Raw genomic sequence first — 85,266 nt, 5'->3', positions numbered from 1 at the left:
ACTTATAATATAGACTTTTATTTTTTAAGCTGTGCTCTTTTATTAATTAAATACACAAAAAGTAACCATACAGCAAAAGTGAACAAGACCCATCCGATTTACCCGGTAGGTAGTGTCATTTTGATAATTGTCCAAAACGCACTTTCGTATGGTTCGGGCACAAATCAAAAAGGCGGTCTCCTCACGAGGCCGCCTTTTCCAAACGCAACGAATAAATTATTAATTACTTACACACTTATTATTTCTTACAGTCGCAAGAAGAGTAAGCCACTAACATCCAAACCAATTTTTCCTGTTCCTTCAGGTAATCGCTCATCAATGCTACTGTTGCCTCGTCTCCGGATTCGGAAGCCATAGAGAGCAACTTACGTTCTTCGGCAATAAACTGGCCGTAAGTGTTCAGAATGTTTTCCAACGCTTCGTCTGCACAAGATACGCCCGATACTTCCTTAACTTTGGCAACTTTCAGATATTCACTGAACTTGTTTACCGGAACACCACCCAACATCAGGATACGCTCAGCCAGTTCGTCCACCTTTTCGGCGGCATCATTATACATATCTTCGAATTTGCTGTGAAGAACAAAGAAACCGTGTCCCTTGATGTTCCAGTGAAAACCACGAAGGTTTGTATAGAATACCTGATAATCGGCCAATAACTGTTGTAATGCTTCAACTACTTTACCTGCTGCAACTGCATCCAAATGGATATAATCTAATGTCTTCATAATACTTTACTTTTTAATTGTTATACTTTTTGTTTTTCTTGTACTGCAAAGATACATCAGATATAAGTGCCTGTCAAACAGATAATTTTTATATGCAAATAGACCTATTCTATCACGCTTCCGACAGAACGGATTACCGGTCCGATACCGGAGATACGGCATTCACTTCCTGGGGCAACCAAACGGTCATCTCCCCTTTCCCACGGTGTGCCCAAGCATAGTAAGGGATCAAAGTCAACGTCACATCTTGGACAGACAGGCGCCCGTCCCGGCCATAGTTCAAAGCCTGAGCCGCCACTTTGATCTCATCGATGCCGTACAACAAGTCCGATTTGCGTTCGACTGTAAATTCAGGTTTCCGGTTCATTAATACGTTCATGACACCAAAGCTATTATCGGGCCATTCGGCACAGTAAACGACAGGACCACGCTCTACGGCTACACGTCCGCGATCGGCTTCCACCTTCACGTTGGCTTTGACCGTCCGCGGCTCCATATCGAAATGGACCTCTACCACATCCCCTTTCTTCCATTGGCGGGTGACAGAGAAATAGCCTTTGTCCAGATTGCTTTCTACCGGTTCGCCGTTTACTTTGACAGAATAGCCCAACTGTTTACTGTCGGAAAATGTATATAGGTCACTCGGAACCACTTCGCCTCTTACCCAACCCGGGACACGGATTTTCAACGTAAAGTCTTGCTTGCCTTTAGGAGCCACATCCAGACGGATATCACCGTCCCAAGGATATCCGGTACTTTGAGTCAGTTTCAAACTCTTGCCGCCAACTTTCAAATCGGAAGAATTACTCATAAAGAGATTGACATATACATCTTTGTCATGAACTGCATATATATACCCCGGTAACGAAGGAATAAATCGGCAAATATTAGACGGACAGCAGGCACAACCGAACCAGGGTTTACGCTGATGCTGACCGGTCGATGCCAACGGGTTCGGATAAAAGAATCCGTTGCCTTCAAGGGAAACACCCGAAATCAGTCCGTTATATAAGGTACGCTCCAGCACATCATAATATTTGGATTCGCCATGAAGCAGGAACAGGCGATAGTTCCAATACACATTCCCTATTGCGGCACAAGTTTCGCAATAGGCCGACAGATTCGGCAGCTCGTAATTCTCGCCAAAGGCTTCCCCATTGTTAGTGGCGCCTATACCGCCCGTAATATATAATTTCTTCGTCACCACATTCTCCCATATACGGTCGATCGCATGGACATATCCCGTATCGCCTGTCAAAGCGGCCACATCCGCCATACCGGAATACATATAAGCGGCCCGGACGGCATGCCCGACTGCCTCGTCCTGCTCCAGCACTGGTTTATGCGCCTGGCTGTAGGCATCCTTACGCTGCGTATATCCCCGCTTGTCAAGAAAGAATTTGGCAAGGTCGAGATATTTCTTTTGTCCCGTCACCAAATAAAGTTTACAGAGCGCCATCTCGGCAATCTGGTGGCCCGGTACACGGACGAGTTGCCCAGGCTTGTCGCCTATCGCTTTCTCGACACAATCGGCATATTTGATCGCCACATCCAGAAATGTCCTTTTACCGGTTGCCTGATAGTGTGCGACAGCTCCTTCGACCATATGTCCCAGATTATAAAACTCATGGCTCAGGTCTTCCACTTTTTCCCATCGTTCGCTTCCCGCCCATTCATGCGGATGCTGCGGGTTCATGGTACGGGCGGTATACAGATAACCGTCCGGTTCCTGTGCAGCCGCTACTACCGTCAATACGCTATCGATATACTTGTCCAGCTTCTTGTCGGGATAAGTCTGCATCGAATAGCTTGCCCCCTCGATTGTTTTATACACATCCGTGTCATCGAACGAGAAGCCTTCCACCTTATAGTCGCTATTAGGATGAGCCGCCTTTGTAAAGTTTTCATATCGCCCGGTCTCCTCGCATTTGCTGAACGCAAGCGGTATCGTCACCTCACGGCTGGCCTTCAGCCTTTGTCCCCAAAAGCTATCGGTCACTTTTACAGAAGTGAAAGGTACAGGCGTAATCGGATATCCGCCATCATGTGTCTGCGCACCGCCGGCCAAACTGATTCCGGCAAGTGCAAATAATAAGATTCGTTTCATATTCAGTATCAATTTACTTTCCATTCGATCACACCGCCCGACTCACCTTCCTGCAACTGGATAACCAGCTTCAATCCGGTAGTTTTCACAGGAGTAAAGTCGACAGAGTTATAACAATCCTTCCGGCAACCGTACTCACCTTTAGCCTCGACATCCTTCCAGTTGTCTCCAGCCTTATACTGTACTTTCCAGCTTGCCGGAACACGGTAATTTCCATCGTAATGATCGAAATCAAGCCAGTACACCCCGACATTCCGGACCGTCTCCGGCCGGTCGAACACATACTCGATCGATTCCTGCGTCCCTTCTTTCAACCAAAAGTACCAGTAAGGTTTCGACATGTCATCCGAACTTTTCGGGTCCCACTGATCATTCACTCCATAACACCACTCACGGCGTTCACGGGCAATGCCGTCTTTCTGGATCGGCGCACTGACAATCGTGTAAGACTTCGCACGGGAAGCGATGTCAGGCTCCGGTGTCGGTTTCGCATAATCGGCTGAAGCCGGAATCCAGACAGCCATCTCGGCATTACCACGATTATTCCAAGTTGAATAAGGAATCAGTTTCACCGGAACTTCCGTTTCCGAGACAACGCCGTTTTCTTTATTACGGTCCAATTCCTTCACCGTAGTGCTTAGCTCCACAATACCATTCAACTTATCTTTCTCATATTGGCAGGTGAAATCGGCATCCTCCGGAAGATATTTGTTGAACACATGACGATCAGGCATATCCACCCCTTCCAGGCAATACATGACCGGACCGCGTTCAACAGCCAGCAAACCTTCGTCCGCCCGTACCTTCTCATGCGCTTTTACCCGCCGGACTTCCATCGGCATACGAAGTTCGACGACATCGCCCGGTTGCCACTTCCGTTCGATCACGACATATCCATGATGCGCTTTCTCTTTCAAAGGCGTTCCATTTACAAAAACGGCACAAGGTTCCCTGTCTTTCTTTACGTATGTATATAAATCACTTCCGGGAACCGGCTCGTTACCTGTCCAAGAAGGAATACGGAGTTTCAAGCCGAAAGAAGAGGCCTTTTGCGGTGAAACAGTCAATTTGACCAGTCCATCCCAAGGATATTCCGTATCCTGAACCAATGTGATCGTATCGTTCGCCAAAGCAACCCGGCTTTCGCTACCCACATATAAATTCACATAGAGGTTGTTTCCCTGTGTCGCATACATATACTTGGGAATAGAGGCCATAAACCGGGTGACATTACCCGGACAGCAGGCACAGCCGAACCAGGGAGCCCTTTCGTGCTGCCCCATCGATTCAAGAGGGTTGTCATAGAAAAACTTGTCTCCGCTTAATGATACACCTGAAATTACACCATTATATAAAGCCCGTTCCAGTACATCTATATATTTGGCATCTCCCGTAGCCAGGAACATGCGCTGGTTCCAATATACATTGGCAATGGAGGCACAAGTCTCGCAGTAGGCACTATGGTTGTGCAATTCATATTCCGGTCCGAAACCTTCTCCCTGCGCACGCGATCCGATCCCTCCCGTGATGTATAGTTTTTTAGTCGCCATATTATCCCATATCCGGCAGATCGCATGGAAATAGGCCGTATCTTTCGTCAATGCAGCGACATCGGCCACACCGGAATACAGGTAACCGGCACGGACAGCATGGCCCACGATCTCATCCTGTTGCAAAATCGGCTTATGATCCTGACTGTAGGCATTCAAGCGATGTCCATCCGTACCCCTCCCGGTTTCTTCGACGAAATATTTCGCCATATCCAGATACTTCCGTTCCCCGGTCACTTTATACAGTTTGGCAAGTCCCATCTCGATAATCGGATGTCCGGAAGGTACATGTTTCTGCCCTTCGTCCGGCCCGAAATCCTTACAGACCAAATCAGCGTTTTTTATGGCAACATCGAGCAGATTGCGTTTGCCTGTCGCCTGGTAATGGGCCACAGCCGCTTCATAAAGATGGCCGCTGTTATATAGTTCATGACTGTTCAGCTTTTCCCAACGGTGCGTCCCCCACCAGCGATTCAGCCGTTCGCACTTGTTCGTCACACAGGTAGTCAGGTAGCCGTCCGGTTCTTGTGCCGCTCCGATCAACGTAATGACACTGTCTAAGTAAGCATCCAACTTCGGATCGTATTTAACGGCAAGTGAATAAGACGCTCCTTCGATGATTTTATAAGGATCGGTATCGTCGAAGGGAAAATCCCCCTTATGTTCTCCTTTGATCAAACCGCCGGCCAAAGCAAAGTTATCGAAACGTCCGTTTACTTCACATTGCCTGAAAGCGGAAGGGATAGAAACAGTCCGGTTCACCTCGATACGGGGTGCCCAGAAATGATCCGTCACATGCACCTCTGTAAAAGGTACCTCGACTATAGGTTCGTCGGAATGATACGAAGTGGAATGGCAGGCGCCAAAGGCAACCGTGACTCCAATGGCTAACACTAATTTTTGCAGCATAGACTTTATTTGTTGTAGGTTATATATCTCAGTTAACAAGCACAAAGAAAATCTATTTCTCAGACTTATAAAAGTATTTCGGCAATAAAATGTCTTTTTTACACAAATATTTCATCCGGCCTGCATTTGTTTTCGTCGCATACCTACACACAGCCGTTACTTCACCACTATGACACCTCGGCCAATTCCGATCTTCCCTCCGGAACGGCCTTCACAAATCACCTCATATTCGCCTTTCATATCCGATGTGTAAAAAGAAAGTTCCGCCTTCCCCTCTTCATTCAGCGTCACCGAAGGATTCCAATACAACGTGTTCCGCTCATCCACCCAGCCGGAACGATCTTTCTCCCACGAATAATCCGGAGAGTAGAACTCTTTCACCTGGTCATAGCCTACAAACCGGTAGTTTTTCGACTTTACGGGCGTCGAGTCAATCCGGTCTTTCCACGACTTCGTATGGATCACCACCACTCCGGCAAAAGAGTTCCGAGTATAAACCATTGCCGCGGCACCGACTAGGACTTCCACTTTTTTAACCCGGTTCGGATCCATCTGCAATGCATAGCCGATATAGTCGATCACTCCATCCAATACGATTACCGGATCCAATGCATCCGCAGAAGCTCCCTTGAATACCGGGATCGGGGCTTTATTCTCGTTAGAGTTGTTAGAACTACTGCCTCCTCCCCTACTAAAACCGCCAGTCGTTACAGCACCGTTTACCCGTATTCTCGTACCCAAACCATCCGGCGAAGGATAGACCTTCAGTCCCGGAACCCGAGACAGCAAAGAAGCCATGCTATTCGGGGAAAAATGTTCATTCTCGCGCACCACATACGAATGACTGGCAAAGTCCTCATTGTGCAGACTAAAACTTTGTGTGTGTTTCTTGCGCTTCATGATCGTCACTTCCGGCAATTCATGGACAACCTTATCAATATCTTTCACCTTCCCGACATTCCCATACCGGGACATCCGAACAGACAGTTGGGCTAACGAATCCTGCAAGGTCAGCAGAGGACTGTAATAGGCAGACCGGGGAGATTTCGACTCCATCAATGTAAAATCCAGCGCATTCTTCTGCTTGTCAGTGACAGACAGCAACATCTCGCTCGTCCCTGTAAAATCGAATCCGGAAAAACGGAACACACCACCCCGTGCCGGATGGAATGTAAAAGTCTGGGCAATCGTATCTTGTTTAAACAAAGCGTTGATCTCCATTTCTTCCGGCTTTAAACGCATACCATCCAGAATACAACCCGAAAATCCTAAACTCCGTTCGACCGGATAAGGCATCTCAAGCAAACCGCCCTGCAATATATTTTTTAATGAATAACGCCTCCAGCCATGCGTCAACAACAGCAAGTCTAAACGGGATAACGACAAGGAATCCCGTTCTTCAAAATAGGAATTCGGGTTTTCTATATACCCCTTCAACTCGCTTCCCAAATAATAATCCACGTAGTAGTTGCTCCGCTCTGAAATCGGATCCAACTCTTTTCGTACAACCGATAACGAGAAATCACCATCTATCGCCCTATGCAAAAGACTATCAACCCTGACTTCAAGTGTCACCTTTTCACGATGTCCATAGCAGGCCTTATCGCCAGACAAGGCAACCGGCATACATTCCGGATATTTGACAAAAGCCAGACGTTCGCTACAAACCCGGTCCTGCCCATCATAGAGCGTGACTGTAAAAGGTCCTGCCGGAAGTAGGTCGTAGGCGATATCCATCACGGTCTTTTCCTCTGTTAAATGCAGTTTGGCATGATAATAAATCATTCCCTGGTGATGGATCAGAAGAAAGACCGGAACATCCGCACCCAAATTTTGAGACAGCATGATGCGCATACGCCCATTCCAATATCTGATTTGTTGGACGATTCCCTGCTTCAAAGGTTCGAGCATAGGAACTCGCAACTGCAAACTATCCACCACCGCAACATATTCGTGCCCCGGTTCCGGCTGGAAATAAACCGATCCGAACCCCAAATCGGAAGTATGGAAAGGACGTTCCTCGCCATCAGTCAAATCCAATATACACCCCTTTGCCGCCAAGCCTTTCCCGTTCGAACCGGTCAGCTTGACCGCAACCTTCGAAACCAACCCCTCCACGCAATAGCCGCCTTCCGGCAGCAAGGCCAGCTCCGTCGTCTGTTTGAATGGGACCGGATAGGAATGTTTCTGCTCACCCACAAACAGCACAAACTCAATCTCGTCCTCCCTCTTCACCTCATCCGGCAACAAAATATCAAATCGGGCATCCCCTGCTTCATCTGCTGCAAATGAAAAACTTCGGGATTCGTTGCCATTAACCCTCACACAGTAACGTAATTTCTTCTCTTGCCTCAATTTCAAAGGTACGTTCAGTTGGACAGACACGTTATTCTGTCTGACCGAAAAGTCTATTTTAATCTGAGACAAAGCACCAAGCCCCTCAATCTTCAACTCACGCGTAAAGAAGTGCTCCTCGCCGAAATTCCGCATATAATTCGTATAACCGCGCAACTGATAGTTTCCTGTAGGCAGTGTATCCGGAAGCAGCACATCACCTACCGCCTTCCCATCCCTCAACGGCCATTGCTTTTCAAGCACCAACCGGTTATATCCATCGATCAGTTGAAGATGAACAACTTGACTTTTGCCTTCACTTTCGGAAAGAAAATCCTGATATACTTTCAACCACATCGTTTCTCCAGCCCGATAGATCGTCCGGTCCTGATGTATATAGATTTTCTCAATGGGATATAAGTTGTATAAACGCTTCAAATTACCGGCCACGACCTGCAAGGTCGTATCGGAAGCATAACAACTCGCCGACAAAAGGACAAACATCCAAAAAAATAACAACTGCTTCATAAGAGGTTCGTTTCATTTAAAATGCATTGCACTCATTACTAAGCACAATGCATTAGATGATTAAAGATAAACACATTTACAAACAGGAGAGCCGTTCGTATCCACAAATTGAGTACAATTTCCTTTTACAGAACCTGTCATATCCGAATAACAAACACCACCGCAACGTGTCATCGAACAGCCATCTACACCATATCCATAAGAACTTCCTCCTTGGATATTTTTCATTTCCTTTTTCGTCAAAATTCTCTCATCCATTGATAAGGAATCTTTCATGTTACTTAAAAAACTCATACGCTTTAAAATTTAAATTAAACATTATATTTAAACAAGATTTAAAGATATTGACAAAACAATACATTTATCCTTCATTTTTAAAAAAATCTAAACATCTATCTCCAAAAAATACTTCAAATCTTCAATTGAATAATACTCTGGAAGCTTAAATCCATTAACTATAAGCAATGGAGAAACAGATACCGCATTATCAGACAACCACTTCTTTTGCCGAAAAGCCTCTTCCAGAACGACATTATCTATCTTATTTTCAAATTCTTTCAAAAAATCAATATCTCGCCTATGCAAATCATCATACCAATTACAGAACAAATCAAATGATCTGTTGGAATCTGTATGCATATACATCGATATAAGTAATTTATTCGTTTCTTCTAAATCGTCACTAAAAGAAGATAAAACATATCTAATACAAATCTTATCGCTAACTAATTTAAAAATATTTTCCATTCTTTTGTGCATTCGAGCACACGGAGAACAATACGGGTTAGTAACCAATAATATTTGAATATTGGCTGATATATTCCCCCACACTAATGAAGATGAATTATCTACATCATACCTCTTTTCATCATTCAGTAAAGTAAAAAAGACTTCTTCCTTCAACCTTATACTATTAACTTTCCTCTCCTTATATTCTAAGCTTTCAATTTTTTCATAAGTTTGTACAATTTTCTTCACACAAAACAACACTAACAAATAAAGGAAACACAAAGAAGTTATATCTAATATAGAAACTCGCTCTAAAGAAAAAAGGTCAAACTGATAATGACAAATTGATGTCAACCAAAACACAGATTGAGAAAGAATACACAATATACACCATTGACCTACTTTGTATCTTTGGTACCATATACTCCAAAATGAATATGGTAGTATTATTACATTTATAATCACAACACTCAAATACAAATATGGGAATAGCAACAAAACTACCACATTTGAAATGTAAAAACTAATACCAACTTCACTCCAGGTCAATGATGTATTAAATACTTTAGAAGCAGGAGAATCTAATACAGAGTTACAATCAGCTCTCTTAAACAAGGAACAAACTCTGTCAACCCATTTTCCATTCCTATTTAATTGTTTAGATACGAGGATGTAAGTAAATACAATTCCTAATGCATTAAAAAACAACAACATATTCATTTTCAAATCAAAGAATGATTGTTGCTTTGAATAAATAATCAAAGAAAAAGCAATAACACAAAAACATAACAATAGATTAGCAACAATTGAAAAAAGATTCTCTTTTTGATGCTTCTTATAATCCGGTTCACCACTTTTTTCTAAATCAGGCTCTAATAAGAGTACTATTCCCGACCAAATTTTTAAAAATTGTTCTTTTTCAATCGTTATATTTTTTCCTTTCCAATAGAAACTAACCATTTTATCAGTTTTACTGAAAACAACTACAAAGTCATTATCAACAAAAGCTATAAAAGGTTTTTCTATTTCTAAAAGACGCTGAGGTTCCAATCGTAACGCAACATTATCTATCCCATAATGGTTAAACATCATAGACAGACCATACAAATTATATTTATACGGATGATTTTCATAATAATTACGAGAATAATGCTCCGTATGTTTTACATTCAATAACTGAAGAGTAGCTATTAATATATTATCACTAACTTTTTTCATAAATTCATATATACATTTTTCATATTTAATATCATCTTATCAAGTGTATACATTTTCAAATACTTATCCCTACATTTTCGTTTATCACAATCATATCCATTCAATGTATTTCTTATTTTTTCAGCCAACTCTGAAGAAGAAATTACCATCGAATTATCTTTACTATATACACTTATATTACATTCTTTTTCCATCATCTCATTTAGACCTGTCGTAGTTGATATAATTAAAGGAATATCAAACATCATCATCTCAATTGCAACAAAGCTACATTGTTCGTGCATTGAAGGCATAATACCAACATCTGCGATACGGTAAAAATCATATAAATCACTTTTCTTCAAACGTCCAGTATAAAAAATTTCACCTAAACAAGAACGACTCAAATTCAAATATTTAGGATAATTACCATCCCCTATAATCACTAATACTGAATCATCAATATCTTCCTGCAATTTTAGGAATGCAGAAATCAAAAATTCCACACCTTTTATTTCATCCAACCGCCCAACAAACAATATTACTTTTTTATTCATCGGTAAACAATACTTCTTTTTCACTGCATACCTATACTCATTTGTAGTAAATTGATATTCATCAAAAAGTCCATTATACACAAGTGATATTTTATCTTCATTGACAGGATATTCTTCTATTAACATCCTTTTTGTATAATCTGATAAACATATAATTTGATCGACCTTTTTAAACAGATCACACTCTCCTAAGTACCAATTCCATACCTGATCATATCCAAATATTTCTTTATGTAGAATCTTTTTGTACAAATCAGTATTTCCATTCAATAAAAAACACCATTCTTGATAATGAATAGTAAAAACTATTTTACATCCAACAAACCACTTTTTCAAATAATCTATCAAATAATACTGCTGATAATAGTTCAAATGAAAAATCACATCCACACCTTCACCTCTATGTATATATCTTTGCAAGACAAAACATATATTCCTATAATAGATAGAATCATTCTTAACACCATAGACATTACTATCTGGTATTGAATATTCCATATATGAATCATGTTTTTTCACAATTGGAAAATTTACATTTGCATGTAGTCGGACTATACTGAATGAAATACTGTTACAATATTCTACCAATCGAGAAATTTGAGTAGCATAAGTGCCAATGCCATATAAAGATGACCTATTATTTTCCAAAAGCAAATAAACCTTTTTCATAACATAATCAAATTAAGCCCATAACCAGCACAGCCATCTTGCAAACCAAGTTTCCAGACCCGACTGGTTAATAAATCATATTTAAATTGATTCATTGAAACAATACTTGCAAGCGACATATCATCCAACTCCGTTAATTTCTTTCTCATCTCTATCCATTCCGATATATATAGTTTGTCGAACGAAGTCTTTTCAATATCATCACCAACTAATCTTAAACGATATTTTATGTAACAAGAAATGCCTTTACCAACCTTCTGCAAAGAATAGTTTGATAGTCTTAACAAATCAATTTCCATCATTCTACAATCTATATCTTTCAATAAATCATTCAAATTCCCAGATATAAGGCCTTTTTCCCATAGACAGAGTATTCCCCATGCTATTCCTGAAATCCCATTTTCAAAACTCATATTCATGTCTTCAGATATTTCATCACTGACCTCCATTAATAAGACCTTTGCGAAGTCATTATATATATCATTCTGAAAATAGGATGCACAATACGCAAAAAACAAGCTAATCCCCATTTTTCCATGATACAATCCTATATCATTCAAGAAACTGGCATTAACAATCAGATAATCTGCAATATTTGTCAATCTTGTATTTCGTTCCGCTTCACTCATAAATATTAGATAAAAGCCAACCAATTATTACATATTGCAATAATACAAAAAAACAGAATAACCACACCAATTTTCCACAAAAAATCAAGAATGAATAAATTTGATAATTTGAACATAAGATAAGTATGGTGAGTTTGAAGGACATACCTAATATTTACAGACACGGTTAAACATGTTATATGATCATGCACAAATAGAAAAGTCACCAGCAACGCGAACACGGAATTAGCAAAACTAATTGATAAATAGACATTACAAGTTGATAATGGATATATGATATTCGACCGATTTATGTCTATACGGCTAAGTAGACAACCTCGACAAAATAATCGAAATAAATGTGTATTTCACGATTTTTTTCCTACCTTCGTGACTATTAAAGCAAAGAATATGAATATACAACAACTAGAATACATCCTGGCTGTAGACACCTACCGCCATTTTGCCAAAGCTGCAGAACATTGCCGCGTAACTCAACCGACATTAAGCATGATGATCCAGAAACTGGAAGATGAACTGGGCGTGAAGCTTTTCGATCGAAATATCCAGCCGGTCTGCCCTACCCCTGCCGGCCGTAAGGTGATCGACCAAGCACGCGTCGTCCTCTACCAGACTTCTCTGATTAAAGATATCGTAAACGAAGAAGAGCAATCTTTGAAAGGCACGTTCCGCCTCGCCGTATTACCGACGATCGCTCCTTATCTGCTTCCCCGCTTTTTCCAGCAAGTATCGGAGAAGCACCCCGATCTGGACATCCGCATCCTGGAAATGCAAACGGCCCCTACGATGAAAGCCCTCCTCAACGGCGAGATAGACGCCGCCATCATCGCAAACCAACCGACGGAGATGCAGCTACAGGGAGACCTCCTATACTACGAACAGTTTTATGCTTATGTAGCCCGCAACGAAAACGTGTTCAAGAAAGAGATGGTCCGTTCCGCAGACATCAGCGACGAACGTCTTTGGCTGTTGGATGAAGGGCATTGTTTCCGTGACCAGCTGATGCGTTTCTGCCAAATGGAAAAAGTCAAACTCCGTCAGGCAGCTTACCGCCTGGGAAGCCTGGAAACTTTTATGCGTATGGTAGAAAGCGGCAATGGCGTCACTTTCATTCCGGAGTTGGCTACCTATCAGTTAAGCGAACAGCAAAAAGAACTGGTACGCCCGTTCGCCATCCCCAAACCGGCACGCGAAATCGTCTGGGTAACCCGCAAGGATTTTATCCGGCATTCGGTTTCAAGTATTCTGATCGAAAGTATCAGGAAATCCGTTCCAAAAGAAATGCGTACGCTGCAAGCGGGATTGAAAGTGGTCTGAAAAAGACCACCTTGTTTATCATCGGATTTTCTAATAGACTATAATAAAAATTTACACTATGGATGTTTTTGATTTATTATTCGGTTTGGGAGGGCAAGCACTCCAGTCTATATTCCAATTGGGATTTATTCCTCAGGAAAAAGATTTCCTTGAACTTACAGATGAACAGTACCGGCTATTCCGGTTGAAAGAAGGAGAATGTAACGAAAAAATCTTTATAATTGCGCCTGTAAATCCCCAAAACGTGATTGAGACGGACTTCGCCGAACTGCCGATCGTGACAGAATCTCAAAAGAACGCTCTTATTGGGGCAGCCGCGACCATAGAAAGATATTGCGAAGGGGAAGACTTCCATACAGATGAAGAAAAATTACGGTTCGCCGCCAAACATTTGCCGGATGTCTTCAGCCGAGGAAGCCAATATGAAAAGTATTCCAAATTCACAGTCACCAAACCGCAAAAGGAGAAGTAATTTACAAAATGATAAAACAACTGCCTTTTCTTTGTCGTGCAAGTGTAGAAGGCAAGGAAAGAAGCTATAGAAACGATTCTCCGGGAGTTAAGGTCCGGCAATAAGTTATTCTTTTGCCAATTTATGTGACACAACGTTGATCGATTTGACTTTTATGCAGGTCATCCCCGGAAGATCGTCAGCAAAGAGGTTCTTTTTTCATCAGGAAGACAATTGGGATTCATTCCTTTTTATAGCTCTTTCAACCTTAAAAAACTGCTTGAAAACATATTATCCAAGAAAGACAGGACAACTTTTTCGTTTTCTCGAATCACTTTCCTCCAATGATCTAAATCATTTTCAGCAATCATCAGTATAACTGCCCGAAATCATCCCAATAGTTTCAAGAAAACATTCAGATGATTTGAAAAATGATTTAGACCATTTCCAAAACCTCGCCTAATCTCACTCGCTTTTCACTCCAGAAGCTTGAATTAGGGAAAAGTGAAGATTGCAAAATATAAAAATAGCACGCATAAAGATATCAAGTACTCGTTTTTCATAGCACATTTCTTTTTACCTTCGCTTTATTAACTTTCACAATTGACGAATTTCAGCAGATTGACGAATATCCGGAAAAAGGGGTCGAAGCCCTGCTACGTTCTTATATCCAATTTGTTCCCAATGCCCGCTTTATCTTTGCCGGAAGGAAGAGTACTACGACTTTACCTGTCATTTCTTCCAAGAGGTAAACCGGAAATTCGACAGTGGCACGTTCTATATATGTATGACGAGTTTGAAGGACATACCAGGTATATGCAGGCACTGATAAACAGATTATACGGTTATGACACAGATATAACAGACAAAACATTCACCAATCGCGCCATACAGGAACTGACGGACGAAGGTGTCTATGGATACCAAAATCTGATAGCAGCCTATTTCGGAGTGGCGGCCAAATTAATGAAAGCGATAGCGAAAGAGGGAACCGTAGCCGAAATAAACTCCGGAAAATTCATCTCGAAATACAAGCTGAAAGCCGCCAGCAGCGTGAACACGGCATTAGGAAAACTGATTGATAGAGAGATTGCCTACAAGTCGGCAAAAGGATACATGATATACGACCGATTCATGTCTATCTGGCTAAGAAGACAACCCTGACGGAATAAATATTTCGGATGTAATGAAAAAAATTATCACTTTATGCTTGTAGTTTCCAAAAAAGCGTTACTTTTGCTGCGTATTTAAAAACAAAGAGACAAAATGAATCGATTTAGCTTTACATATTACTTTTATTACTTTTACTTTAGCAGAGTGAAGGCAGGAGTTTGTATGTGAAGCGTTGATGAATGAATGTATATATCAATAACAAAATATGAAGTCCTGCCGGTTTCGGTGGGACTTTTTTTGTGATTGAAAATTGAGAATTGAAAATTAATAGATAAAGAGAAGATGAAAAAGAAAGTAGCAATCCAGGGAATAGCCGGTTCGTATCACGACATAGCCGCCCGTAATTATTTCGAAGGTGAAGAGATTGAAATTATCGGTTGCAATACATTCAGAGATGTTATTTCGACCATCAAGAAAGATCCTTCCATTTTAGGAATGATGGCGATCGAAAATACAATCGCAGGCAGCTTGTTGCAAAACCACGAGTTGATCCGCGAAAGCGGTTTACAAATTATCGGTGAATACAAACTGCGTATCTCCCACTCGCTGGTTGCACTTCCGGGGACCAATATCCACGATGTCAAAGAGGTCAACTCCCATCCGATCGCCTTGATGCAATGTACCGATTTCCTCGATACGCTGCCCAACGCAAAAGTGGTCGAAAAGGAAGACACCGCCATGAGCGCCCGGTGGATTTCGGAAAACCAGCTGAAAGGACACGCCGCCATCTGCGGGAAACTGGCCGCCCAGATCTACAACATGGAAGTCTTGGCCGAAGGGATCGAAACCAACAAACGCAACTTCACCCGCTTCCTGGCAATCGCCGACCGATGGACGGCAGACGAGATGCTCAAAGGTGAAGACAAAAACAAAGCATCCGTCGTTTTCGCCCTCCCCCACACAGCCGGCAGCCTCTCCAAAGTTCTCTCCGTCCTCTCTTTCTACGACATGAATCTTTCCAAAATACAATCCTTGCCGATCATCGGACGCGAATGGGAATATCTGTTCTATATCAATCTGACATTTACAGATTATCTGCGCTACAAACAGGCATTGGATGCTATTAGACCGTTGACAAAAGACTTAAAAATATTAGGCGAATATGCAGAAGGAAAACAAAGTGTGTAAAACAATTGCACCCGCTAACCGTGTAGGTAGCGTACAGGAATACTACTTTTCCAGGAAACTGAAAGAAGTAGCCGAAATGAATGCCACAGGCAAAAACGTGATCAACCTCGGCGTAGGCAGTCCCGACCTTCCTCCTTCGGAACGGACCATCGAGACTTTGTGTGAACATGCTCGTCAGCCGAACGAACACGGCTATCAGCCGTATGTAGGCATTCCCGAACTGCGTAAAGGTTTCGCCGACTGGTATAAGAAATGGTATGACGTCGATCTCGATCCGAAAACGGAAATCCAGCCGTTAATCGGTTCCAAAGAGGGAATCCTGCATATCTCGCTGGCATTCCTGAATCCGGGCGACGGCGTGTTGGTTCCCAATCCAGGTTATCCGACCTACAGTTCGGTAAGCAAACTGGTTGAAGCCAACCTGATCCCTTACGAACTGAAAGAAGAACTGGGCTGGCAACCGGATTTCGAAGAGCTGGAAAAAATGGACCTCTCGAACGTCAAGCTGATGTGGACCAACTACCCGAATATGCCGACAGGGGCAAATGCCAGCATGGAACTGTACGAGAAGCTGGTCGCTTTCGGAAAAAAGCACGGGATTATCATCTGCAACGACAATCCATACAGCTTCATCCTGAACGAGCATCCGTTGAGCATCCTGTCCGTACCGGGAGCCAAAGACATCTGTATCGAAATGAACTCCATGAGCAAGGCGCACAACATGCCGGGCTGGCGTATGGCGATGCTCGCCTCCAACGCCCAGTTCGTACAGTGGATCCTTAAAGTGAAAAGCAATATCGACTCCGGACAGTTCAAGCCGATGCAACACGCAGCCGTCGAAGCGTTGAGCGCCCCGAAAGAATGGTACGACAATATGAACCGCGTCTACCGCAGCCGGCGCGACCTCGCCGGACAGATCATGCATACGTTGGGATGCGAATATGACGAAAAGCAGGTGGGCATGTTCCTCTGGGGAAAAATCCCCGCCGAGGCAAAAGGCAGCGAAGTGATAGCCGACCGGGTCCTGTACGAAGCCAATGTATTCCTGACACCGGGATTCATCTTCGGCAGCCAGGGCGAACGTTACATCCGCATCTCGCTCTGTTGCAAAAACGAGACTTTGGAAGAAGCCCTGAAGAGAGTGAAAAAGATTTATGATTTATGATTTATGCGTCGCCATCAAATCATAATCCCATAAATCATAAATCATTAATTATAAATCATAAATCATCATACAGTCATGGAAATGGAATTAGAATCAATCATGTTACCCGGTGTAGACCCGCAACGCCCTGTCGTAATCGCCGGTCCGTGTAGCGCAGAGACAGAAGAGCAGGTAATGGAAACAGCAAAAGGAATCGCCGACAAAGGCATCAAGCTGTTCCGAGCAGGAATCTGGAAACCTCGTACCAAACCGGGTGGATTCGAAGGAATCGGTGCAGAAGGCCTACAATGGTTGAAACGGGTAAAAAAGGAAACAGGTATGTACGTGGCTACCGAAGTGGCAACGAAAGACCATGTGTTCGAAGCATTGAAAGCAGGGATCGACGTGTTGTGGATCGGCGCCCGTACAACGGTTAACCCGTTCGCCGTACAAGAAATCGCCGATGCTCTGAAAGGCGTGGACGTTCCTGTTTTGATCAAGAACCCGGTCAATCCGGACTTGGAGTTGTGGATCGGTGCTTTCCAGCGTCTCTACGGTGCCGGTATCCGTCGCCTGGGTGCCATCCACCGCGGTTTCAGCTCGTACGATAAAAAGATGTACCGTAACCTCCCGCTCTGGCATATTCCTATCGAGCTTCGCCGCCGCATGCCGAACCTGCCGATCTTCTGCGATCCGAGCCATATCGGAGGCAAACGCGAACTGGTCGCACCTCTTTGCCAGCAGGCTATGGACTTGAGTTTCGACGGTTTGATCATCGAATCGCATTGTAACCCGGATTGCGCCTGGAGCGACGCTTCACAGCAGATCACGCCGGATGTATTGGATTACGTTCTGAATTTACTGGTTATCCGCGACTCCAACCAGACAACGGAAAACCTGGCCGAACTCCGTCGCCAGATAGACGGTATCGACGAACAATTATTGGAGTTGCTGGCTAAACGTATGCGTATCTCCCGCGAGATCGGCGTGTATAAAAAAGAACACAATATGCCGATCCTGCAATCACCGCGATACAGCGAGATTCTGGAAAAGCGTTCCAATATGGGTGAACAGATGGAACTGAACACGGACTTTGTAAAAGAAATCCTGAAAGAAATCCATGAAGAATCCGTACGCCAACAGATGATCATCATGAATGAATAATAATAATTTGCCAATGTGTCAATCAGAAGGCATGTTTCATTGGCACATTGGTACGTTATTATTGACACATTATCACATTGAAAAATTATTAATAATGAAAATACTGATATTAGGTGCAGGGAAGATGGGATCTTTCTTCACCGATTTGCTTAGTTTTGAACATGAAGTAGCCGTGCTTGAAAACGATCCGAAGCGGATGCGTTTCATTTATAACGCCCTTCGCCTGCAGAAGCCGGAAGAAGTAGCCGAGTTCAAACCTGAATTAGTCATCAACTGCGTGACATTAAGCTATACGATCGAAGCGTTCAAGAATGTCATGCCTTACCTGCAACCCTACTGCATCATCTCGGATATCGCATCGGTCAAGACGCATCTGAAGGAATTTTACGAGACATGCGGCTTCCCGTATGTTTCCACCCACCCGATGTTTGGCCCGACATTCGCAAACCTGGGACAACTGGAAAAAGAGAATACGATCATTATCTCCGAAGGGGATCATCTGGGGAAAATATTCTTCAAAGATATCTACTCCAGCCTGCGCCTGCATATCTGCGAATATACTTTCGAGGAACATGACAAAGTCGTGGCCTACTCGCTCGGTATTCCGTTTGCATCTACAATGGTATTCGCTGCCACGATGAAGCACCAGGATGCTCCGGGTACAACCTTCAAACGTCATATGAAGATCGCCAGAGGTCTTCTTTCAGAAGATGATTATCTCTTGACGGAAATCCTTTTCAACCCGCGCACGCCTCATCAGATCGCACGCATCCAAGAAGAACTGGACATCTTGCAGGGCATCATCAAAGACAAGGATTCGGAAGGGATGAAGGAATACCTGACAAAAATCAGGAAGAATATCGAATAAACACCTGCCTCCTGATCGGGGGTCAGATTATCAGTTTTTCACGCATCCGGTCAGCAGGCCGGATACGAGACCAAAGATAACGAAGACAAGGTAAAATCATACAGATGATTTCGGAAAGTCACCGGGAAAACGTACTTTTGTATGCTTATTTCAAAAAAGAGTGTTTTACGGATGAAGGTATGTATAGCTGAAAAGCCCAGTGTAGCACGCGAAATTGCAGAAGTTCTCGGGGCAACAAAAAAGATGAACGGGTATATTGAAGGGAACGGGTATCAGGTAACCTGGACTTTCGGTCATCTGTGCACTCTTAAGGAACCCAACGATTATTCGGACAACTGGAAACGATGGAGCCTGGCTTCCCTCCCGATGATCCCGCCCCGGTTCGGGATCAAGCTGATCAGCAACCCCACATACGAACAGCAATTCAAAACGATCGAAGAGCTGATGCAGAACGCCGAAATGGTCATCAACTGCGGGGATGCCGGCCAGGAAGGAGAACTGATCCAGCGTTGGGTCATGCAAAAGGCCGGTTGCAAATGCCCGGTCTACCGCCTGTGGATATCTTCGTTGACCGAAGAAGCGATCCGCGAAGGTTTCCAACACTTGAAAGAACAGTCCGATTTCACCAAGTTGTATGAGGCCGGTCTTTCCCGTGCCATCGGTGACTGGCTGTTAGGGATGAACGCGACACGCCTTTACACGCTCCGCTACGGACAAAACCGGCAAGTGCTCTCCATCGGACGGGTGCAGACGCCTACCCTTGCACTTATCGTAAACCGGCAAGCTGAAATAGACAACTTCAAGCCGGAACCCTATTGGGAACTGAAGACAGTTTACCGAAATACGACCTTCTCGGCCACCAAAGGCAAATTCACGAAGAAAGAAGAAGGGGAAGCCTTCCTGGAAATAGTCCGGCAAGAGGATTTCACCGTCACCGACATATCTGAAAAGAAGGGTAAGGAATATGCTCCCCGCCTTTTCGACCTGACTTCGTTGCAGGTGGAATGCAATAAGAAATTTGCTTTCACGGCAGACGAAACGTTGAAGTTGATCCAGTCGCTATACGAAAAGAAGGTGACGACCTACCCGCGTGTCGATACCACTTTCCTGAGTGACGACATTTATCCGAAAGTTCCCAACACGCTTAGCGGCTTGGTCGACTATGCCGATCTGACAGCTCCATTGCTGAAGGCAAAGATCCGGAAAGACAAACGTGTATTCGACAACTCGAAGGTGACGGACCACCATGCCATCATCCCGACCGGCGTACCGGCACGTAACCTGACAGACAACGAACGGAAAGTGTACGACCTGGTGGCCCGCCGTTTCATCGCGGCTTTCTATCCGGATTGCGAAATCTCGACAACTACGGTACTGGGTAAAGTCAGCAAAGTCGATTTCAAAGTAACAGGCAAACAGATTCTGAAACCGGGATGGCGCGTCGTGTTCGGTGCCGAACAAAAGGATCCGGATGCCGAATCTTCAGACGAAGAAGGCGTACTGCCGGATTTCGTGAAAGGAGAAAGCGGCCCCCACAAACCGACATTAGGCGAAAAATGGACACAGCCGCCCAAACCTTACACCGAAGCGACATTGCTCCGCGCCATGGAAACCGCGGGTAAACTCGTGGACAATGACGAATTGCGAGACGCATTGAAGGAAAACGGCATAGGCCGTCCTTCCACCCGTGCCGCCATCATCGAGACGTTGTTCAAACGTAATTATATCCGCAAGGAACGTAAGAATCTCTTCCCTACGGCTACCGGTGTGGAACTCATCGGCACGATACAGGAAGAGCTGTTGAAAAGCGCTGAACTGACCGGTCTCTGGGAAAAGAAACTCCGGCAGATCGAACGGGGCACTTATGAAGCCCGTACTTTTTTGGAAGAACTCAAGCAGATGGTCCATCAGGTAGTGATCAACGTCCTCTCCGACCAGACCGGACGCACCATCACGATCGAGCAGGCTGCTCCGGAAAAGCCCCAAGCCGAAAAAGAACCGAAAGAAAAGAAACCGCGCAAGCCGCGTGCCAAAAAAGAAAAGACTGCCGGTCAGCCGGAAGAAACAACCGCTCCCGCAAAGCCGGTATGCCCTATCTGCAAAAAAGGCGGCATCCTGCGTGGTAAAACCGCTTACGGCTGTTCCGAATATAAGAATGGTTGCACCTTCCGCATGGACTACGCCACTTATGGCGACGGACTATCGGATGAGGAATTGATAAAGGTAATTAGCGGGATTGGGAAATAATACGATTTAATGTGTCCGGATTCATTCAATTATCCCAGACAGTCAATATTTGTATTTGATTGTCTCGCATGATACTCTCAACCATTGGTTCCTACAAACGATTAGGCTCCTTATTTAAATCTTCCTGCTCCATATATCATATATTTGTTGGCAATGATAACCTTATTTCTCTATCTTTGTTCTCAAAATCAAAAATCAATGAAAGAAGAATGGTTTCCTTTGGTGAATGAGGAGGGAGAGACGATAGGGAAGGCGACGCGCAAAGAGTGCCATAGCGGATCGAAGATGTTACATCCAGTAGTGCACCTGCATATTTTCAATGAAGCGGGCGATCTCTACCTGCAAAAGCGTTCGATGAACAAAGATATCCAACCCGGTAAATGGGATACGGCCGTGGGAGGCCATATCGACTACGGAGAGACGGTCGAAGAAGCCCTTCGCCGGGAAGTACGGGAAGAATTAGGGATAACAGATTTCGTCCCGCGATTCATCACCCGTTATGTATTCGAATCGGCCATAGAAAAAGAGTTGGTCAATACCTACCGCACCACTTACGAGGGTCCGGTCACCCCCGACCCTTCCGAACTGGACGGCGGACGTTTCTGGTCCTCTGCCGAAATCCTCGAAAATATAGGAAAAGGAGTTTTCACGCCCAACTTCGAAGGGGAATACAAACGGTTATTCATGTAAACTGCAAAACACTAAAGCATAAAACAATGGCAAAAGAATTAGAACTCAAGTACGGCTGCAACCCCAACCAGAAGCCGTCGCGCATTTTCATGCAGCAAGGGGAACTGCCCATAGAAGTCTTGAACGGACGTCCCGGATATATCAACTTCCTGGATGCCTTCAATAGTTGGCAATTAGTAAAGGAACTGAAAGAAGCAACCGGACTGCCTGCCGCCGCTTCCTTCAAGCACGTAAGTCCGGCAGGAGCCGCCGTGGGAATCGAAATGAGTGACACGTTGAAAAAGATCTATTTTGTGGACGACCTTCCGCTCACTCCTCTTGCAACCGCCTATGCCCGCGCCCGCGGTGCCGACCGCATGTCGTCTTACGGTGACTTCATCGCACTCAGCGACACATGCGATGAAGCGACTGCACGTCTCATCAACCGCGAAGTTTCCGATGGCGTCATTGCTCCCGACTATACGCCGGAAGCACTCGAAATCCTGAAGAATAAACGGAAAGGCACTTACAATGTCATCAAGATCGATCCGGCTTATCGCCCAGCCCCCGTCGAGCACAAAGATGTTTTCGGTATCACATTCGAACAGGGACGTAACGAGATCAAGCTGGACGAAAGCCTGCTGACCAACATCCCGACCCAGAACAAAAACTTCCCGGACGAAGCGAAGCGCGACCTGATCATCGCTCTTATCACGCTGAAATATACACAAAGCAACTCAGTCTGCTACGTCAAGGACGGACAGGCCATCGGTATCGGTGCCGGCCAGCAAAGTCGTATCCACTGTACCCGTCTGGCAGGCAACAAAGCGGACATCTGGTACTTGCGCCAGCATCCGAAAGTAATGAACCTGCCCTGGATCGAGAAGATCCGCCGTGCAGACCGCGACAACACGATCGACGTCTACATCAGCGACGACCATGAAGATGTTTTGGCCGACGGTATCTGGCAGCAGTTCTTCACTGAAAAACCGGAAGTCCTGACACGCGAAGAAAAACGTGCCTGGCTGGACACGCTAAAAGGCGTTTCATTGGGTTCCGATGCCTTCTTCCCCTTCGGCGACAATATCGAACGGGCGCATAAGAGCGGCGTGGATTATATCGCACAGGCAGGCGGTTCCGTCCGTGACGACCATGTGATCGACACATGTGACAAATACGGCATCGCAATGGCATTCACAGGCATACGGTTGTTCCACCATTAAAAAGGAAAACAAGGGTTTCATAACACCGGTGTTATGAAAAGACAAAAAAAGAGGCTATGCAATCAAGCATAACCTCTTTTCTTTTTATCTCGATGAAGATTATTTACACATATCACGAATGATCTGAATCAGCTCGTCACCAATTTCTTCAGCTTCCTGCATCGTGTGGGCTTCGGAATAAATACGGATAATCGGTTCCGTATTGCTCTTGCGCAGATGAACCCATTTTTCAGGGAAGTCGATCTTCACACCGTCGATATCGGTGATATCATACTGGGCGAATCTCTCTTTCACTTTTGCCAGGATAGCATCCACATCGATATCCGGAGTCAGCTCCACTTTCTTCTTCGAAATGAAGTACGGAGGATAGGAAGCACGCAATTCGCTTGTCTTCATCTGTTTCTTTGCCAGATGAGTCAGGAACAGGGCGATGCCCACCAAAGCATCACGACCGTAATGGCTGGCCGGATAGATCACACCGCCATTGCCTTCACCACCGATGATGGCGTTAGTATCCTTCATCTTCGTCACGACATTCACTTCGCCCACTGCTGCCGCGTTATACTCACAACCGTGAGCACGGGTTACGTCACGCAGAGCACGGCTTGAACTCAGGTTGCTAACCGTATTGCCCGGTGTATGGCTCAAAACATAGTCGCTGACAGCCACCAATGTATATTCTTCGCCGAACATCTCCCCGTCTTCGCAGATAATAGCCAAACGGTCTACGTCAGGGTCTACGACAAAACCGACATCGGCTTTGGCATGCTTCATCAAGTCGGAGATCTCCGTCAGGTTTTCAGGGATCGGCTCCGGATTGTGTGCAAAGTTACCGTGAGGAGCACAATGCAGCTTGAAAATTTCCTTTACCCCCAGAGCAGAAAGCAATTCGGGAATAACGACACCGCCTACCGAGTTTACACAGTCGATAGCGACACGGAAATTAGCGGCCTTGATAGCCTCGACATCCACCAAATCCAGCTTCAATACACTCTCGATGTGCTTTTGGTTGTAGGTATTGTTGAGATAGACTTTTCCTAAATTGTCGACATCGACGAATACAAAACTTTCTTCAGCCGCTATCTTCAGTACCTCGGCGCCTTCGGCAGCGTTCAGGAATTCACCCCGTTCGTTCAGTAACTTCAAGGCATTCCATTGTTTCGGATTATGGCTGGCAGTCAAAATGATACCGCCACAAGCTTCTTCCCAGGCAACGGCCAACTCTGTGGTCGGGGTAGTAGCCAGATCGATGTCTACCACATCAAAGCCCATTCCGGTAAGCGTACCGAGAACGACTTGTTTAACCATCGGACCGGAGATACGTGCATCACGGCCTACCACGATCTTGTTTGTTGTCACCTTCGTGTTTTTCTTAATGAATGTAGCATAAGCGGCCACAAACTTGACAATAGCCAACGGATTGAGCCCGTCTTCCGGGTTTCCGCCTATTGTCCCACGGATACCAGAAATAGATTTAATCAGTGTCATTTAGTTAGATTTATTTTATAAAAGTATATTTCACTTTCTCAAAAAAGACAGGAGTTCCCGTACTCTGGAAATCACTGCTCATCAGTTTAAACGGAACGATCAGTTTGACAACCGCGCTGTCTCCCACATAAGGAAGTCCGGCACCTAAACCTTCGCAAATAAATATATCATAATAATAATCCATATCCGGATAAAGGCTGGTGTAATAACCATACCTGAACTCAACTGGAGACGTTCCGTTAGAATGCGGCCCGAGCAGGTTGACAGTACCGGTTCCCATGCTGCTATTTTCCATAAACATCTGAGCAATAAAACGGGAACGGATCGCCGTTTGTCCCAACACCGCACGTTCGCTGTTTCCTCTATTGACGATATTCAGATAAACACCATTATCCAACTCAACAAATTCATTTTCCTTAAAAATACTGTCCTTAGGAAATTCATCTAAAAAGACGAATCCGCTATCAACCTGCAAACGCTCGATCGCTTTTCTTTGGGCCTTCAACATATCAGTGTATGACTTTGTCTTGTCACACGACACCACCATTATGGCAGTGCACATAATCAACAGGATATAAAAACCTCTCTTCATCTGTTACGTATTTATTGTAAATGAATGGCAAATGTATATAATCTCAGCCATATCTCAGGCATGTTTGTTTAAATCTTCTGTTTTATTAGGATTAAATACCCTTAAACCCTCCTCAAACACGGCAACAGCATCGGCCAATGAACCATGGAATTCTCCACCCGAAGCATTTTTATGTCCGCCGCCATTGAAATACCGGCTTGCAAACTGGTTGCAGGGGAAATCTCCGACAGACCGAAGCGAGATCTTCACATAATCCTTATCTTCGCGGATAAAGACACTGAAAGCCACATTCTCGATGCTCAACGGCAGGTTGACAAATCCCTCCGTATCGCCTGTCACATAATGGAAACGGTTCATCTCTTCCAACGAAAGCGTGATCAGAGCGGCGTTTTGCTCCGGATAAACCTTCATCTTTTCATACAAGACGTATCCCATCATGCGCAAACGGCTTTCCGAATAGACCTGGTTCACTTTCCGGTAGATCAAATCCTTATCGATGCCTTTCTTGATCAGTTCGCTTATGATCGTATAAATCTCCGGCTTATTCGAGTTGTAGGTAAACGAACCGGTATCCGTCATCATGCCCGTATAGATACAAGCGGCACAATCCTTATTGATCAGGTCGAACATCCCCATGCGGCAGATGAAACGGAAAACCATCTCGCTCGTAGACGACATTTCAGGATATGACATCGTAACCCGGCAAAAATCGGCCGGATTCAGATGATGGTCGATCATCACCCTACGCCCCTCTGCCGCCACAACAGCCGGAGCCAGTTTCTCGATACGCTTGGGTTCGTTGAAATCGAGGCAGAATATGACATCCGCATCCCGGATCAACTGCTCGGCAAAATCAGGATATTTCTCATGAATGACGATTTCCTTATGACCCGGCATCCATTTATAGAACTGAGGAAAATCGTTGGGAACCACTACCGCCACATTATCTTTTCCATAGGCTGTCAAAAAATGGTACAGTCCCAATGCGGAACCTATAGCATCCCCGTCAGGGGTAACGTGTGTCACTATTACAAAACTTTCGCCTTTCTCGACGTACTTCTTGGCTTTCTGAATTTTCTCTTCGTGAATGATTTTCGTAATCATATATTCTCTTATTTTCAGTGACAAAGGTACTACTTTTTTTAGATTCCGCACAGCTTTAAATTCTCAATCACCCGGACAAGGAGTATAATTAACAACAAAAACAGCGTGACAAACAGATAGCGCGAACGCCCGGTATGACCATACAATAAGGTGGACAAAAGCATTCCATACGCCACCAGCATCATTAGGAAATCGAACCGGAAAGAAAAAAACGCTCCCGGCACCCGGCTAAAAGAATCTACGATCCAGAGCAAACGATGCGCAAGCCATTCCACAACAACCTGCAACCACTCAGCACCCGGAAAACCTGCCGGCAGCAACATCCAGACCAGGCATACAGGCACCAACAGCGTCGCCAACAAGGTAAGTGGCAGATTCGTCAACAAAAAGACGGTTGAAAATCGCCCGAAATAATAAAGACAGAGGAACGTCGTGCCGATTTGTGCCGACAGCGTTACGGTGATCCATCTCCACGGAGTCAGAAAAAGGGGATTGCGGATTTCTATCAAATGTTGTAACCGGGGCTGAAAATACAAAATGGAAAACACGGCCAAATAGCTTAGTTGAAAACCGATGTCGAACAGAAAAAGCGGTTCATAAACCAACATGCCGAAAGCCGAAGCCGCCAGAATGTTATACCGTTCCGTCATCCTCCCCAAGACAAGTCCCGTCAGAAACAAAGTCAGCATCAATCCTGCCCGGACAGCCGAGGCGGCACACCCTGTCACCGCAACAAAAGCCCACAACAACGCAATGGTCGACAGATACCGGACCCACTTGGCAAGCCCGTTACGGGGGAGAAAAGAAAGAAGAAAAGACAAAAATCCACAGACGATTGCCACATGAAAGCCGCTTACGGCCAAAACATGCGCTACCCCTGTAGCTGAAAAACGGTCTCTCACTTCCCGGCTCATGGCTTGCCGGTAACCGACGGTAATAGTGGCCAGTACGGATTTTTCTTCATCGGTCAGATTCAGTTTTGCGATCGGTTCCAATAATCGCTGCTGTTCTTCCCGGGCCCAACGGGAAAGGCCGGAAACCGGATGCTCCGATACAGATTCAGACTGCGAATAAGCAGTCTTTTGTATCGAAAGGAAAAGCAACAGGGACAAAAAAACCGCTCCCCACAGCCAACGGGTTTCATAACAAAAATATTCCCGCCCTCTCAAGGTTAGACCGGCTGTGGCAAGGGCTATAACAGGCAGCAATAATAATACCCAAGAATAAATACAACACGAAAAAACGGTCTGCAACATAATCCCCGTGATCCAGACAAGCAGCGGACGGGCAAATGGACGGATCTGTAATTCTTTTATCATAATTCTTTCAGTTCCCGGATCGTCTTCAACGGATCAGGAGAACGGAAAACGAAGCTGCCGGCAACCAGCACGTCTGCACCCACTTCAAGCAAAGGTTTTGCAGTCTGCATATTCACCCCGCCATCGACTTCGATCAAGGTGTTCAATCCTTTTGCCAGGATCATATCTTTCAGACGAGCCGTTTTATCTATCGAATGTTCGATAAATTTCTGTCCGCCATACCCCGGATTCACCGACATGAGCAACACCATATCCAAGTCCTGCAAGATATCTTCCAACAGGGATATCGGCGTATGCGGATTCAATGTGACAGCCGCCTTCATCCCCGCCTCTTTGATCGCCGCCACCGTACGGTGAAGATGCGTACAGGCCTCATAATGCACATTCATCATATAGGCGCCCGTAGCCGCCACTTCCGGAATGAACTTTTGCGGCTCCACGATCATCAGATGTACATCCATCGGTTTCTTGCAGATCGGTTTCAACGCTTCCAGAACCGGAAAGCCAAACGATATATTAGGGACGAACACCCCATCCATGATATCCAGATGCAACCAATCGGCATCACTCTTATTGATCATTTCCACTTCCCGCTGCAGGTTCAGAAAATCGGCAGCCAACAGAGAAGGTGCTATTTTATGTTTCATACTTCTTTTTGCTTTTCTGCAAAGGTATGAAAAAAGAAAGAGAATACCAGTAAAGGCATCCTCTTTCCAAATTTCTTAGTTCATTACCAAACCACAGAATTCCGTGCGTAAAGCGGGTTCTGAATGATAAACCCTCGCAAATTGAGTAAGGAAATCAAGTGTTTGCCGACGCGGCGTTGTTTTCCTTTCTTTTCGGTTCCTGTCTGTTTTATTTTCTATTTCATTCATACATTGAGTAGAAAGTCTCTTCATAGGCAGCTCGTTTTTTATCTTGTTTGATAATAAAACGGGAAGGCTTTCTCCTTATTGTATGACAAGAAAATAAATTTTCATTTTTTACGATCAGGCCATCGACAGCTCGATACTGTTTTCTTCCGCCATACGGCGCATATTCAAGATCGCATAGCGCATACGCCCCAGAGCCGTATTGATGCTCACACCGGTAATATCAGCAATTTCTTTAAAACTAAGATCCTGATAATAACGCATTTCCAATACTTCGCGTTGGCTGTCGGGCAGATGCTTCACCAGTTTTTTCACATCGGACAATACCTGATGGCGTACGATGTTATCTTCGATCGTACCGTCACAAAGTTTGATATTATTGAAAAGATCCACTTCCACCTCATCGTTTGAAACCGTATTTTCGCTACGTTCCTGGCGGAAGTTGTCGATAATCAGGTTATGAGCAATGCGGGTAATCCATGCCTTAAACTTGCCGTTTTCGGTATAACGGCCTTGTTTAATAGTCATAATCACCTTAACAAAAGTCTCCTGAAAGATATCTTCTGTGAGATCTTTGTTATGAACTATAAAGTAAATGTAGGAGTGTATGCTACTTTTATAACGATTCAACAATACATCGAAAGCAGCATTATTACCTTCTGCATAAAGAACAACCAACTCTTCGTCAGTCATCATTCTTAAAGTCTTCATTACTTCTATATTTTTAGTTTTTTCTTGAGTAATGTTTATGCTATAGGCAACGATGTTTAAAATTGTTAGACAATACTATTATTTATATTTACAAAGGCAAAAGAACGAAAAGTATTTTAAATAGGCAAACATTTCCTTTATTTTTACGCAAAAAAGCCCCCTGCCCGTACGTTTTATGTACGAACAGGGGGCTTTTACGAACAAAGTCGCCATTCACAACAGGCTGGATTTGATAAATTCTTCTATCTCTTGTGCAGTAACAGAATAAACTGGTTACAATTGATCAAATCCGGCATCTCTTGTGAAACGATTGCTATTAGTAAGCATAGCCAACAAATTTTTAGATTTCAACTTATGCCCGGAATAACTTAAAGCCAAAGAAATTAAATCATTTATAGACATACCACTTTTCAAAATAGAAAAGATATCATAATAATCACGGAAATAACTTCGCCGTAACATGACTTCCATCTTCTCCGTTTTACAAGTACGCCACTTCATAAAGTCCAAATCTTCACTCTGGCGAGTAGCCATAGATTTGATATAGGCATCCGGTTTCTTTACTTTAAAGTAATACCAAGCAAAAAAGCGGTTCAACGTATAAAGATATTCCTCTTGAGGAATAAGATAGTCCAGCCACACTTGTTTTATCTTCTTGAATGAAAATATCTGAAACAGCTGGTTGATTTCTTCCAAATCCAAGTGCAACAAAGTTTTCTCTATCAATATTTCATCCGAAACCTCATTGACCGAGCTTTCATTGTACGACCAGAAACAATGCTCTTGCTTCAACTTCGCCAACAGTTCTTGTTTTACTGCATCTACGGACATTCCCTTCAGTTTTAGAATAAGACAAAAATAATGGTTCTTTTGATCTTACACAAATTATTAAGTGAGTCTTTTTCTGGAATTATTTCATCACGACACGACAATGAAAAGAGCATGTTACATACTAATAAACATGCCAATAGCTTACTTAATATTTCCATAACATTCAGATTTAAATAAAAAAACATAAAAACAACGTAGTTAAAAACAAATAGAAGCACTTCTTTATAAAAGGTTGGTTCCATCAGGCAAATTCTGATAAAAACACAAAGGTTTAGGAAGAAATGTAAGGATCTAAGATATATTCACTCTCTGTACAGAAAAATAATAAATCAACACTACAATATTAATACAATACATTCATATAAACAAATTTTTTGTTTGTTTTTTCAAAAAAAAACCTCTACCCGTAAATAAGTTACACGGATAGAGGATGAATTATATAATCTATATTAGTTAAAACTTATAACCTAACGTAAGGGCAACTTGGGTAGTATTTGTTTTCAGCCCGATTGCTTCTGAATCGACAAGCGTGTGAAAACCATTATTATCTTCTATAATAACTTTAGAAAACGTATAAGCATCTTCCTTATATTGACGATATACACAAGCCAAATCCATATAAAAATTAGGAGTAAAACGATATCCAAAACCTACGGAATACGAAGTTGTTCCTTTATCCAAGGTATAATGGGCAACTGTTCCTGCCGGAAATACCTCGAAAGCCCCTTCTCTAAACTCCTTTTTCATCGGACTTGTCCGCCAGTTAGCACCGGCACGAATAGCGAATTGAGGAGTTATTTTTATCTCAGTTCCAAGCTTTATCGTATGAGCATAACCAAAATCTTTTTTAATTAAATCTTTATTTATATCTGTATATTCATATCCATCCTGGTCGGAAAGCTTCATAAAGCTATAATTTCCTAATTCATAATCCAAACTAATCAAAGCGGTTTGTCCAATAATACCAGCAACACTAAAAATCCACTTATCCGCAGTACGAAGTTTATACATTGTATAAGGATTCGGATTACTTGGAGTTGCACCATTTGCTTTTGCTGGATCAAAATTCCCATTAAGCGTTTCTGCACTTCCAAAATAAGAATCTGTCAACTTATACCAAATAGGAGAATTATAAGCGACACCTAAACGCAGGTAATCAGAAGGACGAATAATTGCTCCTATATTAAATGAATACCCAGTACCATCGGTTCTTAACTCATTATCCCAAAACAAATGATCTATAGAACCATCTGTATAATAATATTCTTCTGTATATTCAGAAGACATCCGATAATTCAAATCAGTTACAGAAATAGTAGCACCTAAAAAAAACTTATTTGAAATATTTGTAGCAAACGAAAAATCATATTGGTCAATAGCCCCTCTTTCACTGACTTCCAATGAAGAAAGATCCGGTCGACTATCAGGATACCACGTCTGATTCGCCTCATCCCACTCTGCAAAAGTTGAATGATACATATCATCATTTGCATCCTTTTTATTTGCTCCAATCATTCCTGATTGATAAGCTAACCCTGGTAACCAAACTCCTCCTAAATCATTATATGCTGCAATTGATTCACTATTAATCTGATTAAATGGAGGCATATCATTTTCTTTAACACCAAACCAGCCACCATTATTATCAGTTCCAACATAAGAAGCCTTAGCTGCAGCATAGTCAGCTAACGAAAAATTTTGAGTACCGGATAAACGATAATTACGATTGAAGTTCTTTACTCGATTATAAGAGAAGCCAACATTCCACCCTATTACCCCTTCATCATTTCCTGTGGGAAAATATCCTACATAGGCGATATTATCAAAATTAAACTTTGTTTTACTGCCATCAGCCTTTGAACCATTCCAGTCGGATTTCGTTTTGATCGATGACAAACTCAATGTTGTAACCACTTCCGAGCTACGATAGATTCCCAGGCCGGCCGGATTGGAAGACATTGCAGAAATATCCCCCCCCAATGCACCAAAAGCACCTCCCATACTCAAATAGCGGGCAGTACCATTTAAATCGGTTTGAGAATACCTATAGGCATCCAACTCGCCTTGCGCAAACGCAGCACCACCACTTAATAGGAATGCTGAAACTAATAAGCATGCTATTCTATTCATCACTTTTTTCTTTTACTAATACCTTTTATTGATAAAGGGGCAGAAATCTGCCCCTCAATATTTTATATTACAAACAACTCGTTACCGACGGCCACCACCGCTTCTGCCGCTACCGCCACCACCACCAGAACGGCCACCGCCACCACTGTAAGAAGAACCGGAACTACTACTTCTTGAAGGTGTATAAGTGCTCTGGCTTCTTGACTGAGAAGAACGAGTACTACTATTATCAAAACTACTTCTATTATTACTTCTTGCCGGAGCTGTGTACTGACGGTTTGAAGAATTAGAAGATGATGAGCGAGAAGAAATACGTGAAGATGAAGATGATCCAATTGTATTAGCATCATTCCGACGGCTTACACGTGTTCTTGCCGAGCTACTGGAAGAGGATGGACGCGCTGTAATACTTTCATTTCGGATAGTTGTACCCTGTGAAGCAGAAGGGCGACCAGATCGATTGCTTCTGTTACTGACAACAGAAGTGCTTCCATCTCCTCTCAAAGAAGTGGCTGAGCCATTATTGTATCTATCACGCGAAGACTGCCTATAAGTCGAACTACCATTTCTACCTCCGCTACCTCTATAACTATTTGCATAAGAAGTTGAACGACCTGCATTAGTACGATAATACGGTGTTGCATGATGGTGATGATGCCCCCAAGAGCCACCCCAATATCCACCGCCCCAATAACCGGGTCCCCAGTAACCAGGTCCCCAGTAACCAGGCCCCCAGCCCCAGGACGGTCCCCAGTAGCCGGCATAGAAGCCGCCCCAACCCCAGCCGAAGCCGAAGGAGGGACCGTAGCCCCAATAGCGGGCCGGGCTGTAGATCCAGGGATCATACCAACCGCCGTACCAGCCACCATACCATCCGCTGTACCACGGATCATAGTAACCGCCCCAGCCGTTGCCGATATTCACATTGACACTTACGTTGGCATTGCCATTGGAATAGTCCGTATCGTAGCCATACCCGTAGTACCCGTCACTCAGATACAGATCGACCTGGTCTGCTCCGGCAATCGTAATCTTGCTCGGCGAATGGTAACGGATGATACGCTCGGTATATTCCGTATCCGAACGGCGTTCCTTTTTAGAACCGGAAGCGACCGTTGCTTCATTATCCATATCGTCGTTATATTCGGCCAGGACTTCACCCTCCGATTCTTCGTCATACGGCTCTTCCACGTCGACCGAAGTATAGCGGCGGTTATATTCATCTACATCGCGTTCTTCATCAGACACAGCACTCTTGCGTTTGCTTGTGCTGTATGTAGACGCTATTGCCGTGCGTTCCACTTTCTCTTTAGGCTGTATAACCTTCTCTTCTGTTTTTTCTTTCTTATCTTTTTTGCTGGAAGAGAAATACACATCATCAAAGAACTCCTCCTGGGCTGCGGCACTGAAGCCAACCAGAAGCATCACCATCAAAGACGTTAATTTCATGGGTTTCATATTCGTTTCTCCTCTACTTTATAATTTTTCTACTCTTTAGACTAAATACAAGGGGGTAGGTTTAATTACCCTTTCTGCCTCATTAATAAAAACCATCCATTTTATTGACAAATATAGCTGTTTCCAAATAGTTTCCAAGCATTTATATATACTTTAACGATCCGGACCGCTTCATCGTCCGATAATCCCTATTTACAGATAAGATGCTTTGGAAGAAAGAAACGCTGCAGTGCATATGGAAAAGAATAGGTTCACCCGATATTTCATGGAAATAAGACCTCGTTTGATAATCAGAAGAAATGATGGCACATCCTTTATTTGAAATGTTAAATTATACAATAACATCCCTTAAAAGAGCGATATTCATATTTATCTATCATCCAGCATCTTATACTTTTGAAGGTTTCTTAAAAAATATTACCCGCAATAGAAATTTGAAATAAACGGGGTAGAAAACCCAATTTTATGCACTACTGTTTCGATTTGGACCAACGGGTATTTTGGAAAACCGTACAATAACTACAAGAACTTCGGTCCGGATAGAGAAGACGCTGTTGCGCGATGAATTTATCCCTATCTTTCATCTCATTACCTTGTTAAATCGGACGGAAAAAGTATTCATTTTCCGGTTCCGCTTATATAACGCGCCAACATGTCCCGCAACCTCCCGGTCGCTTTCTGCAACTGTACGTCGACCGTATTGACGCTTATGCCCAAGTCTTTCGCGACCTCGGCATAGGACTGTTTTTCCTCGCGTACACGGATAAATATTTCACGGCATCGTTCCGGCAGGCGGTCGAGGGCCTTGACATAGTGGGCGAAAAGTTCCTCACTGACCAGGATGTCTTCAGGCGATTCGCCGGATAGGAGCGTACCGTCAAAAGCATCCGCCGCCATGTCTTTCCGGCGCTGTTCTTTTTCAAGATAGTTCAGGGAGGCATTTTTTATCATGATAAAGAAATAATCTTCCAGATTGGCAATATGGTGCAAGGACTCGCGGCGTTCCCATATTTTCAGGAACACATCGAGGACGACCTCCTGCGCCCATTCTTCCGTATGCAGGTAGTAGTAGGCTATACGAAAGAAACGGTCGAAGCAAAGATTATAAAAACAGCGCAGAGCAGTCTGGGAATTCTCTTCTTCGATCTGCCTTAAATATTTTCTGATCTCCTGCTCTGTCATCGTCTCATCTTCTATAACCTGCGCAAAAATAGTCAAATTTTCAAATTATGTCCATCATAATAAAAAAATCCGGGACGAAGCATAGGGTATTTGCCGGCTGAACCATCTTGGTAATACAAACACGAGTATTAACTTATCAAACTATATGAGATATGAAAGCAATGCATACACAATTATGGGGATACTTGCTCATTACACTGTTGCTGGCGGGATTCACTCCTCTGCAGGCGCAAACGGATTCGGCTGACGAAGGGGGTTACATCACGGTCAGTGGTATCGTAAAAGATAAAAAGAGCAAAAAGAGCCTGGAATATGTCAATATTTCCATTCCGGGCAGTACGACCGGCACGGTCACGAACGCCGACGGTGAGTTTTCCTTCAAGGTAAAGGATTCCATCCATGCCAAAGAAGTGGAGATTTCGCACCTCGGATATTTCAACAGCAAAATAGAACTCAACGGCAAGGATGTGGAAGAACAGACCGTATGGCTGACCCCCTACACGAATATGCTCGACGAAGTGATCATCCATGCCCGCGACCCGCGCTACCTGGTGGAAGAAGCAATCAAAAAGATTCCGGCCAACTACAATTCGAAACATAGCCTCCTGACCGGGTTCTACCGCGAAACGGCCCAGAAAGGACGCCGGTATATCAACATCTCGGAAGCGGTGATCGATATCTACAAGACTCCTTACGACGAGGGAGTAGACCGCGATCGCGTACAGATATTCAAAGGCCGCAAGCTGCTCAGCCAGAAAGCGAGCGATACATTGGCTGTCAAGCTATTGGGAGGTCCTAACATGTCCGTCTATGTGGACGTGGTGAAGAATCCGGATGTCTTGCTCGACCTCGAAAGCCTTCCTTACTATAAATTCCGGATGGAAGAAGCGACAACGATCAACGACCGCCCGCAATATGTTATCAATTTCGAACCGCAAGCCATATTGCCGTATGCGCTTTATTACGGAAAACTATACATCGACAAGGAACGGCTCTCTTTCACCCGGGCCGAGTTCTTCCTCGACATGAACGACCGCAACAAGGCCACGCAGGCGATCCTCCGGAAAAAGCCGTTCGGGCTACGGTTCAAACCGGTCGAAGTCTCGTTCCTGGTCAACTACAAGGATCGCAACGGGCTGACATATCTGAGCTACATCCGTAACGGCGTCCGCTTCAAATGCGACTGGAAACGCAAATTGTTCTCGACCAATTACACCATCCTTTCGGAGATGGTCGTAACGGACGGCAAGGAAAGCAACGCAAACACCATTCCCTACAAAATGGCATTCAGGCAAAACCAGTCCCTATCGGACAAGGTTTCCAACTTTGCCGATGAAGATTTCTGGGGTTCCTACAATATCATCGAACCGACGGAATCACTGGAACATGCCGTCAACAGGCTGAAGAAGCAACATAAATAATATGCCGATCAAACAATCTGCCGATTTGCGAATGAATAGATTAATGTATAAATTAGCAACATTTCCCAATCGGAACATTGGCATATCGGCACATTGAATAATTACAAAACATGAAAGACCTGCTTATACTTACAAAGATCAAAGATGGAGACGTCAAGGCTTTTGAACAAGTTTTCCGTCTGTATTATCTGCCTCTTTGTATGTATGCAGCCAGCATAACCGGGAGAATGGATATCGCGGAAGAGATCGTGCAGGAATTATTCTATGTGTTTTGGAAGGAAAGGGAACGGTTACAATTGTTCCATACGATAAAGAGCTATTTGTATGGAGCCGTGCGTAACCAATCCCTCCAGTACTGGGAACAACAGGATGTACGCAACCGTTACCGGGATGCCGTCCTCTCCCGCCCGGACAAAGACGGCACGCGGGACGATCCACAGGAGCAGATCGAATACAAGGAACTGGAAGCCCTGGTAAACCGGACACTCGAAAAGCTCCCCGAACGCCGTCTCCGCATATTCCGGATGCATCGCTTTGAAGGAAAAAAATATGCGGAGATCGCTTCCAGCCTCTCCCTGTCGGTCAAAACAGTCGAGGCCGAAATGACAAAAGCACTCCGAACACTACGGGACGAATTAGAGATTTACATGAAATATGATTGAAACAGAAAGAAATAAAAGAAAAACAGACCGGGCGTGGAACACGCTGTACCAACGCCTGGATGAAGAAGGGCTGCTTTCGGACAGGCCGGCTTCGCCATTCAGAGGCCTTGTGTGGAGAGGAGGAGCGGCAGCCGCCATCGCCCTTCTTTGCCTGCTTGTGTCTGTCGCCTATCTGGGCAGGCCCGGACAGGATGCGGACCCGAATCTGCTCACCCGCCAGAACAGTGAGACGGCAACGGCATTGGTAACCACCCTTGAAGATGGTTCCGTGGTCTATCTGGCAGGAAACACTTCATTGATGTATCCCGAACATTTCTCTTCCGACCGGCGGGAAGTGAGTTTGCAGGGAAATGCCTTATTCGACATAGCCGGTAACCGCAAGCGGCCGTTCGTGATCGAAACCGAAGATACGCGTATCGAAGTGTTAGGGACGGCTTTCAATGTGAAAAGTAACGGTAGCTCTCCTTTCGAACTGTCCGTACAGCGGGGAGAAGTAAAAGTGACATTGAAGAAGAACGGTCAGGACATCCACGTAAAAGCGGGGGAAACCGTCACGCTCCTCTCCCGGAGACTGCAATTGAGCACGACGCCCGACCCGGCCTTGTTCGACCGCTATACCGAACGAATCAGGTTCAAGGACGAGAAGTTGGGCAATATCCTGCGGGTGATCAATCTACAAAATCCGGATATCCGGTTGGAGACGACACCGGAGCTATGGGACCGGACGCTTACCGTCACCTTCTCCAACGATACGCCCGAAGCAATGGCTGAACTGATCTGCCTTGCCCTCGACCTGAAGAAAACACGGCAGGACAACACGATCCTCTTATTCAATTGACAATTGATAATTTACAATTAATTGTTTTCTATAATACAGTGAAGCTAATGATTCAGATTTTTCGCCTTCTCTTTCTGTGCCTTTGGATGCTTTTGCTTCCGACAGGTCCGTTACGCGCAGGAGAAGGCGATGATGTCCTGGCCCGCATGATTCATTTATCCAAAGAAAAAAATACCGTCTACCGCCTGCTTGACAAAGTAACGGAGCAGACCGGTTTTCTCTTTATCTATGACAGCAAGCTGATCGATAATGAAAAAACGGTACGCATCCCGAAAGGCGACTACACCATCCGGCAGGCAATCTACCTGATCGTAGGAAACAAAGAGCTGAACCTACGTGTCATAGGCGATCACATCCTGATCTCCGGGCCGCAATCCGCCGGGCAAGTTGCCCTTCCCGATAGCCTTCCTCCAGAAATAACAGACCACCATTTCATTGTCAAAGGAATCCTACAGGACAAACAAACGAATGAACCGATCGAGGCAGGCACCATAGGAGTCCTTAATACTTCAATCGGCAGCATCACCAACGCAAACGGGGAATTCCGGCTCACGCTGCCCGATTCGCTCCGCCGGTCCACGCTCTACTTCTCCCACCTGGGCTACGAACCCCGCAAGATAGAAGCCTTCCCCCTCGCCGGACAGAACACGGTGATCGCACTCGATGCCAAAGTGATCCCGATCCAGGAAGTCGTGGTGCGCATTGTCAACCCGCTCCGCCTGCTTCGCGACATGAAGGAAAACATCCGGAAGAATTACCCGCAATCCCCCGCTTACCTGACCACTTTCTACCGGGAAGGAATCGAACGGAAAAATAGATTCGTAGGATTGACGGAGGGCGTATTCAAAGTTTATAAATCGGCCTACAAGCCCGGTCCGGCACCGGACCAGGTCAAACTGCTCAAAATGCGCCGGATCATCAGCCAACAGGAAAAAGACACGCTCATCGCCCGGATGAAGTCGGGAATCAGCGCCAGCCTGAGCCTGGACTTGATAAAGGAATTGCCCGACTTTCTTCTGACGGATGAAAAGATAGAACCCTATATGTATGCCTCTACCGATATCGCCGTGATCGACGACCGGTTAGCCCATGTGATCTATTTCGAGCAAAAAGGAAATATCGGCTCCGCCCTTTACCGGGGAGAACTGTATATCGACACGGAAAACAACGCATTGCTCCGCACCCACTTCGAAATCAACCCGAAACATATCAAACAGGCTACCGGGATGCTGGTGGAGAAAAAGAGCCGCAACCTGAAGATCACTCCCCAAAAGGTGATTTATACCGTAACGTACAAACCTTACAACGGCCAGTATTACATCAACCATGTCCGGGGCGACCTCTTTTTCAAGATAAAGAAAAGGAAACAGCTGTTCGGAACTTTCCCGCTGCATACCTGGTTCGAAATGGTCACCTGCAAAATAGACACGAACCGGGTAAATCGCTTTGCCCGTAGCGAAGCGCTACCGACACGGACAATCTTTGCAGAAACCCGATTTGCTTACGACGAAAAGTTCTGGGGCAACTTCAACGTGATCCCACCAGAAGAAAGGCTCAATGAAGCGATCGGGAAAATATCGTCAAAAATAGAAGAGACAGAAGAGTAACCCCCTAAAAATCATAAAGAGGACCTTTTCTCAAAGGTCCTCTTTATAGGTTTTAATAGGTATTAGTCTTTAAGGCAAAAAGATTGTTTAGGTTATCTGCTTACAAAGATGAGGCATTTTAAATTACTGAACAAATAAAAAAAGATATTATAAAACACATTTTTAAGATTATCGAAACTTATTTGCAGCTTCTTCTATTTTTTAACAATATTGGACTGCTGCCGGAATACCGGTTCAGAGACATCAAAACCACCTCATATCTTTGATTATGAAGCAAATTAATACATAATATTCCTATTCTGCAATAAAAAAACACATTTTCACGACAGATCACCCTCGGAGCATTGTTTTAAATACATACAAACCGCTACAGATATTTTTAATATTTCAACCCATCAAGTATCGCTTCAGTATCCGATTTTTCTGTAATTTTGCACTACGTACCGAGGTGACATTAGGTGCAGACATAACATTCTAAAACAGTTTTATCGTATGTATACCGTTATCAAACGTATGGAGATTTCGGCAGCCCATAGTCTGTCGCTTTCCTATCCGAGCAAATGCGAATATCTGCATGGTCACAACTGGATTATCATTGTGCATTGCCGTTCCAAAGAATTAAACGCAGATGGTATGGTGATCGATTTCAGCCATATCAAGCAGGTTGTGAAAGATCAGTTCGATCACCGGAACCTCAACGAGGTGCTCCCTTTTAACCCGACGGCCGAGAATATCGCCCGGTGGATATGCGACCAGCTCCCCACCTGCTATAAAGTAGAAGTTCAGGAATCAGAAGGAAACACGGCGATCTATGAGAAAGATTAACGAGATATTCTACAGCCTTCAAGGAGAAGGGTTCCATACGGGAACGCCTGCCGTCTTCGTCCGCTTCTCCGGATGCAACCTGAAATGCAGCTTTTGCGATACCCGGCACGAGGAAGGAACCTCGATGTCGGATGAAGAGATTTTACAGGCAGTCTCGGCCTTCCCTTCAAATGTCGTTATCCTGACAGGGGGAGAGCCTTCGCTTTGGATCGACCAGGCGTTTATCGACCTGCTGCACCGTGCGGGGAAATATATCTGCATCGAGACTAACGGGACAAACCCGTTGCCGGAAGGCATCGACTGGGTAACCTGCTCCCCGAAAGGGGCTCCTTTGCGGCTGGCGCATATCGATGAGGTCAAGGTGGTTTATACGGGGCAGGACCTGACGGAATATGCAGGCTTGAAAGCGACTTGGCATTTCCTCCAACCCTGCTCCTGCCGGAACACCAAAGAGGTGGTAGAGTATATCCTCCACCACCCCCAATGGCGTCTCAGCCTGCAGACACACAAGTTGATAAATATCAATTGAAAATTAAAAATTAAAAATTAAAAAATGAAAGTCAACTTCGTATCTTTATCACTTTTACTTTTTAATTTTTAATTCTTAATTCTTAATTTTCAACTATACCGTACTTCCATCCCGCGCACCTCATCGTTCACCCGGCCATTGTCGTAGGCCGAGTGCCCGTTGACGAATGTTTTCCAGACGGCATGGTGGAATGTGTAGCCTTCGAAGGGAGACCAGCCGCATTTATACAGTATGTTCTCTTTTGCCACCGTCCAGGTTTCTTTCGGATCGACCAGGACAAGGTCGGCATAATAGCCCGGACGGATATAGCCGCGGCGATCCACACGGAAAAGCTCTGCCGGCATATGCGCCATCTTTTCCACCACCTTCTCGTAGGTGAAACGGCCCTCCATCGCCAACTCCAGCATGACAATGAGCGAATGCTGGATCAGCGGGCCTCCGGAGGCGGCTTTCAGGCAGCTTCCCTCCTTCTCGGAAAGGAGATGCGGGGCATGGTCGGTCGCCACGATATCGATCGTGTTGTTGTTAACGGCTTCGCGGAGCGCCGTACGATCTGCCAGCGTCTTGATAGACGGATTCCATTTGATACGGTTTCCGAACTGTTCATAATCGTCCTCATGGAACCAGAGATGATGCACGCATACTTCACCCGTGATCTTCTTTTCACCGAGCGGAAGCTTGTTGCTCAGCAAAGAAAGTTCCTTTGCCGTCGAAAGATGCAGGATATGCAGGCGGGAACCGAGACGGTCAGCCAGTTCGGCAGCCTCGGACGAGGAGGCATAGCAGGCTTCCTCGCTACGGATCTTGCTATGGAAGGAGATATCCAGGTCTTCACCGTACAGGCCCGTATAGTGGGCGATGTTCCGTTTGATGACTTCCTCCTTTTCGGCATGGATGGCGATAAGCATTCCGGCTTCGCCGAAAATACGTTCCAGGCTCTCCTTCTTATCGACCAGCATATTACCGGTGGAAGAACCGAGGAAGAGTTTCAGCCCCGGCACACGGCTACGGTCCAGTTTACGGATTTCATCCATGTTGTCGTTCGTCCCGCCGAAGAAGAAGGAATAGTTGGCGACCGACGTTTCGGCTCCCCGTTGCCACTTCCACTCCAGATCGGCAAGGGTCGTCGTCTGAGGTTTCGTATTCGGCATGTCCATGAAGGTAGTCACTCCACCGGCCACGGCGGCACGGCTTTCGCTGGCGATATCGCCCTTATGCGTCAGTCCCGGTTCACGGAAATGCACCTGGTCGTCGATAGCGCCGGGAAGCAGGAATTTCCCGGTAGCGTCGATCACGGCCGCATCCCCGGCCGAAGCCGGAACATCTCCTTCATATACTGCGGCAATCTTATCACCCTCGATCAGTACCGAACCGATGAAGGTACGGCCTTCGTTGATGACGGTGGCGTCTTTTATCAGTGTTCTATTCATATCTTTTTTATGTTAGTTGTGACAAAGGTACGGAATTCTTACCAAAACAATCGCTCTTGTCGATTCCCAGCGCCCCCTAAGGCGCTAAACAGCGCCAGTAAAGGCGCCAAACTCCGCCAACGAAGGCGCTAAACTCCGCCGCCTAAGGCGCTGAACTGCGCCAACGGCTTCTAATTATTCCAGCTTTAATACCCCCAAAGAAGACGGAATATGGAAATCCGGTTCGGCGGCATCGGGAACGATCCAGGACGACCAGATCACCCGGTCACCGGCATCCCCGAAATAATCGGCCCGGTAAACCCCCATGCGGATTTCACCGTCAGGAGAAACCAGCCCTAATGCTTTTAAGGACCTCAACGAGATGGAACCTTCCACACGGTAGGAGTCTTTGCCGACATAGGTTGCCAGCTTCAGGTCCTTGAAGTCCCAGCTAAAATCGAACTTACGATAGGCATGCGCTTCATAATCCATCACTTTCCCTTGCGGGTCGATCTCTGCGCAATAATAGGTCTTCATCTCCGGGTCTTTGCTCATGAAAAACTCGATCCGGTCGCCATTGCCGACAGAGGCTTCCGTCTTCTCGTCATTATAGACCAAAGTCGTATCAGACACGACATACAGGAAATAGAGGTTCTTCTTATCGTGACAGACATAAAAAGCAGTCCCGTCTTTCTCCGCCCCGTCCCAGGGAGCGGTCAGCCCAGTTACCGCCGGAGCGATTTTCCAATCGTCGCGTTTTCCATCCACTTTGATTTCCGTGACCGAAGGAGCATTGATAAAGGGCTGCACAGAAATGCTTTTCCCCGGTTCATGCGAGGGAGGGAAGACGGCCTTTACATCCTGCCCGTTCATTTTGAGTGACAAAAAAGGTTGTTTATGAGTCGGATCGGCCGCTTCGATCTGCCAGTTGCCGTTATGCCGATGAAACATATAAATGCCCGGCGTCTGTATGTCGACCCACAAGTCTTCTTGCAAATCCAACTTCTGCGGTTCATAGGCCGTTACATAAAAACAGCCGCCGGCGGCAACCGCCTGGACCGCTTTGTCGTTACGGATCACTCGTATATCCTGCACCGGGAAAGCGGCCGTTTTTTCGGAAGTGGAAGCCGGGAGGATCAGATACTGATAACCGGCATTATCTTCTTTTCCATGATCGATATATAGACCGACGATCTCGCCTTCGACCGTTTTAGGAGCGTACGAACCCATAAAGTCGCACCAGCGGCCGGAACGCTTTTCCGAGACAGCCACACATGCGGAGGGTTGCAACAGGATATACCCAGTGTTGTCATGGAAGAAACGTAGTTTTTCCGCGGAAGAAACATACTTTCCTTGTACCGGCAACCAGTCGCCGCCGGCATAACGAAGCAAATCGCCGTGTTTCACCCGTTGGTCGATGGAAGTCGTAACCGCCAAAGTGCTGTCCGAATGAATCCCGGCTCCCAGGCAAAGGACATAATCACGGGTAAAGATCCAGGATTTATACGCTTGCAAACCATCCCGATCCAGGATCATTGCCGTCATCCCGGCCTGTCCGTCCGTCACGCCGCCGACAAAAGCAGTCTTGTTCCGCACATGCGCCCCATAGTGGAAAAAGGCGGGCACGGGAGCTTCGCTCTCATAAGAGGTGATGCCCGGAATCTTGCGCCAGTCCCAGAAGGGGAAAATATTCAGATATTCGTCGCCCCGGCAATAGGTGTACAGAGCACCGTCGCCCATATAAAATCCTTTCAGGTTATCTTCGTTCACCAGCTCCGTCCCGATCACCCGGTCGGAAGCCATCTTGACCGAAGCCATCCAGGCCGGAGAGCGATGGACGGTCTGGTCGGAATCCCAGAAATGCTTATGTCCGGTGAAAGCGCTTCCTTTTCTTTCGGGCGCATAGTTATCTTGCAGGAATTCGTTCATCTGCCGGATATCATCTCCGGAACTGCCCCGCATCAGGGCGTTTGTGGCAAAGGCCAGGCTGAACGCCTTATGTATCTGTGCGCTATGGAACAATTGCCGGTCCAGTGCATTGACATCCATATATCCTTTCCAGACGATCCAGCGATAACCGTTCAAGAGGAAAGAATTCAAAATGTCCTGTTGCGCCTCGCTCAAGGCAAAAACGGTTCCCGCAAACAGGCCGGAATAGGCACTCATCTCCGTCAGGAACGCCAGCCCGTAGTTGCCGAACTGTTGTTGAGGCCCGTGCTGGTGGAAGCTCCAGTCGCTTTTGATCCCTTCCTGCATCCCGGTCGTAATCTCGGAGACAATGGTGTCACGGGCTGCCTTCACCAAACCGAAGTCATCTTGCAACAACCCGCGTATCAACACATTCCCGGCAAGCCAGACCTTATTCTGGCCGGTCATGCCGAACTTGGCATTTTCCATCACTTCGATGGCTCCTGCCTTTTCCTCCGGGCTCAGTCGTTCTTTCATCAGGAGAAAAGCCGGCCCCAATGTCTTGGGGATGCCGATCTGGTTATACCACCAGTTCTTACAGACCGGTTTCTCCCTGAACCAGTATCCCAATGCCTGGTGAATGACCGATTCGAGTTTCGGCCCCCAATGGCAATCGCCCTCTTCCGCCCGGTAGAGTTTGGCAAGTTCCAACACGCGGTCGGCATGTTGCTTGACAGACCAACCCGAACGTTTCCGGTCGTTGTAGTCGATATCCGGCCAGGAACCGTCTTCCCGGATCGTCTCGATATAACCCGTTATCTTTTCGATGTTAAAGGGATAGCGCTGGTGAAGCTCGACAACGACCTGGTCCGAGATCTCCGTCTCAGGTTGTATGCCGGACAAAAGTTCCACCAGCGAAGCGGTCTGTTCGTCATTCGATATGAAAGACCGAATATAGTTTTGCCGAAGCCTCTCCAATTCCCGTTGCGGTGTTTGGGCAAACAAGGGAATCGTCACAAAAAAGAATACAAGCAGAGAAACCTTATTTCGTAAATTCATGGCATATAATTATAGAATATAATACAACATAGCTGCTACGGCCGCCCCTGCGATCGGTCCTAAGACCGGGACCCAGGCATATCCCCACTGGCTCCCGCCTTTCCCTTTTATCGGCAAAAGGGCGTGCATGCAACGGGGAGCCAGGTCGCGTGCCGGATTGATCGCATAACCGGTCGGACCGCCCAACGACAACCCGATCACCCAAACGGTAAACGCCACCGGCAACGCCCCTACGGAACCCAACCCGATCGGTAACGTGCTATTGCTATCCTTCAAAGAAAGCTCGCCGCCCGTGATATAAAACACGACGAACATCAAGGCAAACGTTCCGACCGCTTCCGTCAGGAAATTAATGGCCGGGTTCTTTATCGCCGGACTGGTGCAGAAGACACCCAACATCGCGTCCGGATCGTCCGTCGCCTCGAAGTGGTCTTTATAGACAAGCCAGACCAAAAGCGCCCCTAAAGCCGCCCCTGACATTTGGGCTATAATATAATGGCACACATCGCACCAGGGGAAAGTACCCCCGATAGCCAACCCGATGGAAACAGCCGGATTCAGATGCGCCCCGCTATAGGGGCCGGCCACCACTACGCCTATGAACACGCCCAAAGCCCAGGCTGTCGTAATGGCCATCCAGCCTGCACCGTGCCCTTTCGTCTTACTCAGGCACACATTCGCCACAACGCCTCCTCCCATCAGGATCAGAAGCATGGTTCCTAAAAATTCCGCTATAAATGGAGTCATGATATTAGATTTATGATGTATAAATTGCCTATTACTCCGCCGCCCAGTTCAAGCTCCTCCCGACCGCCTTATGCCATTCGGTCAGCAAGGCCTCGGCCGTCTCTTCATGCATTTCGGCACTAAAGATATTATCCAAGGACCACTGTTCTTTCAGCTCGTCCACATCTTTCCAGTAGCCGATCGACAATCCTGCCAGATAGGCGGCGCCCAAAGCCGTCGTTTCGAGGACGCGCGGACGGACCACCGGACAACGGCAGATATCCGCCTGGAATTGCATCAGGAAGTTATTGGCAATCGCCCCGCCATCCACGCGGATCTCTTTCGGCTTGGCATGTATATCGTTTTCCATTGCCATCAGGACATCATACACCTGGTAGCAAATACCTTCCAGGGCGGCACGGGTCAGATGGGCGGTACTCGTTCCGCGTGTGATCCCGATGATGGCGCCACGGGCATACTGATCCCAGTAAGGAGCCCCCAACCCGGTCAGCGCCGGGACAAAATAGACACCTCCGTTGTCCGGCACGGAATTGGCCAGTTGTTCCGTGATGGCGGCGCTCTGTATCAGCCCTAACTCGTCACGCAACCATTGGACGACCGCACCCCCGACAAAAACACTTCCTTCCAGCGCGTACGTCACTTTCCCGTCCAACTTCCAGGCAATCGTCGTCAACAGGTTATTCTGAGACAAAACGGGCTTGCTTCCGGTATTCAGGATCATAAAACATCCAGTCCCGTATGTCGTCTTGATCATGCCGATATCCGTACACAGTTGCCCGAACAGGGCGGCTTGCTGGTCACCCGCCATCCCCGAAACCGGGATGCCGGTCTTAAAGACAGGGGTGGAAGTCTCGCAATAGACCTCGCTGCTGCTCTTCACTTCCGGCATCATGGAGGCCGGGATTTGGAAAAGGTCGAGCAGCTCCTTATCCCATTCCTGCGTATGGATATTGAACAGCATCGTACGGGAGGCATTCGTGATATCCGTAATAAATTCAGTCCCGCGGGTCAGTTTCCAGACCAGCCAGGAGTCGACCGTACCGAAACAAAGTTCCCCACGCTCGGCACGTTCCCGGACACCCTTCACATGATCCAGGATCCAACGTATCTTCGTGGCAGAGAAATACGCATCGATCACCAATCCCGTCTTCTGCTGGATCAGGGAAGCATACCCCTTTGCTTTCAACTCCTCGCAATAGTCTGCCGTACGCCGGTCCTGCCAGACGATGGCGTTATAGACCGGAAAGCCGGTCTCCCGGTCCCATATGATCGTCGTTTCGCGCTGGTTGGCAATGCCGATGCAGGCGATATGCGCATCCGTCACATCCGCTTTGGCCATAGCCTCCTTGATGGCTGACGATTGCGTGTACCAAATCTCGTTCGGATCATGTTCGACCCAGCCGGGCTTAGGAAAATACTGCTGGAATGTTTTCTGCGCCAGCGTGATGATATTGCCCTGATGGCTGAAAAGAATGGCTCTCGAAGAGGTCGTGCCCTGGTCGATAGCCAGCACGTATTTATTTCTGAAATTCATATCTTCCGTTTCATTTGGTTATCCATTCAATATATAATTTGATGCTACCCGCTCGAAGTCTTTAAGCTGGGCGGCCTGCCATGTTTCGTCCTTTCCCCGTTCCTTTGCTAAAACAGCGGCCACGGCAGGAGCCATTTGCATCGCGGCACGTGCATCCATAAAGAGCACACGCAACCGGCGTGCCAAGACATCCTCCAGGGTCCGGGCCATTTCGTTCCGCACGATCCAGGCGATCTCTCCTCTGGTAAAAGCGTATTGGGGATGCAGCCTTTCGCCCATCTCCGGCGAGGAAGCCGTTAAAACCCGTATCTCGTCCGCATCCGTCCCGTAAACATACAACGGATCGGAGAAATCCGGATTCGGACGGGAACCGTGAACCGGATAATGCTCCGTCACACACTCCCGTGTCGGGATATGCATATAACGGATCGCATAGTCCAACGTATCCTGCGCCATCTTCCTGTATGTCGTCCATTTTCCCCCGATAATCGTTATTAAACCGGACTTTTCCCGGATCAGTTTATGGCTCCGGGAGATCTCCTTTGTCTTCTTACCCTCATTACGGGGAGCCGCAAGCGGTCGGAGGCCGGCAAACACGGAGAGGACATCGCTCCGCCGGGGAGCCCGTGTCAGGTACTTCCCTGCGGTATCGAGTATAAATTGTATTTCCTGTTCGAGTGCGACCGGTTCCGTCTCGGCATGCTCCATCAACGTGTCGGTCGTGCCGACTACCACCTTATTATGCCAGGGGACGGCAAAGAGCACACGCCCGTCGGATGTCTTCGGGATCATCACGGCACAATCGCTTTCCAGGAAAGAAGCATCTAAAATCAGATGCACTCCCTGGCTGGGACGCACGGTCGGGCGATTGCCCGGCTTGTCCATCTGCAGGATATCATCGGCAAAAACACCTGTTGCATTGATCACGGAACGGGCCTTTACGGAATAGACCGTACCCGTTTCTTCGTCACGGACCTGCACACCGGACACTTTGCCTTCTTCTTTCAGGAGAGAGATTACATTCATATAATTCAAGACACATGCACCGGCATCGACCGCCGTACGCACGAGGTTAATGGCCAGGCGCGAATCGTCAAACTGCCCGTCATGATAAAGCACACCCGCCGTCATCCCCTCGCGGCGGAGCATCGGGACTGTCCGGACCGCCCGTTTAGGACCGATACAGACAGATCTTCCGAGACTGAGACCACGCGCCATCAGATCATAAAGTACCAGCCCGACCGTATAAAAAGGTCCCTCCCACCAACGGTAGCAAGGGATCAGGAAAAGTTGGTCTTTCACTAAATGGGGAGCATTATGCCGGAGCAACCCCCGTTCACGAAGCGCTTCACGAACCAAAGCGATATCGCCTTGTGCCAGATAACGGACACCTCCATGCACCAGTTTCGTACTCCGGCTGGAAGTTCCCTTCGTAAAGTCCGAGCGCTCAAACAAAGCCACACTGTATCCGCGGGTCACGGCGTCGAGCGCCACACCCAGACCGGTAGCGCCGCCGCCAATCACGACAAAATCAAAGATCTTGCCTTTGTCATACAATTGAGAAATGATAGATTCCCGTTCCATATCCCGCGTCATTAAAAGTTAACACTTACAAATCTAACAAATAAATTCCGATTATGGTTCCAACGGCATAAAAAAGAAACACACAGGCATAAAAAAAGAAATGCATGGGCATGGAATGACAATTCCATAACCATGCATTTTAATTGCACTCTAAGGCAAATCGCCCTTTACTCGAACATCTTATCGATGCCCCCCACGTCTGTCGGCGTCTGCTTCCGTTCTTCCTCGGAGGTCATCTTACACGGATTCTGATATTGTTCGGGGATCTCGAAATCTTCTTCCTGCGAATAGCCCAACGTTTTATCGGCATAGACTTTCTGCATATAAAGCCCATAGATCGGCAGAGCCATGCTGGCTCCCTGTCCTTCCGCCATCCGGTCGAAGTGGATGGAACGGTCTTCGCCACCGACCCAGACACCGGACACCAGGCTCGGCGTAAAGCCCATAAACCAACCGTCGGAGTTGTTCTGTGTCGTACCGGTCTTTCCTCCCATCGGCGCTTTGATGCCGTAACGGAAGCGGACACGGCTACCGGTGCCGCCGTCTATAACGTTTTTCAGCATGTGAAGCATCTTATAGGAAGCATCTTCCGTCAACACCTCGCTCATCTGGGGGTTGAAGTTGGCAATCGTATTTCCGGACATATCTTCTATACGGGTCACGTACAACGGCTCTACACGGATTCCTTTATTGGCAAAAGTCGTATAGGCACTGACCATCTCGCCCACCGACACGTCCGGAGTACCCAGACAAATCGAAATCACCGGGTCCATCTCGTTCTTCAAGCCGAACGAATGCAGCAGACGGACGAACGTATAAGGAGACAACTGGCTCATCAACCAGGCAGTCACCCAGTTGTCCGAGTTCTGCAACCCCCACTGTACGGAAACCATTTCTCCTATCAGTTTCTTATTCGCATTACGGGGTTCCCAAAGCCTGCCGTTCTCATCGGTCAACCGTTGTTGAACATGCAGCATCTCGTCGCAAGGGCTGATCCCCTCGATCATCGCCAGCGAATAGAGGAACGGCTTGATAGTAGAACCGATCTGGCGTCGTCCTCCATTCACCATGTCGTATTGGAAATCATTATAATCGATGCCTCCTACATAAGCCTTCACATGACCGGTACGCGGGTCCATCGACATAAACCCGGTACGCAGGAAACTCTTATGATAACGGATCGAGTCCATCGGTGACATGATCGTATCGATCGCTCCGTTCCAACTGAAGACACGCATTTCGACAGGTTCGTTGAAAGCCGCCTTGATCTCCTTTTCACTCGCTCCGCCTTTTTTCATCGCGCGGTAACGATCTGTCTGATGCATCGCACGCATAAAGATCGTATCGACTTCACCTTGCCGCAAATCACGTGAGAACGGAGCATAATTCTTGCCTTTCTTTTCCTTGAAGAAAGCAGGCTGCAAATACTCCCCGATATGTTCACGAACAGCATCTTCGGCATATTTCTGCATACGGGAATCGATCGTCGTATAGATTTTCAACCCGTCCGTGTACAGGTTATAAAACTCTCCGTCAGGTTTCTTGTTTTTATTACACCAGCCATACATCGGGTTTGTTTCCCAAGCAAGCGAGTCTTCCTTGAACTGCTGCATCTGCCATCCCCGGTAATTTTTGCGTTCAGGCTTCTTCGCCGTCAAGGTCAGACGCAGGAACTCGCGGAAATAAGGCGCCAAACCGTCTTTATGGTCCATACGGTTGAAATGTACGGTAAGAGGCAACTTTTTCAGAGAATCGCACTCGGCCTGTGTGATGTAACCGGCTTTCAGCATTTGTTCCAGAACCGTATTCCGACGCCCGCGTGTCCGTTCATTATGACGCACAGGATTGAAATAAGAAGGATTCTTACACATCCCGACCAGCGTCGCCGCTTCCTCGATCTTCAATGTCTTGGGTGTTTTTCCGAAATAAACGCGGGCAGCCGACTGGATGCCGACTGCATTATAAAGGAAGTCGAACTTGTTCAGATACATATTAATGATCTCTTCCTTCGTATAAAAGCGTTCCAACTGAACGGCAATCACCCATTCGATCGGCTTCTGGAACAGACGTTCCATCACATTGTCGGCGCTCGGCGAGAAAAGCTGTTTAGCCAACTGCTGCGTAATGGTACTACCGCCACCGCCACTTTTCTGCATCAGGATTCCACGTTTCACGACCGCACGGAACAGTCCCTGCGCGTCGATACCGCTATGCTCCACAAAACGGACATCCTCGGTTGCGATCAATGCTTTCACCAAATCCGGCGAAAGGTCGTTATAGTTGACAAAAATACGATTATCCTGACTGTGGGCATAAGTTGCGAGTGTCTTTCCATCCGATGATATCACTTGCGAAGCATATTTATCAATCGGATTTTCAAGCTGTTCGACCGGAGGCATATAGCCTATCGAGCCTTTGGCTATCGCTGAAAACAATAAAACTACAGCACCTACTGCTATGGCAAACAGCACCCAGAACGAAATTATAATACCTTTTGTTACCTTTGAAGCCACTTTTCTCTATCTTTCTTGTTTTGGGCACAAAGGTAATAATTTATAGGACACTCCTTCACCACTGTAGCAAGCAATTTATGTTAAACCAAATACTTCGCCAATAAATAGCCGCCGCCTAACAACCAGACATACAATACTGCCGCCAAGATAAAAGGCTTCGCCCCGGCTTTTTTAAACTTTTCGATGCTGGTTTCCGTTCCCAACGCCGTCATCGCCATCGTCAACATAAACGTATCTATATTATTGATCCCGTCCACAACCGTATGAGGCAACAGGTCAAAAGAGTTGAAACCGATCACGGCCAGAAAACCGAAAGCGAACCAGGGGATCGTGATCTTGCCCCGTTTTGCGGGAGCAGCAGCCGTTCCCTTTACGCCACCGGATACGGTTTTCACGGCAGTACGCGCCAAAGCAAAACTCATTATCACCAAGACGGGAGCCAGCATCATGACCCGAATCATTTTCACGATAATGGCCGTATCCGAAATTTCTTTTCCCATAGCATTCCCCGCTCCCACGACATGCGCCACCTCGTGCAAGGTCGATCCGGTATAAAGCCCCATCTGTTCAGGTGTCAGGTCCAATATGCCTGCACGGTACATGGCCGGATAGATAAACATCGACAAAGTGCCGAAAATAACGACTGTCGAAACAGCCACCGCTGTTTTATGCGGCTCGCTTTTCACGACCGGCTCGGCTCCCAATACGGCGGCAGCCCCACAGATCGCGCTACCGGTGGATGTCAGCAAAGCGAGATCTTTATCCATTTTCAGCAAACGCCCGACAAACAAACCTATGAATATGGTAGCCGCCACTATAATCGCATCGATCAGGATGGCCGGAAGCCCGATCTCGACCACGCTCTGGAATGTCAGCCTGAAACCATACAACACGATACCGGCACGCAACACCTGCTTCGTACAAAACAAAATACCGGGCACCCATGTCTCAGGCAGATGGTTGCGCAAACTATTCGCATATACCATTCCCAACAGGATACCGACGATCAGAGGACTGAAGGATAGATTTTTGACAAAGGGAAACTCTGCTATGTAAAAAGCAGAACAAGAGAAAAGGGCGATCAACAGAATGCCATGAAGTACGTTACTCCTTTTTTCGCTAAACATATTCAATCAAGTTTAAAATCCATTATTTTTTAAAACCGTGACAAAAGTAAGGCTTTTTTCCTCTATCCTTTCCTAATATGTTTTTATAGAGTATAACATCAGGTTATCGCCAGTTTTGGCAGGCATATCGGATGAAGCTCTCTTCCACTCCCCCGTTCTGTCCCTGCGGCTCGGCAAAGGTAAACATCCGTTCGGCGCGGAACCCCTCCACTTCGATCACCTTCAGCCTGCCGGACATCAATTCGCGGGTCACGGCACGGATAGAAACAATTCCCAACGCCTCGGAGTTCTCCAAAAACAACTTAATACTTTCCGTACTCCCCATCTGCAACACCACATTCAGTTGCGAAAGTTTCACCTGATGTTCCGCCAGGGCAGCTTCCACCACATCCAGCGTTCCCGAACCGTTTTCGCGCAGGACAAGAGGCAGCGTACGGAGCTGTTCGAGCGAAATCTCGTTATAGGCCGCCAATGAACTGCCCGTATGCGCCACGACGACCAGTTCGTCTCTCATAAAAGGGGTATAGTGAAGCGTGCTCTGGTGCGCCGTTCCTTCGACCAGACCGAGGGTGATCTTTCCCTCCCGCAAGGCCTGTTCGATATCGCGGCTGTTCCCGTTCAGCAAAGAGACTTTTATCTCCGGGAACTTCTTGATAAAAGAGGCGAGGACAGGCGGCAGCACATATTGGGAAATCGTCGTACTTGCCCCCAACCGCAGTTCCCCGGCAAAATTATCCGTCAACAGGTTCATCTCGAAATCCATCTGCCGGTATGCAGCCAACAGCTGTTTCGTATGCGACAACAACAATTCACCCGCATGGGTCAGTCCGATATGGCTTCCCACCCGATCGAACAAGGGTGTTTTATATTGCACCTCCAATTCATGAATATGCTTGCTGATGGCTGGCTGACTGATAAACAACTCTTTTGAAGCCTTCGTAAAGCTCAAATTCGTGGCTACGCTGTGAAATACTTTCAGACGAAAATCCATAAATATATTACTTTTTACTTTACCAAACTCATTAACGTGTCATAAGTGTCAATCTTGCCATACTTAATTTCGGAGAAACTCTGATTTAGAAGACAATCTGCTATCAAGGTCATCTACTACACGTCCATTTATATTTTTTATTAGTTTAGGGCTCCATACTACTCAATCAGGCAAATGTTTCATGACAATTACAAAGATACGCACAAATGGAGTAATATTTATTAAGAATGATTATCTTTATGGTAGAGTTATTTGAAATAATGGAAAAATACAGCAAACTAAAGAAGTTGGCTCGTTTCTATATCGTTACCCATTGTTATACTCATCTTCTTCAAAAATCTATTATTCAATAGATTACCATCACATTTCTTGTTTTCCATACTAACCATATCCAAAGTCATTCCCATGATTATGCCTGCATCCTCCGATATTCTGCCGGGGTGTATCCCACGCTCCGCTTGAATACGCGATTGAAATGCTGGGAGTATTGGAATCCCATGTCGAATGCGATTTCGCTGATCGTTTTGTTTGTTCCCAAGATCTGCTCTTTGGCGACATCTATGATTTTATCCTGAATATACTCCTGCGCTGTCTTGCCCGATTCTTTTTTTACCAAATCCCCGAAATAATTGGGCGACAGACAAACTTTGTCCGCAAAATATTTGACTGACGGCAATCCGTTTTGCCGCAAGCGTTCATCTTGGAAATACTCGTCCATCAAACGCTCGAACCGTACCAGTATATCGTGGTTTACCGTTGAACGGGTCTCGAACTGTCGGTCATAGAACCGCATACAGTAATCGAGCAGCAATTCGATATTGGTTGCAATCAACCGTTTGGAGTGCTTGTCGATGGAGTGTTCCAACTCAAGACCGATCTTATCGAGGCAATCCGTGAAAATAGTGCGTTCCCGCTCGGAAAGATGGAGTGCTTCGTTCGAGTCGTAGGAGAAAAATGAATATTGTTTGATTTCGCGCCCTAAAGCCGTTCCCCGAATCAAGTCGGGATGAAAAAGCAATCCCAATCCCGAAGGTTTCATACCCCGTTCCATATCGACATTGGCTATTTGTCCGGGAGCGAAAGCGATAACACTTCCCTCCTGATAGTCGTAAGTCTGACGTCCGTAACGAATCGTCCCGCACTTTGCATCTTTCAGATAAATGCAATAAACACCATAATTGAACCGGAAATGTTCCGGCCATACCGGAGCTTTCGATAAATCGACAACGGCAACCAAAGGATGCAAAGTTTCCAACCCGAATAACTTATTATATTGATCGATTGTATCGACCTTTATTACTTCTTCCATAGCAATTATCATTTTGTTTTGTGCAAAAATAAGGATTCCGCATAAATATCCGACACCTTCCGATGTGAAAACCGGAATACGGTTACAAATACCCGTAATATGTATACAGAACCGCCGTTTCGACTACATCCTATTCATTACAAGTGTTTTATATCCCGATTTTATAATCCGTAATACTGTTACTTCAATCCGTAATCGGGATACAGCGGGAGCAGCCGAAACGCCCTACCTTTGCCGCAGAGAAATCAAAATAATATGAACATTTAATTTTTAGAACGATGAGAAAGTTACTATTTTTCCCTTTTCTACTGCTCGCTTTGACAGCGACAGCTTGTAACGGAGATCCTATCGAACCGGAAGGCTCTGCCACCGAACAACCCGAAACACCGGGAAACGATAATGATGAAGATGAAACGCCGGATAATGACGGACGTTATCTGGTGCTTTACTGTTCACGCACGAGCAATACGGAAAGTGTGGCGCAGCGAATCGGAACGACACTCGGCTGCGATCTTATCGAAGTGGAACCCGGAACGCCCTACGACACGGATTACAATGCCATGTTGGAGCGTTCACAACAGGAACAAGCGGCTATCGAGACGGGAAATTTTCCGCCGGTGAAAACCTCGGTCGAGAGTTTCGAGGAGTATGACATTATTTTTATCGGTTATCCTATCTGGTATAGCCATATGGCAACGCCGATGCAGACCTTCTTGCATGAACACGCGGCAAAACTGGCAGGCAAGCGCATCGCATTGTTCGCAACCAGTGGAAGTAGCGGAATATCGACTTCGGTCAGTGACGCCCGGAAACATTGTCCCGACGCGACTTACACGGAAAGCCTGTTGCTGACATCGGGCACTCTTTCCCAAGCGGAAAGCCGTGTAGCGGAATGGTTATCTGAAATTGAAGTTACAACAAAAAACTGACCAAATGAACAAATACATGACGGACTGCAATATGCCCATTGTGCCGTCGCAGTAAAGGAGAAATATAAAATGAAAAATCAACCGTCAATAGCATTAGGAACATGGTCGTGGGGCGCAGGATTCGCCGGTGGCGACCAAGTATTCGGGAACAATCTCGGAGTGGAAGAACTGAAACCCGTATTCGACGAGGCGATGGCCAACGGGCTGAACCTCTGGGACTCCGCCGTGGTGTACGGCATGGGAGCTTCGGAAACGCTGCTTTCGATATTTACGAAGAACTGCAAGCGGGAGGATGTATTTATCTCGACCAAGTTCACACCGCAGATTGCGGGCGACACGGAGAACCCCGTGGCGGATATGCTGGCCGGAAGCCTCGAACGCTTCGCCACCGATTACATCGACATCTACTGGATACACAACCCGGCCGACGTGGAGAAATGGACGCCTTACCTTATCCCGTTGGTAAAAAGCGGAAAGGTAAAGCGGGTCGGCGTCTCCAATCACAACCTCGCGCAGATCAAGCGTGCGGAGGAGATTCTCTCGAAAGAAGGGGTACATATCTCTGCCGTGCAGAACCATTACAGCCTGCTCTACCGTTCGTCGGAAAAGGCCGGTATTCTGGATTATTGCAAAGAACATAATATCGACTTCTGGGCTTACATGGTATTGGAGCAAGGAGCGTTGAGCGGGAAATACGATACCACACACCTACTGCCCGCCGGCAGCCAGCGGGGCGATACCTACAATCCGCTGTTACCGCAAATCGAGCGGCTCGTTGCCGTGATGCGCACCGTGGGCGACAAGTACGGCATCACGCCGGCGCAGGTGGCTCTGGCATGGGCGATAGCGAAAGGCACGACACCGATTATCGGCGTGACGAAGCCCTCGCAAGTGCAGGACGCCTTGCAAGCGACAAAGGTTTCCTTGACTGCCGACGAAATGCAAAGTTTGGAAAATGCAGCCGAAAATACCGGTGTCGATACGAGAGGCTCGTGGGAAATGCCGATGATCTGACACGCTCGTATGAAAAAGAATATGGATAGTCGAAAGATTTTGGTCGCCTATTTCTCTTGTAGCGGTACGACGAGAAAAGCTGCCGAGGAATTGGCAGCGGCGACAAATTGCGAGAAGAATCTTCGCAAAGCGTACCCCGGAATCGACTGGTGTACGGGAAAACTCTTGAACGGGAAGCTGGCGAAAGCGCAATTTGCGGAGTGGCTCGCCAATGTAAACAACGAAAAGTAACGGGTATGGGAAAGGGATTCATTCTGTATATCGTCATGTCCATACTCTTTATGAGGCAAGCCGGGGCACAACAGACTATCGACGTGCATTGCCATAACATATTGCCCGGCTATATGGCAGTGCTGGAAAAACATGATGCCACGATGGAGGAGACCTTTCCGCTTCCCGCGTGGGATGTGGAATCGCATATCGCTTTCATGCGCAAAGCGGGAATCGAATATTCCGTCTTGACGATGCCCGCTCCGCAACCGTGGTTCGGAGATACGCAGGAGAGCCGACGGATTATTCGGGAGTACAACGAGTATTGTGCCCGACTGAAAGAAACCTATCCGGGGAAATTCAAGTTTTGTGCGGCATTGCCCTTGCCCGATGTGGACGCGGCTATCGAAGAGGCGATTTATACACTCGACACACTTGGAGCGGATGGCGTCAAGCTGGCCACGAACAGCCGGGGACAATATATCGGGGATGAAGCACTCGACCCGTTGATGGAGGTCTTGAACCGTAGAAATGTTACCGTAATCATTCACCCGCACAAGCCCACGCCGGTCAATGACGGCATTATAGCCACCGCCCCGCTTGCGGTCTATGAATATCCGGCTGAAACGACCCGCGCCGTTGTCAATATGATTTCCCGTAACGTGTTGATACGCTATCCGAACATCAAGATGATTGTTCCTCATTGCGGGTCGTTTTTGCCGATGGCGATCCCCCGCATGAAGGCTATTCATCCGGCTATGCAGGCAAAGGGATTTATGGGTTCGATTGACTGGGACGGTAATTTATCCCGTCTGTACTATGACCTTGCCGGAGGAGCAAGCTCCGAAATCGTGAAAATGATGCTGACAATCACCTCGCCGGATCACATTCTCTACGGCTCGGATTATCCTTATATGCCGGACGGTGTATTGCTTGGAAACCTGCAACGGATGCGTGAACAATTTACCGCAGACAAGGAATTGTCGCCCTATTCGGAACGGTTCTTCTCGGAAAACGCCCGCAATTTATTCAACAAATAATATTTGAAAACAATGAAAAAAGTATTTCTCGGCTTATTACTGGTCGTCGTTTCGTTCTCAGCAAAAGCCCAAACAACCGAAAAAACGGATGATTACCTGCGTGTGCCTTGCCACCATGCAGCAGTTGCCCCAACTGAAAGGTCATGCAGGGGCGGCACTCAATGTCGGTGTAACACCTATTGAATTGCGCGAAGCGATTTACCAGTGTTCTCCAATTATCGGATTCCCGAAAGTGCTGAATGCGTTGGAAGCCGTTATCCAGTGTATGCCTTACATCGGCTTTCCTGCCGCATTGAAGGTTTGAATAGAGTTGTTTGACGAGATGCAAAGCGCAGCAGTTCAATGCAGTTACACGGTCGCTAAATCGTTACCAACAACTTCCTTAATCTCCGCTTCGTACTGTCTTCAGACAGATACATAAAAGTTTCTTATCCTATGCAAGGATAATCAAAATGTCACTACTACCCCATCAAAATCGGATTTCTATCCCATGTTTTTAGAATAGTATTGCGGGTAATATTTTTTAACATAACAAATATACAGCCTTACCGTAATACATATAGCAAAACGATATTTGTCCAAAACTGCACATCTGCATTGTTTAGGCACGAACTCAAATAAAGTCAATTATTATTTCACAAGGATAAATTCTACAATATCCCCTGTTTTTTCTATTTCAATCGAAAAGCTGAACGCTTTCAGATTGACCTTTACACACCGAAGCGGCGCTTTTCGTGGCATATATGCAAACCGTCCGCTTGGAAAATGAAAAAAGCCGGCTGTTTGTCAATCTTTTTACCGGAATTCCCGACATTCCGACAAAGCTAAACTCCCGGAGAATCGGATATCCGGGGAAACAAAAGGGAGAGTAAGGGAATATGGAAAGAAATCCGAGGGTATTTTCAAGGATTCCGGCACCCCGTTTCCGTGACGACCGTCTTCATCGCCGTAAAGACGGACTTCATCGCCCTAGGATGCCGACTTCACCCTATACAAAGACGGTCGTCATGGCAACGAAGACCGTCTTCGCGGGAAAAAACTGCGCACCTCACCGGGAAAACCTTTTCCTAACCACCTTTTAAACAGAAAACAGACCTCTGCAAACCGTTTATTTTAACTCAGATTTTACAATTTCAGATCGTTTTTGACAATAAGGGGGCTCGCCATGCGATCCTAATCTTACTTTGTCTATCTTTTTTTAAACCACGACCCAATCTTCAAATGGCAAAACGGAATGAGCACTAAACGGATTATTCAAAAAAGGCAACAGATCACCTTCGTCATCTCCGGCTTTTTCATACTTTTGTATATTATAATTCTTGACAGAAGCATACATAAGATAAATATGAAAAGGAAAAAGAGAATACTGACGATCATCGTTCTGGCGACTATAACCCTGATATTCATACTCCCGGCTATCGGATTCAGCATTCTGAACTGGGGAGTATTGCCTCCGGAGAAACTGACGCCACTGGTTATCGAGCAGGCCAATAAGTTCATTGATGCACATTTGGATTGCGAACGGGTGGAACTGACCTATTTCGAAACCTATCCTTATTTAGGCGTGAAACTGACAAACGGCCACCTGATCTCGCACGCAGCCGAAGATTCGACCGCCCATGAAGAAGAACTGGCGATTCCTTCCGATTCGCTGCTTGCTTTCAGCCGGGCAACCGTGTCTTTACAACCCCTCGATTACCTTTTCGGCGGCAAGATCACGATCAAGGACTTTTCCATCGAGAACCCACGTTTCTATGGATTCGTCAATAAAAACGGACGTGCGAACTGGGATATCTACAAAAGCGAGACCGATTCGACAGAGGCCGATACAGACAAAAAGACCTTGCCTTTTATCGACTTGCAAAAGGTACGCATTTACGGAGGACATTTCACGTATGACGACCGCCAGTCAGACCTTTTTACCGAAATTCAGGGCTTCTTCGTGCGTCTCGACGGCTCATTGGCAGGAGGAGCCAATACGCTCGATTTTGAAACGGGCTGTTCATCCCTTTTATTCAGCAACCCGACTTATACGCTGAAGAACGACTTGTCGCTTCGTCTCAGAAGCCGGTTAGTGCTCGCCGAACACTACAATTCGATTACCTTGAAAGATGCGGAATTGAAGGTAAACAATCTGCCTTTCACTGCCGACGGCGCCATACGCCACTTCCCGGAAGACCGGCGCACCCGTATCGATATGGATATGGGATTGAAAATTTCGGATATGAACGATCTGCTGAAATTCATACCCGATGCGTATTTCCAGAATCGCGGCAAGACACTGGCGGAGGGTTCGATCCTTATGGAAGGAAACATTCACGGGTTCTTAGGGGACAGTATCGTGCCCAACGTGAACCTGTGTTGCAAAATAGAAAACGGGTCCTATCATATCAAAGACATCAAGCAAGGTATCGACACACTGGAAATGGATCTGGATATCCATCTAAACGGACCTTTCCCGGATTCTTCTTTCGTCTCGCTCGAACAACTCACGATGAAAGGACTCAACACTTCATTGGATATGCAAGCCAAAGTAACCAACCTGTTCAAGAACCCGGCCGTCCGGGCCGGAATGAAAGGGAAGGTGGATTTCACCCGGTTGGGCCAGGAATTCCTTAATCCGGACACGCTGTTGGTGGAAGGCGCAATGGATGCAGACCTGTCGACCGCTTTTACCGTGAATGACCTTGTCGAAAGCCGGTTCGGGAAGATACACAGTTCGGGAAAACTCGACATTGACAAACTGAAAGCGTTCAGCCAGCCGCTCGGCATGGATATTTTCATTTCCGGCGCCCATCTGTCAATCGACACGACACATCAGAAAAGCCTCTACATCGAATCGTCCAACCTGATGAGGATGACGATGGGAATAGACAGCCTGAACATCCGATATAAAGATCAAATCAGCACGAACATAAGCAAATTGGAGATGCTTGCTCAGACATCTCCTGTTATCGACACGACAGCCGTCATACCGATGACCGGACGATTGGCTTTCAGCCATCTGAGAACCCGCACGGCCGATTCCGTCTGGATCGTAGCCGGACGTTCCGAACTGAAAGGCGGCATCAAACCGTCCGCTTCCGACAAACTAACCCCGACAGCTGCCGCCGTTATTTCGATCGACACGCTGAAATACATCAGTGTACCTCTACGGACAGGACTCTCCCTGACGGAAAGTTCGTTTACGATCGAGGCCCTTCCCTACCGGGATGCACGGCGCCAGCAGATGGCAAACCGGCAACGGCGCATACTGACCGACGAACAACGTGCACGCTTGGCTGAAAAGAGAAAGGACATGGCCGGGAAAACCGCCGCCGGCGACAGCACCAGAACAGAAAGCCAATTCTTGCGCAAATGGGAAGCACGGGGCAGCATCTCTTTCAAACAAATGCGGGGGTTCAGCCGCATGTTCCCGCTCCCGATGTGGATGGAGCCGACGACGATGAAGTTCAACACAAACGACATCACGCTGACAGATGCCCGCCTGCATCTCGGCAAAAGCAATTTTACCCTTAACGGCGAGATCAGCCAGATCCGGAGGGCGATGCTTCGCGGAGGAAAATTGAAAGGAGATTTCAATCTGAGTTCGGACTATATCGATTGCAACCAGTTGATGCAGGCGATCAACAACGGCATGCAATATGCGGTAAACTCGGAACTGCCGGTACTCAGCGATGAAAATATCGCACAACTCAATACCGAATCGCTGCAAGATAGTATCGCGCAGACGGGAACCGACACGACCAGCCAGTTATTCGTTCTTCCCGCCTTTCTCGACATGGCTCTCCATACGAACGCAAAACGCATCGATTTCAAGGATTTGGAATTAGAGAACGTGGTCGGCGAGATTGTCCTGCGCGATCAGAGTATCAACCTGAGCAAGCTCAACATACAATCCAATATGGGGAACGGAAACCTGACAATGGTCTACCGGGCTAAGAACGGACAGGAGGCGACCGCCGGTTTGGACTTTGATATGGAAGATGTGAAAGTGGAGAAGCTGATCGCCCTCTTCCCTTCCATCGACACATTAGTCCCGATGCTCCGTTCGTTCGAAGGCGTCTTGGATTGCCAGGTCACGGCTACCTGCAAGATAGATTCGACCATGTCTCTCATTATGCCGTCCATCAACTCGTCTTGCTATCTGCACGGGAACAATATGGTACTGCTCGATGGAGAAACATTTACCGAAATATCCAAGACACTGATGTTCAAAAACAAGAAGCGGAATATGATAGACAGTATTTCAGTAGACCTTGCCATCAAAGACAATAAGATCGAAGTTTTCCCATTCCTGGTGGAGATGGACCGTTACAAAGTGGCTGTCGGCGGAACGCACAATCTGGATATGACATTCAATTACCATCTATCGGTCCTCAAATCTCCCGTTCCTTTCAAATTAGGAATCGACATCACCGGCAACCTGGATGATTTCAAGTATAAGATCACGAAATGTAAATACAAGGATATATTCAAGCCGGCCAAGCAGGCGGAACTGGACAGCACACGCAAGAATATCCGGAAAGATATCCGCGACGCAGTACGCAAACAGATCGAGGAAGCGGCGCCGGAGTTAGGGAAAGACTTAGCTTTGGCAAAGGCAGCGGAGGAAAGGGAACCTTAACGGTTCCCGTACATCTGCTCATAATATTTCATATAGTCTCCTCCCGTGATGTCTTCCACCCACTTCTGGTTGTCCAGATACCAACGGATCGTCTTGACAATTCCGATTTCGAAAGAAGTTTCAGGTGTCCAGCCCAGTTCGTTTGTGATTTTTGTCGGATCGATGGCATAACGCTGGTCATGGCCCAAGCGGTCTTTTACAAAAGTAATCAGGCAGTCGTTGATCCAGTCGATGGAAATCCGCCCGTCCGCACCGATCTCTTTTTTCTTCAAAATCAGGCGATATTCGGGTTGTTCCGTCATCAACCGGCGAATGGTGCTGATTGTCAACTTCACGATCTCGATATTCTGCTTCTCGTTATGGCCGCCCACATTGTAGACCTCCCCTGCCCGTCCCTTATGGATCACCAGGTCGATAGCCTTGCAGTGGTCTTCCACGTACAACCAGTCACGTACATTTGTCCCGTCACCATAAACCGGAAGCGGCTTGCCTTCGAGGATATTTTTAATAATCAGCGGTATCAGCTTTTCCGGGAAATGATACGGACCGTAGTTGTTGGAACAGCGGGTGATGCTGACCGGCATCTTATAAGTTTCGGAGTAAGCCTGTACAAACAGGTCGGCACTCGTTTTGGATGCACTATACGGACTGCGCGGATCCAGCGGGGTCGTTTCATGGAAATAGCCTTCGGCACCCAAACTGCCATACACCTCGTCAGTAGATACCTGATGGAAACGGACCCCCTCGCGCCATTCGGGATAACCGGTAGCCGTTTTGCCCGTCACCCAGGCTTTGCGGGCGGAATCGAGCAGGTTTTGCGTACCCAATATATTCGTGACCAGGAAAAGCTGCGGATTCTCGATACTACGATCCACATGGCTTTCCGCCGCAAAATTAACGACATAATCGAACTGGTATTTGGCAAAGAGCCCGTCCGTCAACGCACGGTCGCAGATATCACCTTTTACAAACTCGCAACGCTCCCCGTCGATATCCTCGGCAATCGTTCCGAGATTACCTGCGTAGGTCAGCAGATCCAGAACCACGATCTTTATTTCAGGATATTTCGCCAACATATATTTAATGAAGTTCGCGCCAATAAAACCGGCGGCTCCGGTAACCAAATAAGTCTTCATGTTTATGATTTATGATTTTAGATTTATAATTCGAAATTCAATTCGGCATCCTGCAACAAGGGGGCGTTCCTGTCTTTATCCGACAAGTTGAGGATAGACGGATCCATGATCTTCCAATCCACACCGACCGAAGGATCATCAAAACGCAATCCGCGTTCATGGGTAGGCATATAAGGATTATCGACCTTATAAGTAAAAACAGCCTCCTCGCTCAAAACATGAAAACCGTGGGCGAATCCTTGCGGGATAAAAAACTGACGTTTATTCTCGTCCGACAACTCTACGGCGACATATTTCCCGAATGTCGAAGAACCTTTACGCAGATCGACAGCCACATCCAAAACACATCCTTTTATCACGCGTACCAACTTGGACTGCGAGTAAGGAGCCAGTTGGTAATGCAATCCTCGCAACACGCCTTTCGACGAACAAGACTCGTTGTCCTGCACAAATTCCACTTTGCCGATATGTTCTTCAAACTCCGCCTTCTTCCAAGCCTCCATAAAGTATCCACGTGCATCTTTAAACACTTTCGGTTCAATGATCCACACGCCGGGGATTTCAGTTTCAATATATGTCATTATCTTATTGTTTATACTAACAGATGACAAAGTAACTTCTTTTTCCTTACTTCTCCAAACCTCCCCGAATACAAAAAGGGAGAAAAAGATTTGCATATTCCAAATATATTATCTTTCTTTGCACTCGCAAAACCGGAATGGTTATTTTTTAAATGTATCGGTTCCTTGGATGAGTGGCTTAGTCAGCGGTCTGCAAAACCGTGTACGGCGGTTCGAATCCGCCAGGAACCTCTTGGTAATTGAAAATTCAAAATTGAGAATTGGAAATTACTTTTTACTATTTTATTCCGGTTCCTTGGATGAGTGGCTTAGTCAGCGGTCTGCAAAACCGTGTACGGCGGTTCGAATCCGCCAGGAACCTCAAAAAGCAAGAAAGGATTAGAATGGAAATTTCTAATCCTTTTGTTTTTCAGCTACTTACGTCCTCCGTAATAAAATGATTGGAAGAAGAATTTTCATAGTTTTCAGCTTTTGTTTTACAATTGTTTTACAGTAAAACGGAGAAAATTACTGTTTCCATGCTTCTACTTTTTTAGTTAGAAAATCTGTTTATCATTTGAATACTAAATTTATTTCTTATCTTTGATACTGTAAATATAGAAATAATATACCAAAATAAACTATTTATTTAGTATTTGACTTTTAAATACAATTACATGGTTCATCTTGAAAGAATAAAGGAATTGTGCGAAAAGAAAAACGTAACAATGAAACAGGCTGCTGTTGAATTGGGTATGACAGAGCAGAGCTTGCACAAAATTATCAAAGCAAACTCTACTAAAATAGACACATTATTAAGTATGGCTCAATACTTTAATGTAGAACCTGCTTATTTCTTTGATAACTATTCCACTAGCACATCAGATGGTATTTGTATCAGTAAAGAAGAACTGGAGGGGCTTATCAAGAAAGTGATAGCTTACTCTATTCATGGTTTCGGAATGGTGAAACTTGAATGGGACACCAAAGAACAAAAGTTTAATTCATACTTTGATATACTAAAAAAACAGTATAGCCCCGATGCTTCGGATTTAAAATACATATCTTCGATGCTGGAAACGGATATTCATATCACCGACGAGGCAACTCCTAAAGATGTGGCACGGGTATTAATGACCAAAGATGAATTTGATTTCACTTCTACCTATTATTATGGCATCCGGAAAATGGAAGTGCAGGAAGAACTTCAAAAGCTCACTGCTTTCTTGGATAAGCATAATATTCCTATCTCTGATTCCATCAAGAAGGATATTGATGAACTTAAAGGCAGGATTAAGTATTATGAAGGTAAGAGTATTATAGGAAATAACAAGATTTGACCATAAACAATGGAACAGATATTTAATAAAGAGCAGCAGGAAAAAGCGCAATTCATTATAAATCATCCTTTGGCAAAGTTATCGGATTTGCGTTCAAATGAAATAAAGGACTTAGCCGTTGTGTGGTGCTACTATTCCGGTAAGATAGAAGGTAATACCTATACTTATGTGGAAACAGAAGCATTGCTTAAAGATGGCATCACCTCTGAAAAGAAGTATGAGGACGCCAAGATGTTGAAGAACTTATATAATACTTTCATTTCCGAACTGGAATATATCAATAAAGGGAAAAATCAGGAAGTAATAGATGAGCGTACTTTATTCAGAGTGCATCAATCTATATCTACCGGGTTGGTTTCTGATGAAGAATCAGGCTTTTTAAGAACAAGGGCTGTTCGTATTAGCGGCACAGAATATATACCGCCAAAGGATTTGCATGATATTCGGACAAAGTTGAATGAAATACTTTATGAACAAGAACAATATACAAATCCATTGGAGCGAGCCGTTTATATTCATTGCAACATTGCCAAACTACAACCTTTTATAGACGGGAGCAAACGTACCTCCCGAATGATGGAAAGCATTGCATTGATGAATGCTGATATTATTCCTGTTTATTCTTCAAGAGATGCTGATATACTGAACTACAGGAAAGGACAGATTGCCTTTTATGAAACAGAAAATTATTCTCCGTATGCCGATTACTTCCTGAATAAGCAAGTAGAACGAATTAAAGAAATAGAATAACCATGAGTGAAGATATAAATGTTATGCTGAAAGAGTTGGATGTTCAGAAAGAACAGCTATCAGCTTTACGTCCATTGCCCGAAGAAGCCTTGAAAAAGATTCAGGATGCTTTGGATATTGAATATACCTACGAAAGTAATCGTATAGAAGGAAATACGCTCACATTGCAGGAAACAGCCCTTGTAGTGAACGAAGGTGTTACTATTTCGGGTAAGTCCATGCGTGAACATTTGGAAGCTATCAATCATGCGGAAGCTATTAGTTACATTAAAGATATTGCCAAACAAGATATAGAGATAAGCGAGCGAACCATCAAAGAAATACACGCCCTTATTCTTCATGGGATAGACCGTGAGAATGCCGGAAGGTATCGCACTGTTCCGGTTATGATTTCAGGTAGTACGCATATGCCGCCACAACCTTATCTGATAGAGAAGCAGATGGAAGATTTCATTCTCCGTTTCAAGCAAATGGAAGCAGAAAAGGTACATCCTGTTCTTATTGCTGCCTATCTACATGATGAATTGGTGCGGATTCATCCGTTTATAGATGGTAACGGGCGTACCTCTCGTCTGTTGATGAACTTGTATCTTCTTCGTCATGGCTATGTTATTATTACCCTGAAAGGTAGTAATGACGCAAAGGTAAACTATTACAAGGCTTTAGAAAAGTCACACGCGGAACATCTGACGGAAGATTTTCAGAAGCTGGTTGTTGAAGCGGAAATAGCTGCATTACAGAAGTATTTGTCTATCATGGCTTAGATGTGCTCTATGAAAAGATAGTAAAAAGAACTCGGATTTGTGTTAAATACATCCAAGAGTCTATATTATATTTGCTTAATTGTATCTGATTAGTTACATTTGCATTATAAAAGCAACAGATAAAAAGGATAATGATATACGTGAACTGTATTTCTCAGATGAGTTTGCAGAGTTCTACGATATGTTGCAAGATAAAGTAAAAGCTAAGTTTGAACATACTATGGATATTATCAGAACAGAGTATGTACTTAGTACGAAGTTCGTGAAACATAGCATACGGACTTGTATGAAATGAGGGTTTCTGTTAATACGAATGAATATAGAACGATTCTTTTTGCTGTTGATAATGAGAACATCATTCTTTCAAAGAAGATACTACTCTTGAATGGTTTTCTGAAGAAATCCACAAAAGACTATAGTAAACAAATAAAGATTGCAGAACGGATATTAAAAGACTTTGAGTTATGAGAAAGTTAGATGAAAATAAGTTAGCAAAGTTGCATACAGCGGGTGAGCTACTGGACAATAAATATGGAGAGGTGGGTACTGACTCTCGTACTGCTTTCCATGAGAAGTCAATAGCGTGGTATTATGGCGAGATATTGCGTGACCGTCGGAAAGAACTAAAGATAACCCAGCAAGAGTTAGCCGAAAAGGTTGGCACAGCAAGAAGCTATATTGCCCGTGTGGAAAAAGGAGAGACAGATATACAGATTTCGAGTTTCTTTCGTATTGCTCGTGCTTTGGGAATTGAGTTTACTCCCACATTTTTATAGCCATTAACAAAAAATTTAAATAGAATATTTGTTTTACAGTAGCGGAACTATAAATATTCTAATCAATTGAGAATAAAATATTATCTTGTCGGTCTAAAATCCGCCAGGAACCTTAAAAAAGGGGGTATGTCATAAATCTGTATATTAGAACACAGATAACACAGATGAGACGGATTCACACAGATTGATTATTGTTGATCAATAAAAAAATCTGCGGTTCTCTGTCGGATCTGTGTCATCTGCGTTCCGTTTTCTATTTTTGACACTCCTTCTTTTTATTTTTGTCCGGTAATTGGGAATTAAAAGGATAAGATTATGCATTACAAGATCACGACACTCGTGGAGAATGCCGTCTACGGGCGGAACTTACAGGCGGAACACGGGCTCTCATTGCTTATTGAAAACAACGGGTATAAACTATTATTCGATACGGGACAGTCGGATCTGTTTATCCGCAATGCAACGCTTTCGGGTATCGATATTGCGGAAGTGGATTTCCTTATCCTGTCACATGGACACAGTGATCATACAGGAGGATTGCGGCATTTCCTTTCCGTCAATAAAAAAGCTCCGGTTATCTGTAAACAGGAAGCCCTTTACCGGAAGTTTAAAGATAAACGGGAGAACGGAGTCATTGACTCCAACCTGTTGGATTTATCCCGATTCCGTTTTATCACCGGGCAGACGGAACTTATTCCCGGATTGTTCCTATTCCCGGACCTTCCGGTTATAAATCCTGAAGATACTCACTTCGAACGATTCTTCACCCAAACGCCCGAAGGAGTTGTTCCCGATATTTTCAATGACGAACTGGCGGTCGCACTGATAGCAGAAAACACATATTCCGTATTGAGCGCCTGTTCCCACCGGGGAATCACCAATATTCTACGGACTATCGGAAAGAGTTTTACCGGATATACATTCAAACTCCTGGCCGGAGGTTTTCATATCCACAATGCCCAGGACGAGAAATTCAGTATCATAGCGGACTACCTGAAAAACAATCTGCCGGAACAGATCGGCATTTGTCATTGTACGGGTATAGACAAATACGCGTTGTTCCGGCAGACATTCGGGGACCGTGTGTTTTACAACTACACGGGAAATACGTTTTATTTATAAATCTTGGCAGCCCAACCACCGCCGGGAGCCATCTTCACCTTTACTTTGCGATCGGCGGGAACCGGTATGACTTCCTTTTTATAATCGCAAGCGGCACGATCGGCATTGATGCCGTCTTTGAACAATTCCAGTTTATAGTTGCCATCGCCCAAGAAAGACAAGTCAAGCTCCACCTCGCGGGCATCCCAGTTTGTCAAAGCGCCCACATACCAGTTATCACCATGAAGGCGGGCAATGGCTACATACTCGCCCACTTTACCATCCAGAGCAACCGTCTTTTCCCATACGGTCGGGATATTGGCGATAAAATCCCTGCATTCGGGTTCCCGGTTATAGTTGGAAGGATTATCGCACAACATGTTCAGCGGAGACTCGAAGATCACGTAAGTAGCCAACTGATGGCAACGCGTTCCCTGGCTCATCGGCTCGGTATAGATCGGAGCATAATTCTTGCGGATCGCATTGCGCATGGCGCCTTGCGTATAATCCATCGGACCGGCAACCATGCGGACAAAAGGAATCGTCACGTCGTAAAGCGGCATATCATAGCTCTTTTCCGCCCATTTCATATTTTCCAAGCCATGAACGCCTTCGTAGTTGATCACGTTCGGATAAGTACGTTGCAAGCCTGTCGGTTTGCAGATGCCGTGATAATCGACCATCATCTTATACTTTGCACAAGTTTCGGCGCCTCTGTAGAGGAAGTCGATGATCTCTTGGTCGTCACGATCCATAAAGTCGACCTTGAATCCCTTCACACCCATATCGGAATAATGCTTCACCACCTTTTCCAGATCCCGGTCAAACGCGTGGTAGCCCGCCCAGAGAATGATACCTACATTCTTGGATTTGCCATAATCCACCAGTTCCGGGATATTGATTTCCGGAATAACCTGCATCAGGTCGGCAGCCAAGTGGACAGACCATCCTTCATCGAGAATCACATACTCGATGCCATGTTCGGCAGCGAAATCGATATAATATTTATAGGTTTCATTGTTGATGCCGGCCCGGAAATCCACATCGTAGATATTCCAGTCATTCCACCAGTCCCATGCCACCTTGCCCGGTTTCACCCAAGAAACATCCTGCAGGCGGCAAGGAGAAGCCAGACGATACACCATATCGCAATCAGCCAACTGCTTGTCATTCTCGGAAACGACAAACACACGCCACGGGAAAGCACGCGTGCCGCTTGTCTTGGCAATATAGTCCTCGCGCTCTTCCACCAACATCTGCAAATTATTGTGGCCGCCTTGCTTTTTCACTTTCGGATAAGGGGCGAACACCGGTTTCAACGTCGGCTTGTCAGTCGAGTTATTCAAGAACATACCGGGATAATCTTCCAGGTCCGCCTCGGTGATACAGAGTTTCTTGCCACCGTCCAATTCCACCAAGAACGGAAGGATCATCAGACGTTCGCTGTTCAACTTCGTGATCGGTTCGTGTACATACGGCTGCTCGAAAGAGTTCATGAACTGTTCCCCAAAAGTAGCCTTCTTGCTGTTCACATAAGGCGCAAAGGCCGTATGGTCGGAAGAAAAATTATAGTCGGCTTCTTCATCCATCACGACGATATCATTCTTCATCTTCGTCGTGAAACGATAGGCCAGGCCGTCATTATACATACGGAAAACAAGGCCGTAGTTGCCCCGGAACGAAAGTGTCATCTCATTATAGACATCCTGCACTTCCGTCTTTTTATAGAAAGGAGAAGGGATCACTTTATCGACTGCCGCTTTCAGCACTTTCGATACTTTGGGGCTGGCCCCTAAGACAACTCCATCCTGCAACGTCATGGAGATCGGAGATGCGGCGAGGATTTCCGTCCCGTCGTGTGTAAATGAAAAACGAATATCGTCACCTACCGTAACGACAGCTTGCAGTTTTTTGTCCGGCGATTGCAACTGATAGCTTTTCTGAGCCGTCAGCGACATGCTCCCCATCAGGAAGAGCGCAATAAGAGCTTTTAATTTCATGGTTTTCAAATTTTATTAACTGGCGACAAATATACAGGATTAATCAGGAAATGCTTTTGCAAAATTGTCTTATCTTTGTAGATATTGTATCATAATACGGTTATTAAGGAGATAATATCCATGAAAAAGCTTATTTGTTTATTGTTTTGTTGCCTGCTTTTCCTTCCGGCTGCCGCCCAATGGAAATGGCACAACCCGATGGAAGCCGGTTTTCCGGTTATCCAAAATCAAGGATTCACAAAAGAGATCGGAAATTCTTACACGCGCTTGCCCGAACGTGCAAAAGGCGTGGTGAGCGAACCGGTATGGAACCTGTCGCGGCATTCGGCAGGACTCGCCATTCATTTCTACAGTAATGCCCCGCAGATCAAAGTGCGCTACACCGTTACCGGTAGCCTGAATATGCCGCATATGCCTTCGACCGGAGTGTCGGGAGTCGACCTTTACAGCATTAACAGCGACGGGGAATGGCATTTTTGTTTCGGCAACTATTCTTTCAAGGACACGATCACCTATACATATAATAATATAGGCAAAGACCGCTACCACAAACAAGGTTTCGAATACCGGCTTTATCTGCCCTTGTACAACGGAGTGAAATGGTTGGAGATCGGTACGCCCGAAGATGCGAAGTTGGAATTCATCCCGGTTTCTCCCGAAAGGCCGATTGTCCTGTACGGAACTTCGATCGCACAAGGGGCCTGCGCTTCCCGCCCGGCAATGGCCTGGGGAACGATCCTCCAACGTTCGCTGGACTATCCGCTCATAAACCTCGGCTTTTCCGGCAATGGCAAACTAGCGAAAGAAGTGCTGCAATTCATCGGCGAAACGGATGCCCGGCTGTACATACTGGATTGCATGCCGAACTTGCCCAATCAGAAGGAAGAGGATGTTACGGCTTTGGCCATCGCCGCCGTCAAGCAACTTCGGGAAAAACATTCGGCTCCCATCTTGCTGATCGAACACGGAGGCTATAGCAATATGTATATGGATTCAATAAAATACAACGAAGTCACCCTGGTTAACCGTGCTTCCCGTAAAGCATACGAGCAGATTCAGTCCGAAGGAATTAAAGATATATATTATTTATCCCGCGAAGACCTGAACATACCGTCCGATGGTTGGGTTGACTATGTGCACCCGTCCGACTTCGGAATGAAGCAACAGGCGGTTGTCGTAGAAAGAAAGGTACGGGAAATCCTGCATATTCCTCTTGGCTCCCTGACCACCACCATCCCCGTCACCCAACGCCGGGAACCGCATATGTACGAATGGCTCTCCCGTCACCGCGCTTTCCTGGAGCAGGTACGCAACCATCCGCCTAAAGCTGTAATCTTAGGCAATTCGATCACCCACTATTGGGGTGGCGAACCGGAACACCGCAACAAGAACGGACGGGAGACCTGGGAAAAAGTCATGCGTCCTGCCGGTTTCCAGAACTTGGGCTGCGGATGGGACCGTATCGAAAACGTGCTTTGGCGTATATACCATGGCGAACTGGATGGCTATAAGGCCGGAAAAGTCGTCTTGATGATCGGCACGAACAATTGCGGCCTGAACAGTGACAAAGAGATCGTCGAAGGCCTCCGCTTCCTCCTTTCCGCCATCCGCCAGCGGCAACCGGAAGCCTCCGTCAAAGTGATCGGCATCCTTCCCCGCCGCAATCAGGAGCAATGGGTCAGGAACATCAACTTCGACATTAAGGAGATGGTGGAAACGGAAGGTTACGAATTTGCCAATCCGGGAACAGCCCTATTGCAGCAAGACGGCAAAATAGACGAAAGCCTGTTTATAGGTGACGGCCTCCATCCGAACAACAAGGGGTATGAATTGATTGCCGGAGAGATCTCATCCCCCAACAAAAGTTTTTGAAAAATAATCCTTCATCTGTACACTTAAATATTTTGTATTCACGTTATTACAGATGAAGGAAATAATATTAATACTGCATCTGTCAGCAGCTATTTAAGATCAAATAGCCATTCTCTTAACACAAACCTGCCTGCTTCTATTTCAACCGTCAACTATCGAATGCTTGTTCGACAGCAGTCAAACGCTTGTTTGTCAAATGTCGGACAAGCGTTTGACTATTGTCGAACAAGACCAATCCTATTACTTACGCAATAAAAAGCTATGAGACAAGAGATAAAATCCTTCATCTTTAAAGCTCTTATTTACAAGACGGTAATACCTTAGATGAAGAAATGCAGGAAACATGCAACCCGTCGTAAGCCAGATGAACATGAGGCGGCAGCTCCTTCTCGACCTCCGCATGCAATCCGATACGGTGGCTCATGTGGATCAGATACGTTTCCTTCGGCCTTATCCGCTCGATATTGACAAGAGCCTCCTCCAACGATTCATGCGTCGGATGGGAACCTCGGCGAAGGGCGGTCAGGATCAGCACATCCAAGCCTTCCAGTTTGGCATATTCTTCTTCCGGAAGATACTTCACATCTGTCAGGTAGGCCATATTCCCGATACGATACCCTAAGATCGGCAGTTTCCCATGCATCACCCGGACCGGCATGACCGGGATTCCGGCAACCACGAAAGGCGCGTTTCCGATCCGGTGAAGTTCCAGGTTCGGAACTCCGGGATATTTATGGGCACGGAACACATACGGGATGCGCGTCTCGATGGCTTCCGCCACATTATCTTCCGCATACACGTCCACCCCCTTTTCACGGCAAAAAGGGCGCAGGTCATCCAATCCGCCGACATGATCGTAATGTTCGTGCGAGATCAAGACTGCATCCAGATGGTACGTCTTGCTACGGATCGCCTGCCAACGGAAATCCGGACCGCAATCCAGCAGAAGCCGTTTACCATCCGTCTCCACCAGCACGGACGTACGCAGACGCCAATCCCGCTTATCCGGACTGGTACACACCTCGCACTGACAACCTATTTCGGGAACTCCGGTAGAAGTACCCGTCCCTAAAAACAAGATTTCCATTTATCCTACATATTTTACCTCTGGCATAATCTCGATACCGAACCGGTCATGAACGGCCGTACGAATACTTTCGGCAACCAATGCGATCTCATGTCCTTTGGCTTCACCCAAATTAACCAATACCAATGCCTGCTTTTCATATACGCCGACCGCACCATGCGACTTGCCTTTGAAACCGCACTGCTCGATCAACCAGCCTGCCGGCACTTTCACTTTTCCCTCTCCCGCCGGGTAAGACGGCATATCCGGATATTGCTCCTTCAACTTCCCGTAACATGCAACCGGAATAACCGGGTTCATAAAGAAACTTCCGGCATTTCCCAATTCATCGGGATCAGGCAATTTCTGACGACGGATCGAAATCACGGCGTCCCGTACGGCTTGCAACGTCATCTCCGGATACTTAGCCAGTTCCTCCTTCAAATTGCCGTAATTGACAGATAATCGAGGCTCTTTGCTCAAGCGTACATTGATATAAGTAACAATGTGAGGGTCGTTATGCTCATCTTTGAAGAAACTCTTCCGGTAACCATAGAGGCATTCTTCATTGGTAAACGTGCGTTTCTCGAACGAAAGCTGGTTATACGTCTCCACCGTCTCGACCACATCCTTGATTTCCGTACCGTATGCCCCGATATTCTGGACAGCGGCGGCTCCGGCTTCGCCCGGAATATCGGAGAGGTTTTCTATTCCTCCCCAACCTTTGGACACGGCATAAGCGACTACGTCGTCCCATTTCTCGGCAGCCCCGATACGAAGCAGTACCGAATCGTCCGTCTCTTCCGCTACAGAGATCCCTTTTATCTGCGAATGCAAGATAATCCCGTTAAAATCATTTATGAATAACAGATTACTGCCACTTCCGATATGCAACGACAGACATTCCTGGAAATATTCGTCCCGAAGGATACGCCCCAGTTCCTCTTCATTCGTATACTCCATAAACCAGCGGGTCTTCACCGGAAGGTGAAATGTATTATGTCTCTCCAGCGAGTAGTTATCTTCTATTCTCATCTTGCGTATGTTTTTATTTTGCAGGACAAAAGTAACGATAAATATCAAATCAATCAGCAGGCATATAAAAAAGCGCTCCAAATATAGCAACCAAAGGCTATTTAACATTTTTTGTTTCGCTAATCGTAACAAATGCATATACGCGTTGTTAAATAAGAAATGAACGCTGATTTCTTTAATATGCAAAAAAAGATACAACATATCAATGAAAAGCGTACATTTGCCTTGAATATCATTAATTAAATAAAAACATTCATGAACAAAGCAGAATTGATTGAGGCCCTGGCCCAGAGATCGGGATTACAGAAACAAAAAGCGAAGAAATTGTTGGATGCTTATGTCGACATCGTAACAGAAGCCATGTCTAACAACGAAGAAATCGTATTGATCGGTTTCGGTACATTGATACCGCATCCGCAGACTGAACGTTTAGCTCGTAACCCCAAGACTGGAACACCTGTTATGATTCCAGCCAGAACGACCGTGAAGTTCAAACCGGGTAAGTATTTGTTGGATGCAATTAACAAACCCGGAGAAAAGAAGTAATACTTTTTTTACCTGACAAAGGGAGGCAATCTAAAAAAGGTTGCCTTCTTTTTTGCAACCTGTCCAAATTATAAGTAATTTCGGTGCCGGAAAATGACAATTCAATCATGAAAATAGTTAATCTTGGAGAATCAAACTCGGTGTTAAACCGGTTTGTCGCAGAACTGCGCGACGTCAATATACAAAAAGACAGCATGCGCTTCCGCCGTAACATCGAGCGGATAGGTGAAATCATGGCCTACGAGATCAGTAAGGATTTCACTTACAGCACAAAAGACATTCAATCTCCTCTGGGAACAGCACCGATGAATACTCCCGACGATTCAGTCGTCATCAGTACGATCCTGCGTGCCGGTCTTCCCTACCATCAAGGCTTCCTAAGCTATCTGGACAATGCGGAAAATGCATTCGTTTCCGCTTACAGGAAATACAAGGACCGCCTGAACTTCGATATTCATATCGAATACATCGCTTCTCCCCGATTAACGGACAAGACATTGATTATAACGGACCCGATGCTGGCTACCGGCAGCTCCATGGAACTGGCCTATGAGGCATTGCGCACCAAAGGGCACCCGGCACATATCCATGTCGCTTCCATCATTGCCAGCAAGCAGGCAATCGAATATATCCAACGTAAAATGCCGGACGATATCACAACCGTATGGGTAGCGGCTGTCGACGATGAACTGGACGATCATTCTTACATCGTTCCGGGATTAGGCGACGCCGGTGATTTGTCTTACGGTGAGAAAGAATAAAATACAAATCTAATGGGGTAAAGTAAACCAGAAACGGGAACCTTTCCCTTCTTCGGACTCTACCCCGATTCTTCCGCCTACCTGTTCGATTATACTCTTGCAGATCGAGAGTCCCAAACCCGTCCCCTGCTTGAAACTGTTTCCTTTATAGAAACGGTCGAACACATGCTGCTGCACTTCGGGCGACATACCGTCTCCGGTATCCGTCACAGAGAATTCAATTTCATCCTGCCGTACCTCGTAACCAAGCACGATCGTTCCCCTGTTGGTATGCTTGATGGCATTATTAATAAAGTTGGATATGATCTGTGTCAGCCTCACCTTATCGCAACGCATAATACAGAAAGGCAGGTCCGGAGCCACACATAGCGCGACTTCAGCCGGCACTTTGATGCGCATCGAAACGACCAGTTCTTTACACAGTTCACGCAGGTCGACCTCGACAAGTTTCAATTCGATTATGCCGGATTCTATCTTGGCCAAATCCAGCACATCGGAAATCAACTGCAACAACAGTTCATTGTTTTTCTGGATAATCTCGACAAACTGCTTCTTTTCTTCCGGATCGTCCGTATCGACCAACAACGTGGAGAATCCGACAATGGCATTCAGCGGAGTCCGGATCTCATGGCTCATATTGGCAAGGAAAGCAGATTTCAAACGATCCAACTCTTCCGCTTTCTCACGCTGCATCTGCGTCTCCTTTAATTCGGTAATATCATAATTCACGCAAATCATTTCCAACTTCGTCGGATCGGTAGACTGTGTATTCCGCATCACATTCACACGAGTCCAACGCCAGTTCTCCCCATGCTTCACCCTTAATTCTTTCCGGATACAGTCAGACCGTCCTTTCTTTACGCGCTCGAAGAAATTAAGCATAACTCTTCGGTCTTCCGGATGAATCCGGTTATAAACGCCTATGACTTCCGGTAAGGGTGTTCCCTCTTTTTCACCTAAATTCTGATACCACTGGTCGATGGCATAACCGTCACGACTCAGCAGGTCGAATTTGGCATATCCTACCTTTGCAAAGCGGCTGACCAAACTGAAGAAATGTTCAAACTCTTCGATACGGTTATAGGCGAGCGCCTTATCCGTATTATCAAGATTGATGAACATATAATTAATCAGATCTCCATGTATATCATAGAGCATGCTGACTTTCGTAAAAAGATCGATCGTACCGCTCTTTACCGTCGGATAATAAGCATCGTTTTTAACGGTATTGAACGAATAATCAAGATGGAAAGAGACAGGCTCCTGACGAATCAGCTTTTTCTGAACTTCGTCGGGGATTATCGGATTTTCAAAGATATTAATCCCTAAAGCCGACTCTTTGGAGGGAAGACCGAATATCTCGGCATCCATATTATTGAGATCCACCAAATAGCCATTCTTGTCATACAGCTCGATACCGACCGGTATATTGGTATAGATATTCCGAAGCAGTTTTTCGCTATGGTCCAATGCCTCATTGGTACGAGCCATCTTCGTTATTATACTGATGATATTCGAAATAGACGATAACCACTGGTAATCCTCCAAGCTCCACATACGATATTTATCCACGATATCTATCCCCATATATCCCCACGGCTCACCTTTGATTATCAACGGTATCAAAATCAGGGAACAAACGCCGCGCACTTTCAGATAACGTTTTTCCTCTGCCGCTTCAGGAGGCAATTCATCCAGATTGTTAATCAAAACCGGATATAAATTCCGTATCTTCTGTGTAGACCAGGGCAATGTCGCAACCGGAATGTTTTGCAAAGACAGACGAACAGGCTCAATCCCTTCACTACACACCTCATATGTGCAGCCGATCAGCCCTTCATCCCCATATTCCATAATATATACACGGCCTTTCGTATCGATCGAAAACAGAATCTCCGTAAGAGCCAAATGGATCGATTTGTGCAAATCATTTGTCTGGATAAAAGAATGCAAGGCACGGGACAAGCTCCCCAAATGCCTGAGAACACTATCGACTTGCCCATTCACAACAGGCCTGTTCTCCTCCGTCTCGCTAAAAGGGATCAACTGTAAAATACCCAATACGGTCAACTTGCCGTCGGGAGCCTTTTCACGTTTATAAATCTTTGTGCGGACAAACCTGTACCCATAACAAGTTTTCATCGGAAAGATCTGTTCGTATATGCCAATCCCTTTAAAGAAAGCGAACTCGTTGGCAATACGGTCCCGATAGTCTTCACGGATCAACAAAAGGAAATCTGCTAAGAGGATTTTCGGACCATCCAACTCCAGGAGACTAATCAAATAGTCCGAACAGATATAACATCTTTCTTCAAAATCAGCTTCCCACCAGCCAACTTGAGCATTATCTAATATTAATTGATACCGGTCTACTTCCATGAACACGACTTTAGTTATCTTCCGTACAAAAGTCGTTATAATAAATCAGATCAACAAATTTTATTCCCCTTAATATTCAAGGTATTTCAATCCTATCATTTATCATAAAAAAATAGCAGCACAAGCTAATTCCTGCCTATGCTGCTATTTAACTATAGATAAAAAAGCATTATTTCAACTCTTTAATACGGATGTTACGGAACTTGACGGGAGAGCCATGACCTAAGAAACCGATATGTCCTTTCTTATTGAACAGGCCCGGATGTTCCTTATGGTCGGCCGTACCGTTCTTCGTCGCTTCCCGGATATTGCCTTCCATAATCACCACACCGTTGACCGTCACCTTGATATTATCGCCATCGGCTACAATTTCTTCATAATTCCATTCACCCGCAGGTTTGAACGCACTATGATGATCCGCCTTAGCCGGGATAATTCCATAAACGGAACCGTGATGCTGCAAAGGAGTAATATCCTTATAAATCGGATGTTCGCAATCCAGAATCTGGATTTCCATGCCGACATAAGCGGCATCCCCTTCCATCGGGGTACGGATACCGACACCGTTATTAGCACCCGGCGTCAATTGGAATTCGAAACGGTATACGAAGTTGCCATACTCGTCTTTCGTATATAAGTTTCCACCGTAGCTCTTGCTCGGAATCATGGAGATACAACCGTCTTCCAAGGTATAATCGACTGTATTGCCTGTCCATTCATGCATGTTCGTACCGTCGAACAAAATCTTGAATCCTTCCTTCTCTTCTTCGGCTGAAAGTTTGAACGGTTCCTTGCGTTCCAACTCTTTTACATAAATATTCCGGTAATAGACCTTGCTGCCATGAGCCTGCAATTCGATCTGTTCGGTCGGGAAGATCGGGAGTTTACGATCCCAATAGTTCTCCAGGATCACATCATCCACGACTTTCTCTCCATTCAACACGACAGTTACACGGTCACCAACCATCTTGATATAGAAGCTGTTCCATTCACCCAACTTATTATCTGCCACTTTCGACGGTTTGCTCTCGTTCACCTGGTTGTTGTATAGTCCACCGGAACCGACCTGCGCCCCTACGTTTACACGTGCAGTATCCCAAATCTGTACCTGAGGCGTACCACGCAGGTAAATACCGGCATCCGCTTCGGGACCGGCCGGATCGAGCATCCAGTCCACATACATTTCGAAGTCGCCATACTGTTTTTCCGTACATAAGTTATCGTAACCGCTTCCTTCGAATACCAATAGGCCATTTTCGACCTTCCAATCCCGACGCATGTTTTCATCGGCTTTCACCTGCTCTTTAGCCAACTGTGCCGGTTTCATTTTCGCACGTGCAATCGGGTTTTGTACCAAACCTTTCCAGCCGGTCAAATCCTTGCCGTTGAACAACGAGACGAATCCTTCGCCCTGCGGCATCTCGGCCAGATGTTTCTTGATCGCTTCCTTCTGGTAACCTGCATCCGGATTGTCAAGCACATCCATCACCTTGTTCAACAAGGCACGGACATTCGCCCCCATATACTCCTTATTGCCCAAAGCGATATTCATAACAGCATTGGCAGCAGCCTGTTGCACAGGTTTCTGGTCCAGGAATTCGCCGGCATACAACATGCCCAAGAATGTTCCGGTATTTTCAATCTGTTGCAGGATGGCGATCTTCTGTGCATCCGTTTTAGCTATTTCCATTGCCTTACGCAGGCTCAACAAACGGTTTTCACCTGTAAAGGCCGGATTGGAAACCAGTTTCACATAGGTAGTGAGAGCCGGATCAAAATAATCGGACGACGGGTTTTCCTTGCAGATCGTATATAATTCGTCCGCCACTTCAATACCCTTCCAATTCAGCAAAGCTTCGAAGGCAGCATCTCGTTTAACCCCCGTATTGGAACGAAAACCTTTCACGATCGTCGTCAACGCATCCGGCTGGCCGGTAGAAGACAACACCAGATAATACAAATAATCCTTATTGCCAGCCTGCAACATACGGCGTGTCACCATTTCTACCCGGTCGGCAGCAGGAAGAGAGGACAATGCCGAAATAACAGCCCGTTGCATAGGAGGAACAGCCAATGCGTCGGCTGTTTCCAGCATACCGCACATATTGGTTATATCCCGTTCTCCCACCACATCCTTCAAAGCCACGTAAGCCGCTGCCTTCACTTCAGGAGCACCCGTCTGGATCTGATCCAGCACGGTGTTGATATTAGCAGTAGCCTTGCGCATGGCCAACAATTCGAGTCCGGCTATTTTGCCTGCATTGGCAGCAGAAGAGACAGCCTTCGCCACCGCTCCGTCGATATCTCCGGGGAAAGCGGCCAGAGCATCCTGTCCTAACAAGACAACTTGCTTGTCATCGTTCTTCAGCAATTCGGCCAACGAAGGGATATAAGACTTATCACCTATCTTCACCAATGTCCAAGCGGTAGCCTGCTTCACGTCGAAGTTGGCATCACCGAGCTGCTCCAACAAGATTTGCTTGGCAGGAAGATCGAAACGTATTTCCAGATTCTGGATAATATCGTGTTTGGACGGTTTCTTGGCCTCGCGTCCGATCCAGTTCAAGAGATCTATTTTCAATTCAGGTTTGGCTTTCGGAACCATTTTCATCAGTTCGATATACAACTCCTTATCCGCAAAACCGGAAGCGTAGCTCAAAGCCGCATTCCGGTAATTCTTGCTCGGATCTTTCATGGCAGCGATGACCATTTTGGATACTTTGGCCGGTTCTTCGGCAGCTAAAAGTATCTGCAAGGCGGCTTCCCGTGTCTGTTCCTGTCCGGCCTTAGCCGCTTCTTTCTGCAATTTCTTTGCGGCCTTCATCACCGCCACGCGATCACTCTTTACCAATCGTTTCAACAAAGCGATATAAGCTTCGTTGGCACCGGTCATTTCCATTGTGTAACCGGCGTTCTCGGCCGCTTTCGCCAAAACCGGCAAGGAATTAGGACCTCCGATGCAACTCAAGGCAAACAAGACCTCTTTCTGCATATTCGGATCGGATGCTCCCTGCAACGCCAACAAGACAGGTTCAGCCCCATCCACCCGGGCATCAGCAATCGCACGGATCACATCCTTTTGTGTTTTGGGAGAACCGGAACGGCTCTTCAAGGCTGCAACCAATGCCTGTCCGGCTTTTTCGCTACCGTTGGCAGCCAGCGCACGGGCGGCGGGACCGCTCAACGACTCATCATTCAGATAAGAAGCCAGTGCATCTATGCATTCGTCTTTTCCCAACATCTGAAGTTGACGGATAATAAACGCTTTCGTTTCGCGCTCGTTTACCATTTCCAACGCCTTCAGATAAGCATTTGCAGTCACCAACCGGGCATTCTCCTCGCCTTTTGCCATGACATAATGTGTCAGGCCGCTCAAGGCGTAGTCGACATTTGCGTTGCTACCTTTGCCCGGAGCATTTATCATGTTTACCAGCATCAGAACACCTTCTTCGCCGGTAGAGCTCAAATCACCAATCAGTTTATTGTACGCCGCCTGTTTCGCCGCAGGCATCTGAGCCAACACATCGGCAGCGGTCGTTTTGGCCGTACGGTTGGCCGGAGTCTGCGCCATCAGCATGCTTCCGCATAACAGTAAGGCAGCTATTGATATATATGCTTTTCTCATTATGTTTCGAATTTTGAATGAATTAAATATTCCAGGGTGCTCTCATCGGCTGGTCCAGCAAACGATTTGCAGCCTCGTCGTCAATAAATTCAAGTTTTACAGGATCGAAATTCAGTGTCCGGTTCAAACGTAGAGCCACCGCTCCCATATTGACAATAGTAGCCGAACGGAAACCATTCTTCTCGTTCAGGGCGAAAGGCTGGCGTGTCTTCACACATTCGATAAAGTCCGTAACCTGCGATTCAGGTTCGGGGAAGTCGGCAAGTTTCTTCTCCCAATCAGGAATATCGCATACAAAATTCTTATAAACATTACCTTTCGGTCCGGCGATATACGGCGTATTCGGATCACCGAAATCCCCCCCCCAAAGGACGATCTGACAACCATCGTCATACGTGTAGGTAATGGAACGCCAAGTACCGACAGCGTCCGGATGTTGTTGCGGAGCATCCACTTCCACTTTAACGGGGCTGGTATCGTCTTTACCTAATATATATTGTACGGGATCGATATAGTGCTGCCCCATATCTCCGAGTCCGCCTCCGTCATAATCCCAGTATCCGCGGAAAGTCTGGTGTACACGATGCGGATTATAAGGCTTGTAAGGAGCCGGGCCAAGCCACATGTCGTAATCCAGTTCTGACGGGACCGGTTGCGGTTCGAGATATTCTTTTCCTACCCAGAAGAACTTCCAGTTGAATCCGGTATGCGCACTGATCGTCACCTTCAACGGCCATCCCAACAATCCGCTTTGTACCAGTTTTTTCAACGGCTTGACGGGAGTGCCCAGTCCGTAAAACTGGTCTGTAAAACGGAACCATGTATTCAGGCGGAACATACACCCGTATTGCTGTACGGCCTCCATCACGCGCTTTCCTTCACCGATCGTACGGGTCATCGGTTTTTCACACCAGATGTCTTTTCCGGCTTTAGCGGCTTCGACGGACATGATACCATGCCAATGAGGCGGAGTGGCGATGTGCACGATATCGACATTCGGATCCAGAATCAAATCGCGGAAATCATGATAAGCGGCTATTTTTTCCTTCACCAGTTTCTTTCCCAGTTCAAGGTGATTTTTATCAACGTCACAAACGGCAACCAAACGTGTACCGGCATAGCCCACATGGCCTCTTCCCATCCCTCCGGTACCAATAATACCTTTAGTCAATTGATCACTTGGAGCAATATACCCGTTTCCCAATACGTGGCGCGGCACAATCGAAAAGAGCGCAACCCCTCCAAGAGTTTTCAGAAAACCTCTTCTGCTTGTTCTCATAGTAAAATAATAATTTATATAGATTAGCAACCAATTATTTAAAAATATAAATAATATCTGACAAATATACTAATTATCTAATAATTCTTGCAGATATTCACGTGTTTTTATCACATAATCATGTCTTGCACCATTTAATTCGCATTCAATAGTCAATGCTCCCTGAAATCCTTGCTTCTTCAGTTCAGCTATGACGGCCGGGAAATTCACCTCTCCGGTAGGGATGGGCACTTCTGCTCCCAATTCATACGGATTGTTCGGGTCCGGATATTTACCGTCTTTTGCATGGAATTCCTTGATCAGGCTACCGAACTGCTTCACGGCATCCAGAGAATTCGCTTTCCCGTACATCAATAGATTAGCCAGATCGCAATTGATAAACACATTGCCCGTAGCTATGTCTTTAATGGCACGGATCAAAGTTGTCGGCGTTTCCTGTCCGGTTTCAAAATAGATCATCACGTTGCGTTCCTTAGCATAATTTGCCAAATCCTGCATAACCTTGATAAAATCTTTGTATTGTTCGGAAGAGGGATCTTCCGGTATAAAACCGAAATGGGAGTGCATGGCAGGCACTTCCGCCATAGCGCAAAAATCAATCATCTCGTGATATACTTTAATTTTCTCTGCCCGTTCTTCTTTCGGGACCAGACCGATCGTCGCCGGTCCTTGACGGAAATTCCAAACACAATGGCTTCCGGGTACGCCGACAACTGTTGTCACTTTTATATTATGTTTCTTGGATGCCGCCTTTACTTTTTCAGCAAAATCTTTTGTAAACTTGTTTTTCTGATAATTAAGCTCACAAGAGCCGAATCCCTGTTCATGCAGGTCTTTAAAGCTTTTATCGATATCGCCCAAATCATACTGGATGACCCCGATCGTTATCTTATCTTGAGCCATCATTCCGGAACACATAAACAACAAAGCAAAAATCAATAAAGAGAATTTAGTTTTCATCGCCTGATATAGATTAAGTTAATAAATAACGAAAACAAAAAAAGAGGGACAACCAAAGGGTTGTAAGTCTTTTTGGCCTCCCTCTTTATTTATGAAAAAACAAAAGTAATAATTTATTCCATTGTCGGATTAAAAGTTCCGCCCCAATTATTGTTTTGTTCGAGATTTGGATTTTCGTCAAGGTTGGCCTTCTGAATCGGGAAGAAATAGAATGATTCTTCAATTACAAATTCTCTTTCCGCCGCTTCTGTATAAGGAACTTGATGAATCACATAACGAAAATCTCCGGTAGTCAACTCATTGTTATTGATTTTTGCTCTGGCAGTGTTCAAATCGGGTCTTGTTCACTTTTGCTGTATGGTTGCTTTTTATGTATTTAATTAATAAAAGAGCACAGCTTAAAAAATAAAAGTCTATATTATAAGT

At 46.0% G+C, this 85,266-nt stretch carries 65 protein-coding genes, 2 tRNA genes and 3 pseudogenes; 33 read left to right on the top strand and 37 right to left on the bottom strand.

The genetic code is table 11. The features are described 5' to 3' along the window. Positions 1–238: 238 nt before the first annotated feature. The 8 genes from RDN79_RS10555 to RDN79_RS10520 all read right to left on the bottom strand — a co-directional run bounded on the left by RDN79_RS10555 (position 239) and on the right by RDN79_RS10520 (position 11,936). A complete protein-coding gene (locus tag RDN79_RS10555; protein WP_298549517.1) occupies positions 239–727 on the bottom strand; it encodes a Dps family protein in 489 nt (162 codons plus the stop codon). Between the two features lie 133 nt (positions 728–860). Further along, positions 861–2,834, bottom strand: a complete 1,974-nt coding sequence (locus RDN79_RS10550; RefSeq protein WP_298549519.1) for a glycoside hydrolase family 127 protein — start codon at positions 2,832–2,834, stop codon at positions 861–863. Between the two features lie 8 nt (positions 2,835–2,842). Beyond that, complete coding sequence (locus RDN79_RS10545) at positions 2,843–5,293, bottom strand: glycoside hydrolase family 127 protein (RefSeq protein ID WP_374044508.1); 2,451 nt, start codon at positions 5,291–5,293, stop codon at positions 2,843–2,845. A 156-nt stretch (positions 5,294–5,449) separates the two neighbouring features. Then, complete coding sequence (locus RDN79_RS10540) at positions 5,450–8,155, bottom strand: TonB-dependent receptor (protein ID WP_298549520.1); 2,706 nt, start codon at positions 8,153–8,155, stop codon at positions 5,450–5,452. A 60-nt stretch (positions 8,156–8,215) separates the two neighbouring features. Beyond that, positions 8,216–8,449, bottom strand: coding sequence for a bacteriocin (locus tag RDN79_RS10535; protein WP_298549521.1), 234 nt, complete (start codon positions 8,447–8,449; stop codon positions 8,216–8,218). Positions 8,450–8,539: 90 nt separating this feature from the next. Further along, the gene (locus tag RDN79_RS10530) at positions 8,540–10,102 is read right to left on the bottom strand and encodes a vitamin K epoxide reductase family protein (RefSeq protein ID WP_298549523.1); all 1,563 of its coding nucleotides are present in this window, start codon (positions 10,100–10,102) and stop codon (positions 8,540–8,542) included. Then, complete coding sequence (locus RDN79_RS10525; RefSeq protein WP_298549524.1) at positions 10,099–11,307, bottom strand: glycosyltransferase; 1,209 nt, start codon at positions 11,305–11,307, stop codon at positions 10,099–10,101. The genes RDN79_RS10530 and RDN79_RS10525 overlap by 4 nt, the downstream gene beginning before the upstream one ends. After that, a complete protein-coding gene (locus tag RDN79_RS10520) occupies positions 11,304–11,936 on the bottom strand; it encodes a lanthionine synthetase LanC family protein (protein ID WP_298549526.1) in 633 nt (210 codons plus the stop codon). Before RDN79_RS10520 ends, RDN79_RS10525 begins: the two co-directional genes overlap by 4 nt. Before the next feature lie 390 nt (positions 11,937–12,326). Here RDN79_RS10520 and RDN79_RS10515 point away from each other — a divergent pair, with 390 nt between their 5' ends. The 10 genes from RDN79_RS10515 (at position 12,327) to RDN79_RS10470 (ending at position 23,320) form a co-directional block, all read left to right on the top strand. Beyond that, positions 12,327–13,253: a hydrogen peroxide-inducible genes activator gene (locus RDN79_RS10515; RefSeq protein ID WP_298549527.1), complete on the top strand. Its 927-nt coding sequence runs from the start codon at positions 12,327–12,329 to the stop codon at positions 13,251–13,253. Positions 13,254–13,311: 58 nt separating this feature from the next. Next, a complete protein-coding gene (locus RDN79_RS10510; RefSeq protein ID WP_298549529.1) occupies positions 13,312–13,725 on the top strand; it encodes a hypothetical protein in 414 nt (137 codons plus the stop codon). 795 nt (positions 13,726–14,520) lie between these two features. Next, positions 14,521–14,868, top strand: a complete 348-nt coding sequence (locus tag RDN79_RS10505; protein ID WP_298549531.1) for a hypothetical protein — start codon at positions 14,521–14,523, stop codon at positions 14,866–14,868. Positions 14,869–15,159: 291 nt separating this feature from the next. Next, positions 15,160–16,005 (top strand): prephenate dehydratase, encoded by an 846-nt coding sequence (locus RDN79_RS10500; protein ID WP_298549533.1) that lies wholly within the window; start codon positions 15,160–15,162, stop codon positions 16,003–16,005. Next, positions 15,980–17,170 (top strand): pyridoxal phosphate-dependent aminotransferase, encoded by a 1,191-nt coding sequence (locus tag RDN79_RS10495; RefSeq protein WP_298549535.1) that lies wholly within the window; start codon positions 15,980–15,982, stop codon positions 17,168–17,170. The genes RDN79_RS10500 and RDN79_RS10495 overlap by 26 nt, the downstream gene beginning before the upstream one ends. A 75-nt stretch (positions 17,171–17,245) precedes the next feature. Then, the gene (locus RDN79_RS10490; RefSeq protein WP_298549536.1) at positions 17,246–18,313 is read left to right on the top strand and encodes a bifunctional 3-deoxy-7-phosphoheptulonate synthase/chorismate mutase type II; all 1,068 of its coding nucleotides are present in this window, start codon (positions 17,246–17,248) and stop codon (positions 18,311–18,313) included. Positions 18,314–18,407: 94 nt separating this feature from the next. Further along, positions 18,408–19,181 carry a prephenate dehydrogenase/arogenate dehydrogenase family protein gene (locus RDN79_RS10485; RefSeq protein ID WP_298549537.1) on the top strand — a complete coding sequence of 258 codons (774 nt, stop codon included), beginning with the start codon at positions 18,408–18,410 and terminating at the stop codon, positions 19,179–19,181. A gap of 171 nt (positions 19,182–19,352) precedes the next feature. Beyond that, on the top strand, positions 19,353–21,428 hold the full coding sequence (locus RDN79_RS10480; protein WP_298549538.1) for a DNA topoisomerase 3: 2,076 nt from the start codon (positions 19,353–19,355) through the stop codon (positions 21,426–21,428). A gap of 198 nt (positions 21,429–21,626) precedes the next feature. Then, positions 21,627–22,118, top strand: coding sequence for an NUDIX domain-containing protein (locus RDN79_RS10475; RefSeq protein ID WP_298549539.1), 492 nt, complete (start codon positions 21,627–21,629; stop codon positions 22,116–22,118). Between the two features lie 26 nt (positions 22,119–22,144). Continuing rightward, positions 22,145–23,320 (top strand): phosphoribosylaminoimidazolecarboxamide formyltransferase, encoded by a 1,176-nt coding sequence (locus tag RDN79_RS10470; RefSeq protein ID WP_298549540.1) that lies wholly within the window; start codon positions 22,145–22,147, stop codon positions 23,318–23,320. Between the two features lie 99 nt (positions 23,321–23,419). On the opposite strand, the gene glmM is transcribed toward RDN79_RS10470, so the two are convergent. The 10 genes and pseudogenes from glmM to RDN79_RS10420 all read right to left on the bottom strand — a co-directional run bounded on the left by glmM (position 23,420) and on the right by RDN79_RS10420 (position 35,007). Beyond that, a complete protein-coding gene (gene glmM / locus RDN79_RS10465; protein WP_298549541.1) occupies positions 23,420–24,808 on the bottom strand; it encodes a phosphoglucosamine mutase in 1,389 nt (462 codons plus the stop codon). A 10-nt stretch (positions 24,809–24,818) separates the two neighbouring features. Further along, on the bottom strand, positions 24,819–25,400 hold the full coding sequence (locus tag RDN79_RS10460; protein ID WP_298549543.1) for a DUF4827 family protein: 582 nt from the start codon (positions 25,398–25,400) through the stop codon (positions 24,819–24,821). A 54-nt stretch (positions 25,401–25,454) separates the two neighbouring features. Further along, positions 25,455–26,504 (bottom strand): bifunctional oligoribonuclease/PAP phosphatase NrnA, encoded by a 1,050-nt coding sequence (locus tag RDN79_RS10455; RefSeq protein WP_298549544.1) that lies wholly within the window; start codon positions 26,502–26,504, stop codon positions 25,455–25,457. 38 nt (positions 26,505–26,542) lie between these two features. Then, a complete protein-coding gene (locus tag RDN79_RS10450; protein ID WP_298549545.1) occupies positions 26,543–27,823 on the bottom strand; it encodes a ComEC/Rec2 family competence protein in 1,281 nt (426 codons plus the stop codon). Continuing rightward, positions 27,820–28,470, bottom strand: a complete 651-nt coding sequence (gene rpe / locus RDN79_RS10445; RefSeq protein WP_298549546.1) for a ribulose-phosphate 3-epimerase — start codon at positions 28,468–28,470, stop codon at positions 27,820–27,822. Before rpe ends, RDN79_RS10450 begins: the two co-directional genes overlap by 4 nt. Positions 28,471–28,812: 342 nt before the next feature. Further along, on the bottom strand, positions 28,813–29,406 hold the full coding sequence (locus tag RDN79_RS10440; protein ID WP_186931137.1) for an RNA polymerase sigma factor: 594 nt from the start codon (positions 29,404–29,406) through the stop codon (positions 28,813–28,815). Between the two features lie 522 nt (positions 29,407–29,928). After that, positions 29,929–30,237 (bottom strand): annotated as a pseudogene (locus RDN79_RS10435) (hypothetical protein); the annotation flags it as partial. Positions 30,238–30,690: 453 nt separating this feature from the next. Further along, the gene (locus tag RDN79_RS10430) at positions 30,691–32,367 is read right to left on the bottom strand and encodes an OmpP1/FadL family transporter (protein ID WP_298549548.1); all 1,677 of its coding nucleotides are present in this window, start codon (positions 32,365–32,367) and stop codon (positions 30,691–30,693) included. Between the two features lie 81 nt (positions 32,368–32,448). After that, entirely contained in the window at positions 32,449–33,816 is a 1,368-nt protein-coding gene (locus RDN79_RS10425) for a hypothetical protein (RefSeq protein WP_374044506.1), read from the bottom strand. Positions 33,817–34,443: 627 nt separating this feature from the next. Next, positions 34,444–35,007, bottom strand: a complete 564-nt coding sequence (locus RDN79_RS10420) for an RNA polymerase sigma-70 factor (protein ID WP_298549551.1) — start codon at positions 35,005–35,007, stop codon at positions 34,444–34,446. A 152-nt stretch (positions 35,008–35,159) separates the two neighbouring features. Between RDN79_RS10420 and RDN79_RS10415 the strand changes: the two genes are divergently transcribed. The 6 genes from RDN79_RS10415 to RDN79_RS10390 all read left to right on the top strand — a co-directional run bounded on the left by RDN79_RS10415 (position 35,160) and on the right by RDN79_RS10390 (position 40,889). Then, positions 35,160–36,428: a carboxypeptidase-like regulatory domain-containing protein gene (locus RDN79_RS10415; RefSeq protein ID WP_298549552.1), complete on the top strand. Its 1,269-nt coding sequence runs from the start codon at positions 35,160–35,162 to the stop codon at positions 36,426–36,428. Between the two features lie 110 nt (positions 36,429–36,538). After that, a complete protein-coding gene (locus tag RDN79_RS10410) occupies positions 36,539–37,090 on the top strand; it encodes an RNA polymerase sigma-70 factor (protein WP_298549553.1) in 552 nt (183 codons plus the stop codon). Beyond that, entirely contained in the window at positions 37,083–37,928 is an 846-nt protein-coding gene (locus RDN79_RS10405; RefSeq protein WP_298549554.1) for a FecR family protein, read from the top strand. Before RDN79_RS10410 ends, RDN79_RS10405 begins: the two co-directional genes overlap by 8 nt. Positions 37,929–37,975: 47 nt before the next feature. Further along, positions 37,976–39,535, top strand: coding sequence for an STN and carboxypeptidase regulatory-like domain-containing protein (locus RDN79_RS10400; RefSeq protein WP_298549556.1), 1,560 nt, complete (start codon positions 37,976–37,978; stop codon positions 39,533–39,535). A gap of 492 nt (positions 39,536–40,027) precedes the next feature. Further along, positions 40,028–40,360, top strand: coding sequence for a 6-carboxytetrahydropterin synthase QueD (queD, locus tag RDN79_RS10395; RefSeq protein ID WP_298549557.1), 333 nt, complete (start codon positions 40,028–40,030; stop codon positions 40,358–40,360). Further along, positions 40,347–40,889 carry a radical SAM protein gene (locus RDN79_RS10390; RefSeq protein WP_298549558.1) on the top strand — a complete coding sequence of 181 codons (543 nt, stop codon included), beginning with the start codon at positions 40,347–40,349 and terminating at the stop codon, positions 40,887–40,889. The genes queD and RDN79_RS10390 overlap by 14 nt, the downstream gene beginning before the upstream one ends. Before the next feature lie 89 nt (positions 40,890–40,978). Here the strand turns inward: RDN79_RS10390 and RDN79_RS10385 are convergent, their stop codons facing one another. The 9 genes from RDN79_RS10385 to RDN79_RS10345 form a co-directional block, all read right to left on the bottom strand. Further along, positions 40,979–42,319, bottom strand: a complete 1,341-nt coding sequence (locus RDN79_RS10385) for a dihydroorotase (protein WP_298549560.1) — start codon at positions 42,317–42,319, stop codon at positions 40,979–40,981. A gap of 174 nt (positions 42,320–42,493) precedes the next feature. Beyond that, positions 42,494–45,265, bottom strand: a complete 2,772-nt coding sequence (locus RDN79_RS10380) for a polysaccharide lyase family 8 super-sandwich domain-containing protein (RefSeq protein WP_298549562.1) — start codon at positions 45,263–45,265, stop codon at positions 42,494–42,496. A gap of 9 nt (positions 45,266–45,274) precedes the next feature. Continuing rightward, complete coding sequence (locus RDN79_RS10375) at positions 45,275–46,012, bottom strand: MIP/aquaporin family protein (RefSeq protein WP_298549564.1); 738 nt, start codon at positions 46,010–46,012, stop codon at positions 45,275–45,277. A gap of 31 nt (positions 46,013–46,043) precedes the next feature. Beyond that, a complete protein-coding gene (glpK, locus tag RDN79_RS10370; protein WP_298549566.1) occupies positions 46,044–47,546 on the bottom strand; it encodes a glycerol kinase GlpK in 1,503 nt (500 codons plus the stop codon). An 18-nt stretch (positions 47,547–47,564) separates the two neighbouring features. Further along, the gene (locus RDN79_RS10365; RefSeq protein WP_298549567.1) at positions 47,565–49,130 is read right to left on the bottom strand and encodes a glycerol-3-phosphate dehydrogenase/oxidase; all 1,566 of its coding nucleotides are present in this window, start codon (positions 49,128–49,130) and stop codon (positions 47,565–47,567) included. Between the two features lie 167 nt (positions 49,131–49,297). Continuing rightward, complete coding sequence (locus RDN79_RS10360) at positions 49,298–51,643, bottom strand: transglycosylase domain-containing protein (protein WP_298549568.1); 2,346 nt, start codon at positions 51,641–51,643, stop codon at positions 49,298–49,300. Positions 51,644–51,723: 80 nt separating this feature from the next. Continuing rightward, the gene (locus tag RDN79_RS10355; protein WP_298549569.1) at positions 51,724–52,770 is read right to left on the bottom strand and encodes a YeiH family protein; all 1,047 of its coding nucleotides are present in this window, start codon (positions 52,768–52,770) and stop codon (positions 51,724–51,726) included. A gap of 103 nt (positions 52,771–52,873) precedes the next feature. Continuing rightward, positions 52,874–53,761 (bottom strand): LysR family transcriptional regulator, encoded by an 888-nt coding sequence (locus RDN79_RS10350; RefSeq protein WP_298549571.1) that lies wholly within the window; start codon positions 53,759–53,761, stop codon positions 52,874–52,876. A 409-nt stretch (positions 53,762–54,170) separates the two neighbouring features. Continuing rightward, complete coding sequence (locus RDN79_RS10345) at positions 54,171–55,070, bottom strand: AraC family transcriptional regulator (RefSeq protein ID WP_195578955.1); 900 nt, start codon at positions 55,068–55,070, stop codon at positions 54,171–54,173. 278 nt (positions 55,071–55,348) lie between these two features. Between RDN79_RS10345 and RDN79_RS10340 the strand changes: the two genes are divergently transcribed. The 6 genes and pseudogenes from RDN79_RS10340 to RDN79_RS10315 all read left to right on the top strand — a co-directional run bounded on the left by RDN79_RS10340 (position 55,349) and on the right by RDN79_RS10315 (position 62,890). After that, on the top strand, positions 55,349–55,999 hold the full coding sequence (locus RDN79_RS10340) for a flavodoxin (RefSeq protein WP_298549573.1): 651 nt from the start codon (positions 55,349–55,351) through the stop codon (positions 55,997–55,999). A gap of 69 nt (positions 56,000–56,068) precedes the next feature. Then, positions 56,069–57,013 carry an aldo/keto reductase gene (locus RDN79_RS10335; RefSeq protein ID WP_308573214.1) on the top strand — a complete coding sequence of 315 codons (945 nt, stop codon included), beginning with the start codon at positions 56,069–56,071 and terminating at the stop codon, positions 57,011–57,013. A gap of 21 nt (positions 57,014–57,034) precedes the next feature. Next, the gene (locus tag RDN79_RS10330) at positions 57,035–57,244 is read left to right on the top strand and encodes a flavodoxin (RefSeq protein WP_298549576.1); all 210 of its coding nucleotides are present in this window, start codon (positions 57,035–57,037) and stop codon (positions 57,242–57,244) included. Between the two features lie 5 nt (positions 57,245–57,249). After that, on the top strand, positions 57,250–58,263 hold the full coding sequence (locus RDN79_RS10325; RefSeq protein WP_298549578.1) for an amidohydrolase family protein: 1,014 nt from the start codon (positions 57,250–57,252) through the stop codon (positions 58,261–58,263). Between the two features lie 31 nt (positions 58,264–58,294). Continuing rightward, positions 58,295–58,567 (top strand): annotated as a pseudogene (locus RDN79_RS10320) (carboxymuconolactone decarboxylase family protein); the annotation flags it as partial. 1,041 nt (positions 58,568–59,608) lie between these two features. After that, on the top strand, positions 59,609–62,890 hold the full coding sequence (locus RDN79_RS10315; RefSeq protein WP_298549580.1) for an AsmA-like C-terminal region-containing protein: 3,282 nt from the start codon (positions 59,609–59,611) through the stop codon (positions 62,888–62,890). On the opposite strand, the gene rfbB is transcribed toward RDN79_RS10315, so the two are convergent. Both rfbB and rfbC read right to left on the bottom strand, forming a co-directional pair. Next, positions 62,887–64,026 carry a dTDP-glucose 4,6-dehydratase gene (rfbB, locus tag RDN79_RS10310; RefSeq protein ID WP_298549582.1) on the bottom strand — a complete coding sequence of 380 codons (1,140 nt, stop codon included), beginning with the start codon at positions 64,024–64,026 and terminating at the stop codon, positions 62,887–62,889. The genes RDN79_RS10315 and rfbB overlap by 4 nt on opposite strands. Positions 64,027–64,049: 23 nt before the next feature. After that, positions 64,050–64,607 carry a dTDP-4-dehydrorhamnose 3,5-epimerase gene (rfbC, locus tag RDN79_RS10305; protein ID WP_298549584.1) on the bottom strand — a complete coding sequence of 186 codons (558 nt, stop codon included), beginning with the start codon at positions 64,605–64,607 and terminating at the stop codon, positions 64,050–64,052. A gap of 159 nt (positions 64,608–64,766) precedes the next feature. Here rfbC and RDN79_RS10300 point away from each other — a divergent pair. The 8 genes and pseudogenes from RDN79_RS10300 (at position 64,767) to RDN79_RS10265 (ending at position 69,338) form a co-directional block, all read left to right on the top strand. Continuing rightward, positions 64,767–64,838: transfer RNA gene (locus RDN79_RS10300), tRNA-Cys, on the top strand. Positions 64,839–64,896: 58 nt separating this feature from the next. After that, positions 64,897–64,968 (top strand) — tRNA-Cys (locus tag RDN79_RS10295). 295 nt (positions 64,969–65,263) lie between these two features. After that, a complete protein-coding gene (locus tag RDN79_RS10290) occupies positions 65,264–65,926 on the top strand; it encodes a helix-turn-helix transcriptional regulator (RefSeq protein WP_308573213.1) in 663 nt (220 codons plus the stop codon). A gap of 9 nt (positions 65,927–65,935) precedes the next feature. Beyond that, complete coding sequence (locus tag RDN79_RS10285; RefSeq protein WP_308573211.1) at positions 65,936–66,676, top strand: Fic family protein; 741 nt, start codon at positions 65,936–65,938, stop codon at positions 66,674–66,676. 2 nt (positions 66,677–66,678) lie between these two features. Next, a complete protein-coding gene (locus tag RDN79_RS10280) occupies positions 66,679–67,440 on the top strand; it encodes a Fic family protein (protein ID WP_298553655.1) in 762 nt (253 codons plus the stop codon). A 106-nt stretch (positions 67,441–67,546) separates the two neighbouring features. Then, positions 67,547–67,908: pseudogene (locus tag RDN79_RS10275) on the top strand (type II toxin-antitoxin system RelE/ParE family toxin). Further along, positions 67,905–68,216: a helix-turn-helix domain-containing protein gene (locus RDN79_RS10270; protein WP_077153632.1), complete on the top strand. Its 312-nt coding sequence runs from the start codon at positions 67,905–67,907 to the stop codon at positions 68,214–68,216. Before RDN79_RS10275 ends, RDN79_RS10270 begins: the two are co-directional and overlap by 4 nt. A 315-nt stretch (positions 68,217–68,531) precedes the next feature. Further along, entirely contained in the window at positions 68,532–69,338 is an 807-nt protein-coding gene (locus RDN79_RS10265; protein WP_298553660.1) for an MBL fold metallo-hydrolase, read from the top strand. On the opposite strand, the gene RDN79_RS10260 is transcribed toward RDN79_RS10265, so the two are convergent. Further along, positions 69,329–71,317 (bottom strand): glycoside hydrolase family 97 protein, encoded by a 1,989-nt coding sequence (locus RDN79_RS10260; RefSeq protein ID WP_298553663.1) that lies wholly within the window; start codon positions 71,315–71,317, stop codon positions 69,329–69,331. The two genes, RDN79_RS10265 and RDN79_RS10260, sit on opposite strands and share 10 nt — an antisense overlap. A 120-nt stretch (positions 71,318–71,437) precedes the next feature. On the opposite strand from RDN79_RS10260, the gene RDN79_RS10255 reads away from it, so the two are divergent. Next, a complete protein-coding gene (locus RDN79_RS10255; RefSeq protein ID WP_298553665.1) occupies positions 71,438–73,189 on the top strand; it encodes an SGNH/GDSL hydrolase family protein in 1,752 nt (583 codons plus the stop codon). Between the two features lie 298 nt (positions 73,190–73,487). Here the strand turns inward: RDN79_RS10255 and RDN79_RS10250 are convergent, their stop codons facing one another. Both RDN79_RS10250 and murB read right to left on the bottom strand, forming a co-directional pair. Next, positions 73,488–74,276 (bottom strand): MBL fold metallo-hydrolase, encoded by a 789-nt coding sequence (locus RDN79_RS10250; RefSeq protein ID WP_298553667.1) that lies wholly within the window; start codon positions 74,274–74,276, stop codon positions 73,488–73,490. Then, positions 74,277–75,398, bottom strand: a complete 1,122-nt coding sequence (murB, locus tag RDN79_RS10245) for a UDP-N-acetylmuramate dehydrogenase (RefSeq protein ID WP_298553669.1) — start codon at positions 75,396–75,398, stop codon at positions 74,277–74,279. Between the two features lie 147 nt (positions 75,399–75,545). Between murB and RDN79_RS10240 the strand changes: the two genes are divergently transcribed. Then, positions 75,546–75,836, top strand: a complete 291-nt coding sequence (locus tag RDN79_RS10240; RefSeq protein WP_298553672.1) for an HU family DNA-binding protein — start codon at positions 75,546–75,548, stop codon at positions 75,834–75,836. Between the two features lie 107 nt (positions 75,837–75,943). Next, positions 75,944–76,597 carry a uracil phosphoribosyltransferase gene (gene upp / locus RDN79_RS10235; RefSeq protein WP_298553673.1) on the top strand — a complete coding sequence of 218 codons (654 nt, stop codon included), beginning with the start codon at positions 75,944–75,946 and terminating at the stop codon, positions 76,595–76,597. Between the two features lie 9 nt (positions 76,598–76,606). Here the strand turns inward: upp and RDN79_RS10230 are convergent, their stop codons facing one another. From RDN79_RS10230 to RDN79_RS10210, 5 genes are all read right to left on the bottom strand, one after another. Beyond that, positions 76,607–78,976: an ATP-binding protein gene (locus tag RDN79_RS10230; protein ID WP_298553676.1), complete on the bottom strand. Its 2,370-nt coding sequence runs from the start codon at positions 78,974–78,976 to the stop codon at positions 76,607–76,609. A gap of 169 nt (positions 78,977–79,145) precedes the next feature. Continuing rightward, on the bottom strand, positions 79,146–82,601 hold the full coding sequence (locus RDN79_RS10225) for a DUF1080 domain-containing protein (protein ID WP_298553679.1): 3,456 nt from the start codon (positions 82,599–82,601) through the stop codon (positions 79,146–79,148). A gap of 22 nt (positions 82,602–82,623) precedes the next feature. After that, entirely contained in the window at positions 82,624–83,880 is a 1,257-nt protein-coding gene (locus RDN79_RS10220) for a Gfo/Idh/MocA family oxidoreductase (protein ID WP_298553682.1), read from the bottom strand. Positions 83,881–83,949: 69 nt separating this feature from the next. Beyond that, the gene (locus tag RDN79_RS10215; protein ID WP_298553685.1) at positions 83,950–84,840 is read right to left on the bottom strand and encodes a sugar phosphate isomerase/epimerase; all 891 of its coding nucleotides are present in this window, start codon (positions 84,838–84,840) and stop codon (positions 83,950–83,952) included. A gap of 113 nt (positions 84,841–84,953) precedes the next feature. Further along, positions 84,954–85,172, bottom strand: a complete 219-nt coding sequence (locus tag RDN79_RS10210; RefSeq protein WP_298553687.1) for a hypothetical protein — start codon at positions 85,170–85,172, stop codon at positions 84,954–84,956. Between the last annotated feature and the right edge of the window lie 94 nt (positions 85,173–85,266).

Origin of the sequence: uncultured Parabacteroides sp., assembly GCF_902493135.1 — a bacterium.
Lineage (GTDB): Bacteria > Bacteroidota > Bacteroidia > Bacteroidales > Tannerellaceae > Parabacteroides.
This window is presented reverse-complemented; position numbering and strand designations above follow the sequence as displayed.

Coding starts and splice junctions, on each gene's coding strand:
- RDN79_RS10495 (WP_298549535.1), top strand. CDS start 15,980: ATGCAGAAGGAAAACAAAGTGTGTAAAACAATTGCACCCGCTAACCGT.
- RDN79_RS10480 (WP_298549538.1), top strand. CDS start 19,353: ATGAAGGTATGTATAGCTGAAAAGCCCAGTGTAGCACGCGAAATTGCA.
- RDN79_RS10250 (WP_298553667.1), bottom strand. CDS start 74,276: ATGGAAATCTTGTTTTTAGGGACGGGTACTTCTACCGGAGTTCCCGAA.
- RDN79_RS10390 (WP_298549558.1), top strand. CDS start 40,347: ATGAGAAAGATTAACGAGATATTCTACAGCCTTCAAGGAGAAGGGTTC.
- RDN79_RS10260 (WP_298553663.1), bottom strand. CDS start 71,317: ATGAAATTAAAAGCTCTTATTGCGCTCTTCCTGATGGGGAGCATGTCG.
- RDN79_RS10265 (WP_298553660.1), top strand. CDS start 68,532: ATGCATTACAAGATCACGACACTCGTGGAGAATGCCGTCTACGGGCGG.
- RDN79_RS10545 (WP_374044508.1), bottom strand. CDS start 5,293: ATGCTGCAAAAATTAGTGTTAGCCATTGGAGTCACGGTTGCCTTTGGC.
- RDN79_RS10510 (WP_298549529.1), top strand. CDS start 13,312: ATGGATGTTTTTGATTTATTATTCGGTTTGGGAGGGCAAGCACTCCAG.
- RDN79_RS10450 (WP_298549545.1), bottom strand. CDS start 27,823: ATGATAAAAGAATTACAGATCCGTCCATTTGCCCGTCCGCTGCTTGTC.
- RDN79_RS10355 (WP_298549569.1), bottom strand. CDS start 52,770: ATGTTTAGCGAAAAAAGGAGTAACGTACTTCATGGCATTCTGTTGATC.
- RDN79_RS10215 (WP_298553685.1), bottom strand. CDS start 84,840: ATGAAAACTAAATTCTCTTTATTGATTTTTGCTTTGTTGTTTATGTGT.
- queD (WP_298549557.1), top strand. CDS start 40,028: ATGTATACCGTTATCAAACGTATGGAGATTTCGGCAGCCCATAGTCTG.
- RDN79_RS10505 (WP_298549531.1), top strand. CDS start 14,521: ATGCAGGCACTGATAAACAGATTATACGGTTATGACACAGATATAACA.
- RDN79_RS10535 (WP_298549521.1), bottom strand. CDS start 8,449: ATGAGTTTTTTAAGTAACATGAAAGATTCCTTATCAATGGATGAGAGA.
- RDN79_RS10240 (WP_298553672.1), top strand. CDS start 75,546: ATGAACAAAGCAGAATTGATTGAGGCCCTGGCCCAGAGATCGGGATTA.
- glmM (WP_298549541.1), bottom strand. CDS start 24,808: ATGACACTGATTAAATCTATTTCTGGTATCCGTGGGACAATAGGCGGA.
- RDN79_RS10425 (WP_374044506.1), bottom strand. CDS start 33,816: ATGAAATTAACGTCTTTGATGGTGATGCTTCTGGTTGGCTTCAGTGCC.
- RDN79_RS10410 (WP_298549553.1), top strand. CDS start 36,539: ATGAAAGACCTGCTTATACTTACAAAGATCAAAGATGGAGACGTCAAG.
- RDN79_RS10525 (WP_298549524.1), bottom strand. CDS start 11,307: ATGAAAAAGGTTTATTTGCTTTTGGAAAATAATAGGTCATCTTTATAT.
- RDN79_RS10550 (WP_298549519.1), bottom strand. CDS start 2,834: ATGAAACGAATCTTATTATTTGCACTTGCCGGAATCAGTTTGGCCGGC.
- RDN79_RS10500 (WP_298549533.1), top strand. CDS start 15,160: ATGAAAAAGAAAGTAGCAATCCAGGGAATAGCCGGTTCGTATCACGAC.
- RDN79_RS10220 (WP_298553682.1), bottom strand. CDS start 83,880: ATGAGAACAAGCAGAAGAGGTTTTCTGAAAACTCTTGGAGGGGTTGCG.
- RDN79_RS10420 (WP_298549551.1), bottom strand. CDS start 35,007: ATGACAGAGCAGGAGATCAGAAAATATTTAAGGCAGATCGAAGAAGAG.
- RDN79_RS10520 (WP_298549526.1), bottom strand. CDS start 11,936: ATGAGTGAAGCGGAACGAAATACAAGATTGACAAATATTGCAGATTAT.
- RDN79_RS10385 (WP_298549560.1), bottom strand. CDS start 42,319: ATGAATAGAACACTGATAAAAGACGCCACCGTCATCAACGAAGGCCGT.
- RDN79_RS10475 (WP_298549539.1), top strand. CDS start 21,627: ATGAAAGAAGAATGGTTTCCTTTGGTGAATGAGGAGGGAGAGACGATA.
- RDN79_RS10375 (WP_298549564.1), bottom strand. CDS start 46,012: ATGACTCCATTTATAGCGGAATTTTTAGGAACCATGCTTCTGATCCTG.
- RDN79_RS10485 (WP_298549537.1), top strand. CDS start 18,408: ATGAAAATACTGATATTAGGTGCAGGGAAGATGGGATCTTTCTTCACC.
- RDN79_RS10285 (WP_308573211.1), top strand. CDS start 65,936: ATGGAACAGATATTTAATAAAGAGCAGCAGGAAAAAGCGCAATTCATT.
- RDN79_RS10490 (WP_298549536.1), top strand. CDS start 17,246: ATGGAAATGGAATTAGAATCAATCATGTTACCCGGTGTAGACCCGCAA.
- RDN79_RS10270 (WP_077153632.1), top strand. CDS start 67,905: ATGAGAAAGTTAGATGAAAATAAGTTAGCAAAGTTGCATACAGCGGGT.
- RDN79_RS10405 (WP_298549554.1), top strand. CDS start 37,083: ATGATTGAAACAGAAAGAAATAAAAGAAAAACAGACCGGGCGTGGAAC.
- RDN79_RS10350 (WP_298549571.1), bottom strand. CDS start 53,761: ATGGATTTTCGTCTGAAAGTATTTCACAGCGTAGCCACGAATTTGAGC.
- glpK (WP_298549566.1), bottom strand. CDS start 47,546: ATGAATTTCAGAAATAAATACGTGCTGGCTATCGACCAGGGCACGACC.
- RDN79_RS10230 (WP_298553676.1), bottom strand. CDS start 78,976: ATGGAAGTAGACCGGTATCAATTAATATTAGATAATGCTCAAGTTGGC.
- RDN79_RS10345 (WP_195578955.1), bottom strand. CDS start 55,070: ATGGAAGAAGTAATAAAGGTCGATACAATCGATCAATATAATAAGTTA.
- upp (WP_298553673.1), top strand. CDS start 75,944: ATGAAAATAGTTAATCTTGGAGAATCAAACTCGGTGTTAAACCGGTTT.
- rfbC (WP_298549584.1), bottom strand. CDS start 64,607: ATGACATATATTGAAACTGAAATCCCCGGCGTGTGGATCATTGAACCG.
- RDN79_RS10430 (WP_298549548.1), bottom strand. CDS start 32,367: ATGAATAGAATAGCATGCTTATTAGTTTCAGCATTCCTATTAAGTGGT.
- RDN79_RS10540 (WP_298549520.1), bottom strand. CDS start 8,155: ATGAAGCAGTTGTTATTTTTTTGGATGTTTGTCCTTTTGTCGGCGAGT.
- rfbB (WP_298549582.1), bottom strand. CDS start 64,026: ATGAAGACTTATTTGGTTACCGGAGCCGCCGGTTTTATTGGCGCGAAC.
- RDN79_RS10280 (WP_298553655.1), top strand. CDS start 66,679: ATGAGTGAAGATATAAATGTTATGCTGAAAGAGTTGGATGTTCAGAAA.
- RDN79_RS10365 (WP_298549567.1), bottom strand. CDS start 49,130: ATGGAACGGGAATCTATCATTTCTCAATTGTATGACAAAGGCAAGATC.
- RDN79_RS10255 (WP_298553665.1), top strand. CDS start 71,438: ATGAAAAAGCTTATTTGTTTATTGTTTTGTTGCCTGCTTTTCCTTCCG.
- RDN79_RS10315 (WP_298549580.1), top strand. CDS start 59,609: ATGAAAAGGAAAAAGAGAATACTGACGATCATCGTTCTGGCGACTATA.
- RDN79_RS10290 (WP_308573213.1), top strand. CDS start 65,264: ATGGTTCATCTTGAAAGAATAAAGGAATTGTGCGAAAAGAAAAACGTA.
- RDN79_RS10470 (WP_298549540.1), top strand. CDS start 22,145: ATGGCAAAAGAATTAGAACTCAAGTACGGCTGCAACCCCAACCAGAAG.
- RDN79_RS10330 (WP_298549576.1), top strand. CDS start 57,035: ATGGATAGTCGAAAGATTTTGGTCGCCTATTTCTCTTGTAGCGGTACG.
- RDN79_RS10455 (WP_298549544.1), bottom strand. CDS start 26,504: ATGATTACGAAAATCATTCACGAAGAGAAAATTCAGAAAGCCAAGAAG.
- RDN79_RS10325 (WP_298549578.1), top strand. CDS start 57,250: ATGGGAAAGGGATTCATTCTGTATATCGTCATGTCCATACTCTTTATG.
- RDN79_RS10415 (WP_298549552.1), top strand. CDS start 35,160: ATGAAAGCAATGCATACACAATTATGGGGATACTTGCTCATTACACTG.
- RDN79_RS10555 (WP_298549517.1), bottom strand. CDS start 727: ATGAAGACATTAGATTATATCCATTTGGATGCAGTTGCAGCAGGTAAA.
- murB (WP_298553669.1), bottom strand. CDS start 75,398: ATGTTAAATAGCCTTTGGTTGCTATATTTGGAGCGCTTTTTTATATGC.
- RDN79_RS10380 (WP_298549562.1), bottom strand. CDS start 45,265: ATGAATTTACGAAATAAGGTTTCTCTGCTTGTATTCTTTTTTGTGACG.
- RDN79_RS10440 (WP_186931137.1), bottom strand. CDS start 29,406: ATGAAGACTTTAAGAATGATGACTGACGAAGAGTTGGTTGTTCTTTAT.
- RDN79_RS10400 (WP_298549556.1), top strand. CDS start 37,976: ATGATTCAGATTTTTCGCCTTCTCTTTCTGTGCCTTTGGATGCTTTTG.
- RDN79_RS10530 (WP_298549523.1), bottom strand. CDS start 10,102: ATGAAAAAAGTTAGTGATAATATATTAATAGCTACTCTTCAGTTATTG.
- RDN79_RS10225 (WP_298553679.1), bottom strand. CDS start 82,601: ATGAGAAAAGCATATATATCAATAGCTGCCTTACTGTTATGCGGAAGC.
- RDN79_RS10335 (WP_308573214.1), top strand. CDS start 56,069: ATGAAAAATCAACCGTCAATAGCATTAGGAACATGGTCGTGGGGCGCA.
- RDN79_RS10340 (WP_298549573.1), top strand. CDS start 55,349: ATGAGAAAGTTACTATTTTTCCCTTTTCTACTGCTCGCTTTGACAGCG.
- rpe (WP_298549546.1), bottom strand. CDS start 28,470: ATGAAACATAAAATAGCACCTTCTCTGTTGGCTGCCGATTTTCTGAAC.
- RDN79_RS10515 (WP_298549527.1), top strand. CDS start 12,327: ATGAATATACAACAACTAGAATACATCCTGGCTGTAGACACCTACCGC.
- RDN79_RS10460 (WP_298549543.1), bottom strand. CDS start 25,400: ATGAAGAGAGGTTTTTATATCCTGTTGATTATGTGCACTGCCATAATG.